This window comes from Oxyplasma meridianum (genome assembly GCF_038024865.1).
Classification (GTDB): Archaea; Thermoplasmatota; Thermoplasmata; order Thermoplasmatales; family Thermoplasmataceae; genus Oxyplasma; species Oxyplasma meridianum.
This window is the reverse complement of sequence record NZ_CP133772.1, coordinates 1552506-1667848: the sequence shown is the minus strand read 5'-3', so window position 1 is coordinate 1667848 and position 115343 is coordinate 1552506. Positions and strand designations below refer to the sequence as shown.

The window sequence follows — 115343 nt, the reverse complement described above, 5'->3', positions numbered from 1 at the left end:
ATAACACTGTAATCATTGAAGGCTTCTATGAACACCATGTTCTCCAGCCTGGCCAGTTCGTCAGCCTTAAGTTTGGAATCACTGTAATCATTCCCGTATAGTACTACTTCAGCACCGTAATTCTCAACAGCATTTATTTTTGCAGGGACCGAAACCTCCGGCATGACGATCTTTGCCTTTATTCTATTAAACTGTGCCGCATATGCAACTCCCTGGGCATGGTTCCCCGAACTTGCAGTTATAACTCCCCTCATTTTTTCTTCCGGAGTTAATTTTGAAATGCGGTAAAGTGCCCCCCTGGCTTTGAAAGAGCCAGTTTTCTGGAAATTCTCCAGCTTCAGGTAAAGCTCGCATCCGAAAAGCTTTCCAAGTGTTGTTGCCCTGTAAAGAGGCGTCTTGTTTATCTTTCCATTCAGGTATTCGGCGGCTGCTTTGAAATCCTCCAGTTTCAGTTCTGTCATTGTTTCCTGACCTCCGGATTGATGATTTTTGATGTAATGGTTTCTATTCTTTTCAGAATTTCTGAAGCATTCTGAAGAAATAGCTTCATCTTTATCTCTTCCATCTCCCTGTATACTTCATCCTCTATACTTTTCAGGTTTATGGCAACATTATACAGAACTCCTTTGATGGCACTCTCAGCAAAAATACCTGCGCATGCTGAGTCCGTGACTGCACTTTTTATGCCATGCCTTGTGATCACCTCAGCCATCTCCATTATTAAGTAAGATGCCCTGGCAATCTTCCATGGGACCATTATAGCTATTTTAGAAGCTTTCTCAATCTCCACTTTTCTCATTCTGGCATTTTCTTCAGTGCTTTTATCCATACCCCATGCTTTTACTATGAGGTTAAAAGCTTCTTCATCCTCTTTCATAAGTTCTATAAGATCCTTCTTCACAGCAATAGATCTACTTTCAATGCTTTCCATCTCCTCTCTGTATGCAGCATATGCCTTCTTGGCCTTTGTGAGAGATGCCACCATTGATACGAGTGACGCTGCTGTTACGGACACAAGAGCGCTGGCTGCTCCTCCTCCCGGGGTGGGAGACGGACTTGACAGGCGTTCCATGAAACTATCTAAAGTTTCCATTTACTCACCCCATACCTTTTTTTCCAGTATCTGATCCATTTTGAAATTGTTGAGCTGAAGGTAGAATTTGGATGCCTCCATCAGTGCGTCCATTGGAACAAGCCCAATAACCTCAGATTCCGCTATAGTAATCCCAAATCTGGATGCTTCAATCCTGACCATCTCAAAGGCCCGGTATATTGGAGTTTTCCTGAAATTTGTCAGGTTCATTGAAATCTGGACTTGCTTCTTGTCCTCCAGGAAAAATGCCAGTGATTTTACGAAGGTCAGCCCTCCATCCTTTGATCTCAATGCCCTTGCTATCTTCTTTCCGGCTGATAGATCAGTAGAGTTAAGGTTAACATTGTACGCAATCAGGAAATCTCTTGCACCAATAATTGTTGCACCCTCCTTTCCCATAGATGCAGGTCCGAAATCCGGTCTCCATTTCTCCTCTCTTATGGATTCTTTCAACTGTTCATACTGGAAATTCTTATTCCTTATGTCTTCCAGATTCTTTCTATTTTCCTTCATAGAGGCTTCCCCGTACATATATACAGGAATGTGAAGTTCCTCACCAACCCTTTTCCCCAGATCCCTTGCGAGTTTTATGCAGTCTTCCATGGTGGACCCGGAGAGGGGGATAAATGGAACCACGTCCGCAGAACCGAATCTGGGATGTTCTCCTGTGTGCTTATTCAGATCGATCAACTCAGATGATCTCTTAATGCCACGAAATGCCGCCTCTACTGCAACTGATTGATCAGCAGTAAATGATACAACGCATCTGTTGTGATTCTGATCCATTTCAACATCGAGAATTCTGACACCCTGAACAGCTGAAATGGATTCAACTATATCATCAACAATCTCCTTTCTTCTCCCTTCACTGAAGTTTGGAACGCACTCAACCATTTTCATGAATGGATATCTATAATACCGTTATAAATCTGGTTTACACTCCAAGCAACCACTTATTTGATATCTGCACCATCCCTAAGCTAAATGCTGAACTTTAATTATATAGTATTTTGAATTTTTATAAGAATGGCCAGCAAATTCAGATACATACCTTAATTGATCCTTTTTAAAAATATGACCTTACTTCTCTTATATCCTTATAATAAGCAGTTGATTACATACATTAACAGGTCAGGTCATATATATGGTAAAATATGTTTTATCTAATTTGAATAAAATGTAGCTGATGTTCCTTCATAAGTATCTTATAATTGACAATTAATGTTACCAGGCAGGTAACCCTATCCGATCACATTAACTCTTCATTGTGATCAGAAAAGATCTATCGAAGGATTTAAAAAGATTTTAAATAAATCTATGAAATCCAAAGGTTACCCTCTTTGGAGTGATTAAAAGATGATAAAAGATCAGGAAAAAAACAGATCAAAAATCAAGAATATAGTTAAAAGGGACGGCACTGTCGCTAACTTTGAAAAGAGCAAGATTACAAGGGCCATATACAAAGCAATGCTTTCAGTTAAAACTGGATCAATGGCGGACGCTGAAGAGGTTGCTGACAACGTTGTCAAACAGCTCGAAAAGATAAATGGGAATCCCTCGGTTGAACAGATCCAGGACCTGGTCGAGAATACCCTTATGACCTCTGTCAAGAAGGCTGTTGAATACAAAGAGGTTGCCAAGGCCTACATCCTTTACAGGGAAAAAAGAAGAATCATAAGAGATGAGAAGGAGAGGCTTGGTGTAAAGGATGATCTTAAACTTTCCATAAATGCGGTTAAAACACTGGAAGCAAGATACCTGCTTAAGGATGAGGAAGGTAAAATCATAGAAACGCCTGGACAGATGTTCAGGAGAGTTGCAATACATGTTGGAATAGTTGAACTCCTTTATGATTACATGAAATTCCAAAAGAAAGGTATTGTGGCTGAGAACGGAAAAAAGATACCTGTTTCTGGCATTATACCCACCCAGATGGAAGTTCTGAAAAGGGCATTCACTCACCTGGTAAACGAAGAACAGCTAACCGGTACATTTGAAGAATTTATGAACTTTGTTCAGACCAAGCCAACAACAGCCATGGATACCATAGACAAATATGAGCAGATAATGAGGAATCTTGAATATGTTCCAAATTCACCCACAATGATGAACGCAGGGGCAAGGCTGGGACAGCTCTCAGCATGTTTCGTCCTTCCAGTTCCAGACAGTATAGAGGACATATTCGATGCACTGAAGTACCAAGCAATGATCCATAAATCCGGAGGAGGGACCGGATTCTCTTTCTCTAGACTCAGAGCCAAGGATGACCTTGTTGGATCCACAAAAGGTGTTGCTTCAGGCCCAGTTTCATTCATGAAGATTTTTGACATCACCACTGACGTCATAAAGCAGGGCGGTAAGAGAAGAGGAGCTAACATGGGCATACTGAAGTTCGATCACCCTGACATTATGGATTTCATCATGAGCAAGGATTCTGAAAACACAATACTGAGCAATTTCAACATCTCAGTTGGAATGACTGACGAATTCTTTGAAAAGCTTGATGCAGATGATTACATAGAGTTGAGAAATCCAAGAACCGGAAAAACAGTGAACAGGATAAAGGCAAGAACCATGTGGGAGACAATAATAAACAAAGCATGGCAGACCGCCGATCCGGGACTGATATTCCTGGATGAAATAAACAAGAGGAATCCAGTAAAGAACATAGCAGATATAGAGGCGACAAATCCATGCGGGGAACAGCCCCTTTTACCATATGAATCCTGCAACCTTGGTTCCATAAATCTGAGCAAATTTGTCAAGGATGGGGAGGTGGATTATGAGAGGCTGAGAGAGGTCATAAGGCTCAGTACGAGATTCCTTGATGATGTAGTGGATGCAAACAAGTTTCCTGTTGATAAAATAGAGGAAATGACAAGAAAAACTAGAAAGATCGGTCTTGGATATATGGGATTTGCCGATATGCTTCTCATGCTTGGAATACCTTACAACAGCGGAGCTGCCCTGGAAATGGGAGAGAAGGTAATGAGCTTCCTTCAGGAAGAATCCCACATGGAATCAGAGAGGTTGGCTGAGGAGAGATTCGTATTTCCTGGATGGTATGGATCAACTTACCAGGAACAGGGGATAAAGATGAGAAATTCCACAACTACCACAATAGCCCCTACTGGGACAATATCAATTATAGCAAATTGCTCATCTTCAATTGAACCTCTGTTTGCACTTGCATTCGTGAGACATGTCCTTAACGGGCAGGAACTTATGGAGATAAACAGACATTTTGAAAACGCCTTAAAGAACAAAAATATCTTTTCAGAGGATCTTATGCACGAAGTTGCGAGAACAGGGAACCTTCATGAGATAGATGTGGACCCCGAAATAAAGAAGGTGTTTGTAACAGCCCACGAGATAGATCCAGAGTGGCATGTACTTATGCAGGCAACTTTCCAGAGGTACTGTGATTCGGGTGTGTCAAAAACCATAAATCTTCCATCCGATGCCTCTCCAGATGACATTGCCAAAGCCTACAGACTTGCAAAAGATCTGCACTGCAAAGGAATAACTGTCTACAGGGATCAGAGCAAGGTTCAGCAGGTCCTCTACAGTGGAACAAAAAGCAGGAAGGAAGAAAAGAAGGAGATCAGAAAACCTGAAGTTGAGCAGAAAGTCATAGAGCTCATGACAAAGGTTCCAGATAAATACCTGAAGTTGGATGCAACATTCGATCCTGCATGTCCTACTGGAAAATGCGATAAATAATTTTAATTCACAAAAATTTTTTTTATATTCCCAGTAGTTATTCCTGAATTTTCTCTATTATCGCTCCGTTGGCCATACCGCCACCTTCACAGATTGCAATCAAGCCTATCTTTTTCCCACGAAGTTCAAGAGCATTTATCATTGTTGCCAGTATTCTTGTTCCTGTTGCACCAAGCGGGTGACCCAATGCTATTGCCCCTCCATGCACATTCAGTTTTTCAGAAGGCACATCAAACTCTTCCTGCCACGCAAGAACAACGGGCGCAAAAGCCTCGTTTACCTCAAAAAGGTCAATCTGATCAATTGACATGCCCGCCCTTTCCAGAAGTTTCCTGGTAACCGGTATTGGCCCGGTAAGCATTGTTACCGGGTTAACACCCACCACAGCCGTCTCAATTACCTTTGCTCTTGGTTTCAGATTATTTTTCCTGGAGAATTCATCATTTGCTATCAAGGAAAGACTTGATCCGTCTGATATCTGGCTGGAGTTTCCGGCAGTTATGAGTTTTAATCCTGTAAATGCAGGTGGAAGTTCCCTCATCTTATTCAGATCTGCGTTGGGCCGTACACCTTCGTCGTGGTCAAAGGTAATAAATTCACCCGTTTCATCCTGCTTTATCCCTATCTTCACCGGAACTATCTCCCTTTGCATGCTTTCTGAAGCCGCAAATGCCTTCCGGTGGCTGTTGAAGCTGAATGTATCCATTTCCTCTCTCTTGATGTGCCAGTTATTGGCTATAAGTTCAGCACCCTTTGCCTGGCTGAACCATTCCTTTTCTAAGCCGTATCTCATTTTAAGTCCAAGTGTTATAGGGTTTCCTGTGCTATTGATAGTACTGCCAAGAGGGACTCTTGTCATTGATTCCACTCCACCAGCCATCACTGCGCTATACTGTCCAGACATTATGCCTGCTGTGGCAAACTGGAGTGCCTGTAAACTTGAACCGCATTGTCTGTCCAACGTAACTCCGGGGACTGATTCCGGTAAGCCAGCCGAGATCCATGCATTTCTGGCTATGTTGAATCCCTGATCCCCCGCCTGGCTGACACATCCAATTATAAAATCCTCAATTTGTGAAGGTTCAACCGATGTCTTTCTGATCATAGCTTTTGTGATATCTCCCAGCAGATCAACAGGATGCAGATCCCGCAGGCTTCCGTTTCTTCTTCCTATGGGTGTTCTAAGAGATTCTACCACATAGGCTTCCTCAAGCTTTCTCACCGACATTATGATAACTACTTAGCCTATGTCTGGAGGTATTTAATTTTTATGCACTTTTTTACCGGTGTCTTCAGGTAACTGCTTGATCAGATGAGGGGAACTTTGTTTTTTTTGTGGCTTAGAGAGTCTGGATAAATAAAAGATTGCATCTCTATGTGTTATAGAAACATTTGAAGAATGCCTAAGTTAACATGATATTTTCATGGGAAATTCAAAGAGTCAACCGCAAAATAGAACAAAAATTATTATCTATTTCACAATGCCAGTCAGTTAAGCAAGGGTAGTCGAGCTTGGTCAAAGGCGCCAGATTGAGGGTCTGGTTCCGTAGGGATACGAGGGTTCAAATCCCTCCCCTTGCATTTTGAGACATTGTTGTCCTTTTTAATCGACTTTAAAATTATTGATCAGTGAATTTCCTGTAAAGCATTTAAGATTAATTTTTCTGTTTGGACTTGAAAAAGGAAGAAACGGCCATAACTGCTGGTGAAAAATTATGACACAGAAACGAGTGCAGACCTCCCTACATGGTAACATGTATTCAAAAACAATTTAATACTCTGTCGACACCAAAATAACTGTGGGAATTAAATCCCATTAAAAGTTCGGAAAGAATATGGCTTTTGTAAATGCTTGTATCCAGGATCAATAGTCCATGAAAATCTTATGGTACGGCTTCCCCTCTACAATCAATTTTCCGAATTTTGTGACTTCACCGAACTCTCTGCTCTTTACAAAATTAGAAAAAGATTCAACGCTGTCCCACAAACTAAGTATCATATAGCTGTTCTTTCCAACCTCTCTGTATAGATGAGCTTCTTTGTAGCCCTCTGCATTAAGCTTAAGGAATTCAACTGTGTCCTGGAATGTGTTCTCGAACTCTTTTTCATGCCCCTCCTTAATCGTGTAATAGAAGCCAATGTTTGCCATTTTTTTATGATATTCCAACTTTCCTTTTCCAACATTTCTGACTTTAGATTCGTTCATTATACACCTCTTTCTTCCTGATCAAGATCATTTCCCCTTATAGTATTTCTAAAACCTCCAAAATACATACGGAAATAAAATATCATCATGGAACCAACAAATATTATCATGAGTATGCTTAGATCAAACATAGCAGATTGAATTGCCACACTGGAAAAATAACCCCTTACATCAACTGTACCTCCAAAAAGATAGGGGAAGAATGATCTCTCTATAATTGCAACCGAAATGCTCATCAGCGCTATGTAGAATATTTTGTTTTTTCCTATTACTGCCGTTTTCCGGATATTATAGAGGACAGGGATAAGAATTGTGAGAACTATAGGTATTACAAGATATGGATAGAATACAAAGTTCTTTAGAAATGCAAAAGAAACGGCATTTATGACAAGACCTGTAGCAGTTATGTAAATGGAAGACCTTCTATTTCTCTCCATGTCATAAAATACGTATGATAGACCAAGAAATATGATGGCACTTCCAAGGATTATTCCATCGTCAGGGAGGTAGGAGAAGAAGGGTATAAGATTGAACGAATGTGCAGATATGTTTATCCCTTTTCCTGTTAATATGGAGACGTATATTACAAGGATGATAGCCCCAAGCATCAGCGTGACAATTGAATATATCCTGTATAGGGTTTTTTCTGATATGAAGCTCTTTTTCCATATAAATTCTGCAAAAATAATGGATGCATTCCTTGTGCTGTACAGTATCATAAACAGAAGAATTAAGAAAATGTAAGTTTCGGCAACTATGGGCAGAAGACCTGGGGCTAGCGCCTCCACGTTCACTACATAGAGAATAAAAAACGTACCGGTAATCTCCCATATTGGTATTATGAACCTTTTTACCTGTTTTCCATATGATCTGTAATGCATCAGCAGTGCAGAACCTGCCATGAACTCGGTGCTGATTATTGCAAAGAAGACTGCGAAGATGACACTGTTCAGGAAGAATTCTGATTCAACGATCTGATACGTTTATTTCACCCCCTTTCTTCTCATTCAGGGGTTTATCATTGAATTCCCTGAAATTCACAGTCTTTGCAGTATAGTAGATTGTGAATGGTATGGCAATGAGATAGAACAAAATCATTGCAATTCCAAGCGGAACAATAGATGATGAGGTATTGGCTGCTTGAGATACTTTCATGACATTGTAGATAATCCATGGTTGTCTCCCCACTTCATCAGTAACCCAACCGGATTCGTATACAAGCAGCCCGAGTACTCCTGATATCATGCCTCCAAGGATCACAAACCTGTGGGTGTAAGGATCTTTGTGCAACAGATAGCCCAGAATGACAAAAAATGCAAAGAGACCGATGAGGGTTCCACCCATTACCATGACATCAAATGTAAGATGAATGAAAAGAGGTGGCCATAGACTCTGGTTGGGGAACATGTTGAGTCCGGGCACCGTACCTTTTCCAAGTGTTAAGGGAAATGCAAGCAGACTCTGCAGATGAGGAATGGTTATTGCATACAATATATTCCCGTGAGAGAAAATGCCCCCTATTTTTTCAGCAGCGTCTGTTGAACTGTGCAGATTCAACTCAATCGCAGCATATTTCAGTGGCTGTTCCACTATCAGCATTGACGCAGTTAACGTACCGCTCAATCCTGCAAGTAATATGAAGAAACCCGATATTGCTGTGGATATCTTCAGCAAAGCCCTGGAGGCAACTTTGGCAATACCCTTTCCCTTAAGATAGAAATAGGAAAAGAATGTGATCATTAGAAAACCTCCGGCAGCATACGTGGTTGTAACAACGTGGAATTCCTCGCTCCATGTGGATGGTCCGTTGAATACAGCCCAGGGATTTATTCCCGTAAGTGCTCCTGTTGTAAGGTATGCATGTATATTGAACCCAACCGGGGTATTCATCCATGCATTTATCATTGTTATGAAAATCGCAGAGAAAGCAGTACCTAAAACAACCATCACTGAAAGAAGCCAGTGAGAATACCTGTTCTTGAATCTATCCCAGAAATATACATACATGACAAGTGCAATTGCCTCAAGGAAAAATGCAAAAACTTCCGAATAGAATGGAAGAATCGACACATACCCAACAATCCTCATGAAACCAGGGAACAGAGCAAAGAGCTCCACCGCAATAAGTGTACCACTTGCAGTGCCGATTGCAAATATAATTATAAGCGTCTTTGCCAGTCTTCTTGATATTTTTTCATAGAGTTCATCCTTTCTTCTTATAGCTATAAGTTCAACAATTGATACAAGAAGTGCCAGTACCATGGATATAACTACCAAAATTATGTGGGATCCTATTGAAAACGCAAAAAATACCCTATCGAAATTAATTATAGACAACTTTCTTTACCCCCTTTTTCACAAATAAAGTGCTGAAATCTACGAACCCCATCCACAGAAGGAGTATACCTATAAATTCAGCATAATATAGAAATGATGGAAAGGCCGCTATATAAAGGGTTCCGGCTATGCTTACAACCACTGTTCCAGCTATTATATAAAGCATTTTGTGGCTTTTCTTTTCCCTGTAAGAAATGGCAGCAGTAACAATAAGAATGAATGCAGCCGGAAATGTTACAAAGGAGGATGCAACTGCCACAAGAAATGGAAGAGGCCCGAAAACCACACCTCCTATGATTATATTTCCAACCGGTGAATATGTAAGTGATAATAGGAGGAATATATCCACTGCGACTGAATATACTGTATATGAAACCATGTATCTGCCCTTTTTCATCAGATTCAATGAACCCATGGAAAGCAGCTGCACCAGAACTGCCACTGCAAAGAGATATCCTCCCATCAGTACAGGTATATATATTGAAAATGAGAATACAACTTCCAGCAAAACCGCAAAAGCAAACAACCACATTCCCAACGACCAGTACAGGAAAGATTTATTTTTAGCCTTGAAATAGTTTTTTGTGAGAAGATTAGCCAGTGCAGAACTTGCTATGAATATGAAAAATGTTGAGCCAAAAACCACACCTGCTGCCATATTAATTCTTTCCCCTTAGTTAATACTAATTTTTGCAAAATATAAAAGGATTCATGCACACTGATGTGAAGTAATGATCAGTTTTGCACATGTTTGATCCCTTGGAACTTATAGATGATTTATAAGGATACAAATAATATGCATGAAGGTTAAAAGGCATGAGCAGACTGAATATTTCCCTGAGTAATGAAACTTTGAAGAAACTGGAAGACGAAGCTCAGAGACAGGGCAAAACTATCAGTTCAATTGTAAGTGAGGCATCCAGGATGTATATGGAAATGGAATCTTCAGGCATAAGCATAAATCACATAAGAAATACTATCCTTATTATGAATATTCTCAAGGCGACTGATTCAGTGCCTGTCCCATCTATTCTGCTTGATTCAATAATTAAACTGTCGATGAGATCCTCCGAGACTGAGGCTATAGACAAATGGTTTGAGCGGGGTGAGGTTGTGGGAAACATAATAAAGCAGTATGCACCCGACATCGCCTCCCTGAAGGTTGCCATTGACAATATGAAAGACTTTCTTCCGTCAAATATGATCCGGATAAAGAAAGACAATTACAATGTGGAGATAATTCTCTCTGGGGCAGGATACAGCAAAGAGGCATCAAAATGCACATGTTCTGGAATAGAAGGATTTCTCAAGTCCTATGGCATTAAAGTCCAGAGCTCAGAAAACACAGAGGGTTTTGTGAAGGTTAAAGGCATTTTAGATCCTGCTATTTCATAAAACAGAAAAAACAGGACTCATTCATAAAAATAAATAATATTGTGCACATAGAGAATTATGGAAGATGATAGAGAGATTTTTTTGTATATGGCCTCTTTGATTCACAATGGCACTTACAATTATGGAGTAAGATGGAAGGACTTCTATGCCGCGTTTTCAGAAATATCATCCTCCGATCCAAGAAAGATATGCTCTGATCTTGTGAGTGAGGGATATGCTGAATCATCAGAGGATGATGATCCATTCATGATCATATCAAGAATAAGCGTTGATGTCTCTGATTTAACAATACAGAAGGTGTTTAACGCCATAAGCAAAGATACTGCATCATACAATCTCTCCATATGCTATAGTATTGAGCCAAGCCTGGTGAAATGAATATTATCCGCAGCTTATTATGGTGCATACACTGTGAGAGAATCGCCTGTAGCAAGGGCTCTTTTGCCAATTTGCACATCGGATGAATTTCAGAATGATCAACGGGTGGCAAAAATGGTTAAGGAGTCCATATCTAACTGGAACAGGGATTTGTCTGCCATAACTCCTTTGATTCATAACCGATGGTTTTTAGATCTTCTCTTCATGCTTAAGAATGGAAAGTATGGAAATGGAGGCTTCAATTACATAGAAAATATGGAAACCGCTGAACGCGACGAATTCCTAAAAGGATCGATTTCAATAATAGATAACGGCCTGCTTGTAACCCTCATCCTTGGATTTGAAAAAATTTATTCCATGGGAGATGTGGCTAAAACCATGGACATATATGCACATAGATCCAGAAATAAGGATAGAATCGCCAGATTGTATTGGTATCTAAGTATAGGTAACGACATCATGGTTGGGCTTGAATTTCTTATTGGTAGTTTTGAATTCTTTCCTACCGGCAATGAAACGCTTGGTGTATACCTTTTCATAGCTGGAAGTTCCCAGCTGCTCATAAGGCCAATTATTGAGATATCAAAGAGAATTCACCTCTACAGAATCAACAGGACAAAGATATACCTGAAATGATTTCACCGAAGAATCTATCGTTCTTCGAATTTCATCATCCTCCCGTCACCGTATGTTCTGAAATAATATTTGAATTCACTATTGCCGTAATAGGCTGTGCATTCCCTTCCTGAACTGTAGTTTCCATGAAGTTCCACACCATCTATGGTATTCCATCCGGTTCTTTTCCTGACCTCTTCCACCATGTTCTGGAATATGTCCGCACATATATTACAGCAGAAGAACATGTCTTCTCCCTCTATATTTCTGTGGTACTCTCCCCAGGTAGCATTGCACAGGCCACAGCCTTCTTCATTGTTTGTCTTCAATCATTTCACCTCTCTCCAGTCTTGCTTCAAGATAATCTGAAAACGCATTTGCCGATAGAAGATATGCCCCCTGTATATCCTCTAAATTTTCTTTTGTACAGTACTTTTCAATAATGTCAAGCGCCACGTAGGAATGCGAAACATCAGCCTCATAACCTTCCCTTAGAAAGTCTTTGACCTCTGCTGTTGCCTTCCCTTCCGAAAGAATATCCGGATTAAAATATGGATATTTTGCCCCGTGTCTTCCAAGGTCCCTGTTAGCCACCAGCTCCAGGGAATGCATTGCCGCCATGGTTTCTATCCATGTTCGATTGGTTGCAATTCTGTTCCATATAGATATAGCCTTTGAAGTGGCTGGAAGAGGATTGGATTGGAGGATGGTTCTTCTGTCAAGCCCCAGTGATTCGCCCATCCTTATGAGCAGTTCATGATGAGATGGAACATCTTTCCCGTATCCATGAAGCTCAGTCATTATGTTTTCCAGTTCATAGTCCTGAACATCCTCAAAATCTGTCTTTGCAATTACGTATGAGCATGATTTGATCCACTGCTTGAGAAAATGGTGATGCTCAATAGCATATCCTCTGAGAACATTAGCATTATATGACTGCATAGCAAGAATGAATGGGTGAGGGTTTGGACCCCTGAAATGATCCACAAAATCTCTTATTATCCAGTCCTTGATACTTTTCCCCTTCAGCGAATAGTATTCGGAGAGCATTCTGGACAATTTCCTTTGATCTTTTCTCTCTTTAGTTATGTTTCTATTTAGCCAGGATACATGAGACGAATCGCTCTTTTCAGAAAGTTCCAGAAAGTGAGTTGCAAGTTCGCTGTATTTTCCGCTGTCGAATCTGATTCCGCATACAGCACAGTCTACCATACTTTATACATGCAGGATTGCTATTAATCAATTTTGGAATCAGAATGCCGGGACACAGGATAATATGAATCCATCCTGCTTTCAATGCCCGGGTATTTATATAGAGGAAATTTGAACATGAGTTGGTAGAAGGAAAATAGCACTAATCACGAAATAGATTATCACAAGAAGTATCCATGCGATTATTGCTATCAGGAAGCCGTTGAGCCATCCTGTTCCCACCATGCTTTTTACAACATAGACCATGCCAATGAGACCAACTATAAAGCCAATTATTGGGGTAAATATGCTGAAAATCAGTAATAGAACAGCGAATGCTATTATGGATAAGAGAGCGATGATCATCCCCCTGCCAACTGATATTTTTTTCCTGATAACTGAAGATGTTGCGATTTTTATTACAAATCCGTCTATGATCCAAGAAATCAGAAGAGTCAGAAAAAGCCCGATTACAAGTGCAATAGAATTCAGGAAATATGGATACACCATAGCATATTGATAGGAGTGTATTTTAACTTTGCTTAGAGTCAATGTCCACACTATTCTCTCATTCATTTCCTTGTGTTCAGATTAACACCAAAAAGAGGTGTTCCTGTATCCAGAGTTCTTAAATATATTGAAAACACAGACCGGAACCATCAGTGTAGTTCAGTTCAGAAATGGTTTGCGCCCTCCCATTTACTGCCCTTTAGGTTAATTCATTTTGAATATTGTATTGTATATATAGTAACATGCAAATGCTTTGTTGTATTTATCATTTAACGACTAAAAACGCTGCCTCCAAAACACATGAAAAAGTTGTCATTGAGGAGTGGAAGAGAAAGCAGTGTTATGAGATGATTGATGCCGGTGACAGTTGCAATAGAGAAGGATTCCGGATAGGTGAAGAAGTAAATTGAAAGCCAATATCCCCAATAAGTAAAGGAAGAAAAAGATCATAATGCAACAATACCCTTCCAGTATGAATCCGGCATGCAATCCTCTTTAGACAGAGGGATGGCATGATCTCCTCGTAAGAGAGGAGAGGCTATTGATGTGAGGGAAAAGAGGGAGAAGATATGAATATCCTTACTTCATGATTGTGAATGTCATTGATTGTGAATGTCATGAATTATGATTTCATCATAAAGTTCCTAAAGTTCCTTGGCCAGATCCTCTCTAAAATACATGGATACCTATTAGATGCCCATGAATATTCATGGGCAACATGATCCAAAGGATCAATAAGGTCAAACAATTCTTCAGAATTCATAATTATGGAATGGTAACAAGAGGTATTACATCATACTCCCCAGAATTTGATCATAATGATAATCATGATTATAATCACGATGAATAAGCATGAAATGCCCTGAAGTATCAGGAACTTTTAAATTTCTGCCATATGATCTATGAGGATCTCTAAGACAGAGCAGAGGAGACATTACTGAAGATGAAAAATAATCTGGAAAGGATAAAGAAAATAATAAGAAGAAAAAACTTCCAATGCCTTAAGAGGTGAGAATTCATTAAGGCAAAGTAGAATGAGAGCATAAAATCTCTTCACTGGAAAAGAAAGTATATTAGTAAAATTATTCCAACTGCTATTATTCCTATACCTATATAGTATAACAGATAGCTTTTTTTTCTTGGAGACATCCCAAATTCAGAATAATCATTTATATTTGAATACTCATAATCAGATCTATCTTTTTCTGTAGCCTTACCTCCATCTAAGGTTGCTGCGGCTCCCCCATTCTGGTTACTCCTGTTTCTCCCAAGGCTTATAAATGGAAAAAAGAAGAAGAAGGGCACAAAATCAACAACTCCATCCTGTGAAGGAAAAACCCTTGGAATTATGACATAAATTGACAGCATTGCAACCAGGTATATCCCCCAGAATAGAATGATGTATGATCTTTTTCTCAACCCTATCTTCAGTGAATTTTGATCAACATATTATTATTTGCGCATACCCCATAAGTCATATTAATTAACCTTTTAAGCCTGTTTGTTACAATGGATGTACTTAACAAATTCACTGGAAAGCTGGCGAGAACTTATGAGACCTCTGATAAAGCCTCCATTGCCGGAATATTAGGTAAAAGCAAGGATGCTTTCAATTTAATGAAAATAACGGATTTCCCTGATAGAATAAAGGCACTCCGGGTGGTTTTGAATAGAATAGCAGAGAATGAAAAATCTCTTTCAGACCTAATTACTGAAGAAACAGGAAAGCCGAAAAGACTTGCTTCCTCTGAAATATTGACAGCTCAACACATAATAGAGGCTTCAATGCAGGCAATAACTGGCCCTTCTTATGACTCAACCGACCATTCATTATTGAGGAATACGTTAAACTATTGGGTTCACAGAAATTTTGCCAGAGGGACTGTAGCGGGCACTTGCGATTACGGGAACCCTCTTTCAAGTGCAGCATTGAAAATTGCTGCTTCGGTTGCTACCGGAAACACTCTTCTTATATTTCCATCCAGGATTGCTCCTACCCCCTCACTTAAGCTTATTTCATATATTGAAGAGACAAAGCTGCCAGAACATGCAATTCAGCCCATACTTACCGAAGAATCGGGAATCCTAGACGAAATGCTTTCTATGGTGCATAAACCTTATGGAAACTGGGAACTTGTTTTTGACTATGATGAATTTCATCAGTTTACGATGCTTGAGAACTTTGAGAAAAGACCGGAAAACCGCATTGTAATAATCTGGAACGATGCGGATCTTGACAGCGCTGCGGAAACTATAACAAACTCCCTTTTCATGGCAGGCCATGGCGGTTATATCAGGTCCATGAAGATCATCATACACAGGGATGTTGCAGAATATACTGTGAACAGATTCATGGAGATAATATCATCGATGAAGATAGGCGATCCTTCAGACCCTGATACCGTTATTGGGCCACTGGTAAGTGGAACCATGATCTCGATGACCTCAGATATTCTGGAGGAGGAGATAAGATCAGGATCCTACCCACTTCTTGATCTGAACATTAAACCCCCTTTCATTTATCCTGTTCTTCTGGACAGTACGGGAAATAAAGGGCCTATGGCAACAAAAGGGGTATTTGGGCCGGTGATGTCCATATACAGAATTGATTCCCTTCAGGAAATTGTGGATATGTGCGTAGAGGGGGGAGAATATGGCGATGCCTCTCTTTATACTTCAGATATTAACATAGCCAAGTCCCTTTTTGAGAGAGTGGGGTTTTCATCACTGAATGTCAACTTGGAACCTGTTTTGAGACCTGAATATTCCAGGACTATTTTCAGTTCTGAGTTAAATTCTCCGGTATACACAAAAAGATCTGTCCTCAATTTTTGACCTTTTTTTCGGGAAGTTTTGCAGTTGGGAATCATTCTGTTTCACAGGAGAATTGTGAGAAGCAGAACCATCATGAATGCAAGGATCATGTATATCATGTACCACCTTATTGAGCTGTTCATGAAACCCAGTGTGAATCCTTTCGCCACTTTCCTGTAGGATTTTGTCAACAGTATCATAAAGGCCCAGAAGGCATCAGATATGGCCATGTACTGGCTTCTCTCCCCAATCCCCGGCCTCAATATTTTCTTGAGCATCAACCTTATGTTGTTTGAAAAAGCGTATGACGTATAATTCTCAGTTATTTCTCTTCCCCCTTTCCAGGCAGGTACGGACCTGGTATCAGGCTTCCTGAATATTGCGTAGGTTGCAAGAGAAAAGACTGCCAGAAGGCCAAATACATAATCCGGTGAAACAAGTCCGAAGTCGGCGGATGCAAATCTGGACTGTATTGTGAATCCGTTAAATACAAAGACACTGGGAAGCCCTCCCAGGAATTCAGACCCCACAAAAAGGGGTGATAGTATGAATAGAAGTATCAGTATGATTCCAATGGAGAATACCACCGTGTGTTCACTTCTCATCCCCTTTTCCTTTCCGTTCCTGAGCTGAGTGAATACAAATGCTTTCATCATTGCTGCCGTGGCAAAGCCCTCCCCTATTGCTATGAGAGAACCAGCTATAATTGAGACTATTCCCAGATAACCCAGGAAAGTGGCACCCATGAAGAACATTTCAAGAATCATCCATGTCCCCAAACCTCCAATTGTTGGAAATAGACCTGAAAGCGATGCAGTACTCAGTAGCTCACCTACCCTTGAGAATCTTGAAGAACTGGTTCCGTCGTCAAGGAAATGCTCCTTTCCTGATGCACCTATGCCAAGGAAAAGGCCAGTTTTTGAAAGTGAGTGGGAAAGGCTGAAGATAACTATAACAACCAGAGAAAAGTCTTTCAGTATTGTTGTCTCTGCTATCATGTAAAAGCCTATTGCTGCAAGAATTGCGCCGTTGTTTTCTATTGTGCTGAAGCCGGCAAGCATCTTAGCATGCTCCGAAACGTATGCAAAAAGAGAGGCAAAGATGACAGAAAGAACTCCCATAGCAATGACAATCACTCCAAAGAGAGCAGAGATGGGACTCAGAAGCATAACCCTGATTATTCCAAATACCCCCATCAAAGTCATTGTTGCGCTAAGTATTGCAGATCCATTGGCCGGGGCATTTCCATGTGCAATTGGAAGCCATTCGCTTATCATGAAGGGAACCATTCCCATTTTTACAAGTGCACCCAGTGTGAAAAGAACAAGCGGAATCACTGAATCAACCCTCGTAAATGCTATGCTTGTTCCTCCAGTGAGATAGAAGGAATAGATTGCGCCGGCCACTATAAGAACAGTGCTCAATTCACTGAATGCCATGAACACAAATGGAGGATAATCATTCTTCCTGTTCAATGCGATTAGCACATAGCTTGATACAGACATTGCCTCCCAGCCGGCAAGAAATTCCAGGTAGTTTCTTGAAAGGAGAATAATGGCCATCCCGAAGATTGTCGAACCGAACATCGGTGCAAGCCACTTTCCGTATTTCTCCCCATAGCTGACTGAAAACCAGGAAGAGAAAATCCAGACCAGTGAGGCAATGACAACAAAAGAATCTATATATTCAAAGTGTATGAAGGAACCGGCCAGCAGTATTGCCGAAGAAACTGCCAGAGCCATATATCCTGCCTTCCTGTTCCATATGGACAGCACAACTGAAACCGCGAACGGTGCCAGAAATAGCCATGATATCAATTAATCACCTCTTGCCCTTATGAGCGCTGCCAGTATTGTGTATGGATTTGGAGGACAACCGGCTATTTCCACATTGTATTCTCCGAATTTAAGCGCACCTTCACCTATTATCCCCCCAGAAATTGCACATGCACCCATGAGAATGACCATCTTTGGATCCGACATTGCATCGTAAGCCCTTTTCAGGGGTTCCTCCATGCCTTCCGTCCAGACGCCCATGACCACTATTGCGTCTGCATGTCTGGGGGTATTTGTAAAAAATATTCCAAGACGGTGCATATCATACTGGGGTGCTGTCAGTGCATGCAGTTCGGTATTGCATGCCCCACAGGCACCAGAGTCCAGGGGATAGATATAGAATGACCTCCTGAACTTTCGCATGGTTTCTCTCACATTGAATATCTCATGGTTCCCTGTAGGTTCATAATTTGGAAGACAGCGCCTGCAGAATATGCACCTGCCCATGTCCCATTTTCCATTGTTGATGGCGTCCGTGGGGCAGTTTACCTCCCCGGAACCCTTTACCTCAGTACTCCATGGGGCAATTTCAACCGGTCCTGTTTTTGGGAATTTTTCAGTCTTGATGCCTTTCCTAACCCCCTTCAAAAACCATAATCCGTTCTTCATGAAAGATCAACCCCCAGCTCTGATATCCATATTCCAAAGCTTTCCCAGTTAAAGTGAAAATCGGTAAATATGTTCCCCACCATTGACTTCCTGAAGGACAGGACGTTCCTCCATGAAGGCGATATCATGCCAACATCAACCACCTTTCCATTTTCTATTTCAACAGAATAGAACAGATCTCCTGCCGGGCTTTCAATCCTTGCCATGCCTGTTCCGCTGGATTTTTCAAGATCAAATTCCATGCTTTCATTGCTGACAAATTTAGGAATTTTTTTTATCAAGTCAAATGACTGGAAGATTTCATCACTTCTTATCATGAAACGTGAAAATGCATCACCTTCGTCTCTTGTTATGGGATAGAACTCCAGGATTCCATAGGGGAGAACGGGAAGTTCATTCCTTGCATCATGCCTTATGTCTGATCCTCTGGCTGCGGGTCCGGTACTTTCTGGATCTTTGTTTATACCATTGTTCTGCAGCCTGTTTAAAAATAGCTTTGATTCCATCAGCCCTTCATATATTCTTCTGTAATCCACGATAACTTCATGGAGTTTTACCTGAAGTTTGTCTATCATGAATCCGGAATTCCCAACGCCGTTGACAGCGAAAAAATACCTGTGCCCGCACTGTGTGCCTATTATCCTTGAAACTTTTTCCCTGATCATTGAGATCTGGTTAACAGGAACACCGAATCCAGCCGATTCAGCCAGTTTCTGAATGACTAGCAGATGACTTCTAATTCTCTCTGTCTCTATCTGGGCAATCCTGTTGAACTGCACTTCATCAGGAACATCAATCTGCAGGGCATCTTCTGTTGCCCTTAGGAAACAGATGGAATGCGATGCTGAATGAAACCCGTTTATTCGTTCAATCCTTAGAAGTGCATCCTGTATGCTCATTCCGGTAACTTTTATTTTCCTGAGTTTATAATTTGGGTCCACAGATATTGAGGATATTTTTTCACCGGGGGTGAGAATATCCAGCCCCACCGACTCCATAAGGCCTCCAGTTGAAGGGCCATAGGCGAATATAAACTCTTCAGGTTTTCTTTCTGCCAAAGATTCATGTATGGATTCAATGGAAGAATTGTAATGACACCCGTATATGGAGTATTTTTTGGTATTCCCTATAAATCTTCCGTCAGGTTCCCCCTCTTTATACCAGTGCATTGAAAAACCCCCCTATTATTACAACGCCTATGATCAAAGGAATTATGGATGTAATAAGAGAAATGACAGGCATTGCTTTGCCAGACTCTTTTAAATCACTGGACCCTCTGAATATCATTCCAGTTACGTTGTAATTGACGCTTATAAATGCCGCCATAAGGAAAAACAATACAATCCCGAACTGTAGAAAAGCATGGGTTTCCACAGCAGCGTACAGTATTATGAACTCACCAACAAAGGTGCCGAAAGGAGGAGTTCCCGTGACTGCAAGGGATGAAAGAAGAAGGGATGATGATGTGTATGGCATTCCTTTCCAGATGCCATTTATCTGTGCTATATTTCGTTTTTCTGAACTTTTCAGTATATTTCCAGAGGAATAGAATGCACCAGCCTTTCCAAAACTGTGTGAAACCAGAAGCAATAAGGCACCAATCACACCTGCACCTCCCAGTGCAAATCCAAAGAGAGCAAGGTTCATGTTTTCCATTGTAGAATAGGCAAACATTCTCTTATACTTCCTCTGGTATGCCAAAAAGAGTGATGCAGCTGCGATGGATATCACGGCAAACCATGTATAAAGCTGTGGAAATGGTGAGATTTCATAGATTCTGTAAAGTACGTAGAGCGCCACCGGCAACAGAACTCCGGAAAACATGGCACTTACAGGCGAAGGAGCTTCACTGTGGGCATCCGGCAACCATGTGTGTACAGGAAAAACACCAACCTTTGTTCCGAATCCCACCAGTGCAACTGCAACGGCAATTTTTATTACAACTGATGCAGCCCCGCCGCTGTGAAGTATTGTATAAACATCAAGTGTTCCAAAATGATAGTAGATCATTATTACCGATATGAAGGCAAATGTTACACCCGCCGAAACCAGTATTATATACCTCCAGGTGGCTTCAAGGGATACATCGGTCTTCTCAGTTATCAGAAGAAGGGCCGAGGATATGGTTGTGGCTTCTATGCCAACCCACATGAAACCGTAATTGTTCATAACAAGGCTAAAAAACATTGCAGCTGTGAAAAAATTCAGGAGAAGATAGTAGTTGTTTTCACTTATTCCCCTGTTGCGAATTGACCTGACATATTCCCATGAGTAGAGCGTAGAAAGGAGATAGATGGATGCTACCATGACTATAAATACCCAGGTAAGGCGGTCTATATAGAATAAGTTCTTCAGGGGAAGCTGAGTGTAGAGGAACAGAGATAGGGCAACAGTAAGTGATGCTGAAACAAAACCTGCCAACTTTATGTTAACCCGATAGAAGATGTTGGCAAGTCCAGGCAGAATGACTATTATGAGTGGTACAGGATCCATCTTTATCCCCTCAGTTCCTCCATTGGATAATGCCTGAATTTTTCAATGACCAGAATAGATGATATAACAACAAGTGCCAAGACATCAAGGAAGACGCTTGCCTCGATGATTATTGGCACCGGAACCAGGAATATTGCAAACAGAACAAGTGAATTTTCTTCCTCTATATATCCGATTATCTGCGAAAATGTGGATCTTCTTGACCCGATGAGGAAAAGCCCCTGGAAGAACAGGCTCAGGGGAAACACAAGTATTGAAGAAGGGCCAAACAGTGTTATCAGATGGGCACTTGTAAAAACGAGAGAGTATATTATGAAAACCCCAACCACAATGAATGCCAGATCAATAAGTAATAATGAGGCAACATTTACATTGGATTCATAAACATAAGTCATCCTTCCTGGAACCCTCTTTTCAAGGAAGTATGTTATAAGAAACCCTCTGAGAAATGCAATTAGTATTCCAAGAATGAGAAGATCAACCGAATGCTCATAATATGCCAGTATAAAAGATATAAGAGCAATTATTGAAGACTGTACCAGCTGACCATTCACCATTGATCCTATGTATTCCTGTCCCTGAATGTAGAATCCTGATATGGTTGCAAAGGCAGCAATAAGGAATACTGCATAATCTATTGGACTCAAGCTATCACCACGCTGAATATCAGGAAAAGTATTGAAAATGTGAAGGCTGTTGCGAGATAATCCTGGATTCTGAATAGCCTCATCTTGGCAAAGGTGGTTTCAATTACAACCACTATGGCAATGAGGAGAAGCCATTTCAGGAACATGACTGGGATATCAAGCAGGAAACCGGGGAATGAGGACTGAAGTCCCCATGGTATGAAGAATACATTCAGGAAGATTGCCCCAAGTATGTACTGTTTCATATAACCTGACCATTTTGAAAGGGAGAGTAGTTTGCCACTGTATTCATAATTCATCCCCTCATCTATCATCCCAAGTTCTGCCAGCCCTGAGCTCTCAAGAGGTATTTTTCCAGTTTCATACATGAAAAGCATGAAAAATGCAATTGTGGCAAAAATGTGTTCAAGGCTTATGTTCTGGACACCATGAGACGCCAAAAAAATGTTTGTTATATACGGATTATTTGTATTTGTAATAAGGGAAACTGCAAAGAAAACTGTTATCAACGTTGCTTCGGATAAGAAATTAAATGAGAGCACTCTAACTGCACCCAGAGCACTAAAATTACTCCTGGAATCAAAGGAAGCGGCTATTTTGACAAATGCAGCCAGGGAGAAGAGTATTGCCCCTCCCAGGAAGTCTGCGCTGGCAGTAAAGAATATGGGTTCGGGAATTACTATTGGCACTATCAGCGCTATGAGAGAATATATGCCGAAGATGATGAATGGGGCATACTTGAATATCATACCCGATCCTTTTGGAATGAGAACCTGCTTCTTCATATATTTGAAAATGTCATAATATGGTTGGAAAATACTGGGTCCCTTCCGTGATTCGACCTTTGCTTTAATATTGGCAATAATCCCGGCAAAAAGCGGAGCCATTGAGACCACAAAGAAGTACTGTGTTAAGGTCCTGATTAAAGTATATACCAGCATATCTGACACCTGCAAATTTCTTTGTAGGCGTCATTAAATCCCTGAGTAGGATTTGTTTAACTCTTTTAAGAGAGTTCCGGAAACGCCATTCCGTTGCGAGTTATTGGTACAGAATATTAAAATTTTCTTGTGAAAGTACATGTAGAGATATTACTGAACATATTTATGAAGTGATAACATTAATTATTTTATTGAATGAATCTGCCATATTATATATGAAAAAATAATGTGTCCTGAAACATTCCGGATTAATCTTCAATTATCCGTCCGGATCACAAGGTAGCAAATTTAAGGATAGGGGAGGTCAAAAGATTTGGAATTAGAAGATAACGAAAAGAAAGATTCGTTGAAAAACTTTAGAAGCTTTGGGCAGCAGATAGTTGACACTGCGTCCGTTTTTTATCGCCGTGGATGGCTTTTTGGAACAAGCGGCAACCTTAGCGCCGTTATCAATGAAACGCCCCTTCAAATAGCCATAACCGGCAGCGGACTTAATAAAGGAAAAATTGACCTTTCGGGACTGATTGTAATAGATGTAAATGGAAACGTAATTAGCGGAAACAAAAAAGTTTCCAGCGAGGCTGATCTTCATATTGCAGTTATAAGGGAGATGCATGCCGGATCTGTTTTCCACACCCATTCAGTATGGTCTACAATGCTTTCCAAGAGATACCTGAAAGACGGTGGGATTTTGATTCGAGGATATGAGATGCTTAAGGGTCTGAACAATGTAGGAACCCATGAACATTCCGAATGGATTCCAATAATAGAGAATTCTCAGGATATGAAAACTCTCTCTGCAACAGTAACAAGCATTTTGAGGCAGCATCCTGAAGTTCATGGTTTCATGCTTTCGGGACATGGCCTTTACACATGGGGGAAGACGCCGGAAGAAGCGGAACGACACGTTGAGGTTATTGAATTCCTGCTTGAAGTATATGGAAGGGGCAATGCTGGAACAGATAATATACCCTGAAACCATGAACATGCATTCCAGGTGATATGAAATGGTAAAGGTAAGAGTACCTGACAGAGGTTTAATTATAACTGATGCAAAGAGTTCGTCTGAATATCTCAGTAGTATAGGGATCATATATGATCATTGGGATACAGGAAATCTTAGACATGGAAATCCAGAACCGGATAAGATACTGGACGCTTACTCAAAGGAAATTGATCAGCTTAAAAGGGAGGGGGGATACACTACAGCCGATGTTATAGATATAGACAAAAACACTCCTGGACTTGAAGCAATGCTTGAAAGATTCAGATCAGAGCATACGCATGATGAGGATGAGGTCAGATTCACAGTGGCTGGGCGGGGTATCTTTCACATACATCCAGAAAATGCCGATGTGGTTTCAGTTGAGGTTGAGGAAGGAGACCTTATAAGGGTCCCCAAAGGAACAAAACACTGGTTTGATCTCTGCGAGGACAGGCATATAACCGCAATTCGCCTTTTCCAGAATATATCTGGATGGACACCGTATTACACCAACAGTGGAGAGGATAAAAATTATCAGCCAGTTTGCTTCGGCCCTGCCTACATACCCTCAGGAAAGAGACTGAAATAAGGTAATGGAATGAAGGTCATTGAAGGTATTGATGCTGTTATACTTGATATAGAGGGGACCACAACACCATTGGATTTTGTACACAAGACACTGTTTCAGTTTGCAAAGCAGAACCTGCATGATTTCCTCAATGAAAACATCAATTCTGAAAATGTCAGAAAAGCACTGAATGAACTCAGTAAATTATATACGGACACTGTAGGGAAGAACACCAGGAGTGATTTAAAAAGCAGTGCAACGGATGATATTTCAATGGAAAATGCCACTTCCATGCTGTATCACCTTATCGATATGGACAGCAAGGCTTCTCAGTTGAAGATGATCGAGGGGATGATTTGGGAAAAGGGCTATAGAGATGGAATACTGAGAGGCGAGGTCTACGATGATGTACCGGTATGCATGAAAAGATGGGCATCAGAAGGGAAGGAAATCTACATTTATTCATCTGGAAGCATCCTTGCCCAGAAGTTGATCTTTTCGTCAACCTTATATGGAGATTTGACGGATTACATAACAAACTATTTTGATACTGGGATAGGAAGAAAAAACCAAGCGGAAAGCTATGGAAAAATAGCTGCGGCCATAGGGAAAGATCCTGAGAGAATTCTATTTATTTCTGATTCTCTTATCGAGCTGAACGCTGCGGCTTCAAAAGGTTTTCAGACCTTAATGATGGATCGGGATAGAAAGATGAATTTAAATGCCTATCCAGGCATTATTTCAAGTTTATTAGAGATAAGCATATGATTTCTTTTGAGTTTTGGGCTATCTCTATAAGTTGAACGCCTATAAGTGATATTATATACTGTGAAATATATAGAAAAGGTGTCTGAGGTACAGTAAAAACTGATCTTGAAGAACTTTACTTCTCCATACAGTAATGGATATCAAGTCAAATGCAAAAAAAACAGGGTGCTTCTGAGAACATCCTGATAAAATCACGGGCACTTATCAGGAATGTCTTAACCATATCCATTTTTGCAACTGTATAAATTCCGGATCCCAGTGCATAGATTCTATTATTCATCTATAGATGGTTGACACAACGTTGATATATTGTCACATACATTCCTTAACTGTGGTGACCACTGAAACAGTCAACATGGATGTGGCATTCTTTATGAGGAGCATCATGTGGACAGGCCTGCCAATGTTACTCATTCCTCCTGCCATAATGGTTGCCATAATCATAAATGGAAATTTCTATTTCCTGGAGTATTTTCATGTAATATCTGGTTCTGCCTGGACTGGAATGGATTTGGTAATGGGGATATTTTTTGCATACATAATGAAGGGTCTGGGGGATGCAGAAAAAGCAGAAGTTTCTAAAAGGCTGACTCCAATGATGCTCTTCTTTATGCCAGCAATATCCACTACAACCGTAACCGCCGGCGTCTATCTTGCCTTAAGACTTGGTATATCATTCACCTCCCCTTATTTTATTGTGGTTGCTGTATTAGCCATAATATTGACTGTTCAGGGGCTGGTGATATTTCTTCCCAATGAGGCAAGAGTTTATCTTGAACTTGTCAGGGGTGGCAAGGATTTCAGGAAAATTATAAGACTTACCATGATAAACATAAGACTATCCCTGATACAGCTTATTCTGCAGGTTACAATAATACTATTCATGGCACATTTTGCAACAGGTTTTGCCCTATGATAAACAACAGCAGCTACATGAGAAGCATTTACAGGACAGGTTTCATTGCTCTGGCAGTGCCTCCAATTGCATTCATACTAACATATATATCAGGAAGCATGCTGTTCCTGGACTATATACATGTTCTTATCGGGGCAATATGGACAGGTGTTGACGTTTTCCTCGGGCTTCTGTTTACCAACGTTATTAAAACAATTAATCTTGAAACCAGAAAAAATATAGGAGTTAGAATGATTCCTATGACTCTTTTCTTCATTCCATCCGCATCCATTGTAACACCACTTGCCGGCTATGTACTTGCTGTAAGAGAGGGCATATTCTCTTTCACGTCAACGCTGTTCATTGCAATAATCATAGTTGGAGTTATACTTGTCTCCTATGGCGGTCATTCAATTCCATAATTCTATACTAATCTTCTCTTGGAAACCCTTTAGAATTCAATGCGACCGAAAGATCTATATACTACACTGTAATTACAGTGTAGTATGACATTAATTGTAAATAAAATAACAAAGAATGGGCACACCTACTATACGGTGTTGGATGAGAAGTGGGTGAACGGAAGACCTGTAAGAAAATATGTTGGATATCTCGGTAAATCTCCGAAGTCGAAGAATGAGATCAAACCTGAAGATATCCTGAAGTATGCGCAGAGACTCCTCAGCAAGGGAATAAGCCAGGAGGAGATCGATCAGATACTGAAGAAGATAGGTATAGAATATGATGCATGGCCCATAACGAAAATAATCATAGAGAACGACCTGAACCTTGAGAAGCTGATCCTGAAACTGAAATGATTCCTCCTGTGAAATTCAAACCATCATTCACCATGTGCCCTGAATGTGGAAAGCGGCTTACACTTAACAGCAGATATGGAAGAAAACTGAAAACATCCTCCGGAATATTTCCAATAATTAATGAGATCATGGAATGCAGCATTCATGGGATATATCGATCTGATATTCTTGGATCAATTGTTTCACCGCACTGCACATATGCAAATGATATCATGATCAAAGCAGCCATGGAGATGTTCCTGGATGGCAGGAGTTCATCGGAGGTTTCTTTGATCAAAGAAACAGGCATATCCGACAGACATGTGAGACGCCTTGCTGGAATGGCTCTCACAATATTCTCTGAGATCCATGAGGAATCATTAGATAAGCTCAGGAAAGAGATCAAATCGTATATACTGCAGATTGACGGCACAGTGGATTCCGATTTCGCCATGATTGTTGTTGTACGGGATGCGATATCCGGTTTCGTTTTATATGCAAAGAAATGTCATTCTGAATCTGAGGCATCCATAGAAGAGATATTCCTCACCGTAAGGGAGAGATTCGGCATTCCTGCAGGTATAATATCAGACATGCGAGAGGGTATACTCTCAGCGGCAGGAAATGTCTTTCCACGTGTTCCCATAAGGATATGCCTGATGCACTTCTTGCGGGATCTTGGAAAGGATCTCATGGATGAACTGCATAAAGCCCTCGGATCAGCTATTAACAGAGCAGGTATAAAATCGAAGCTTAAGGCAATCCTGAGAAACATGCCTGATTACGATCAGGTAACATTATACGAGATAGAATACGGTTACTGTTCAAAACGGAATACAATGGAAAACATGTCCATAAGGAGAATATTAGAGAAGATAACATCCATAAATGGTAGCTCTGGTTATGGATTTCCCTTCTCTCTCAGGCACCTGAACTTCTTCAATGCATGTAAAGATGCCATGAAACATCTTGCAGATCTTCGAGAAAAGACAGATCGAAGAGAAACACTGGATCTCATATCACAGATAATGAACAACCTGTCAAAGATAACAAAGAATGCACATACAGATCACATGGCGCATGATCTCTCGGATATCAATTCCCTTGTATTCCAGAAGATAAGGAATGGATTCTCCATACCTGATTCTGGAAATCTTTCAGAAGAGAAGAAATACGATTCATTGAAGGATGATCCCGTAATACATGAAAGCATCGGCATAATCATGGGTGAATTTCTTGTATACATGAAAACAAGGATAGAAGCACACATATTCTCTGCAGCCAAACATGCAATCGATCAATACACGAAATGGGAATCCTATCTGTACGCAAAGAATCCTGAAGGTACCATACCTCGCACTAATAACGGTATTGAGGGATTCTTTCGCAGGATGCGAAGAAACGTAAGAAAGAGATGTGGCAACATTGCAACCGGCAACATTCTGACACAGAGCGGTGTTCAACTGGCATTATTCCAGAATATGGGAAACAGGAAGTATAAGGGGATCGTGTTTGGATCGGAAGATATATCCTCTGTATTTGCAAAACACAGGAAACATTTCCGGAAGGATGAGATGACAAGGAAAAGGAAGATGGAACTTGTGGATGCAGGTACAGAGAAGATACTAAACAACAAAATACCAGACAGTCCATATAATAATGAAATGTGGGAACAATACAAAAGGGTGTAAGGACTGTAAATCAATTATATTTTAAGAAGTGTATTTAAGAGATCCAGAGTAGAATGTCCGCCATAGCTTGTCTCCATAGGATTTTTAACTATAGTCCCATATTCCTACAAAATATTAAGGGGGGTGTCGCACAGTGAAATCCACCTTGAAAGGATAGCCAGAAATATGAGAATTGTGTCAATAGGTTCATTGTTTCAACTGATTTTCCAGGTGATCATAATAAGCCTTATGGCGTATATAGTTGTATATTTATAGGATAGTAAAATGAATATGGAGTATGGATTTTTCACTTCTTAACCGGCTTCATCCTCTTGATTATCTCCTGCCCGAATTCCGAACATTTAAGGGGTTTTATGTTCATAACCCTTGCAAGATCCTGAGTGACTTTCTGGTCGTGATAGGTTGCAATTATTGCGTTCTCAAGGACGTCAGCAGCATTATCCCACTCCAAATGCCTCAGCATCATTACACCGGAAAGTATCAGGGATGTTGGATTGGCAACGTCCATTCCTGCATATTTTGGAGCTGTCCCATGAACCGCCTCGAATATTGCATATGCGTCACCAACGTTTCCACCGGGCGCCAGTCCGAGACCTCCCACCTGAGCTGATAGTGCATCAGACAGATAGTCCCCGTTCAGATTTGTGGTGGCAATTACATCATAATCTTCAGTCCTTGTAAGTACCTGCTGAAACATGTTGTCTGCGATCCTGTCCTTTAAGACTATTTTTCCTCTGTAATTATCAGGGTCTTTCAGATATTCCTCTTCTGTTACAGTGTTATCTTTGAACTCATTTGCTGCAACCTGATACCCCCATTCCTTGAAGGCACCCTCTGTGTATTTCATTATATTTCCCTTATGGACAAGAGTTACGTTTCTCCTCTTGTTCTTGATGGCATACTGTATTGCCTTTCTGACCAGTCTGCTTGATTTGAACTTACTGATGGGTTTTATTCCAATACCTGTGTCATCAGTTAGTTTAACATCCATGTTGGAAGCAAGAAATTCTCTCATTTTTGAAGCTTCAGGAGAATCGTATTTGAATTCAATTCCCATATACAGATCCTCAGTATTCTCCCTGAATATAACCATATTCATCTTTTCAGGATTCTTAACAGGTGACGGAACTCCCGGGAAGTATTTTACCGGCCTTATGTTGGCGTACAGATCAAAATACTGCCTCAGTGTGACATTCAGGCTTCGAAATCCCTGTCCAATTGGAGTTGTCAGCGGACCCTTTATGGATACCACACACTTCTTAAGCTGATCCAGTGATTCCTGGGGAAGGTGCTTTCCTGTTTTGCTTAACGCCTCTTCTCCTGCAAGTACCTTTTCCCATTCAATTGATCGGTCTCCGCCATATGCGAATTCAAGTGAGGCATTTATAACAGAAATTGATGTTTTTGAAATGTCCGGACCTATTCCGTCCCCCTCAATATAACCAATAGTTGGATTTGATGGGACCTCAAGTGTTAAATTACTTCCTATCTTTATGTAAGCCATGAGAATCTATCTATTATGCCTTACCACTATGTGAAATTTTTCCCATAACTTAAAGGTAGCTATGTTCTCAGAAATAAGCTTGTTAAAAGTTTCCATGAATATTCATTTAATATGGGTCTTGCAACGGTGGCTGAAACTATATAAATGGAATTTTACCGAAAAAGAATTGCTTCATGATGATAAGAAAAGACAGATGGATGATTAAAGCCATAATCCTGATGCATAATTTTGATTGGGAAAATCGTTAATAGATCATACCCATATTGGATAAATTGATATTTGATGTTTTTTGAAGAAAGCGGAGTGACTTTTCATTGGAAATTCATAAAAGGTCGGGGAAATTCAATAGTTTTGAAAAATAATTCAGAGGGATCATCATGCTAGCGGCAGTACTCGGTATGCAATTTGGTGACGAGGGAAAGGGGAAAATAACTGATTATCTGAGCGAAAATTTTGATGTTGTCGTAAGGTTTAATGGTGGAAACAACGCGGGTCACACAGTGGTAACGTCCCAGGGAAAGTTCAAATTTCATCTCATACCATCTGGTTCTCTAAGATCTTCTATTGTTATTCTGGGGAATGGCATGGTCATAGACCCATACAGCCTGCAGGATGAGATCAGCAACCTGAAAAAAGCTAACCCTGATGTTCAGATAAAGATCAGCAAAATGGCCCATGTTGTCACACCCATACACAAATTCCTGGACAAATCGGAGGAGGCAGTAAGAGGGGGATTGAGTATAGGCACAACTGCACAGGGAATAGGGCCTACATACGAGGATAAGTATGCCAGAACTGGAGTTAGAGTTGTGGATCTGCTGGACAAGGACATAGTATCCAGGAAAATAGAGATAATATACCATATGAAGGAGAACCTTCTTTCCGATTCACCGTATAAGGACAAGAATGAGAGAAATAAACTTTCCACTGAACTTCATGAAGCTGGCTTGAATCTCATGCAATATCTTGACTATACAGAGAATCTCATATTCAGATTCAGTCAGGAAAATAAGAGCATACTTTTTGAAGGGGCACAGGGCACTATGCTTGACATAGATTTTGGAATGTACCCATTTGTGACATCCTCCAGTACACTGGCTGGCGCACTCTCTTCTGGTTCAGGATTCCCATTCAGGAAGATACAGAGGGTAATTGGAGTAATGAAAGCATATGTTTCCAAAGTTGGATCGGGGCCATTTCCCACTGAAATTGATGGAGATCTGGCGGTTAAACTCAGGGACATTGGCCACGAATATGGAACGACCACGGGAAGACCAAGAAGGGTGGGATGGCTGGATCTGCCACTACTGAATTATTCCAGCAGACTCAATGATGTTGATTCGTTCGCACTTACCAAAGTAGATACACTTGGAAAGCTCAGCGAAATAAAAGTTTGTGAAAAATACATGCAGGATGGAAAAGACGTGGATTTTATTCCCAGGAGCCTGGAAGAAATTGAAAAAATAAGGATTCGTTACAGAACAATGAAACCCTGGGGGGATCTTGACGTTGAGAATATATTTTCCAAACAGGAAGGGCAGTATGAGAGACTTCCTGTTGAACTTAGGGACTATGTTGAACTGATAGAAAAGAACACCGGTAAACCTGTTGAGATAATATCCCTTGGTGAAAGACGTGAAAACACAATACACAGGTCATTTAAATCCTGAAATTCCCAATTAATCCATCAAATCATAAATTTTATTCATTTAGTAAGCATTGTTACTGGATAAAAATGAGAGAAATAAAGGCTCCAAGAGGATCTACCCTTACAGCGCGTGGATGGGGGCAGGAGGCTGCAATGAGACTCCTTATGAACAATCTTGATCCTGCTGTTGCAAAAGATCCCGAGAATCTTATAGTGTACGGAGGAAAGGGGAAAGCCGCACGAAACTGGGAATCCTTTGATGAGATCATAAGTATGTTGAAGGAGATGTATAACGATGAAACCCTTCTTGTGCAATCTGGCAAACCTGTTGGTGTTTTCAAGACCAGTAAGGATTCACCCAGAGTTTTGATAGTAAATGCACAGATAGTGCCGCGATGGGCAACGGATGACATATTCTGGGACCTGGAGAAAAGAGGACTTACAATGTTTGGCCAGATGACGGCAGGCAGCTGGATTTACATCGGTACACAGGGTGTCCTTCAGGGGACGTATGAAACCCTATCTGCTCTGGCAAGAAAGGAGTTTTCTGCTGACACACTTAGAGGTAAGTGGGTTCTAACAGCTGGACTTGGAGAGATGGGTGGGGCCCAGCCGCTTGCTGTGACTATGAATGACGGGGTTGCAATAATTGTTGAAGTTGACAGGGAGAAGATAGAACGCAGACTAAGAGACAAATATCTTGATACCTATGCGGAAACCCTCGATCAAGGATTGAAAATGAAAGATGAAGCTGTTTCAGAAGGAAAAGCACTTTCCATTGGCCTTTTAGGAAATGCAGCCACCATATATTCAGAATTGGTGAAAAGAAACATTGTTCCTGATATTGTTACCGACCAGACAGCAGCCCATGACCTCAATGTGGGCTACATTCCTGAAGGTTTCACTGTGAAATCAGCTGCGGAAATGCTTGCAAAGAATCCAGAAGAATACAGGAAACTTGTGTATGCTTCAATAGTGAAGGAGGTTAATGCAATGCTTTATTTCAAGGATCATGGGTCCAGGGTTTTTGACTATGGAAACAACCTCAGAGGAAGGGCAAGTGAGGGGGGAAACACCAGATCATTTGAAATCCAGGGATATGTTCCAGCTTATATACGGGATCTATTCACCATTGGTTCCGGACCTTTCAGGTGGGTTGCGCTTTCTGGAGATCCTCAGGATATATACAAAATAGATCAGGCAATAATTGAGAAATTCTACTATGATGAACATCTTGTTAAATGGCTTAAGCTTGCCAGGGAAAAGGTCCATTTCCAGGGGCTTCCTGCCAGAATTTGTTACGCAGAATATGGACAGAGAGAGGCCATTGGGCTGATGATAAACCAGATGGTGAGAAAGAAGATAATTTCAGCTCCAGTTGCAATAGGACGAGACCATCATGACACAGGATCGGTTGCTTCACCATACAGGGAAACTGAGAGCATGCTGGATGGCAGTGACGCGATTGCAGACTGGCCTATATTGAACGCTCTCCTTAACGCCATTTCAGGCGCAACATGGGTATCGGTACACCATGGAGGGGGTACAGGTATAGGAAATTCCATTCACTCAGGATTTGTTCTTGTGGCAGATGGAACGGATGAAGCCGATGAAAGGATCAAAAAGGTTCTGAACGCTGATCCAGGGATAGGGGTTATAAGGCATGCAGATGCAGGATACCAAGCTTCAAAGAAACTTTTGAGGAAAGGTGTAAAGTTTAAGATACCTTTTGAAAAATAGATTGAAAGATTTTTTTATAATTTTTATTTTATAACCTTTTTATTAAACAATTTGTAGAAAACTATTTATAGAAGAACATAATTACTTACATGCTTATCGGAATTGAGGTGATGAAAATGACCGAGAATATATCCGTGAAAGCAGAGAAAGAATTGAAAGTGCCGGAAACGCAGGAAAGCAGGTACTCTTTTGTGAAGGAACCCATGAGTACCAGGAATATGGAAGGGCTGGAGTCTGTGGCAAGCATGGTGGGTAAGGTCTGGTCAGAAAACGACCTTAACATCATGGACATAAAAAACGTGATTCCCTACCTTATGTCCATGGCGTTTATACAGGCCGGAGATTCTGACCTAGAAATTCTCGATTACATAGATAATTACGTAAAGCCTGCCGTGTTTGAATACAACAGAATTATAAGAAACAGAAAGAAATTCCTCTCTTTTGAATTCCAAGGAGAGGTAAATAGCATAAAGAAATAGATGCAACTAAAAATACCGTACCACATAAATTATTTTTTTATTTAATTAATATGGATCTTTCCGCTTCTTTGGGGATGTATATTTCTCAATAGATATCAGAACTTCATTTCAAGATTTCCAGAATTAATTTACATTGCTGTTTCAGGTTTCGCCCTTTCGTGTATCTTTTCGCCGTATTCTGGATTGTTGCCATATTTGAGTTGCTGCCATCGGCAGTTCTCACCGCCATCAAGATAGGCATGTAGTCCCAGATTCTCTGGGGAAAGGGCCACCTTTGAGACAAACCATGGTATTGTAGTAAAATACACGTCATTAACAAATTTTTGTCTTTCATGCATTAAGAAAAACACGCATTATTTTATCTTATCCTCAATATTGTAGGATCAACCAGCAATATATGTTGAAACTTAAGTTTCAAATCTAAAATTGTAAAATCCCCTTTAATGCTGGTTTTCTCGTAATATAGTCTGTAAGTTTATACATGCCCATATGTAAATACTTCATGTAACATAGGCACATGAGACTCAGGATTAACGTTAACAAGAGGAAAAATCGTTCCTGGAAGTATGATCAGATCATAGAGGATTAAGCCGATAATAAAGAAAGAAGGCAAGGATACTGAAACATCTTGGCAGGATAGAATCTAAAAGTGATCTTGAAAAGTACAGGAAGATGTTTGCAATAGAGAAGGTGAAGATGCACATGGATAAGGTTGATCTGAGAAAGAAATTCCATGCTGGAAGAATGATATTCATAGGTGATCTCCCATTGGGTGGTAAACCATCCCTGAGATACCTGGACAAGAACGATTATGTCACAGCTTTATGCGGGTGGGATGATTCATATAAAGCCGTCATAATGCAAACTGAATTAAAGTATTCAGATTGCATATCACATCTGGATCTATAAGCCAAGAAGGTGGATGTTAAGTGGATTATGGATGGATTCAGAAAGATCGAGATCAAGAGAACAAGGAAGAGAAAAGCTATTGTTGTATACAGCAAAGATCATGAGATGGGAGAAACCCCAGATCTGGATGATAATGCATCTCTTCTCAATGATATATTATCCAGTGGATCTAAGGGCAAGGAACTCCTTAGAGATCTATCTGGCCTGAATGCACTTGTGAATGGTGTAAAGATCAACCATGCCAAGATGGAAACCATGAGGAGACTTGCAGGAAGATTCATGATACTTATGGATACAGATTTACGGTTACAGATCTTAGCATACCTGAGATGGGGAAAGGAAACAAGGATCTATGGAAGATGGAGAGGTCCTTTAGGCCAATTAAAACATTCTTAGAGATAAGCCCTATATTCCATGGGAAAACTAAAAGTATAAAGGCACATGTTTTTGTCTGTGTTCTTTCCTTGCTGATATCAAGACTCTTTGAGAAATCCATGAATGATAAGATGACAGTCTTTAAGATATCTCATATCTTATGATCTCAAGGCAATACCTGTCAAGACAAAAGAAGGTATAATAACACTGAGATGGGAATCATCCATTGCTAAAGATCTACTTGAAAAGATGAAGATTTCATATTTCGGGAGAATATTGGAATCCGTACCGACATAATTGAGTATAGATCACTCAATTTCTCTCTATTTTAGACCATCTGATTGAAAGTGATCATCAACCCAATCCCGAAACTCAAGTTGAAAAAATTAATAAATAAATTTAAGATAGGTGACCATGTCATTGAAAGCAGTGGTTATGGCTGGTGGAAAGGGCACTAGACTGAGACCTATCACTTATTCCATTCCAAAACCTCTTGTCCCAATTGCAGGGAAACCCTGTATTGGATACATTCTTGATTCGTATTATGCTGCAGGCATCAACGACGTTATAATAACCACCGGCTACAAATTCGAATCTCTTATAACCGGGGTTCTTAAATTTAAACAGGATGACCAGAACATATTATTCTCTGTGGAGAGAGAGGCGGCGGGGACGGCGGGAAGCGTCGGACTTATTTCAAAATTTATAGACGATACATTTGTTGTGGGGAGCGGAGATACTCTGTCCGATCTTGATGTTAGCGACATAGTGAAATTTCATAGAAATATGGGTGCAAAGATAACTATGGCCCTGACAACGGTTGAAGACCCCTCACAATTCGGGATAGTAGAACTTAAAGATAACAAGGTGATCAGATTCCTTGAAAAACCTGATCCTAAGCAGACATTTTCAAAGCTTATAAATGCCGGCTTGTATGTGATTGAGCCTGAAATTCTTAAATATATCCCAAGTGGAACACCATATGACTTTGCCAGAGATCTCTTCCCTAAGCTGCTGAACATGGGTATGGATATTTATGGTTATCATGCCAAGGGGATATGGCTGGACACAGGCAGACCCAATGACATGATCAGGGCTAACCAGCTTATGACGGCAAAATACGGAATGGAGGTCTCTGGAAACGGAATGATCGGTACTGTAATCATAAAAACCCCACATCCAAAATTTTCTAACGCATATATTGAAGGGCCAACATTCATTGGTGAAAACGTAAGAATAGGAAAAAACAGTAGAATAATAAGATCTGCCATATATGATAATGTTGAAATAGGAAACGATGTACAGATAATGGATTCCATTCTCATGGATTCCGACAGGATAATGGACAGAAGTAAAATTGTTAAATCTGTCATAATGAAACAGACCGAGATAGGATCAGATTGCGAGATTGAGGAGAGCGTACTTGCCCCTAAACTTCAACTACAGAGCAAATCCAGAGTTTATAATGTCTCACTGTCATCGGAAATACTGCCCGATGACGTTGTATAATCAGCTGGGATTAGGACTGAGGCAATAAAGTAACACAAAATGCCTAGCCAGTAGAATGTTTCTTAATTTTTTGTTTATAAAAATCCTGCTTTCTGTAATATAAGCAGGTCATCTGTTGTCAGCTGCTCCCCATTCTTGAATTTTTCAAATAGAGCTGTTGCTTTATTCTGGAGCTCGCCCTCTTTCTCTTTCTTCTTAGTTGCTCTGGTCTTTGTGCGCATGCTCCCTATTACCTTTTCAAGATCTCTCAGATCATTCTTTGCCTGAATGAAAGCTTCGTGCTCCTTTGTGGATTCCTGGCTAAATTTGACAAACATCTCATGGTATTCGTCAGCCTTTTTTCTAACTTCATCCAATTCCTGGAGATCTTTGTTGATCTCTTCGCTAATTGCGGAGATCTTTGAGGAAATTTCTTCTATTTCCTTCTTTTCAGATTCACCAAGCTTCTTTTCCTCGGTGATCTTTGCATTAAGCTCTCTGATGGAAGCATTTCCTTCCATTTCGGTCTCGAATTGTTTTTCCATCCGTTTAATTTCATTTGTAAGTTTTTTAATTTCTGCGACTACCTTGAGTTCTTCATTCTTCTTCAACTGTGTTGTCTGCTGCTTAAGTTCAAGCCTCTCGAGATCCTTTTTCCGTGTTTTTATATCGCGCCTGTCGATGCCCTGAATATTTGCTTCGTCCCTGATCTTCCTCATTTCCTTCCTGAGTTCGGAGAGTTTCCGGTAATGTTCTTCCTTATCGGCCCTCATATTCTGAACTTTCTCTATGAGTTCATTTTTCTCCGCGATCTTTCTCTTTGCTTCGTCCCTCATTTCTCTAACTTTTGCGTTCAGCTCATCGCGGAGCCGTGCATATTCATGGGCTTCAGTAGAAGCATTATCTCTTTTTCTTACATGCTCCTCTACTATTTCCCTAATAACTTCCTTTTTCTGTTCAAATTCTTCAAGAAGATCACTCATAACAAACCATCGACGCAGAAACTTTCTGGGTATTGGTGAATCAAATATATACCTTTCGTAGTGTTTGCATAGCTAGTTAAGATAGTTGCATATGGTTATTTGATGCATTCCTGTTGTAACGGAGTTATAAAATTTTATTCTCAATAGGTTAAATGTGCGGCTTAACAGGTACAGGAAAAACTTATTCCCCGTCCTATGGTATTGACCGACGAAAATTTTACTGTTCACTGATTGTTATTCTGATCCACTATATCCGGTTGTTTGGGCCTCTGTGGAGGTCTTATCCTGTTCCTGGCAGATCTTGAGAAGCTTCTTGCTATGAAAATTCCCGCAACCAGTATTATTTCAAATATAATGACATCGTTTATTACTGTCACAATAAACAGTTCCTTGAATGTGGATACACTTGATAGTGTATCCGGTCCACTACCTGTGCCGAAACCTGTGTAAAGTGTTGCACCCGTCTGATTTTGAAAGGTAAAATTGTAGGAGTATATACCAGCTGGTGGATTTGTATATACATAATAGAATACCTGATCCCCTGAAGCGTTTGTGTAATGACTCATTTCAGCTGCCGAAACGTTTTTCTGAAAACCTGTGGTGTTTATGTCCAGTGTCACATGGTCCGGGTTAAGCTGTACCCTATCCATAACTTTCATGGTGAAGTTGTAACTTGAATAGTTTCCAGCATAGGGGGTAACCTGCGTCTGTACGCTGAGGTTTGTGTAATGGTCTGTAACAACTGGGTCAGTTGTGTAAATTACCGATGTTGAAATACCAGCCGATATCATTGCAACAATGATGAAAATTACAAGCCCTCCAAGGATTCTTGTCCTCAGCCTGTATAGTTTTGTAAAATGAAATGAGAAGAACACTATAACTGGAATTAGGAAAAGAAATGCCTCATATACATATATGGCGGCAAATAAAGCCAGTGTTGAAAAAGCCACTGCTAGGAGAGGAGCGGTTATACGGTTATATTTTATAATAAAGTTTTTCGGATTTTGCAATAAAGGTGTAATTGAAACATATTATTTATTCATTGTGTGACATGCCCGTATCATCTCTTTAGCCAGATCACTGTCCAAGCATTGCTTAGCAAATTCCACTCAGGTTGAGTGATGATACAACACTAACTTTGTACCAGAACAATTGGTGAATGGGGACAAATCTTTCATGATAATAATCATTCTTATGTATGCACTGAATTAATTTTTCCTGAGGATGTACCTTATTTTGATTATCATGGAGTTCAAGGTTGTTTCAGGTACTGAAAAAGATGGCCATATAATTACCAACAGTAATTAAATTAGTAATATTATTTATGTAAGCGGGTAATATGATCATTATAAATGCTTCCATCTATAGAAGAACTAAGGAAAATGCGCAAGAATCTTGGCATAAGTCAGAAGGAACTTGCAAAAATCAGCGGAGTGAGCCAGTCTTATATTGCAAGAGTTGAAAAAGGGACAATAAACCCCACCTATGACAAGGTGAGAAAAATATTTGAGTACCTTAGCAGAACCGGCCAGAAGGCAACTAGGATAGATATTGTGGCGGGAAAGATAATGACAAAGTCAATTGTTACATGCAATCCATCTGATTCCATAATCTCTGCACTTAATACCATGAGGGAAAGGGGCTATTCCCAGCTTCCTGTGGTGACTCAGGATGGAAAGGTGATAGGCGCTGTGACTGAGAGTGATATCAACGATCTTCTCATAAAGGGATCAACCATAGAATCCCTGAAGCATCTCCTGGTTCGCAAGGTGATGGGCATAACACCGCCACAGGTAGACAAATCAAGCCCTATTTCAATGATATACCCGCTTCTTAAATTCTCAAACGCGGTTCTCATCATGGATGGGGGAGAACTGAAAGGCATAATAACCAAGGCTGACATACTGAAGGCTGTAGAAGAGTATGCCTGACATTCCTCTTGAAATATTTCAGTCACTGTTGTTTTTTATACCTGCCTTCATTGCCAATCCCGGAGCCGTCATAACAGGAGGGCATTTTCCAATTGATTTTGGAAAAAAGTTTGTGGATGGTAAGCGTATTTTTGGAGACGGAAAGACATGGAGTGGTTTTTTTGGTGGAGTTGCTTCCGGAGTCATATTTGGTCTGATAATTTACGCTCTGCTGGTTGTTTTAAATCTGCACATCGGTAACTTTTCATCTACAATAACCGGAGCTATAGGAGTCCTGATTACCATGAGTGCAGGTTCTCTTCTTGGAGATATGGTGGGTTCTTTCATAAAGAGGAGAATAGGCATAGAAAGAGGCGGTAAAGGATCACTCCTTGATCAATGGCCCTTTGTTCTGATGGCATTCCTGATCCTCTTCATATTTGAAAGGCAATTTTTCATGACTTATTATGGGGATATAGTTGGATTAATCACAATACTTGTCATAACTCCTCCTCTCCATAGAGCTGTAAACATAATAGGATACAGGATGAACAAGAAGGATGTGCCATGGTAGACAGTGTTAAAATGGTTATTGCTGTGAGAAAGGATCTAGACATGGGAAAGGGCAAAATAGCAGCCCAGGCAGCCCATGCTGCTGTATCCTGTGCCCTGAAGTCCCAAAATGACCATAAGAAATTATTCAGGGAATGGATAAATCAGGGGCAGAAAAAGATAGTCATCAGGCTTGATAGCCTGGAAACCCTCATGAGGCTCAAGACTATGCTTGACCAGATGGGTATAATATCCTGCCTTATCACCGATGCAGGATTCACACAGATAATGCCTGGAACTGTAACATGTCTGGGCATTGGCCCCGTAGAGGAGAGCGTCATAGATCCAATAACAGGGAAATATCCACTTCTCTGATCAATTTAGTACTTCAAAGGCATTCTGCATATCTGAAATGAGATCCTCCGGATCCTCTATTCCTGTGGAGAAACGAACAAGGCCATCTTCTATTCCCATGGTTTTTCTGACATTTGGAGGAATTGTGGAGTGGCTTGTATCAACGGGAAGGGTAACCAGGCTTTCCACGCCTCCAAGGCTTGGTGCAGCCGATGGAATGATCAGATGCTTTATGAAAAGCCTTGCAGCTTCAATTCCACCCGTCAGCTCAAATGAGATCATGCCTCCGTAACCTGACAGATTTTTTCTTGCAGCTTCATAGAATGGGGAATCAGGATCGCCTGGGTAAAATACTTTCTTTACCTTTTTCTCCTGCTTAAGGTAACGGAATATTTCGCCAGCATTGGCATTGTGCTTCTGCATTCTCAGGCCAAGTGTCTTAATACCCCTTGAGGCAAGAAAAGCCTGCATTGCGTCAGGAGTCCCACCAAGGACCTTTCTTTTTGCGTGTATAGCGTGGAACAGGTCTTCATCAGCAGCCACCATTCCCAGTACAATATCGCTGTGACCGGCAAGATATTTTGTTCCACTGTGAATTGAAACCTTCGCCCCAAGATCCAGAGGTTTCTGATTATATGGAGAGGCGAAGGTTGCATCAACAACAACAGGTATCTCTTTTTCCCCTGCAATTTTTGCCGTTGATTTTATATTGGAAACTTTAAGAGTGGGATTTGTTATAGATTCAAGGTAGATCATTGAATATCCACTTGTAGAGAAATCTTCTGAATTCAATTTCTCAATGCTTATAAAATCTGTCTCTATCCCCAATTCCAGTGCATCTTTGGAAAATAATGATCTGGTTTGACCATAGAGATCAGAGATGGAGAGTATCCTGTCACCTTTTTTGCATATGGATAGAACAGTTGAAACTATGGCGCTCATTCCGGATGAAAATGAAAGCCCGTGACGTGAGTTCTCCAGTTCTGAATATTTTATCTCAAGTGCCTGCAGTGTGGGGTTGCCCCACCTTGAATAGATGTAGGGAAGGTTGCTGGTGTGGTCCATATATGCTTTGGAATTGTAATTTGGATATACGAATGTTGAGTTTTCAAAAATTGGAGTTGTCACATTTCCAAATTCTGGAATTTTAAGCTCTCCCCCATGTACTGCCCTTGTGTTGAAACCACTGTAGTTTTTATTTTCCATGGATGGTTATGTGAAATTCAGCTAATTATTCTTGTGGAGGCAAACTTTCAATGAAAGAGAGAAGGTGCTTTGAACATATTCTTATGTTTCCATTGCATTAATCCATGGTCAATATTGTTTGTAAGCATAGAAGGGATAGATGGATCTGGAAAAAGCACACTTTCCAGGAATTTAAAAAGAAAACTTCTTGAACTTGGCAGGTCGGTTTTTCTGACCCATGAACCAACAGATGGGTTTTTCATCACTGAAAGTGAACAGAAAAACAGAACCGCTGAAAATGCCATTGAACTTTTTTTCAGATTCACAACAGACAGAATGCATCATCAGAAGATCATAAACGGTGAACTTGATCGGGAACGGATTGTAATTTCGGACAGATATATCCATTCTTCCTATGCGTATCAAGGTCCCCTCATGGAAATGGTTTTTGGCGGAATGGATGGCACATTGGAGTGGATGATGAGTGTTTCACGAATTATAAAACGGATGCCCGATCTCATAATCTTTCTTGACCTGGAACCAGGAAGAACAACATCCAGAATTGCCGCTAGAAAGGGAAGATCAGGATTCGAGGACCCGGATTATCTGAAACTTGTCAGAACATACTACCAGAAGATGATTGGAAGCAACTGGTTAGTTATCGATTCAACTCTTCCTGTTGAAAAAGTGACAGCTGCTGCACTAGAAGCGGTACTTGCAAGGCTTCCATGAACATACTATTTCCTTGTTGTAACCACAATATCATCAGAAAGCACCATTATTGTATGTTCCGCCTGCGATATCAGTGCACCTGAGTGTTCCCTCAAAATAGCAAAGTGTGATACTTCTCTCCTGAAAAGCATCTTTTTAAGATATTTTTTATAGTCTGGATCGATTTTTGCAAGCCATCTCTCGGCAAATGGTATTGTATTGAAATTTCTGTATATTTCTTCTTCCCTGTTTATCTTAGTTCCTGACAGGATGTATATATTCCCTCCCGGACCATTGTGTATCATGCCAATTCCTGTGCTTGCAAATGGCTCAATGGCAATTACAGTGTCAGGTTTTATGAAAGCTGCATTTCCATCATCATAATTTGGTATGAATATTGAAGAATGTAGGTCGTACCTGTTTATTCCATGCCCCCCAAGGTTTTTAACAGGTTTGAAGCCGAATGATGATATAACCTTCTCAATCTCGGCACCTATTTTTCTTGCAGGTATCATGGGCCTTAATACCTTGAGAGCGGCATTCAGCGCCTCCCTGGTGCAGTCGATGAGATCTGAATGTTTTCCTGTTTCTCCAACTTCCACGGTTGCAGCGTTGTCTGAAAGGTACCCGTCAACTTCTGCTCCAAGGTCTACTTTTACAACATCACCTGTTTTGAAGGTCTTTGAATCCCCGAACGACGGAGTATAATGTGCAGCCTCATTATTGATTGAAAGATTGACAGGGAAAGACGGCCTTCCACCCTGATCCCTGATGAATTGCTCGGCCTTCTCAGCCACGTCTAAAAACAGAGCGCCTGGTTCAATGAGAGACTGTACATATTCCAGAGCTTCTCTGCCTATTTTCCCAGCCTCAAGATATTTGTTTTTAACCTCACTGTCCAAAAATAATTACCAGAACTTAAGTTGTGCGGGGTTTAAGTATTTTTTTGATTGCCAGTGTTCCGCCATTCTTTTCTGTTAAAATCAATGAAGATCTATGAAAAAAAAGGTTATAATAATTGGACATATATGGTAGTATGGCGTGGTATAAAGTTCTTAAGGATGGAGTTATGAAAGATGGTGACCTGTTCAAGGCTTCAGTGGAAAACAAGGAGATACTTATAATAAAAAGCAAGGAAAACTACTTTGCCACTTCCCTATATTGCACCCATGAAGATTATGATCTCTCTGAGGGTTTCATGGATGAAGGGAAACTCATATGCCCCAATCATTTTGCCACATTTGATCCAAAAGATGGGTCAGTGGTGAGCCCTCCTGAAGGATCTGGTGATATATCTCCCTTGAAATCCTATAAGACTAAAGTGGAGAATGGGGAAGTTTTGGTGGACTTCCAGTAAAAAATTTTTATAGAAAGGAATTCCATGAAAATTCTTGTTCTTATAAAACAGATTCCGGATGTAAATAGGATAACATTCGACAGTAAAACCATGAGAATTGTAAGGGAAGGCGTGCCTCTGATGTTCAATTCCTTTGACAAGAAGGCAGTGGAGGAGGCAATTAGAATTAAGGAGAAGATTGGATCTGAGGTGGTTGTTGCAACAATGGGTCCTCCTTCAGCGGGAGAGATACTCAATGAATCTCTGAGAATGGGTGCAGATACAGCATACCTTGTTACAGACAGAAGCTTCGCGGGTTCCGACACATGGGCAACTGCAAAGATACTTTCCAGGGTTGTGGAATATGTGAAACCTGATCTTGTTCTGGCAGGAAAATATTCACTTGACGGGGAAACTTCACAGGTTCCCCCTGAAGTTGCATTCATGACTGGAATGAAATTCAAATCGTCAGTTTTCAGGATAGAATTTTCAGAGGACAGGAAAGGAATAATTATTGAACAGGACAGGGAAGATGGAATTAACAGGTATGAGGGGAATCTTCCTGCTCTATTATCAGTTAGCGAAAAGATCAACCGAGCAAGGTCCATCAAGCCGGAAACGCCGGATATGACATCAAAAATAGTTGTGATCAACGCTGAAAAACTTGGGATAGATTTCAACGGCACAGATGCTTCCCCAACTGTTGTAACCGGAACCTCGGATGTAAAGAGTCAGAGGTTGGTAAAATTTCTGGCGCCGGGAAAAGAGACTTATGAAAAAATACTTAATTTAATTAATGAAAGGAAATCCGCAAAAGATACGGAAATTGTGGACAATTCATTACATAAGAAAATTGGATCCGTTATGGGAATTGCACTGGGTGATCCCGAAGTTTCCATTGAAATAGCGTCAAAGGCATTGCAAATAACAAGGGGAATGGATCTTGAGGTAATAATGGCTGGAAATCTGGATCCTGAGAAGCTTAAGGAGATGCCATGCAACAGGTATATCAAGATTAGTGCCCCTGGAAATGATACTTTTGCCAATAGAGTTATAAGAATCATTGACAAAGAGAAACCGGAGTTTGTTATTTTCCCCTCAACCATAGATGGAAGAGAGATTGCCGCAAGGATTGCGGCAGAGAAATCTCTTGGTCTAACTGCAGACTGCATAGATCTAAAATATGACGGAAAGCAGCTTATTCAGCTTAAGCCTGCATTCGGTGGAGGAATAGTTGCAGAAATAGTATCGAAGACAAAGCCAGCCATGGCCACTGTAAGGCCGGGAATGTTTCTGAAATACAGAGGGTCTGAGAGATTTAAGTTAGAGAATGATGTTTCTTCCGACAATGAAAATTTCACTCTTCTTGAAAACATACCAGTTCCTTCAGAATACAGGCCATTATCTTCCAGCAGCACTGTAATAGGGCTTGGCAGAGGCATAAAGAGGAAAGATTTTGTCCAGAAAGCTCTTGAACTCAGCCGAAAACTGGGTTCAACCTTGGGGGCAACAAGACCCATTGTTGACATGGGCTTTGTTCCCCGTCAGCAACAGATAGGGCTTACAGGATCTTCCATCTCCTCAGATGTTTACATTAACCTTGGAGTTTCCGGTCACGATAACCATATTGTAGGGTTAAGGTACGTCCATACAATTGTATCTGTCAATGTGGACCCAAACGCCCCCATATTCAAGTACTCTGATTACGGCATAGTTTGTGATTTAAACGAATTCACAGACGGGTTTCTTCAGTATCTTGAGGAAAAGGGAATTTAGTATTGGAAATAATACTGATATCCCATATCCATTAAACCAATGGCGTTTGCTGGAAAAGTTTCTATATAATGAAGAACCTTTTGCAACCTGAGAAACCAACTTCAAAAAAAAATCTGAGAAGAGGGATTTGGAATACATATGGATGATGGTATAGACAACAATGAAAATGGATGGCATATTTACAACAGAAATGTACTACTCATATCCTTCTCTGCATTTTTTGCAGACATGGGATATCAGCTGGTTATAGCTGGACTGCCTTACTTCCTTGTTTTTGTCCTTGGTGCACCTGTTATTGTATTTGGACTTGCTGAAGCCCTGAATTATGGCGTTGGTTCTCTTTTTGCTTACTTTGGAGGGAAACTGGCTGACAGATATGGTTACAAAAAAGTCTCCGTGCTTGGCAATGCTTTCATCCCCATTCTTTCCTTTACTGGATTTGCCATTGTTCCACTTGAAGCCGTTGGAACCTTTGCAACAGGCTGGTGGATGAGAAACCTGAGATCACCAGCCAGAAGAACACTTTTTGCAAAATCTGTATCTGATAAAAACCGTTCGAGAGCTTTCGGCCTTCTTCATGGCCTGGATGTTGGAGGTGGAATTGTAGCTACCATACTTCTTATGGTAATGCTTTTCTACCATTATGAGTTCAAATTTATATTTCTTGTTACAATTGTTCCAATTGTAATATCAACAGTACTGGTTGCCCTGACCAGAGACAAAAAAAGAGGCAACAAAATTGATAAAAAGAGTGAAACCGGGAAAAGAAGAATTGCATTTGGAGCTGTCCTGCTTGCAACAGCACTTTTCGGATTCAGCTTCTACAGTATGGGATTTCCAATACTCACTGTGTCAGAATATACAAAAAGCCCCATTCTTGGTGTTGGAACCTACACCATATTCCTCGCTGTTTCTTCGTTAACAGGTTTTGCCCTCTCACGTTTTACCATCAAGAATGAGATGAGAGCTCTTGGTTTTCTCGGCTATATCCTTGCCGGAGTTGGGTCCCTTGGATACGTGATCAGCATAGTATATTCAATTGGACTAACAGGATTCTACATTTCCAGTGCTTTAATAGCTGTTGCTGTAGGATTCATTGAGACTTTTGAGCCAACCATTATAACAGTTCTGTCCGCTTCTGCAACATTGGGTGGAGGCATGGGTAAACTTTCTTCTGCAAGGAGCATAGGACTCTTCACCGGAAATTTGCTCATGGGCGGACTTTACACCTTTGGTGCCCAGTACTCATACATTTATGCAGTTATTATTTCAGTTTTAGCGGGGGGGATAATACTCTACGCAGGTAGAAACTACATGTCCTTCAGGAATGCAGAACCCTCTCAACCATAAACTACCTGAGGACTGCCCTGCATGGGGCCCCGTCCTGAGACATGTTCAGCGGAAGACATATAAATTCATAGGTTCCAGCTTTTGCATTTTTCATGTAAAGGCCCTCCACTATAATTATTCCATTATTCATCAGAAGTTTATGTACAGCCGGATGGCTGCTGCCGAATTTTTCGATGGAGAGGTAATCTATGCCTACAAGCTTCACCTTTCTCTCTACAAGTTTTTTTGCAGCTTCAAGACTGAGGTATGTGAAGTCATTCTTGAAAGAGTCGTAATGGTCTGTGTTGGGGGTTTTGAATAGAACTATTTTTTCATGTTGGGACGGTATATGTTCTGGCAGTATGGCTGGTGCGTTAACCTCAATCACAGTTGCTTTCCCCATGAAGTCTTCAAGTGGGATCTCATTGGCTTTTTTTCCATCTGCAAGCATATGATACGGGGCGTCAAAATGTGTTCCGGAGTGCGTCTCCATAATCACCCTCATTATATGGACATGATCCTTCTCATGAGTGAAATATTCGTATTCCTCGTACTTTGCATCACCTGGATAACTGATGAGTTGCCTGCTCAAAGGCAGAGATATATCTATCATGATCAAAAATTCTCATATTGGTTAAAAAGATTGGCATTGTTTATCTGCAGACATTTTATTAGTGGAAAATAACTGCCTTCCCTCTTCTTATAAAAAGGAAATTGCAGAGAAATCAAACATAATGCGGAATGTGGATTTTTTTTGAGTATGAAATACCTGTAATATAAATATTCATGTCATTTGGGAAAGCGTTTAACAGCATGTCCGCATATTTCGCATACAGGCACGAATTTTGAATAAATCTTTCTACAGCCGGTGCACCGAAACTGCCATTCCATCTGTTTCTTAATGGTCTCTTTCTCAACGCCAATGTATTTTATGCCCATTTTCCCGGCCACATTCTGTATGGCATAATCATCGCTTACAATGATTCCAGATATCTCCAGGGCTGCAGAGATAACATCTATGTCCGTTTCGCTTAATACTCTTATATCGCCTGTCTCTTCAGCTGCTTTCCTTACAAGTTTTTTGAAATTATGGGAAGGATCAATAACAGAAATATATTCAGATATTTCATCCATGTTCCGCTTGAGTTTCCCTTTTCTGATCTCGCCCATAACCGAAACCGGAATACAGATATTTCCAGAAATGAGATTTATATTTCTTGAAATTATGGCACCAGTGTCAAGGATGTAAACAGTCATGGAATGAAATTTGGAGTTCAGTTCCTTTCGTTTATTGGTACGTATCTCCTGGGTGCCTTCTCGCCTGCATACCTGCTTCTTGGTCTGAATAGACGGTTGTTCTGAACATATTCATAGGACCTGGCAACCCATCCGGAAATCCTTCCTACGGCAAATATTGGAGTGAAAACATCTGGCGGGAAACCTATGGAGTAGTAGAGTATTCCAGAGTAGAAATCCACATTTGGGAATATGCCCTTCTCTCCAAGCCTGTTCACCATCAAATCCTCTATTTTTGTGGCGGTCTGAAATAGTTTTTCCTGCCCATTTTTCTTGGTTATGTATTCAGCATAGCCCTTCAGAATCTTTGCCCTGGGATCATATACCTTGTAGACTCTATGCCCGAAACCCATGATTTTCTCTTTCTTTTCCATTTTCTCTGAAAGAACTTTCTCAGCATTATCTGGGGACCCTGTTTCCTTTATGAGGGCCAGGGCTCTCTCATTAGCCCCGCCATGCAGGGGACCTTTCAGAGTTGAAATTGCAGATGTAATTGCAGAATACATATCTGAGAGAGTGGATATTGTCAACATTGCTGAAAATGTTGATGCGTTCATGCCGTGATCTGCATGCAGAATAAGCGCAGTATCCATCATCTTTGCCTCAACTGTATCTGGTTTCCTTCCAGCTGACTGATAGAAGAAATTTGCAGCATATGAGAGTTCGGGGTCTGGTTTTATAAAATCTTCCCCACTGGATGCCCTCTTTATAGCTGCAACTATTGTAGGCATCTTGGCTATTAATTTTATCCCTATTTCTTCCTGCTGTTTCACATCCGGATCAACGCTGGTTTTGTCCTTGCCCCCAATATATGAAACAACTGTTCTCAGTGAAGACATAGGATGTGCTGTCCTGGAAATCTTTTTAATAAGTTCATAGACATCGTCTTCAATGTACATCTCTTTTTTAAGCTCTGAAACGTATTCAATGTATTCCTTTTCACTTGGAAGCTTCCCGTATAGCAGCAGATAGGATACCTCTTCATAATTCGACTGGTTTGTCAGTGTTTCTATATCGTAACCTCTGTATGCAAGAATTCCGTTGATTCCGTCTACATAACCAATTTTGGTCTCAGCGGCTATAACACCCTCAAGACCTCTTGAAAATTCCTGCTTCTGTTCTACTGTTTCCGCCATAATAATTAACTCCTCTTTAGGATGGTACTAAAATTAATTAACTTTTATAACAGAAAATGTTCTGATATACGAAATGGTATTACAGCAATCTTGTTGCATTTTCCACGCCCTCACTTCTGTTTTGCAAGTTCCTCTTCCTTCAATATACGCCTTATTATGTTGCCGTTCAGTGTCTTTGGAAGTCCATCCATTATGACATATTCTGTAGGGATTTTATTTGGTGAAAGTTTGGAGGCAACTATTTTGGTCACCCTATCCAGAGATATTCTCTTTCCCCCAGCAGGGGTTATAAATGCTTTTATTATTTCGTTTCCTGATTTATCAGGAACCCCTATAACTGCAGCCTCGGCTATGGTGTCTATGCTGGTAAGTACCTCCTCTATCTCCCTTGGCGATATCATTATCCCTCCTGAATATATCTGGTCATTAAGCCTTCCCGTAATATAATAGTAGGAATCTTTGTCTTTGTGTGCAATATCCATTGTGAGAAATTTTCCTTCCCTGATCCTCTCCTTTGTCTCCTCATCAAGGCCCCAGAATCCAGGAGTAACTTGAGGGCCACTGATTGTTAGCTGCCCCTCCTCCATGAACTGTTTTGGCCTGCCTGTGATCTCGTCAACAATCTCTGAAACCACCATTGACAGTGCTTTCCCCACCGACCCGGAACGTCTGTTATTCTTATCATAGTCATTTAAATGGGTGAGGCCTGAGGCTTCGGGGATGCTGTATCCCTCAATAATATGAAATCCAAGTTCCTCCTCTACTTTTTGAAGTAGATCTCCAGGAAGATTTCCAAGACAACTTATTATTATTCTGGGAGATACCTTTTTTCGCTTTATTCTGATCTTTTTCTCTATGCCCGAGATGAGTTTAACAGCGAATGAATTCCCTAATACAAGATTCGGGTCGTTTTTAAGTATGAAATCTGAAATTTCCTTGGTTATGTTCAGCCTGTCCCCAATAATAGCTGTCCATCCTCTGGAGAATGGGATTAGTATGGAAAGAACTATGGAATAAATGGAAAAAAATGGGACAAGAGAAGCCACTTTCAGAGGTTTTTCAAATGCCGGAAACCAGCTGTTGAAACTTTGAATTGCCGCCTGCAGATTCATTTGTGTGACCTTGACGAATCTCTGTTCCCCCGAGATGGAATGAGTCTGTATGAGCAAACTTGTGTCTCTGTAAAGATCAAGTTCCTCCTCTTCTCTGGGCACTTCAAACATTGCATCAGAAAATTTAACAATGCTTTTGGACCAGGGTATTTGACTTATAACGCCAAGATTCTCAAATGTCCTAGCAACTCCATTCTCAAAGGACATGAAATCCTGGTATCTCACAACTATAACGTTAATTCCCTTCTTTGCAAGGTCAGATATCTTTGTGAATCCAACGTCACTGATTATAATGCATTTTGCCCCTATTGAATTTATTGAATTCCGCATTTCAATATTTGAAAGTTCAGGGTCCATTGGTGCCGCAATTGCCCCAATTTTCATTGATGCGTAGATTGATATGACAAAATGGGGAGAATTTTCCAAAAATATTGCCACTCTGTCCCCTTTCACAAGTTCCATTCCTGACATGTATGAAGCCAGTGAATCTATGCTTGAAAGGAGATTGTGAAATGATATGTATCTCGATTTGTATATTATTGCCGGATGACTCTCCTGTTCTACCGAAATTTTTTTCAGAATTGAATACTGTGATATCTCCTCCATACTATCATACTTTGGGGTTTCAGTATTTTTATTACTGTCTGATTCAGATGTTCCCGATTCCGTCATCTTTTAAATAGCAGATATAATATGTTTAAAAGGTTTTTCCCGGACCTAATTGTTGTTTGGGCGCTTTCTACTTTTCAAAATATAATTTCATCACCTTTGGTATTGCCTCTATCATATCGTTTACGCTGAAAAAATAGGACTTGCTGTTGAAAGAGATTTCTGCCGCCTTCTTGTTCACGAAAGTTCCGGCAGAGCAGGCCCTCAATCTGATCATACCCTTTGAGATCAGACCGCTGATTATTCCTGCGAGGAGGTCTCCTGTTCCACCCATGGTCATCCTGCTGTTTCCACCATCGGTTAGAATTGTATTCACCCCATCTGTAATTGTATCCGTTGAACCTTTGAGAACAGTTGTAAATCCATAATGCCTTGAGAGTATCTCTGCATTCCCCTTTGTGGGATCTTCGTCGTAAAACCTCAGAAATTCCTGCCTGTGTGGGGTTACTGTTATTTTTTTGCCCATCAAAGAATTTTTGTGGGAAGAGAGCATTTTCAGGGCATCAGCATCAAGTATAATTTCCCCGTCATAAGAGGATATCAGGGAAAGAATGGATTTTTCGTAGATGGATGAGATGCCCATGCCAGGTCCAATAAGTATTGCTTTATGTTTCCTGATCTCATCAAGGGGCATGCTGTCAGGTGTAACCTCCCTGACTATAATTTCCGGGTTGTATGATGAAATGATGTTGTAATTCTGCCTGGTGGTGTAAACCCTAACCAGATCAGTGCCCACCGATAGCGCCCCCATGGATGAGATCACTGCCGATCCATGGAATGACCAGCCTCCGATTATTGCCAGAGTCCCATTGTCTCCCTTGTGTGAATCCTTCTCGGGAGGGTTTAGGTATACCAGATCACCTGGCCCGGAATAATTGATTGCGTTATCTGGAATTCCTATGTCCACTATTTCTATCTTTCCAGAGTTGGAACTGTTCATACCTTCTTTAATGTCGGTGAAGGTGACCGTGATATCAGGGTGTACCATTGTTCCTGTTCCAAGTCCGGAGGGGATGTCCACCGACACGATTTTCTTGCCAGATTTATTTATTTTTTTGATAACTGAAGCGTATGGTTCCCGGAGTTCTCCATTTGTGCCCGTTCCAAGAAGGGAATCCACAACTATGTCTGCATCCTCAAGTAACTTTTCAATCTCATCAATTTCATAAATTTTCCCCTTAAAACTTCTCAGTGCCTTTCTTGCCATGTCAGTTTTCATTGACGATTTACCCTTTATAAGATAAACTGAAACACGGAACTTGTCCTGCAGAAACTTTGCAGCCATTATGCCGTCGCCCGCATTATTTCCAGTTCCGCATACAATGAGAATTGACGAACCTGGTTTGAAATTGTCCCATATCACACTTGAAACTCCCTTTCCGGCGTTTGTCATAAGAACAAACAGATCACCGTTGCGGTACTGATAGTTTAAATCCATCCTTTTCTGGTCCAGAAAACTTATCATAACGGATATAAATATAAGGTAACATATAATCTATTAGTTTTTGAAATCCTATTTAAAAGAAGGTCCACCCTACAATATTGTTGATAGAATAATTCTCAATCCATATTTCTCAGCATGGCTTCATATTTCAGCTTTTCATAAACCTTGATCTGGTTGGTGCCTCTCATTAGATGTGTGAAAAAATAGTGGTTACATATCCTTATTCTCATAATATGGAAGGGGATTGCCATTTAATGTGTTATTAACATGCATCATCTATAATTTAAGTTGTGTTTTTAAGAATTAAGAATAAAATATCCTTGTAACATGAAAAATATCTCAAGTCATTAGGTGGAATTCATATTGTAGAGAAAGGACCTTTGAATTAAATATATACATTCAAAAAAGGTGGGAAGACCCAAAAATTTTTTATATAGATAGCTCATAATTAATTTATGGGAATGGCCTCCACGTTCAATGATGATCTATATGTTATTCGGGAGAGCCTCAAGAAACTGAGAACCGCATTTTTTGTCCTCTTCTTGGGTTCAATACTTACAATAATTCCCCTTATTGACATTGTCGGTTCTTTACTACTTTTTATAGGTGTTATATTGCTGATCATGGGTTTTGGGCGTCTGGCAGATTCCAAGATGGTTAATGCCAGGCATTATGGATCTACGAGAAACTGGCTTATTTTCAACATTATTGCTTCATTAGCAGTGATTGTCGTATCCTATTATTTCCTCTATGTTCGTGTATTCTCCCTTATTGTTTCTTCTCTTATTGTGAGTGGAAAGCCACCCTCAATACCCCTATCTGTGCTTAACGAGTCTTTTTTGATTGCAGGTGCTTCTGTGGCAGTTATAACTGTCATATATGTCATTGCCTACTTGAAAATTGTTGCCAGTTTGAAATTCCTTTCCGCTGAACTTTCAGTTCCAAAACTTAGGGGTGCTTCCACCTACCTTCGGGTTTCTATAATATTATTTGCCTTAACAGCTGTAATTTTGTTTCCTTCCCTCTATTTTGGTTTACATTATCTGGCAACATTATCTTCTGGAAACAGCAGTATCACATATGCAGGGAACTCTGCATTTCTCCCTATAGGCATAATCCTGTCCGCCATTCCTGCTGCCATAGCGGTTCCTGTCATTGAAATCATAACAGCTCTTGTCGTTGAAATCATAACGGCTCTTGTCATTGAAATTGTGGCATATCATGGGGCCTATTCCGGATTAGACGAATTTTTTGAACTGGCAGATTATAAGTTGGGGAAAAGAAGCTGAAAATGACCTGTTTGCCACCCAAAAAATCTCATTTCAGCAGTTTACCTGTTGCGATTTTCCAGAGGTAAAGATCAAGTATGCCGGGATCAAGGGAAACTGATTCTGCAAACTCTAGTATTGTCTTTTCCGTTTCAAGATAATTTTTTCTGCTCCCCACCCGGAACTTACCATCCGGATATTCCTTCTTGATCATACGGAGTATGTGCTTGTCAAGAATTGAGAAATCAAATATTCCTACATTCCTCAAGAAATGGGATGCTTCTTTGTAACCTATCCCCTTCAAGTTTTCCACCAGGTAGTCTCTTGCTTCAATCCTGTCTTTCATTGCGAGAATCCCTGGAAGTTCATCGACTATCCACCTGGACTGCACAAGGAACTTGCTCCTTACATTGTAAAATCTGTATCTCACCTCTTTAAGCTTTTTTCTCATTGTATCTTCGTCGAATTCCAGAAAGCCCTGGATTCCTATGGCCTCCTGAGTTTTTATTCCCATCTCTGCTGACGTGTTTGCTGTCAGGATGCAGAAGCACAATTCGCCATAAATGAATTCGGGAGAGGATTTCCCTGCTTTTATGAAGTCAAGTTTCCTGTTTTCAACCTCTGTTCTGAATTCAGAGGACATCATATCCCTGACAGTTTTCAGAACGCCACTGTATTCATGAATTTCCATCTATACTTCAACCATAGATCAGATGAATATAAAAATTGGTCTGAAGTTGTTTTTCTGGAATATAAAAAAATATTTGTTGGTATTTGCTGGAATCATTCCTTGAAAATCGCGTACATTTTTTTGGCTTTTTCCAGTCTCTTCTCTACATGTTTCCAGTCAACATTCTTCATGAATGCATCCAGGTAAGGAGCTCTCTTTGGCCCGTAATCGGTATAGTATGCATGTTCATACACATCAAGTGCGAGAAGAACCATTGCATTCCATATTCCGTTTGTGTTATGCACATCAGCTCCTATATTTCTCAGTGCACCGGTATTGAAATCAAAAACCAAAAGTGACCAACCTCTGAATGCTACTCCAGTTGCCTTGAAATCCTCCACCCATTTCTCATAGCTCCCAAAACTCTTTTCCACCTCTTTCTTGAAGGAATCCGGAACCGGGTTGTGTTCTTTGTTCAAGTTCTGGAAATAGAGCTCATGGAGAAGCGAACCATCGAAATTGAATGTCTCTTCCAGCTTGAGTTCCCTGAATTCACTGTAATTCTGGTTTGCCTTGCTCCTATCAACAGATGGAAGTTTCTCCCATATTTCGTTTAATTTATTCACATATCCCTTGTAATGTGTTTCAAAGTGGTATTCGATCTGCTGATCTGAGATGCCTTCCAGTCCCTTTGGTTTAAGGTTGTCTTTTGCATTCCATTTTTCTGACATTTTTTCACCTTTTTTCAAATTTCATCAACCTTTAAAAATCTATTGTTATTTCTTTATTGCCATTCAGAATGCCATTTCACTGATCCGGCTTTAAAAAAAGATGATGAAATCAATTATTTACGGAATAATTTGGTTAACTAATTGGTTCCCATTTGCCGATTCAATTTCAGTTGATGAACCTGTCAAGAGTCATTTCCTGGCAGGGTTCCATGCTTATGGATACCTGCTTTGAATCCCTTTGTCTTGAGATCCATTCTTCAAGAGGTTCCTCATCTGCAGTTCTTGCCTTGACTATCTCCATAGAACACCCAGCGCAATAAAGTCCTTTAAAAATGAGGTTTCCACAGATTATGCAGTGATGTTTCATGGACATAATACTGCAACGGAAGGAGTATTAAAGATTTTTACATTCATCTCACCCTGCACCGATTCATTTATAAATTCCAGCCTCAAATTTTCTGGTTCTGAGTTCGAATCACGTAACTGGCATAAAATACTACACACTGAATTTTTCATTTTGGAATATTCGGTGGTAGAGATTTATCTCTGCTGGAGAGATCAGTCATCCTTGTATGTTGTATCAGCGTCTGTTCCACCGGTGAGAAAAAGGGACATTTCACTGTAGATGTCCTCAAAACCTGACATTTCCCTGGATGATACCGGGAATATTTTGGAGTTGATTCCTCCGTTTCTAAATGCCTCTATAATATTCAGGAAATAATCCTTAAGCATCTCCTGCTTCTCTTCCATGAATGCATCAGCTAGTATTTCCCAATCTCTTTCCCATGCCATAATATTGTCAATATCCATTTCGGTTATGAGATCAATCTTGTTCATCACAAAGATCATAGGCTTGTAGAATCTTGACATTACTGAACCGTAAAGCATCTTCTGGGATATGTAACCTGAGGGAATTGATGAAAGAACTGCATCCGACACGAATGCTATCATGGCTTTGTTTCCAGATAGTGAATTCACCAGATATGGGCTGGAGGGCCTGAAACTAAAAAGTTCCATCTGCCCTGGTGTGTCAAATATGACGTAGTAATCAGACAGTTCTTTCAATGGTTCGGCTATCGCCTGAACGTTTTCCAGCATGAGATCAGAGGCAACTATTTGAGCACCATTGGGTCCCAGATTGTATTCCGACATGACGCTTTCCAGCGATATAATATCCCTTATATCAACATCAGGTTCGTATGGCACGAACTCCGATCCGGGATCGAGATTCACTATTGCCGAATCGTATCCCTGGCTAATTAACCATTCCTTGTATGATCCACAAAATGATGATTTTCCTGTTCCTGCCGGTCCGGTTACAAATAGTGATCCTATCATGCTTCTATCTCCTGATAATCTTCCAGGCCCTTATCCTCTTCTTTCTTATCAATGTTAAAAGTCTGTGTGATTGTGTTTATTATGTTTTCAATTCTCATGCCCAGGTACCATGGGAGATTGAATTCGTGTGAAATCTTCAGCGTCTCATCCATGTATTTTATTATTGACCCCTTGTGAATTGTGAGATTTATGCTGGAATTCCCGCACCTGAAACATTTTCCGGAAAGGGGAACGCGGCGATATTTTGCATTGCACTTTGTGCACCTGAACTCCTGAGAGAAGAACCCCCGGAAATTACCGTACATATCAGGAAGAAAATGAGAGGAGAGAACTCTTGCAGCGACGTCATTTTCATCAACCGCCCTAATTTTTTTGGCCAGGCCAAGCTGCTGCTCGATCTTGTCCTGCATGGATAGGATTGTTTTGTAGGAAGATGTTTTGATTCCGCGGCTTATGTCTGTTGTCTCCCTGCTGTATCCGGTGCCACGGAAACTACCGGTTTCCTGAATGAGAATCTTCATTGTTCTCATTATCCCCTCCAATTTGGATGGCATTTCATTCTTTTCCGCAGCCTTGTAGAATTCAAGAGGATATTCCCATAGTGTATCAACATTCAGAGCTTCCTTGTCAACCTCATCTGGATTAAGCCTGACTGTCAGGACAAGAGGGGCATCCATAAGACCCCCCCTTGTTGATGGAAGGTAATCTTTTGAAAAGTTTATGAGGCCGTCCATCAGGAGCATTATGCTGTCCTCATCGCCGTCGCAGTTTCTTCTCTTGGCTGCATGGAAGAATGGGTGTGCATAGCATCCATTTACATCGGAAAATCCTATGATTCTTCCTACAATTCCTCCTGATGTATGGGGAGCCAATCCTATGACAAGCTGCCCTATAAGATCTGTCTCTTTCTCACACAGATAGAACGGTTCAGTATTGTAATAATTAATGAGCATATCGTCTACGTACTGTGACACTTTTAAGAGGTATTTTGCAGCGTCCTTTGGAATGATTATGTCCTGGGGCTGAATCTCGTTTATCTCCTTATCCTCATAACCCAGCTGAACGAGTTTCATTGAGCTTATCCCTATCTCATCCTTCCTGAAATGAGTAATCGGAATATCTGTAAGATCATAACGGCAGGTTCCATCCTTGTTGGTTGATACGCCATGTTTTGCCCTGAATAAGCCCTTTTCTAGAGGTTCACTGACTTTGTCCTTTGACATCAGCTTCTTTACACCTTTCAACTCCTTCAGCGATGTTACGCTTATGCCTGTTCTTCTTTCAGCCCGATCAATCATCTCTGAAAGGTCCACCCTCATTTTTCCTGTCCTATTTTCACTCTGAGTCCTGGACCCGCATTTAGGACAGAGAGGATGGGGAGTCTCCAATCCACAACTCAGGCATTCCCTCACTGCGGCCTCTATCTCAATTCCTCTTTCATCCGATTTCCTCCCTGCGTTTACAATTGATCTTCTTGCATCCCCATAATTCTCAATTGGAAACAGAACATGAACCGTGGGTTTCATCTTTCTGTCTCCAGCTTTCTCTGGCCTTCCCATCCTTGACCCTATCCTTGTGGGTGCACGATCTTTTATGATTATTCCGGATAGGCTGTTCACAGCCTCCAGAGGCGTTGAATATTCAGTATATGGAGTTATCTCCACAACCTGGTTATCGTGTATGTCAAGGCCCATGGATCTCAGCAGTGAAAGTGAATATTTTGGAATTATACTGGATCCGCTTGCACTGAACTGGCAGTTGATCTTTATAAGTGATTTCTTTATGGATTCTTCAGGATTTATAAGTATATGACATCCGTCCCAGGCGGATGCCATTATCCTTGATCTGAGATTTTTGAATTCATCCATTGATATGTCATTCCAGATCAGATCATATTCCGGATACAATGGAACTGGATATTTCCTAGAAATTGCCCAAGCCTCTGTTTCTCCAGGAACCTGAAACTGGTATTTTTCCAGGTTTTTGAATTCCCTGGCGTTTAGTTTCCACCATTCTGATGTGTATGAAGGTTTTTCAAGAACATGATTGTTTTCAAGAAAATCGCCAAATGATATGAGAATCTCTCCAACATCTGTGATCTCAACTATCTGATCATATATCTCCTTTGCTTTTTCAAGATCATCCACCCTTATATGATCACCATTTTCAAGCATCACTGTGGGTCCTTCCACTGAATCACATGGAGTTATTGCAGCAGCTTTTCCTGGAGCCTCCATCTTAAGCTGGCACCCTATTGCAATAAACTTTCCGAGAATATACATCGTGGAAGGGTTCATTGAAGCAGCTGCCAGCCCGGATACCCTTGATCTCCCGTACCTGATCCTGAACCCTCCCTTAGCCCCTGGATGACTGAAAACTGGCCTGCCCGCAACCATATCCTTCAAGTATTTGTCTGAACTCTTTTTGACATTCACCTGGGTTTCCGAAATTTCAGGTTCTTTTTTTGCAAGGAAATTCCAGTCATTGATCCCCAGGGCGGCTGTGTGTTTTAAAATTTTCTTTGATTTCTGGATCAAGCCTTCACACAAAACCAGGCACATTCCTCCTCTGATGCGGTTGGTCTTAACCCTCTTCATATCCCTGTGCCCTGAAATTTCCTCCTCCTCACTGCCCTCTCCGTCAATACATACTGGAGAATTAATTATGACGGTCCTGATCTCTTCTGGGCTTGGAAAATACTGAAGATGTTTTAAACGGTTATAGCTCTGGACCTCCTCTATGTACCTCTCAACCTCTTCGTCTGTTGCCCTGTAGCTTCCTATGCCAAGATCTCTTCTAACTATATCTGCAATAAGAACGCTCAGTGCCTGCGCAGTTCCTCCTGCACCCCTTATTGGCCCTGAGTAAGATACTGAAACATAGCTGGAACCGTCATCGTTTGAGTCGATGCTGATATCTGCTATCCCCTCCAGCGGTGCAACAAGTATCCCTTCTGTAAGTATAGCAAGCCCCACCCTGACCGCCTTGTCGACTGCCATCTTCAGACCCTGGCTGGCGTACGTTTTAGCAACCAGTCTTGAAATGCTTATTGAAACTTCTTCCCTGGTATGATCAGCTGACTGTTTCCTTATCTCATCCGCAATGCCCCTTATACCTATAAGTTCCTCTATCCTGTCGGCCATATCCGAAGCCAAAGGCATCTCCACGTCATCTCTAACATCCTTTCCCAGGGCCCTTACTCTCTTTGCGACTGAGTAACAGGATTCTACGCTCTCTCTTATTATTTTATCGTAAGCAGTTCTGAAGGATTCATGTTCTGTCATTTGAGTATATTGGCTATGAGAAGCTTGTCCATCAACTTTGCCTTTATGACAATTTTCTTGGAAAAGTATGCATTCATTGGATCAAGTTTTTTATCCAGTATGTCTGAAAAGTCACGTGAAGAGGATTTAACCACAATATCAGGGGAGACCACATGATCAACCACAGTTATTGAACCGTTCTTTATCTCAAAGAAAATATTCTCTGAATCGTCCAGTTCTATGCATACAGTGCGGTCAAGTTTTGATATTTTCTCCTTTTTTTCTGGATTTTCCTGAAGCTTGGTATTGGCTTCATCCAGTAATTTTAAGATTCTTTCTCTCATCCTTCACCTCTTCCTTCTTTCTTTTGTATTCAAGAGCAGACAGTACCAAATGCTTATGTACCTTTGACGGAGAGATAGGTCTCGACTTGAATTCGCTATGGTACTGTGTGGCTATGTAGTTGTCCCTGTCATTAAGTTCCAGTATCTCCATCCTTATGTTCTCATCATCAGTGCCGGAGAAATTCATGCCCATCTTATTTAATCTCTCTATAAACAAGGGGTTGACTTCATATCTGTGTCTGTGCCTCTCATAAATTTCATTCGTTCTGTAGAGATGGCTTGCAATTGTCCCATCTTTTATGAGAACCCTTTTTGACCCCAGCCTCATTGTTCCGCCTTTATTCTCTACTCTGTACTGTTCCGGTAAGAGATCTATGACAGGATTCTTTGTGTCTTCCTGAAATTCGGAACTGTTTGCATCCTCCAGTCCCAGCACGTTTCTGGCAAACTCTATGACAGATACCTGAAAACCAAGGCATATGCCAAGATATGGCATCCTGTTCTCCCTAGCATACCTGGCAGCCTCTATCTTGCCTGTTACGCCCCTGTAGCCAAAACCACCGGGAATAAGTATTCCGTCCACTTCTTTAAGAATTTCTATGGACTTTAAAAGATTGTCAGAATTTATCCATTTCAGCCTCACGCTTATTCCGGTATTGCCTGTTACATGGTAAAATGCTTCTTTATGGCTAATATAAGCATCCTGAAGTTCGATGTATTTTCCTACCACTGCAATATCCACAGTCCCACTGGGATTCCTGAGGTTTTCCAGGAAACCTGTCCAGGGTTCGCTGAAGTTGGCAAGTTTCAGCGAAAGTTTCTTTTCTATATATTTCTCAAGTTTCTGGTTATGCATTATCTCAGGCAGGAAATATGTGTTTGGGATGTCATTTATCCCTATAATTCCACTTTCTGGTACATCAGTAAAGAGGGAGAGCCTCCTCTTAGTCTGATCCTGGAGTGGATTCTTTGATCTGCAGAACAGCAGATCTGGTTGAATGCCGATCTCTCTTAACTCTTTAACACTGTGCTGGGTAGGTTTTGTCTTCTGCTCCTCCACTGATCCAATTTCCGGCACAAGTGTCACATGTCCGAATAGCACTCTGTTTTCACCTTCCTCCTGTTTTAACTGCCTTATAGCTTCCAGGAATGGCATAGATTCTATATCTCCCACCGTTCCGCCGACTTCAATCATCACAATGTCCACATCTGGAGAATTACCGATAATCCTGATGCGCCTTTTTATTTCGTTTGTTATGTGTGGTATTATCTGAACTGTACTTCCAAGATAGTCGCCTCTCCTTTCCCTCTCAATGACCTCTTTATAGATTTTCCCTGTAGTGATGTTGTTATTCCTGCTGAGGTTTATGTCAAGAAATCTTTCGTAATTGCCCAGATCCAGATCAACTTCACTCCCGTCATCCAAAACAAAAACCTCACCATGCTGATATGGATTCATTGTGCCTGCGTCGTAATTCAGGTATGGATCTATTTTAATGGCAGTAACCCTAAGTCCGTTTGATTTCAAAAGATGTGAAAGACTTGAGGTAATGGTACCTTTTCCAAGTCCGGAAAGAACTCCCCCGGTTATAATTATGTATCGCACTATGGATAAGCTTTTTTTTATTAATTAATTTTCGTTGGTTGTAAGATTGCACCTATGAATTGATCTTTCCCCTGGAAATGTTATTTAACCAATTGATAATGAAAATTTTGGTATGGAGATTCGTTGATAATTCCCTGAGGACTTTAGGATTGATTCTAAGGCAATTGGTTGTGACTTAGATTACATAGACAGATATTTGGTTTTCATTCCTTTTTTAAAAACCCCGGTGAAATAGATCACCAGATATGCACAGTCATGGGCGAATGTCTGGAAAACATTTATCTTTTCTCCATTCTCTTCTTTCCCTTTTCCATTTTGATCCGGAATATCAAGCCGTATTGTGATCTTGAGGCCTGTTGAATCGATTGCACAATCAGCCAACTTTTCTTATGTATCAGGAAGCTTGGGACAATATTTTTGATCCAGATGAAAGTATTCTTGTAGCGTATTGATTTTATGCAGACAATTTTGAAGAATATTTTTGCAATCCCTTCCAGTGATCTGAAAGGAATGTTATGAATGCGATCAATTTGGTGTCCTGAAGAGATCCTCTCTTCCCCTTGTTGTTCTCATAAAGAAGAGTATTCCCATCCATGAGGAATGACGGAACAATCAGATCTTCAAGCCTGTTTACAAGTGAATAATTATATTTTCCCTTCTTTCGTTCTAGCGAACAAAGTATCTTCTTCTTATAATTCTATTGCACGACATCAAGATTGGTGTGTCGCACATGTTACATCCTCCGTGATCTTGGATACTCTTTACATATGCTTGTTGCAGTTGCAATGGAAAAGAATCCTGATTACATAAAGGAATGGGGTGGGGTTCTAAATGATCAGTATATTATCAGCTCTACTGAACATGAGACTATGCCACTGCACTAATGTCAATTTCAGTGGAGAATCAGACTGGTTGAAGGACAGGAAGAAGATTGGAAATACTAATTCCGGAAGGATGAAAAAGCATAAGTGATAATTTAAGTCTAGGAGGAAATTCTTAACCGCCGATTTTGGAAAAATTCAACCGCCATTTACATCTGCAATTACTGCCTATAGGCATCTCGATTTCATTATTAATAAAGGAGACTTGAACAGTGATGACATAATATCAATCCTGAATAAGCTTGTCTCGGAAATACATGGATTCCTCTATATATTCTTGGATAACATCATGAAGCACAAAAGCAAGAGGGTAAAGGAGTACCCTGGAGATCACAACAAGAGGCTGATCGCAAGAAAAATATCACTATATTCTCCTGAACTGAATCCAGATGAGTTTGTATGGAATGGACTGAAGTATCAGGATCTGAAGAATTTCTGTCCTGTGGGTATGGAAGCATTGAAGGCAAGAGTAAGCAAAACCCTTGACAGAATGAAAAGTGAACCGCAAAGGATAAGGCAGATAATTCGTGGAAAGATCCTTCCTCTTGACCTGATAATAAGAAAGAGCTAAGGAAAAGTAGAATAGAATTGATAGTGTTTTAGTATTGCCATTAAATAGCGCATATTCAGGACATTTCATTTAGAATTAGCACTGGAAAAGCTGTTGAACGTTGAAAAATCCTAAGTGATGGTGGTAACAGTTATTGTAATGATACTCCACTGAATATCTATGAAATTATCCTTTGTATAATATCTGTTTCATGGAAACTTCTTCCTGAATTGCCGCCATAAGAATTAATAATATCTGGCAATATTAAACTATGAAGATACTTGTCTTTTCAGATGCACATGCAAATTTTGAGGCGCTTAACTCTTTGCTGGGAGAGGTAAAATTCGATTTTTCTATATTTTTAGGAGATGCAGTCGACTATGGACCTCAGCCCGGAGAAACCCTTGATCTTATAATGGAAAATAGTGACGTGCGAATCATGGGAAATCACGACCGGGCAGTTGCTTATAATGAGGATTGCCACTGTGCCCTGGAAATGCATGATCTAAGCGAATACACCCGTGAGAATATATCAAAAAAGTTTCTTTCAAAGGAGGATATTGGCCATCTGAAAGAATTCAGGGAAAACCATGTGATTGAGGTTGAAAACCTGAAAATTTATTCTGCACATGCCTCACCCTACAACAACCTATATGGGTATCTGTATTCAACTGAAGCTGAAATGGTGTGGAAGGACAAAAAACTTAGGGAATACAACTACATAATGGTGGGCCACACACACTATATGATGATGTACAGGAACAAAATATTGAATCCTGGAAGTTCAGGCCAGCCCAGAGACGGAGTGTGGATGCCAATGTACATGATCTTTGACACCGACAGAATGGAATATAGTTTCCACAGGTTTAGATATGACTACGGAAAAACTGTTAGTAAACTTGAGGAGGTAGTTAAAGACGCGAAATACCTTCAGAGGCTGAAATCCTTTTACATCCCTTCTGAATAAACTCATGATGGATGAGGACCTCAACAACGCTGGAATACATGAAAGAAGGCCTGTGAAGGTGGGTTTCATATATCTCAAAGATGATGATCCCAGAAAAGCAACCATGAAGAAACTTGAGCGATTCGGCATGGCAAGTATAACAAGACTGGGTTCAGCCAGAGGGATGGTTATTCTCACACCTTATTCGGAAAGGGTTATTCTTCCCTCCGATTCTACCCTTGTTAAGGTTAGAGGCATCTGTCTCATAGAAGGTTCATGGAAGAGGCAGGACAGGTTTAAAACCATAACTGGAAGGTACGCCAGATCCCTTCCAAAACTCCTTGCCGCAAATCCAGTGAACTATGGAAAGCTGCAGATTCTTTCGTCAGTAGAGGCTCTTGCAGCTGCCCTTTACATAACCGGTTACATGGATCAGGCAGAGTCTGTTCTATCAAAATTCAACTGGGGTGTCACATTCCTGCGGCTTAACCGTGATCCACTGGAACTTTACAGCAAAGCAATGACAGCGGAAGACATGAGAAATATGGAAAATGAGTTTTTCTAAGAATTTATTATCATTCCCATCTTTCCCATGCATTTCCCCTGATCACATATGTTCCTTTTGTGTATTGATCAAGAATATCTCCTATGGATTTCCTGAAATTTTCAGGGATTAAGGAAAGCCTGCCATTCTCCCATGGGAGAACATGAATCCCTTCGACATGTGAAAGATTTTCCGGAATGGGTTCGCCGGAAATATGAAGTTTCAGAAATTCCATCTCATCGGGATCGATTCTCATTCTAACCTTCTCTGCCTTTTCTATTATAAGTTTTCCATCCTCAATGTTATACCCTAATTCCCCAGTTCTCCCATTAGCATATTTTACAAAAAGGAGAATGCCCATGCATTTTGTGCACTGTCCGCAGGGAATAATTTTCCCGTTGCTGTAATGGCAGGAATGGCATGATCTCTGTTGCAAATATAGATTCCGATACCTGTTTACCAGTATCTTTTCAACCACAGAACCAAAAATAGGATAGACAGCGCTCCACAGGGATGAATTGATTCCCTTTGCCTGAAAATATTCTGAGGTCATTTTATTGAAATCCCATGTCTGATCAAAAACACCATAGTAATGCTTTATTCCCTTATATGCCGGCATTTCACGTGGATCATCAAGCTCATCCCCTAGAAGAAGACCGCTTATGGAATATGCCCTGATCATGGGAATAAACGAGAAAACGTATACTGGAAACGTGAAAAGCTGTATGGGGTAGTCGTCGGCTCTTTTATTCACAACAGCAAAATCAAGTACTTTCAACCTGATCTGTGCCCATTTGTAAAAACGGTCTATATTTGACCATACCTTTCTGACATTTTTGAAATTTGCTTTGTAATATTCATATGAAGTCTTTGCCGTCAGCCAGTGGCCACCGGATTCATTAAAGAAGAAGGCGTATGCCTCTGCACCTGCCTCCCTCATCATGCCGTAGGTTAAAAGGCTCTCCTTTCCCCCGGATGACAGGACAGCGATCCTGTTTCCTGATTTAAAATTGACCGGTGATTCTTTATCTTTGCCATACAGTGCTATGATCTCTGTTGATCCATTTGCATTTTCTTCAGTGATATCTTTCTCTTCTGGCAGGTACTCCGTTTTTATAAATTCATAACGCCTTCTGCAGAGTTTGTTTACAAAAACCTCCCTGTTGTTTATCTTTGTATATTTACCTATTATTTCCAGATCACTATCCGAAACTGGAAAATCCAGATAAAGCGAACCTGCAAAGTATGTGAAGTTAATGGCAGCCATTGTAAGAAGCATGCCTGCCATGTTTTCATCCGCTTCAATGGGATGAGAATAAGTGAAAATAAGTTCAAAACACTCTTCGTTTCCATCAGATAAGAATGATATGGTGCCCCTTATGGATTTGCCATGATATTGCAGAGGCTTGATTTTTATGGAGTCAAAACATCTCACCCTTTCAGTATATTTCAAAAAATCACTTACATTGAATGAGAGGCTATTTCCCTTGCAACTGAATCCAAAGATTCTAGGGGATTAAATACAGGTATGCCGAATTTTGCCTGCAGGGAGCTTATTGATTCCTTTATTTCTGAATTATCCATTTTTTCACTGTTTATGGATATGGCTATAACCTTTTTGTTGGATAGGTTTTCGAGTATGTTTATGTATTTTTCAAGTGGAGGTATTGGAAAATCCTCGAAGCCATCGAAAGCCTTTCTCTTAGGGGCATGCTGCAGAATTATGGCATCAGGCCTGCATGCCCCTATTATTTCGAAGCTGCCCGGATATGCAGGGTGCAGTACGGAACCTTGTCCTTCGAGAAACATGTAATCTGGTTTTTCTTTCATCCACGCTTCATGTGTTACCCATTCAAGGTTGCCCGGTATGAAATCATTTATCATTGAATCCACCACCACTGTGTATGGGAAACCCTGCATCCATGAAGTCTGTCCTGTCCCAATCATGACCGACTTTTTTCCGGCTTGGTTCATGGCTTGGTTAAGGAATACTGAAGTTGTCCTTTTTCCTATTGCACTGTCTGTGCCCAGAACTGCAATCTTTGTTGCCTTTACTTCCCTGATGGATCCTGTGAAAGGCATCTTCATATCTCTGAACATCTTTCTTACATCAATGATCTCTGTACCCTTACTTTTTGAAAGTGATGAGAATTCCTCATCGTCGCTTATGAACTCATGAAGACCGCTTACGACGGTCATTTCTTCGTTTATTGCATCTCGTATATATTTCCTGTATTCATCCGGTATGTAGCCTCCATCTGTTGCAATTCCCACAATGAATACATTTGAACCCAGTGATTTTCCCTCCTCAACTGATCTTACTATAGGTATCCCCTGGGGTTTTCCTGATAATATTTGGCCTGCATCCATTCCAGCGTATCTTGAATCGATTACGGATTTGATGTTATATCTTTTGCTGTACCTCACAAGTCCATTTGCAGTTTTTCCATATGTTGATCCGAATACATTTTCTGCAAGCACTACTGCGTTATCCATGACCTGTTCCTCCCTGTAAGTACCACTACTACCTCTCCCCTATAGCCTAGTCTTTTCATGACCTTGTCCGCTGCAGCCATTGCAGATGCCGATGCAGGAAGAACTGAAAGTTTTTCAGTCTTTTCGATTATTCTTGAATAATTAACCATCTCGGAATCGGAAACGTATGTTGCGATTCCCTTGCTTCTGTAGATTGATTCCAGTGCCTTCTGACCATCATATGACCTGAATGAGACAAGCGGCTCTGAAACTGACGTTTCGGTGATCTGTGAAGGATCAAGGTCCAAAACCTTCCTTCTTTTTCTTTTCCAGGAAGCCACTATGGGGTTTCCATTAGAGGTGCTTGATGCAATAAGTCTGGGGACACTGCTGATCTCACCACTGTGGTACAGTTTCTCAAAACCGGAAAATATTCCTGCAAGCGTTGTTCCATTCCCAACTGGAACTGAAAGAAACTCCGGACTGTGCCCAAGCTGGGATAAGATCTCGTAGGCAATGTTCTCATAACCCATTATGTCAAGATCTGAGTTCTTAGATCCGGGGCTCGAATCATACCAGTTTTCATCGCTGGATCTGTCTCTCATATAGTCAACAAGTTCTTCGTATTTATACGGCATTTCAAGTATTGAAGAACCGTTAAATCTCATTTCTTCCACTCTCTCGCCGGTATAAAATTCTGGTATTGCTATTACTGATTTCAACCCATATCTATTTGCGAAATATGAGATTGATGCGCCGTAATTGCCGCAGGTTGCCAGAGATATTGTATTATATCCACCTTCCCTGGCCCTCAGAGCATGCAATATAGAAATCCTGTCTTTTTGTGTTCCTGTGAGACTTGCACCCTCGAACTTAATAAAAAGACCGTTCATTTTCAAACGTTTTTCAAGGTTGTGCGCTCTAAAAAAAGGTGTCTTACCAGGAGGTTTTTCTTCTTCTGTTATCTCTTCCATTTAATTTCACCCAGGTTTCTAACCTGGTATTATTTACACTAAGCAATAATCACTATATAAATGTTTTTTATTAAAAAAATAATCCGAAATATGTGTAGAACTTTGATTTTAGCCAAGAAATAATTTTAACAGTACATATATATTATTATAACTATAGTATATTTTTTATATAGTTACTATTTCCAGTTCTCTCTCATCTGAAATCTTCTTAAGTAGATCTCTTGCCTGTGCTTTTGTACCCTTCTTATCCATGATGAAACCCTTGCATCCTGGAGTTTTCTCCACTGCCTGCAATATCATGTCTTCGGTAATTGAATCAAGGGCATATTTAGGGATCATATGCCCTAAATTTATGTTATTTTTCAAAAAGTATTCAGTAATTTTGGGCATATAGTGGCCACCACCGATTCCCACGAATGTTTCATACTTCCTGTCTTCACGGTCAAAGATGGCCCCCCTTACAACTTCAAGTGCTTCTCTGTCTTCCCACTGTTTTTCAGTGGTGCCGATTTCAATGTAATAATTCATCATATTCAGTAAAGGGCCATGATGTGTGGCCTCGAATGTTATTTCAAAATTATCTCCACTGAAATTCTCCTTAAGATACCTCAGCGATGCTGACATGGCAACCGGGTATGATAATGTAAGTGTACCAGGCTTTCCTCCAAGCAGGGCCCCTGAAAAGTTTCCCGTTGGATGGACAGTTATGGACTTTATATCCGCTTTGGAAGAATGGCGTGAAAGAAATATAACTCCTTTTGCCTCCACTCTGTTATCACTCAGAAACTTTTCAATATTGTCTAAATATAGGTGCCTTTCATCGAAGACAGCCAGAATGAAGTTTCCATGTTCCATAATTTTATCAGATTCTGATTGAGTGAACGCTTCTTTTTCAAGGATGTAGTCAAGCATTGATCTGCTTGCCTCATCTGACTTTGAAGCAACTAAAAGATCCGGCAGCATGGACTGCGATCACATTAAGGTTTAAAAAAGGGTGCGCTGGCTTTCAGTGGCTGAAGAAATTAGAAGTTTATTCATACATCATTGATATTTATTGTCTGTAAGTGATATTATCTCCTCTCTTTGGGATAAGGGCTTCCCCATCAATGTTTTAGACTCTTGTTTCTATCATATCGTGATAAATATTATCTGCCTTCAGCATGACCCTTTTCCTTCTTTCCACAATATTGGAGAATTTCTCTTTCATACTGCTCTCTTCCATATCTGACAGTATTGCTTCATAGCTGGAAAACGTTTCAGTTTCTGCCTTGGAAATATACAGTAGTACATTCTGTAGGCTGTTTGGATCAATTTTCTCTTTACTTATAAGATGTCTTGTTGCCTGAATGTCATACAGTTTCCTCAGCGTTTTATTTTCATTATTTATAACATATTTGTTATTCAAAAAATTGTATATATCTCTGGAGAATTCTTCTCTTGCTTTTACAAATGCTTCAAGAAACATTCTAATATTTGACAGGTTTGTATCCAGCATCATATCATGGTACTTATTCGCCAATTTGTCCTCTTCAATTGCAAGAATTTCCAGTTTAGACTTGACTGATTCCATGGATGCCATGAATTGACATATGAAATCATGGTAATAAGACATTTCCCTTAGCGGCAAAAATTTATAACAAAACAGGGGAAATATGACATGAACCATTCGTGAGAACTGCGTGCTTATAAAGATAAAGCCAGTGAAATCAGTGTAAAGAATTTAAAGCGAAACAAAATACTGATCAATATGGATTTAGATATTGCAAAAATAGAGGATAAACTTAAAAAGTACTGGGAAGAGGAAGATATCTACCAGTTTAAGATTAATCCTCTGGGAAGGGATAAGAACTTCTCAATTGATACCCCCCCTCCAACAGTTTCTGGAAAAATGCACATGGGACATGCATTCTCATACCCACATCAGGATTTTATAGCGAGATACAAAAGGATGAGAGGATATTCTGTTTTTTATCCGTGGGGATTTGATGACAATGGTCTTCCCACTGAGAGGTACACTGAAAAACTTATGGGGATAAGAGCGGATAAAATAGGGCTTGAAGATTTTATAAAGGCATGCCAGGAGGCAAGCAGACAATCGGAGAACGAACTTTTGAAAAACTGGAAAAACATGGGAATAAGTGCAGATTTTAAAAACCACTATACCACAATGTCTGAGAGTTCCAGAAAAATTTCACAGTCAATGTTCCTGGACCTTTTGAAGAAAGGGAGGGCATACAGAGAAGAGGCCCCAACTCTCAGATGCCCGTCATGCCGCACTTCAATCTCCCAGATTGAACTCAAGGATGGAATAGTTTCAACCGATTTCGTCTATATAAAATTCGATCTTGTTGAAGGCGGGCATATAGTGATTGCTACAACAAGACCTGAAATGATTGGCGCATGTGTTGCCATTTTTGTCAACGGATCTGACGAGAGATACAAATCTTTCCTGAATAAAAAGGCCATTGTGCCAATATATGGAACTGAGGTGCCGCTGATGGCAGATGATTCCATCCAGGCAGACAAAGGGACGGGCGCTGAGATGATGTGCACATTCGGCGACCAGAACGATCTTGCTTTGTGGAGAAAGTACCAGCTTCCTTTGAAGATAGTTCTGGATAACGCTGGAAGAATGAATGAATCGGCAGGTGAATTCAAAGGTTTACTGATACAAGATGCCAGGAAAGCGGTTGTTTCAAAACTTAAGGATGAGAACAGGATTGAGAAAACAGAGAGGATCAAACACTCTGTCAACCTGCATGAAAGATGCGATACACCAATAGAAATTGGCATAAGCACCCAGTGGTTTGTCAGATACCTTGATCTTAAGGAGAAATTGAAAGCCCGGGCTAATCAGGTAATATGGCTTCCGGATCATATGAAGATCAGATTGGACAACTGGATCGATGGACTGAAGTGGGATTGGTGCATATCCAGGCAGAGATTCTATGGGGTTCCATTTCCTGTATGGTACTGCAAATCATGCAAAAACTTGGTACTGGCGGATGAAAGTGATCTGCCTGTTGATCCCAGAACTGAGATAAAAGGGAGAAAATGCAACAAATGCGGTTCTGACCACCTGGAACCTGAGAGAGATGTTATGGACACTTGGGCAACTTCCTCCCTTTCTCCCAGGCTTGCCATTACATCCCAAGAGAATTTCGAAAAATTGTATCCTATGGACATAAGGTTCCAGGGGCACGATATCATAACAGTATGGGCATTCGTTACCATTGTCAGATCGGAAATACACGATAATCGCACACCATGGGATAGGATATTTATCAGCGGGAATGTCTACGATCCTTTGGGACAGAAGATGAGCAAGAGCAAGGGGAACGTGATGGAACCTGCCAGTTTCATTGATCAGTATGGATCCGATGCCCTGAGATTCTGGGCCTCCGGTTCAGTTCCTGGGGAGGATATAAAGATAAAAGAACAGGATTTCGTGAGGGGAAGAAGGACCGTGATCAAGTTGTTCAACGCTTTCAAACTTCTTGAACTTATCAGATCAGGGAACCCCCTGAAGAAGCTGGGAAAACCACCGTCAAACATGGAAAATGCATGGATACTGGCAAAGATCAGCAGTGTTGTGAAGAATGTTACGGAACTTATGGATCAGTATCTCTTCTCAAGGGCAAGAACGCAACTGGACAATTTCTTCTGGAACACTTTCTGTGACAATTATCTGGAGATCATAAAGGGATATGGTAATGCCGGAACAGATCCTGCAATTCTGGAGGAGACTGTATCCGTTGCGTATCATGTTTTCCTTGATATTCTGAAAATGTATGCGCCAATAATGCCGTTCATAACCGATGAAATATATCTTTCATATCCTGAACACGGGAAGAGCATACATTTGGATTCCTGGCCTTCCATCTGTGACCAATTCAACTTCCGGGAGACTGAGGAAAAGATGGATTATATAATTGAGGTCATCGGAAAGATAAGAAATCTGAAAACAGGAAACAAGATGTCCATGAACGCACCTCTGGAAAGAGTCTTTATTTCCGGCAACTCCAGAATCATTGAGGAAGGCGGGGACATTATAAGGAGAATGATGAAAATCGGCAGCATAATTTCTAATGATTCACAGGAAATTCTTGTTTCCATGAATGACAAAGAGGAAAATAAATAACTCTTTATTTTATCATTAATGAAAGAGTATTTTTATGTTAAGGCCTGACAAAAAAATATTGAGGGTAGGTTCAGTTGTGGTCGTCGCAGCCATTATTCTCCTTGGAAGCGGAATTTATCTCTATTTTTCAAACACAAGCTCCAACCCTGATTTGACTGTTTCACCGGCAACAACTTTCATCGTTTCACAGAAGAATGTTTCTTCAGGCACTGAATTACAATACACAGTGACCCTTAAAAGCAACCAGAGCATTTCTGTATGGGTACTCTCACCGCAAGGCATACATTTAGGGGTCAAGACTATTAAGTCCTCCACCACATTATCAGATACGGTTTTATCCAACGTATCAGGAAAGTGGTCTCTGGTAATTTTTAATCATGGAGGCACGACCGCAGAGATTTCCGCAACTTTTTCCGATCTGACCTTCAGCATGCTTTTTCTCATTGTGTTTGGCATAGTGCTGATTCCATCTGGGCTGGTCATGATTTACATATACTATTATTCCAAGAAAGTTGAAAAAAGAAGGGAAAGAATTAGAAATTTAAACTGAAAATCAGAGAATGGGAAGATATCTGTCTATTTCCCATTTTGTAACATATGACCTGAATGCGTCCCACTCTTTCTGTTTTACTGTAATAAAGTTCTCGAATATGTGATCTCCCAGAATTTCATTCATTAGTTTGCTGTTTCTAAAGTGGTGAAGTGCCTCTCCAAGACTTTCAGGCATTGACATTATACCTGATTCTTCTCTCTCCTGAGCAGTCATGTGGAATATGTCCCTTTCCACGGGTTCAGGAGCTTCCAGTTTGTGTTCTATACCATAAAGTCCCATTCCGAGGATAACAGCAAACTGCAGGTATGGGTTTCCGGCAGAATCCGAGCACCTGAGTTCCATTCTCTTTCTCATTCCTTCTCCAGCTGGTACCCTTATCAGTGCTGATCTGTTCTTGTTGGCCCATGAAATGTATACTGGAGCCTCATATCCAGGAATAAGACGCTTATACGAATTTACCCAGGAAGCAAGTATTGCCGATCCCTGGTTTATATTTTTCAGGACACCTGCCATATAGTGCATGCCAAGTTCACTGATTCCGTATTTTGCCTTCTTTTCATAGAAGAGGTTATCCTTTTCCCCTTTTGACATTATACTCTGGTGGACATGCATTCCGGAACCGTTTACTCCATTAACCGGTTTTGGCATGAATGTTGCGTAGAGTCCATGATTTTGGGCTGCATTCTTTATTATATTTTTCAGCATTGCAACTCTATCCGCCATTACCAGTGCCTGCGCATATCTCAGATCGATTTCGTGCTGCCCGTATGCAACCTCATGATGAGCGGCCTCTGGATGATATCCAAGATCGTACAATGTTTTAAGGATGTCCTGCCGTATTTCACTGGCGGTATCAAGGGGAGTGTTGTCGAAATATCCACCATAGTCACTTGGTATATTTGTTGGATTTCCATTACTGTCTCTCTTGAAGATAAAGAACTCGAATTCTGGTCCTACAAAGAAGTCCATTCCATTCTTGTGGAGTTTTTCCAGCTGCTTTTCAAGGACATATCGCGGGTCTCCTGGAAATCTCTCACCGTCAGGCGTATGAATCTGGCATATAAATCTTGCAATTCTGTAATTTTTCCCTTTTTCAGGAAGTACGGTGTAGCTTGAAAGATCCGGAACTGCGCGCATGTCCGATTCCTCTATCTGAGCATACCCTGCTACAGAGCTGCCGTCGAAAACCACGCCCTCTTCAAGCGCACTCTCAAACCTGTTTTTTGGAACTGTCAATGTCTTGACAAACCCAACTATATCCGTGAACTGGAGTTGCAAAAAATCAACATTATCCTTTTCCAGCTTAGTCAGGTATTGTTTAACGTCCTCTTGCATATTAAGTGATCATCAGCCCATATTAAATAACTTTAGTATCTGTTTTACGACTAATTGTCACTTTGTTTACTATGGGTTCCCAGGATGGTGATTGGGAATCAGATGTTTACTTAATAAGGGCTATCAAATTAATACTTTGCGATGTTTTTATTAATTTTATGTATATGATCATGTACACAATAGTTTCCATGAGAAAGAATAGATGTCACTATTTATTTAAATATGCAAACAACGGTTTTAGATTGAGGTAAATAAATGAACGGAAAGCTTAAACTGGATCTAAAATTGCTTGAACTCCCAAAGAGGAAGATATATCTGTCAGTATCTGGCGGATCTTACTGTGTGGATTAATTCCACAGTTTTTATACACTTTCTTCCATTATTGTTTTGAATAAATTTTCCTTATTGTTTTCTTTGCATTTCTTTTCGAACTCTTCTATCTTTGATTTAATTTCAATCTCTGGGTAACTGTAAATCTTCATAGTCCTGATAACAGAAACGTAACCGTCAATTACTGGTCTGAAGACCTTCGAGGAGAAGTTCTTCTCCATTTTTCGTATCTCTTCTTCTGCATCCTTTCTATTTTTGGTAGCTATAAAATAGGTTGCGAATAAGTCATGACATTTTGCAACTCCGTTCATGTCGAAATTCTTCCTGAAGAATTCGTACGCGTCTTTTATGTAATCGTATGAATCCCCAAAACGTTTGGTCTCAATATATATTTTTGCAATGTTGAGGCCTGACAGGTGTTTCATCCTTTCGTTGCCCATTTCCGTGGCCAACTCATGAGCCTCTACCACACTCTCAATAGCTTCATTTGGTCTTCCCATTGATAAAAGAACTGCACTCTGATTCAGATAACAGAACTCTAGATGATGTTTGTCTCCAATTGATTCGAAAAATTCAATTGCCTCCTGATTCATGTGAAAGAATTCCTCTAAGTTGCCCAGAGATGCGTAAGTATAGGCTTCATTCATCTTTACCTGGTTCAAGCCTTTCTTATCATCTATTTCCATGAAAAGCAGATTTGCTTTCTCAAAGTATTCAAGGGATTTTTCATTTTCATATTTGTAACCGTAAACGGAACCGAGACCCAGAAGTGCCTTAGCTTTGGTTTTTATATCGTCCACTTTTTCCGAGAAGAGAATAGCCTTCTCAAAATGGCTCTGTGCGTATCCAAGCTCCAGTTTGTAAAGATTTATAGACCCATAAAGATAATGTCCCTTTGCTAACAGCTTTTCATCCCTATTTTTAAGCCCAAGCTTTATTGCATTTGAACCAAAATCAATTGCCCGGGTGTAATTACCACTTTTCATGTAATAATCTGCAAGGTCTTGAGTCTCCTGGCTTATATCCTCATCTGCAAACTTCTTAACCATATATTTTCGGATCAGATCAATAAAGTGTTTCTGATCATTAATCAATTCGTCATTAAGGCCATCTTCTAATATGTGAAGTCCTTTTTCCGTGGGTCTGAGAGATATACGATCTCCTTCATCGAAGGATATGTAAACCCAGTCAAGATCTCTCATAAATTGAATTATTTCAAGAGATTTTTCCTCTCCATAAGTGTTAAAATCGGCACTGTCAAGCTTGGAATACTCCTCTTCCGGAATAAGATGACTTGCCAGTAGCTTAGTCCCGGGTGGAGCTGATATGTACATTCTCAGGTAAATGCTACAAGCCGGATATAACTTTTTCTTACGTTATTTACCGCATGAACGGATGAACAAAATATATGTTCTTAAGATACAAATCTCTTAAGAACGAAGTTCAGAATTCCTCCACTCTGGAAATATTCCACCTCAACCGGCGTATCCAGCCTTACTGTAAGACCTGTCTTTGATTTTTTTCCTGCCCTGTCTGTAAATTCCATTTCTGCTTTTCCCATGGGCTTCATGGGACCCTCTACGTTTATTGTCACGGGTTTTGTATGATCGATGTCAAGAGACTTTGCGTCGCCTTCATTAAACTCAAGGGGAAGAACTCCCATTCCAACAAGATTGCTCCTGTGAATTCTTTCATAGCTCTTTGCAACAACAGCCTTTACTCCAAGAAGTAAAGGTCCCTTTGCAGCCCAGTCCCTGGAGCTACCTGTACCGTATTCAATACCTGCAAACACAACCATTGGGACGTTTTCTTTCATGTACTGAACAGCCCCATCATAGACTGTAGTCTCTTTCCCATCCGGGTAATGTCTGGTAAACCCACCCTCTTTTTCAACCATAAGGTTCCTGATACGGTTGTTTGCAAAGGTTCCTCTCATCATAACTTCATGATTGCCCCTTCTGGAACCGTAAGAGTTGAAATCCTTTGGTTCGATTCCGTTTGCAATCAGGTATTTGCCTGCCGGGCTGTCTTTTCCTATTGCGCCTGCAGGAGATATATGATCAGTTGTGACTGAATCACCCATTACAAGCAGTGGACGTGCATCTTTAATCTGTTTGACTTCAATAACCTGCTTTGGGTTGAATGTATCAAAGAATGGTACCCGCCTTATGTAGGTGCTCTTGGAGTCCCAGTCATAGATTTCACCTTCAGGGGCTTCCAGGCTTTCCCATTTCTTGTTATAAACATCCAGATTGGAATACTTCTCAATAAACATGTTTCTGTCAAGACTTCTGTTTATAACGGCAGAGATTTCATCTTCAGACGGCCATATATCTTTTAGGTATACTTTCTTTCCCGAAGTGGACATGCCAAGAGGTTCATTGTTAAGATCTATTGTTATTTTTCCAGCCAGTGCAAATGCAACTACAAGTGGTGGGGACATCAGATAATTTGCCCTTACATCCCTGTGTATCCTGGCCTCGAAATTCCTGTTGCCTGACAGAACAGCTACTGTGTTCAGCTTGTTTTCTAAAATGGCTTTTTCAATACCCTCGTCCAGAGGCCCACTGTTTCCTATGCAAGTTGTACAGCCATAACCTGCCAGGTAGAATCCAAGCTTATTGAGATAATCCTGCAATCCTGATTTCTCAAGATATTCTGTAACCACCCTTGAACCGGGAGCAAGGCTGGTCTTAACCTTGGGATTGACTTTCAGTCCCAGTTCCACAGCCTTCTTTGCCAGTAAACCAGCACCCACCATCACTCTTGGGTTGCTTGTATTGGTGCAGCTTGTAATTGCAGCAATTACCACGTCTCCATCCATAAGAGTTTCCCTTTTGCCATGGATGATTGTTTCAGCACTCTTCAGAAGAACCTGCTTCTGTCTGTTCCCTGTCTCACTCTGCTCTCCGGACTCCTCCATGAATTTCATAAAGCTGTTTCCTATATTCTCAAGGTCTACCCTCTGTTGTGGCAACTTTGGCCCTGAAACACTAGGCTTAACATTGCTGAGATTCAGATCTATGACTTCGGAGAATGATGCTGCAGCTTCTACTCCAAAAAGTCCCTGTTCCTTCAGGTATTTTTCAACCAGTTCTATATGTTCCTCGCTTCTTCCGGTTATTCTGAGATAATTTAATGTTTCGTTGTCCACAGGAAACAGTGCCATTGTTGCTCCGTATTCAGGGCACATATTGGAAAGTGTTGCCCTGTCCGGAAGGGCAAGTGACGATATTCCGTTTCCGAAGAATTCAACAAATTTCCCTACAACGTCATGTTTACGAAGCAGTTCTGTTAGAGTCAGAACAAGGTCTGTCGCTGTAACTCCAGATTTAAGCTTTCCTGTAAGATTGACACCAACTACTTCCGGTGTCTTGAATGTTACTGGCTGACCAAGCATTGCGGCTTCAGCCTCAATTCCACCAACGCCCCAGCCAACAATTCCAAGACCGTTGATCATGGTAGTGTGTGAATCAGTTCCAACGAGGCTGTCGAAATAAGCTATATTCTTTCCACCTTCCTGTTTTGTCATTACTATCTGGCCAAGGTATTCCAGATTTACCTGGTGCACTATGCCCACCGACGGTGGAACTATCCTCATGTTTTTGAATGCTTTTTGCGCCCATTTCAGGAATCTGTATCTTTCAGAATTTCTTTCAAACTCTTTGTCCTGGTTTTCCTGAAAGGACTCTGCGGTACCAAAGAAATCCACCTGCACTGAGTGGTCAATAACCAGATCAACAGGAACAAGGGGGTTTATGATCTCAGGGTTTTTTTTCATATCCCTGACCTTGTCCCTCATTGCAGCAAGATCGACCACTGCTGGAACGCCTGTAAAATCCTGCATGAGAACTCTTGATACGGTGAATGGTATCTCGCTGTCTGATGACTTTTTCGGATTCCAGTTGATAAGATTTTCAATATCCTCTTCCCTTACTGTTTTGCCGTCAAAATTTCTGATGAGTGATTCAAGTATAACCCTTATTGAAATTGGAAGTTTTGATATTTTATTGTCTTTATCAATCTCTTTCAGGGAATAGTATGAAAAATCTTTATTTTTTACTCTTAATTTTCTTAAAACCTGATATTTACTTTCCATGATGATCAATAGAGGGTATGAGAAGATAATTAATTACTGTTTTGTCTGCTTTGAGACTTTATATTTAATATGCCACTTATTGCTGGGATTTTGGAATCTGCAGTGCCTTCAAAGCTTCCATTGCCTCTTTCACGTGATTTTTCGCATTCATCTGTGAATTGTATGCATGAACTATTTTCCCTTCCTTTGAGATCACATATGTTATCCTTGCCGGAAGCAGCATCCCATTGGCGTCGTACAATTTTCTGATCTTCTTGTCCGGATCGCTTATAAGAGTGAAAGGAAGCTTGCGGTTTTCCTTGAATTTTTTATGAGATTGGACTGAATCAGAACTAACCCCTACAACATTTGCTCCAAGCTTTACCAGATCGTCCCATTCATCCCTGAAGCTGCAAGCCTCTGCAGTACAACCCGGTGTCTCATCCTTTGGATAAAAATAGAGAACCAGATTGTTACCAGAAATCATATCCTTCAGTGTTATTTTCTTATTTTCATCTGTCGTTCCTTCAAAATCAGGTGCATAGTCTCCAACTTTCAGCATGAACTATTAATCGTAATCTGCATATAAAATTATGTAAATTGCCTTAGTAGATTGTAATTCAAAAACAAATCCGGATAAAAACTAAATATTCGTTTATAATAGAAAGGAATTACAAATACTTGTGAATATCAGGAGGAAAAAAGGGATGGCTGTTAATGGAATCGGTAAAAAATTAAGAAGAATGGCCGATGTGTTTCAGCCCCTTCTCTTTTCCCGCCCCTATCTACATGGAAAATCCAAATATCTTGGAATAGTTATTGCTGCCGGTTTCTTTTCCATTTTTGCCCGTCTTCTCATACCTATATACATAGGAGATGCGGTCTCTTCAATAGAACTTCGCAACATATCCGGGGTGATTGGATTTGCTTTCCTGATCATATATGTTTCAATAATATCAGGTGTACTTAACTTTGTGGTGGGTTACGGATCACAGTATATCAGCCAGAAGTATGCGTACAGCCTTAGAAATGATGTTGTAAACCACCTTGTTAGAAAAAATTTTCATTATTTTGAAAATAAAACCTCTGGAGACCTCCTCTCAAGATGCACCATGGACATACAGGCTACCAGAAACTTTATTCTGGCCACACTCTCTCAGCTTTTGCCCACACTTTTCATGATTGGAATAGCTTTCTACCTTCTGATAACATTGAACTTTTACTACGCTATGATTTTCCTTGTCACAGTTCCCGTTCTTATCTACCTGGGAATGGTTTTCCAGAGAAAACAGAGGCCTCACTGGAGAAGTATAAGGGATTACTATGGATCAATGAGCGAAAAGCTTCAGGAGAACATTGTGGGCCAGAGGGTTGTAAGGGGATTTTCTGCCCAGAATCAGGAAGAAGAGAAATTCACAGGTACCACAAATGACTATTATTCGGAATACATGGATGTTGCATACCTGAGAGGCACATACAACAACCTCATGCCACTTACCGTAAGTGCTGCGGCATCTGCAATACTCATTTTTGGCGGTTATACTGACATAATGACTGGAATCAGTGTAGGGGGACTGGTAGCGGCAATAAACATATTTTCTCTAATAACAGCACCTGTAAGTTCTTTGGGGAGACTGATTGTATTTTCAGAAAATGCCAGAGCAGGAATTGGAAGAATAAACGAAGTTATTGAACCAGAAGATGAGGAAATTATTGAAAAGTCGGATGTAAAGTTCCCAAAAGGAAGTCTGGGGTTCAACAATGTTAGCTTTTCTAGGGCTGGGAGGAAAATACTGAAGAATGTGAATCTTCAGATAAACCCAGGCGAATTCTTTGGCATTACAGGCAGCACAGGAGCAGGGAAGACCTCATTTGTGAATCTGATCACCAGATATTATGATCCGGATTTCGGCAACATTACTGTTAATGGAGTAGACATAAGAAGCATACCTCTGAGCGTTGTGCGGACATCTGTGAGAGTGGTTCCACAGGAGATATCTCTGCTGTCAGGATCTATAAGAGACAACATTGCCTTCGGTGACCGAGAAGCCTCTATAGAATCAATAAAGAAAGCCGCTTCACTAGCCATGATATCTGATTTCATAGAGAATCTTCCGGATGGATACGAAACACTGGTTGGTGAAAGAGGCATAACACTTTCAGGCGGGCAGAGGCAGAGAGTTGCTATTGCAAGAGCAGTCCTCCATGTACCCGACATACTTATTCTGGATGATGCCACCTCCAGTGTTGATCCGGAAACCGAGCTTGAAATATTCAAAAACATAAAGAGGGAATTTCCGGGAATAATTACAATAATAGTGACATCCAGGGAATCTGCTCTGAAATTCTCTGATAAGATAGGGGAAATAGAACATGGAAAGCTAGTGGAGGTTTCTGACATAAGTGAAGTCCTGAATATAGTGGGATCAACATTTTCTGAATCAATGGGGGGATCCGATGCCAAAATCCTATGATGACGTGGAAGAAGAGTACATGCATACGGGAAAAACCGGCAAGTCCTTTTTCCGTCTTGTGAAGGACATGGCAAAGATGAAAAGAGATACTGCCATGATGGTTCTGGCAGTGGTTTCCACCGCCATAGCAGGAACACTTTACCCGCTTGCCCTTGCTGAAGTCATAAACAATATTACTGCAAAGAATCTCCACTTTGTTTTCCTTTTTGCCGCAATATTCTTTGGACTCTATGTTGCACAGTTCTTTGCCAACAGGATCAGAACCATAACCTCTACAAAATTGGCCCAGTCAAGCATTAAAAATTTGAGAGACAGGTCATTCAACAGATTGCAATATGTCCCCATAGAGTTCTTCAGCAAGGTAAAGACAGGTTACCTCATGAGCAGGATCACGAATGACGCAGAGACACTCAGTGAATTCCTTACATTCCAGCTACCCTCCGTAGTTTCAGGTATAACCACCGTTATTGTTTCAATTGGAATCATGATGTATCTGGATTTCAACCTTACAATGTATAGCCTCGTTGTGATTCCCATCCTTGCAGGGTTTTCCATTTCAATTCAGGGAAGAGTCAGAAGAAATTATCTCAGGACAAGAAGGACTATTGCTGCAATAACGGGGAATCTGGCGGAAAATATAGGAGCAATCAGGACAATAAAGGCATTCAATGTGGAAGATCGTACGGGAGAAAATTTCGATCGGTTGAATATGAACAACTTTGATGCTAACATGAAGGCGGCCAGGCTTTCCTCCCTTTATGGAATGATTGTAAGGATTATCGAGGCACTTGGAATAGCACTTGTTCTTTACGTTGGTTCACTGCAACTTCTGGGTGGCTTTGTATCGGTTGGAATACTGGTAGCATTTGTTGTTTATGTTGAAGAATTTTTTGACCCGGTAATTCAGCTGTCACAGCTTTACAATTCCTACCAGTCTTCAATGGTAGGTGTTTCCAGGATATATGGCATAATTGATTCTGAAAAAGAAAAGGATTTTGAAACATCCAATCCTATTGAGACCTTCAACAGTTCCATAGATTTCAAAGACGTAACTGTTACTTTTGGAAGTACAGAAGCCCTTCATAACGTGAATCTTTCCATAAAGAAAGGGGAAAAGGTAGCAATTGTAGGGCACACAGGTGCAGGGAAAACAACTCTCTCAAACCTGATATTGAAGTTTCAGAAAACCAGTTCTGGTTCTGTAAATGTTGATGGAAAGGAGATTTCAGAAATATCCACTAAAAGTTACAGGAAACTTATAGCCCCGGTCCTTCAGGAACCATTCATGTTCAGGGGAACTGTTTATGAGAACATAAAATTTGCAAAACCAAACGCAGGGAAGGAAGAGATCAATGAAATAGTTGATAGATTCGGATTGAGAACCATTTTTGACTCTCTTCCTGATGGCCTGGAATCTAATGTTGGAGAGATGGGAAGAAACCTTTCTGAAGGGCAGAGGCAGGCTGTCTCAATAATCAGGGCATTCATAAGGGATCCGGAAATTCTCATAATGGATGAAGCCACTTCCCAGATTGACCCCAGATCTGAATATCTCATTATTCAGGCCCTTCAGAAATTCCTTGCCAACAAAACGCTGATACTTATCACACACAGGTTTTCCATGATATCCATTGTCGACAGGATAGTTGTAATGGAACTTGGAAAGATGGTCCAGACAGGCGAGTTCAATGATCTTGTAAACAGGGAAGGGCTTTTTAGGGACCTGTACCGTATTCAGAGAGGCATGAACTTCAACTGAACAGTTCCTCACTCAGAGAATATGGCGTCCAGAACTGAATCACGCAATGAACTGAAGGCGCCGGCCCCTATGACTCTTGACACAAATGGCCTTTTTGGTGAAAATGATCTTGTTTTCTTCCCTGTATCATATGATCTGGACATATCATCGAGCGCAGCCTCAATATCTCCTATTCCGTCTATCAACCTGAGTTCCATCGCTTTTCTTGGGGCAAACACCTCTCCTGTAGCTATTTTTCCAATCTCCTCATCGGTGAATTTCCTTCTCTCCTTCACACTGTTCCTGAAAACAGAGAATATCTCTTCCAGTATCTCGTGGTACTTTTCAGATGCTTCTTTATCCGATTCACCGAAGGGAGAGTTCATATCCTTGTACCTGCCTATCTTGTCAATATCCACCCTAACTCCAATCCGATCCAGGAGGCCCTTTACATTTGGAACCATGCTTATCACCCCTATGGAACCAACAATGGATGTTTCAAGCGAATAGATCTTCCTGCATGCGCATGCCATCCAGTAAGCACCAGATGCACCCACACCGTTAATATAGGCATAAACAGGTTTAATGGTATCTATCTTTCGTATTTTATTGAACAGTATCTGGGATGATGTGGCATCCCCTCCACCTGAATTTATTGTAAGTATTACTCCGGATATCTTCCTCTTCCTTTCCACAAATTCAAGTATGGGACCGTAATCGCTTAGGCTTCTCTGGCTTATTTTCCCGGAAAAATTGATCTTTGCAACGTACATATTACATATAATGAAGCTTTTAATTTATAGTTAACCGTGTAAGTTTATGTCTAACCTTATTTTTCCATATTTTCATATGCGTTTCATCTTGATAGATTCCATATTACTCAAGATTTGCATTGGTTTTGATCCATGCATTCCATTCCCTGAAAGTTATGGTTGTCAAAACAAGGAGAGCCGCTATAATAAAAGTTATGGCTGTCATGGTGAGCCTAAAACCTATAGTATCAACAAGAACCCCTCCAGCAAGAGGGAGCAGAATGCCCACGAGCATCATTATTGAAAAGAAATAGCTGTTTGCCGCGTTTCTGTGCTGTGGACCGAAAGCACGGCTGATAGTGAGAACTGAAAGTGGATAAGTGAGGCCGTGAGGAATGCCAAGTACAAGAAGTGCAACAACAAATATGATTATATTATTTGAAAGAACCATTATTACAATGCCCACCAGGGATATCCCCATGGCACTTATCATGTAGGTCCTGACATTCTTGGCGGGACGTATTGAAAGCAGGATTCTGGAAAGAAATGATGAAAGGTAGAAAAGGGAGAATAGAAGAGACACAATAGAAAGTGATGTGTGGAAGGTATCCTTCTCAAAAATTCCTGCAAATGCAAGCAGTATTGCAAAGGGTATGTTGTATGCCATTATGTTGTAAAGTGCCACCCTGAATCCAGGATTCTTCAATACATCTGTCTTTTCTCCAGTACGTTTTTCAAATGGAAAATGCATAAAAGGAGACATGGCAGATGCAAGTATCCCAAACAGGGCAAACACCAGGAATACCTCTTTAAGGCTCACGAAACGAAGAAGGTATGATTCAATGGCTGGTCCGCTTATGAGGCTAAGACTGAGGAAAACCGTGTAAAGGGTAAGTACTCTTTCCCTGAGAACAGAATCCTTGAATAGACTGGCGGATGTAATTATATTTGGCATAATAAGTCCCAGAAGCCCGCCTCCAGCTGCGGTAAGCATCCAGATAGTAATATTGCTTGATACCCAATAACCAATAAGAATAAACGTGTACAGTAAATTGGATATAACAAAGGATATTCTTCTGTTTTTAGCGCTGAGCCTGGCGTTAATTAGAGCTGTGGTAAGAAATGAGCTGGCAGATGCCAATGCACTTAATATGCCCACAAAAGTCTGTGAAAACTTAAAATCATATTTTGCAAGAAGTGGGATTGATGTCATTATCAGGTTGTTGGTGGTCCTGATTGAAAACGTGATGGATAGAATGACGATGATAGTCTCAATAACCATAAACCTGGAAATATGATCCTCGTCCATTGCTTCCCCTATAGTTGAATAAGGTTAATACCGTTTTCTGAGGTGGAAAATATACTGTATTGAAGTCTGATGAAGGAAAACATTCCAAATAACTGATTTACCTTCCAGTCTGAATAGTTTTAAGTTTTTCAAAGAACCTTATTATATCTTCTTTTGTGTTGTAGAAGTGTGGTGCAATGCGCAGGGAACTTCCTCGAGCAGAGGTGAATATCCTGTAGTCCTTTCTCAATATATTTTCCATCTCAAATGGATGATCCAGATCTATTGCCACTATCCCACCTCTCATGTCCCTGTCAACCGGAGTGGGGGATTTGAATCCCATATCTGAAGCCAGATCCAGTGCAAAGGAGGAAAGTTCTTCTATTCGATCCTTTATAAATTCTGTTCCAGTTTCCATTACTGTCTTTATTCCCTCGATGGAGGCATATGCGGATGGAATTGACAACGTTCCGGATTCAAAACGTCTTGCACCTTCTGCAAAATTGAGTTCTTCTGCACCAAATTTGAATGGATCAGTCTGAGAGAGCCATCCTGTACTGGAAGGGTCCATGTCTTCCGCCAGATCCTTCCTGACATAAAGAAAAGCTATGCCGGAAGAACCGAGAAGCCACTTGAGCATTCCTCCTGCCATATAATCTATTCCAGTTTTTTTCACATCAAGCGGAATTGTTCCAAGAGACTGGTAGCAGTCCACATACATTTCAGCACCTTTTCCATGGCATATTTCACCGATGGATTTCAGGTCCTGCCTGAAACCATTCAGTGAGGAGACATGTACAACTGTAGCAAGTTCTGTTTTGTTGTCGATGGCATCTCCGTACTGATCACCGGATATGATACCGTTCCTATGCTTTATTGTCTTATGTCTCCAGCCATTTTTTTCCTGAGCAATGGCTATATAGTTTGTTGTAGGATATTCGAGATCACTTGTAACGATGTTTTTCTTTCCTGATTTCCCCAGGCCACTGACGAGACCTGAGAACGCCGATGAGACAGAAAATGTTATGGCAATTTCATCTCTGTTAGCGCCGATGAGGTGGGCAATAAGGGACCTGATCTGGTCAACCTTTTCAGACCAAAGTTCCCATGGGTTTCCATATTCCAATATATCCTTCCTGTATTTTTCCAGACTTTTCCATACATTTTTCAACATAGGTGACTGGCTGCAGGCAGCCAGATGTGTACTGTTTTCCAGCCCTATGAACATATTTCTCAGATTATTTTCATCTTTTCTATGATTTTCCATGGCAGAACCTCCATTTCAACATGAAATAGATATTGTTATAGATTCAACCTAAATCGTACTTAATATTTCATGGAATTGGCTGATAACTCATATCTGTTCTTGTTGCAGTGAAACAATCATATACCACATACAAGAGTAAATAATTTGTGGAATGATTCAATTAATTTAATTCATAAAAACGCGTTTGCAGCTTCCATAAAAATTTTCAATAGGTGAATACATTTGACTGAATAATATTATTAAGTACACCTTAAATATACACGATATAAAATTACATACAAATAGTAATTGTTATATCACAAATGATGTTGAGTATTTATAAGACCATGGGATTTACTCTGAATGTGCACTAAATTTGAAGATGAACCTGATGAGATTGATCTCAAATTGCTGAGAATGCTGATCAAGAACGGAAGGGCAACCAACAAGGAAATGGCGAGAAATATAAATCTTAGTGAGCCAGCAACAAAGCAGAGGGTTGAAAAATTAATTAAAAGGGGATATATAAAAGGATTTACAGCAAAAATAGATCATTCCAGGCTGGGCTATAACTTGGCATTTCACACAATGGCATCCGTAAAATCTGGAGGCCATTCAATTGAAGTGGCTGAGAAACTTATGGAACTTCCAGAAATAAGCTCCGTTGATTCCGTAACCGGAATGTATGACCTTATCATAAAAGGAAAAGTCAAGGATCAGGAACATCTGTACAGAACGCTGAAGAAAATTCAGGAAACTGAATACATTTCCCACCTTCTCACAATGATGGTCATAAAATCGATGGGCGAAAAAGAGGCTTTCGATTTTACCACATAATATTGGGTAAATTTAATAACCTAATGAAGAATGAAGATATATGTCTTCAAAAATAAATAAGATTGATATTTTTGAGCTTGGCGAGAAAGGAAAGGAGATTTCCTCACCATGGAGTTCAACCATACTGCTTGTAAGACTGACTTCTGATGATGGCAAAGAGGGTTGGGGGGAAGCACCTACAACTTTTATGACACTTCCGGTAAAGGAGAGCATGAAAGAGGTCAGTCGTATCTTTCAGGGTGCAAATTTCTTCAATGTAGAGAAGAATTTAAAGGACTTTTATAGAAATTCATTTTACCTCTCAAGATCAATGGAAGCGACTTCAGCGCTGAGTGCCTTTGAAATTGCAAGCTGGGATCTTATTGGAAAAGAACTTGGTGCGCCCATATACAATCTTCTGGGAGGCGAATACAACAGCAAAATAAGAGCATACGCAAATGGATGGTATTCCGACTGTATAACACCAGACGACTTTGTCCGAAAGGCCAAAGACGTAATGAAAATGGGTTTCACTGCGATGAAATTTGATCCTTTCGGACCTCATTATGACAAGATAACAAAAGAAGGTGTCAGTTATGCAAGAGATATCGTAGGTACAATGAGGTCAGAACTGGGAGATGAAGTTGATCTGCTGATTGAATGCCATGGACGATTTTCGACTCACTGGGCAATAGAAGCTGGAAGAGTAATGGATGAGTTCGATCCTTTGTTCATTGAAGAGCCAATACATCCCGAACAGGAACTCGGTTTGCTGGAATTCAAGAGGTATGTAAGCACCCCTGTTGCCCTTGGAGAGAGGCTTCTTAACAAGACAGATTTTGCCAGATATATTTCACAGGGAATGGTGGACATCATACAACCCGATCTTACAAATTCACTGGGAATATTTGAGGCGAAGAAGATTGCTTCCATAGCCGAAACATTCGGTGTACCTGTTGCATATCATAATGCTTTTGGCCCCATACAGACAGCTGCTTCGCTCAATGTTGACTACACATTACCAAATTTCCTTATCCAGGAAAGCTTTGAAAGCTTCTGGCCAGACTGGAAGAAAAACCTTCTAAAGACCAGCTATAAGCTTGATAAGGGATACTTCACACTATCTGGAAAACCTGGACTTGGAGTGGAAGTAAACGAGAAGATACTGGAAACAAACGTTGTAGACGGCATGGAGCCATTTGAGGCCAATGAACCGCCATGGGTTGTCTCCGGCACTTTTAAGGACCATAAGCATTAAAAGCTCCAAAGTTCTTGAAGGAACCGTATGGATACACCTGAGGACGGGGAAACCCTGAAAACTGCCCGAGAGATTATAGCCGATCTTGACAAGCAGATAAATCGCGCAGTTCAGGAGAGGAGGAGGCTTGAATCTCTTCTAGCTGCACTGAACATGGATAGAGGGGCGAGTTTACAAATTCCCCCATCGCCCGATATATCCTTGTCCGGTACAGTAATCCCTGGGAAGATTTCATCCGGAATACCGAAGCTCGATGATCTGCTCAACGGAGGAATAGATATTCCTTCCAATATTGTATTAAAGGGTCCACCCTTTTCAGGAAAAGAGATTCTTGCCAGAAACTTCATAGCGAAATCCATCAGTGAAAATATACCAGTTTTGATAGTTTCAGTAGACAAAGATATTGGAAAAATTAAGAGTGATGTGATGAAGATTCTTGGTGGATCCGTAGATCCTGAAGAGACAGGCCTTCTGAAATTTATAGATGCCTACTCAAAAACAGTCCAGATCCAGAGTCCATCAAAGCATGCAATTGTATCCGAAGGCGTGTCGAACTACAGCCTCTTTATAAAAACAATTGATGCTGCATCAACAGATATGCTTGAGAATTATGGAAACTTCAAATTCCTGTTTTTTACACTGACAGGGATGATATCTCAGATTGATCCTAAATTTTTTATAAAGACTCTCCAACACATAGCCCAGAAGAGAAGAAGTGAAAACGCAGTATCGCTTTATCTCATGGATCTTGGAGTTTTTGATGATAATGTTTACGAGAGCGCCAATTATGTAATGGATGGGGAGATAGAATTCAGAGTGGATTTCTCAAAGAATTACCTGAGAGTAAGGGGTATGGGGAATGTCAAATCCAGAGACTGGATTGAGATAATGTTTCATGGTAATTCCTTTGATCTAGGTTCCTTTGATCTGAAGAGAGTGCACTGAATTCCTTAAGTTTTAATATTTTATTGTCATCGTAGAATGATAAAAATGGCAAGAATTGTATTACATGAAAAAAACAGGCCGTATGTTGTAAAGGTGGGAGACCAGGAACTGCATCTGTGTGCATGCGGACTGTCAGGAAACAAACCCTACTGTGACGGTACACATAAAAGAACACTTGACGAGGAAGAAAACACAATTTACATGTATGATAAGGCAGGAAGGACCAAACTGGAAACGTTCTATCCCAAAGAGTAATTTAAACAATTTTTAATTTTTGAAGTAATTGAAATTTTAATCCTGATCTCCTTTCTTTTACCATCACTATATGTTTTCTCATGTGGGTATGCAGTTTAAACACATATGGTTCAGCTTCTTTATATTCCCAGAAGGAAATGATTGAAGGCCTCAAAAAATTATTACCAGGGCATGAAAATGGCAAGGGTCTTTCCGAAAAACCTTAGGATGAACCTTGTTTGACCTTGATTATCTAATAATATGATTATCATTGGATATGATTATTTTATCATTTTGCTATATTATCGTTTTATCATCTTATTACATAATGAATAAGTTATTTTATAATTCTAAGTGGGAAACATAGTTAGATCCACCCAAGTTGTTAGATAGACAAAATAATTTAAATCTAGTTAACATTTATAAACCGAAATTAAGGTTAATCAATGGAGTTAATGTCCTTTTACCCAAGAGTTAATTCGTTTTATTAATTTACAACATGTAATATGACATTAATTGACTATAGATAGTTACAGAAAACCAAAAATTTTGTGTCACGAGGATATCAAATACATTACTTAGAAAAATTTATTAAAAGATCAATAATTTATATTAAGATCAAAAATATAACCAAACGAAATTTTTGTATATCCAGTTTTTTTAAAAAGAATGTTAATTGAGTAAATTTATATTGTTCAATTCGTGGAAAAATGTAATATTATTTGATTCTGAAAGTATTATAGAATTAATACCAGGAATCTATTCATTATGTACAGGGTGTCGCCATAGATCATCAACCGCTTTTATTATAAACGCTAAAAAAGGAAAAATTGTATTTACAGATTCTGCATTCAAAAAGGGAATATTGAAGATAATATCCCAATCGGGATAGCAGAAGACATATTTGAATGTTATTCTACATATTCAAAATTAAAAGATTATGAAACTGTTCTACCACTATATGATACTGAAATAGATGATTTTATTATATAGTTTTACCATTATTATATATAATTTTATTAAAAATTCAATGATTATTTAAATTAAAATAGTTGATAAAAATAAAATCGATTTAATATTTTTTCATAATTTGTACATATTTGAACATTATAATTTATATTTAAAAAATTACTTAATATATATGAACGATTAATAAATAATACTTTATGAATTGTATGTTACTATATTATACATCTATGTAATACATATTTTATACATGACCATCTTTGATTTATTAAAAGAATTGGAAAAAAAAATAGATATAAAATTCGATATATTAACTTTGGATGGTAGAATAGAAGTACAGAAAAGTGTTTTTCTTTTAAAATATTTTAAAATTAAAGAAGCAATGAAATATAATTTTGATATTTATTTACATGGACCTTACTCTGCAAAACTAGCAGACGAATATTTAAGCAATGGAAAAGGAAAACTTAGAATTGCCCAATCAAAAGACCAGATATCTGATAAAACCATACAAATTATTAGGCAAATTATTTTAAAGGATAAAGATAAACAGACAAATATATTATTTCTTGAAGGATTTACAACGCTCTTAAGTTTACGTCATGATTTTATTGGCCCAGCAGAGGCATTAATAAAAGCCAAAACCCTAAAACCATATATGAAGGATTCAATATGGAAAGCATCTATAGATTTTATAAATGAAAAAGAATTATGGGATTATAATTAAAATTTTATTCCCTTTTAACTTTGTCTTTTATGAATTTGATAAAGTCGCTTGAATCAAGAAAATAATTGGGATACGCTTTTTTTAAATTTTTTATATCTTTAATTGAAACAAGTACAACATTGTTATCTGAATTATTTTGTTCTATTTCCTGATATTTCTCCATGGCTTTATCAAATTGTCTATAAAACATTATATTTAAAGGACGTTTATTATCGTTATTAATTAATGATAAATCTAATAAACAGTATTCATCATTTGAATTGTTACTACTTCTTTTAGTTATTACATTATATTGTTCAAGTATTTTCTCTATTCCCAATTTTTTGTTTAAATTTAAAAGTTCTGTAATAAGTTCATTTAAATCATCCGGGGTATCTGGTACAATTGGTGTATCTTCTTCTTTAGCTATAAAACTTGACATTAAAGAAAAATATCTTAAAGAATCCTCATCAGCATCATTATGTTTTATATTATTTTTTGTTATAATATCATAAACTTCAACAGTTGTAGCCCAAATATGCTGTAATTTTGTTCTTAATTGAATCTCTATTTGGCAATTATTACATTCAAAATATTTATTATTATTGTATTCATAAATTAGATGTATTCCCCTATAACCATTTTTTGTTGGATTTAGAATATAATTTTTTGTTTTTTTAATTTTTTTATTTATCTTATTCTTCATAAACATATCATTAATTTCAAACAAATCCTCGGTGTCATTAACAATTAAACGACATCCTCCAATATCCTGGATTCTAGATAATTTCATATCTTTATTTGCTTTTAACTTTTCTAGTATTGATTCCATCCGTTTTATTCTCGAGACTAATAACGGTTTTTTTCCTAATTTAACAGAGTACCTAAGTATGTCCTGTTTAATAGTTATTAGCGGTCCGTTATGATTTGCCCTCCATTTATTTAATATTTTTAAAGATTGATCGTCATTTTTGTTATTTATAAGATTTTTGCCACACTTATCAATTTGATGCGCACTACAGGTTCCAAATTTCTTATCATTCACTTATAAGTTTATTAATAAAATAAATATAAACATTTATTAATAGATCAAATTGTATACAATCTAAAATTGTATCGTAGATATCCAATGTTAGATATTTTTTACACTTATTTTATCCAGTTTTATCAAGTTTTACACTTGTTTTATTCTTGTTTTATACTTTTTTTACATTTCTTATTTATCCATTTTATACAATTTTTTACACTTCTTTTATAAATTTGTATTAATTTTCATTCCATAATACCATACTGTATAAAATGAAATTACACACTATACTTACATTTGAATAATAAACATTTTATAAATAAATAAAAATAAGGATCAAATTTTAAAAGACATTCCTGGCCAGTAAATCTAAAAAATTATTCAAAGATCTAAAAATAAAATTATATTCCTGGCCCTGACAAAATTAAAATTACATATCAAAATAAGGATCGAAATTTATTATTTGGATTTAGGAATTTGAAAGATATTCCAGAGTCCATGTAAATTAAAATAATATTCCTGGCCCACGGTAAATAAAAAATTACATATCAAAATAAAATTCTAAATAATTATCATAAATGTTTAACCAGAAAAATATTATTCATATATATATTAATGATTAAATTTAGAACTTTTTTTCCCCCTTATATATATCCCCTAATATCAAATGGGGCTGCCCGGATTTGGACCGGAGTCTCAGGCTCCCAAAGCCCGTAGGATACCAAGCTACCCCACAGCCCCATAGCCTCCTTATATCGTTTGCCCAATAAAAAGGTTAACCTATAGCACCAATACAACCAACCCTCTCAGTCTGCCCGTCTATCATCACATTTCAGTTTAGGCTGATTTCATCACAGAGGTTAGCAGAAAATGTCTTACCACTAATAAAAGATTCCTCAGACATAGCCAACTCCGGCTGGAGGTTTGAGTTTCAAGGCAGGAGATAGAAGGAATCCAACAAATTCCAGAGAAACAATTAGTCCAACAGCAAACGGTGCTATGGTTATGAAAAGTGGGCCAATAAAAACAGGTACCAGGGCCACACCTATATTGGTTGCAACACTGAACATTGAAGTTGAAAACCCAGCCTTTGCAGGATCGTCAACATAGTTGGTGGTTGATGTCATGGCCATTGACCAGTATGCGTTACCAAAGAAACCAAAAGAGAAGAAAGAGATGAGGAGTATCCAGAGTATTGGCAGGAATGAGAGAAAGTAGGAAAGTGAAAACACAGACACAAATGCAAGGAAAGAGGTGATAATTATTCCCTTCTTAAGAAATCTGTACTTTTCAAACAAAGGAGGAAGTATTATGGCTCCCAGTGCCGATCCCAGAAAGGTCAAGCCTCCCAGAAGTCCTCCATAATATGCATAGGTTGTATCATATGCTCTGAAATGTGAAAGGACTTCTGCAGCTATTCCCCCGAACATGACTGAGACTGAGGCAATAACCAGACCTACATACCAGTTTTTAATAACACCAGCTTTGAATACGCCTCTAAGGCTTCTTCCTTTGTAATCTACAGGGTAATTCCTGGTTCCCGGAATAACTACAACCAGTGCTATTACCGCAAGTATTGCTGTAAGCCAGAATGTTCCTGTGAGTTTTATTTCACCAAGCAGGATGCCTCCGGAAAATGATCCCACCGCCATACCGAGAAACAAAATGCCTATGCTGATGCCCGTAATGGTGTGTGCCCTTTCTCTTGATATTGATTCTGATATGCTGCCAACAGGTGCCACGGCCATGGGGTAAGCTACCGCAGCTATGGTTTGCATAATAAAGAGAATAGAATAATCCGGGGAGATTGATCTCCCCACAAGCCCAATAACAGAGAGAATCGCGGCAACAATAAGGGACGACCTCACTGTAAATCTTGCAGATAGCCATCCTGCAAGTAGTCCAAGCGCAACCATGGTATAACCGTAGAGTGAAATCAAAAGCACCACAGGTGCAAGTGAAGAATGAAATGCAGATATTATGCTTCCAACGAGGGGAGAAAGTATGAACCATCCAAAACCTATTGTGAAAAGAAGGAACCAGTAAGGGAAAAGTCTTACCCATCTGACAAAGTTTGCCATACTTATGGGAAAATATAGAGGTTTTCTATTAACTTTCTGATTCAACCAGTCTAACAGGATTCTTCCATAAAAACTGAAAATCGTGAGGAAATAACTCTAAGTTTCAAAGACATGCGGAGAGTCTCACAGGGATGCAATAATTTAATATTCTCTTTGACATGAAAAGTCCGAAAGCACCAAAGTGATTAAAATGGAAGGTTCAGGTCCCACTAAGAATCAACTCATGTTTCTCAAGAAGCTAAGGGAATCGTCTGTTGAAAGAGAAGAGGCATTAAAGAAGTTTCTCAAGGAATACAAAAAGGGAGATGTTGAAGAGCTCTCTGTAAAGGAGACTTCTCAGCTTATAGATGAACTAAAGAAAATTAAAGTTCAGGGAGAGGCAGCTGAAATAGAAGCATTTGCCACAGGCAAGCAGATCACATTTCTCACCAGGCTTCAGGATTCTGATGAAAGGATAAAGGCGACAGAAGACTATCTCATTGAAAAAGGTAAGGGGAGTGTGAATCTTCTTTCATTGAGTGAAGCATCAGAGCTTATAGATATTTTGACCAAATTGAAAGGAACAGATTCTGGAGGTTCGGAAGGAAATGCGGCTACAAAAAAGCAGATAAGTTTCATACGAAATCTCCAGAAGAACGACAAAGGATTAGTTAAGACTGCAAAATACCTGAAAGAGGTAAGAAAGGGCAGTATAGAGGAACTCACCAGCAGGGAGGCAAGTTCCCTCATAGATCGACTGAAGAGCCAGTAATTAATTTTCTATGCATTTACGATCGAAACAGCCTTTTTCCTATGCTGCTGAAATGTCCCTGGTGGAAGATCAGAGGCTTCTTTTCCTTATCATAATAGCCTGCAAGAACCTCCCCAATGAAGGCAGCATGGTCTCCCACCTTGAATTCATCAACAACCCTGCATTCAAAATTTGAAATGCATCCTTCTATAAGAGGTGCACTGATGTGTTTTGCCTTGAAAGTTCTGAAGTCTGCCATTCCAAATTTGTCATGGTCCCTTATTGAATAGTTACCGGCAATATGTGCAAGATGACCCTGTTGGTCTGAGCAGTAACTCAATCCAAACATTCCTGAATTTTTTATGATTTCATATGTTCCCCTTTGGTATCCCACGAATACCGCCATAAGGAAAGGATCAATGGAAACCCGTAATGACCATTCAGCTGACATAACATTTACCTGTTCACCATAAGCAGATGTAACCAGAGCAACAGTTGTTGTGAAGAATGATTGTGATTCTTCAATGTCTTCTACTCTCATCCAGCCTTAATTACAAATTTTCCATAAATGTTTCCTGATAATCTCTGTTAAAATGGAGTGGAAAAAGAATTATTTTATCTGTTTTATTACAGATGTGCAAAAATTATCAGGTCTCCAGCCTCAGTGGTTTTCACTGGTTATTGGTACTCTTTCCATCTCACTTGTTCTTTATGTTCTATCTTTAGCTTTCAGCATACCTTTCCTTTTCACACTTGGAAAATATGTTTTTATCGCGGTTCTGGTCATATTCTGGATTGTGTTCATACTATGGATTTACAGATATATTTTGTCTCCACCCAACCTTAAAAATGATCTTTCACAACCAGAGACTTTGAGTTTTACTGCCCTTCTTGGAGTTCTGTTTTACGCTGGTGCATTTTTCTATATAACCTATTTTGCACCTGATAGCACAACATTGGTAATTATTCTCTACCTTTACTTCATAGTATACTGTTTCATAATGGCTGTGAACATAGTTCTCAACTATATGGTTTATACAGGAAAAGTGAAGATTGAGGATGTAAATTATGTTTTTATAATTCCCTCCATAGTCATGGGAGCCAGCGTTATACTCTCCTCAGTACTGATCCCCAGCCCTTATTTTTCTGGAAATAAGGGGATCTTGACTGACATTTACATTACCACTCTCCTTGGATTTGCCGTATCTGTTTTTCAGTTCATATTTTATGGATCTGCTGTCTTTGTCTCTTTTATGATGGGAAGGAAGAAAACATATTCCATGCCAACCACAATGATGCCGCTTGGTGCAGTGAGTATGTTTGTCATCAACCTTATGCTAATTCCAACTTTCAATTCACTGAAGATTTTCTATTTTCCGAAACCCTTTGCAGAAACACTTTCTATAGCTCTATGGGGAGTTGAAATACTGTACTTTTTCGTTGGTTCTGCCGTACTTTTTTCAGGAATCGGAAAGATAAGGTCTCTGTCCGTCTGGGCATATGTATTCCCGGTAGGAATTTCCGTTTTTTCCGATTTTCTCCTATGGGATTTTCTTGGATATTATGTTTTTAAGATAGTTATAGTCGCAATATCAGTCATAATTCTTCTTTACTACATATATGCCATGTCAGTGACCATGGGAATGATGTTTTCAAAAGAGATCACCAGAAGCGGGTCTGGGAAGTAAAGGTGATTTGTGGTAGATTCCCTCTTTAAATATATTTTCACATCTTCCCTGGAATATAATTTGTAATGAGAAGTTCTGTAATTCCTATCCTTTTACTGCCGTCACGGTTTATGCTTCTGTTTGCTTCAACTTTTTTAATAATAAATTCACTATAAAGTTCCATTATTGAAGGCGAGAAGGAGTTGCTTACCATGAACATAGTTCCCATATTATCCAGTTTTCTGCAGACATCTCTTAACCGCCTCTGATCAACAGGTGTAAACCCTTTCACTGTATATGAGGTAAAGCTTGATGTCCTGGTAACTGGTTCATATGGTGGGTCCATATATACGAAATCTCCTGGCCTGACGTCTGAAAGGGATGTTTCAAAATCACAGTATCTTATGTCTACACCCTGCAACATTCTGGAGAGCCCCATTATTTCTGTTGGTTCCGGTAAGGATGGGTTGCTGTATCTTCCAAAGGGGACGTTGAATTCCCCCCTGCTGTTTACTCTCCAGAGCCCGTTGAAACAGTGTCTGTTCAGGTAGAGAAAAATAGCTGCTCTCTCTGTTTTGTTATCTTCACCCCCCCTTATTTCATTGAATCTCCTTCTTGCAGAAATGTATGATTCCCTTTCGTTTATAAAATGAACTGACTTAATTGTGTTTACCAGGCCATCAGGGTTATCCCTGACTTCCGTGTAAAGGTTGACAAGTTCTGGATTTGTATCTCCTATGGCAGCCTTGCTGATCTTATTCATATTTCTCAAAGCGATGATCAGAGCCAATCCTCCTGCAAATGGTTCAAAATATGTATTCCATTTTTCAGGCAGATTCATTATAATGTGTGGAAGCAACTGTCGTTTTCCTCCTGCCCATTTAATTATTGGCTTTATTTTTGGAATGCTGATAGCGGGTTTAACGGTAACTTTCATGCATCACCGGTTCCACAATTTTATAAGCATACTTCACATGATGATGCACAACATCCCGCATAAATTCACTATGCCAAAGATCAATCTTTGATCCCATAATATATTCTCTTTCTTTGTTTCTCATTTCAGTTGTCTTTAAATGTATCAATGATGCCATGAAGTGATGTGTAGGATATTAATGCATATTTTTCCCGTCCTCGTTTAAGATCCATCTGTCACAAATTTACATTGGAGAATTGGGCCGGATATGCCTGAAAGAAATTTCACGGAAGGGTAGGAAGAATTTTGGAAATCCAGATTCGCCCACATTTCACTCTTCCAGGGAACTCCCATCCTGATGGTAGGGTATGTTCCATCATTCTTAAACAAGTGGATTTGCCAGTCCTTTCCTCCATTATAATTATTCACATGTTTTCTCCAATTCATGCAGGCGAATTATCAAGAGTGATCTCGTTGAACGTCTTTGAGAACTTATCACTTCACCGGTGTCAGCCATTTAGAATACTTCTTTTCTTTTGCCGTCACAATCCCATAATACATGTCGGAAATGGATGAAGTGATTCTACCGACTTTTCCATCTCCAACCACAAGACCGTCTACATTTACCACTGGAGTCACCTCGGCGGCAGTTCCGGCAAGGAATACTTCATCTGCAGTATATAGTTCATCCCTGTGTAGCCTTCTTTCAATTACGCTGTATCCAAGGTCTCTTGAGATATCTATTATTGATTCCCTGGTAATACCAAGAAGGATGTCAGAATCTTTCCCTGGTGTGAGTATTGTTCCATCTTTTACTATGAATATGTTTTCCCCAGTCCCCTCTGCCAAATATCCTCCCTCTGACAGAAGGATTGCTTCATCAAATCCTGTTGCCGATGCCTCATTGGCTGCAATTATTGAATTAATGTAATTCCCGCTTGCTTTCGCCTGAATGGGAAGAATGTTGGAGTTGATCCTGCGCCATGAAGAGACCTTGCATCTTATTCCAGCGGATTTTTTGGAACCAAATATGCTGTCATAGGGAATTACTGAGACTGTTGTAGAGACTTTCTTTTTTCCTACACCCAGGCTAATTGCATCATCATCGACAAATGCAAATGGGCGAATGTAGCAGGATCTGAGATTGTTAACCTTCACCGTTTCCACAATTGCCCTGCTGATCTCAGGTGCGTCATACCCCAGATTCAGGCCATACATCTTTGCGGTCATCAGGAATCTTGCAACGTGTTCCTTCAAGCGGAAAATATTTGATGAACCGTCTCCCTCATAGCACCTGATTCCTTCGAAAATACCTGAACCATACTGAAGTGAGTGAGTGAGAATAGGTACTGTCGCTTCGCCTGATGGTATCATTGTGCCATTGAACCAAACCTTCCTCTCTTTTGCATCTGAAACGTTTTTCTGCATGATCTATGAGCAGTAACGGACTTTTATAAGTTTCTCAGAGGATGGTAGCTTGAACAATAACTCTTTCTTAATATTTCGAAAATATTGTTTCAATGTTTGAGAATATTGCAATAAAAATACATATATATTTATTGCATATCAAAACAAAAATTAAAGAATATTTATATAGACTACTGTGTTAATTCCTGACAATGGTAACTGAAGAAGAGAAAAGACCGACTCTTGTAAAAACTTTAACTAAAAGAACAATGTGAGATGGATTATACCGGTTATGCTTTTTATAGCCGTAACTTTCAACTACGCTGATCGTGAGATATGGACCATCACTGCACCAGCTTTTTCATTTGCATTCGGGTGGACTTCATCCATCGGGGCCTATGGGGCAAAAGGGTCTGCAGGTGGAACCGGGCTTGCAAATTATTCCCTTATACTATTTGCCTGGTCTCTGGCCTATGCAACATTTAACTTCCCTGGTGGTTCCTTAGTGGACAGGCTTGGCTTGAGAAAAGCAATGGCTATATTTTATGCAGTGTGGTCTGTTTTCACAGTACTCACCGCTGCTACCTTCAACTTCATTTCAATGCTTTTTGTGAGAATATTCATGGGTGCAGGCGAGGGACCTGTATGGCCTGTCAACGCAAAATCCGACAAGAACTGGACCAACAGGTTCGATGAATCAAAGGCTTACACCTGGGCAGGATCAGGACAGGCTGTTGGACCCGTAGTAGCGGCAACTATTGGCGTACTCATCTACCACTATTTTGGTTGTCCGGGTCCATTCATATTCTTTGGATTGCTGGGTCTTCTCTTTGCCGTCATCTGGTATTACTATGTCCGTGATACACCAGATCTCCATAAAGGCGTAAATGCCCAAGCACTGGATTTGCCGAGGCTGAATTTGCCCAAACCCTTGGAAACCAGCCTGGAGCTGCAGTTGAAAATGTGAAACTCATGGCGGAAACTGCAAAAAAGGTCTATTCCAGCATAGGAATTAAGGTAGCAGGGGGCATAAAAAGTTACGCAGAAGCTATGAACCTGCTTGAAGCTTCCGGTATGCCACCTGGCCCTAAAAGATTTAGGCTTGGTGTAAGCAGAACCCGTCAAATTCTTTCTGAAGCCCTTTAATAAAATAGTATGTTGTCTAAAAAGACATACCATAAAAATTTAAAAAGAGAGGTTATTCCCAATGGTCCATGAAAATTATTTCTTCATCTTCATCAAGAGAACTTTCTCTGAGACTATCAGAAGAGCTTAAATGTGAAATTCTGGATATTGAAAAGAAAAGATTCCCGGATGGAGAGATGTACATAAGGATAATTGGGGATATCAAAGGCGAGGATATAGTAGCTGTAGGGAACACCCGGGAAGATGCTGAAATTATAGAGTTCCTCCTCATGATGAATGCTGCAAAGGAGAATGGTGCGGGCAAAGTCATTGCCGTTATACCATACTTTGGATATGCAAGACAGCATATGATATATAAAAGCGGAGAACCCGTTTCATCCAAGGTGATGGTGAGTTCCATTGAGAATTTTTGCGATTCAATTATAGTTGTGGAAATCCATGATCTTGAAACCGCAAAGTTTTCCAGAAAAGGGGTTTTAAATGTCAGGATTGTTAAGCCTTTTGTGGAATATTATAAAAACAAGAAAATAGATTATATTGTATCTCCCGACGATGGTGGTCTTGAAAGGGCAAAGGAACTTGCAGATCTACTCAAAACAAAATATTTCAACATTGACAAGAAGAGGCTAGATTCCAGAAATGTTACCATGACTGTCCCGGATATTGATGTTAAGGGCAAGAATATTTTACTTCTTGATGACATGATATCAACTGGAGGGACCATAATCAAAGCAACGGATCTGTTGAAGAAGAATGGAGCGGATAAAGTATATGTGTCTGCAGTACATGGAATATTTGCCAATGGATCCTATATGGAAATTTCATCCATAGCCCAGGATGTTATAATAACGGATACAATTTTCGGTAAATGGAGCAAGATAAGCGTTGCCGGTGAAGTGGCTGAAGCTGTAAGAGGTGTCACAAATGGAGCCTGAGTTAAGAGAGTGCAGGGAACATGGTCCATTTCGGGGAAAACCCTGCCCAATTTGCGGTAGCAGCAGCAAACTGCTCATGAATTCAAGGGAGATTGAGACCATGGGAAGGATTCTTGCAGGGATGCTGAGACACTTCCCCGAAAATTATGGGATCAAGCTTGATGAACATGGGTGGGTCAAGACCTACCTCATAGTACCTGCAATAAAGTCGCAAAGAAGGTTTTTTGATTGGCTCACCCCATATCATATAGAGGCCCTTGCCAGAACAGATCCAAAACAGAGATATGAGGTCAACGACAGGGAGGAGATAAGGGCAACATATGGGCATACAATCCCAATAGAAATTGACGACATGTCCATGGAGGGAATTCCGGACGAACTTTATTACCAGACAACACCTGAAGAGTATGAATTTATCAGAGAAACCGGCATAAACCCATCTGATAAGACCTGGGTACATCTTTCAAAGGAGGTCAGACAGGCCTATGTTTCAGGCCTTTACCATATAGATTCCCCATCAATTCTTTCAATAAAAACGGGGGAGATGATTAGGGATAAAATACCTGTATACAGGGCAACCAATGAGGTCTTCCTCACCGGGGAGATACCTGCGAAATATCTCGGTGAACTCAAGAATGAAAGTTTTGAACTCACTCCAGAAGAGGATGCGGATATAAAGGCAGTCAGGGAAAGAAGGGAGAGAAAGATCAGGGGAGATATTTAGAGATAATCCAGTGAATTTCTTTCTATATATTTACGGATAAGTTCTCTTCCTGATACAATTGCGGACCTTATGTCGTACTGGTTTCTCTCTATTATTGATATGTCAAAGTCTTTTCCTGCATGATCCACAAATACGATTCCCTTTTCAGAGGCAAGTTTCTTATATTCAAGTGCCCTGGATCGGTCCAGGCTAGAGAGACTCCTACTGCTCATGTAGACTTTGTGGTTCTCTGACCATTCAAGAGCCTGGTCATGGTGCTTGTATATGTTGGAATCCACCCATATTTCATCTTTTTCCGGCAGATCTGGATACACCTTATCCGGTGTGCATATAATGCCTGATCCGTTTTCAGAATTCAGCTTAACTTCCACTTCTGCCATTTCAAGCGCCTTTTCATAATACTCTATAAGCTTTGAAAACTCAATGGCCTTTCTCTTATCCGCAATTGAAAGAAGCTGCCCTCCCAGCCTTTCCCCGTTATGATAAAGTGTAACTTTGAGCCCATGCTTTGCGGCCTCCAGTGCAGCCTCCATACCTTTTATGCCTCCCCCCGAAACTGCAATATGTCCATTTAGTTTCTGAACGTAATGTTTTTGATTATAATTTTCAAGGCCAGTTTCAGGGTTTACTGTGCATCTCACCTCACCCAAAGCAAGGTCCCTGCATGCCTGGTTGCATCTAATACACGGCCTTAACGGCACATTACTCTCCAAAAGCTTCATTGCAAAATAAGGATCTGCAAGGCTAGGTCTTGCCACTGCGACAAAATCTGCGCCTGAAAGAACTCTTTCTGCATCTTCGAGATCCATCACTGACCCTACAACCATGGTAGTTACAGCCGGTCTTCTTGGCAACTGGTTAAAAATGTGTGTCCTGGAATCATAGAATGACGCTGATGAACCGGGAGGATTGAAGATACCGGCGGAGAAATGAACATAGTCCAGATTCTTTATATTTTCTGCAATTTTCAGACCATATTCCGGATGGTATGCATTGTCTCCGTTCTCATAGAGGCTGATTCTCATTCCAACTGGAAAATCCATCTCAGATCTTATTGCGTCAACTACTTCCTGAGGAAATCTTAGCCTGCGTTCCAGATCCCCTCCGTATCTGTCTGTTCTCCTGTTGAGGGTTGGTGACATGAATTCGGAGATGAGATAGCCATGTGCTCCATGAAGTTCAATCCCGTCGAAAAAAGAATCCTTTGCATTCCTGGCTGCATGGACAAAATCTTCAATGATATCCGATATATCCTCCTGTGTAAGTTCCCAAGGGGTTGTACCTATGTAGTCCACGCTGCTGGGAGCGAATGATCTCATCCTGTTGTACTGCTGCGATGCCTTTCCGCCAGCATGTACAAGCTGCATGAATGTCCTTGCACCGTGCATATGTACTCTTTCTGTCAACCTTCTGAATTTTGGAATGAATTTTCTGTCATATACTCCAGTCTCATTTACGGACCCCCTGCTGTTTCTGTTGTTTACAAATGTGTATTCAGTTATGATCAGCCCAAATCCTCCCTTTGCCCTTGCCTCAAGATAACTAATATGATTCTCATTGGTTGATCCGTCTGGATTTCCAAGATTGGAAATCATGGGCGCCATTACAATTCTGTTCTTTATTTTCAGGTTTCCAATATAACCAGATTCCCCTGGATGCATGCCAGTTAATGCTTTTTTATGGTAAATAATGATCCCTGTATGGGAGATCTCAGTAAATATCCAGGGCAACGACTCTGGCCATGGATCCGCTTGCCTCGCCTATCTTCAGCGGCAGTGCAGCGATGAGATATTTCTTTCCCTCACTGAGAGATTGAAGGTTGCACAGATCTTCAATAAAGGGTATATTCTTTCCCAGAAGGATTTTGTGAACTGGAAAATCTCGGTGGCTGTATGGCTCTATTCCAAGAGTATCAATTCCCAGAAACTTTACACCATGCTGGATAATAAAGTTGGCAGCATCCTCTGAAAGCCCTGGAAAGTCTTCCTGGAATTCTTTGCTGAAAGATCTCTTGACGTCCCACCCGGTATTTATGAGGATTATGTTTCCATCGAAATAGTCTTTCCAAACCTTTTTCAGGCTTTGATCTGTGATTTCAACCCCTTCTGGTTCAGGGTGTATTGCATAACCCTCTCCGATCAGAGTATCTAGGGGTATTCTGTCAACTGTGGATCCGCCACGAATGAAGTGAAGCGGTGCGTCAACATGTGTTCCGCTATGTGTAATTGATGAATATTTTTCCGCCACACTCCCATCTGGGGATGACATGATTTCCACTGTTACCCGGTTGTTTCCAGGCCATACAGGCATTCCATCCCTCAAAGTTACAGAAAGATCAATAATTCTCTTAATTTCCATTATACATGATTGCATCTATTACTTTAATTTAACCTGACCTTTTCCATAATTTATATAATAATGACTTTTTTCATATCAATTCCATTTATGGATCCGAATTAAAGCTGTTAACCTCACACTAACCATGAGGACATCCACTTTAGGATTCTGAGATTTCTTTACATATCAGTAAAACATATATCATTCATGACTGAAAATTATGATACCGCACAGAAGATCAGAGATCTTGCAATGGAACACAACGATTTTTTCAGAAAGTCTATTCCACTCATAGCCTCTGAGAATATAATGAGCCCGCTGGCAATGGAAATGCTCCTGACTGACTTTGGCTTCAGATATGCAGAAGGTCTCCCACATCATAGATATTACCAGGGAAATTTTTACGTGGATCAGGTGGAGGATATCACCATAGATCTGGCAAAGAAACTTTTCAAATCTGACCAGGCTGATCCTAGGCCTGTTTCGGGTACAAATGCCAACACATCTGTAATTTACGGCCTACTAAATCCAGGGGATAAAATTTCAACTCCGCCTCTTTCCGGAGGAGGTCATATCAGTGCTGCAAAATTTGGTGCAGTTGGTCTCAGAGGCCTGAATATTGTGAACTATCCCTTTGATGTTGAGAACATGAATCTGGACGTGGATAAGACTATTAAACTTATAAAGAGTGAGAAACCAAAGGTGTGCCTATTCGGGCAGTCTGTGTTTCTCTTTCCAACCCCTTTGAAAGAATTGAAGGATGCTGCTGCAGAAGTTGGATCAAAGATATGGTATGACGGTGCACATGTTCTGGGACTTATAGCAGGGGGAAAATTCCAGGACCCATTGAGGGAGGGGGCTGAAATAATTACTGGAAGCACACACAAAACTTTTCCAGGGCCCCAGCATGGTATAATACTGGGAAAAACTGATGAAAAAACATGGAAAAATATCCAAAGGGGAGTATTTCCCGGCACTATAAGCAATCACCACATAAATGCAATGGCGGCTCTTGGTGTTACACTTGCTGAGGAACTTGATTATGGGCGTGAATATGCTGGGAAAATAATAGAGAATGCAAAGTATCTGGCTTCATGTCTCGCCGAAGATGGTTTCAAAGTTCTTGGCGAAAAGAATGGGTATACGGAATCCCACACACTGGTTGTGGATGTAAGAAACAATGGTGGAGGGAGACATGTTGCCGATCTGCTTGAAAAGTCAGGAATAGTTCTAAACAAGAACCTTCTTCCATGGGATGATGGAAACAAATCCCAGGATCCAAGTGGGTTGAGAATTGGGACCCAGGAGGTTACAAGAATAGGTTTTGGAAAATCTGAAATGAAAGAGATATCAAGACTGATTAAAATAGCTGTCATTGATAAAAAAGCACCAGAAGTGGTAAAGAAGGATGCTGCAGATCTAAAAAGTCGCTTCAAAAAAGTGAAATATTGCTATGGGGACCTTGAAGCCTACAAATATATTAAACTATTGAATTGAAATAGGAATTTGTCTATATAATAGTTTTTTTATAAAATCTGGAGGAGAGTTTACCTCTTTCTCCGAATTTATTTTATTATCCGTCTTGGGCAATTATTTTCATTTTTTATCCGTTTATGAAACATAGCATACTTTCATCTTAAGCAGGTTTTATTCAAGGGGTGAATATATTTGATTCATATGGAACATCCATATGCTTGAAGTAAAGATTTTAGTATAAGTCAAAATAATTAACATTCTCTTATCTATTGTGAATTTTATAATTTTTTATCTTTTTTCATTTTCCATGAAAATACATTTAATTCAAAAACATATGTAAGGATGTGAAAATAGGTGTGCTGGGATATCAGGGCGATGTTGAAGAGCATATTTCAACAATAAATTCAATATCTAAGCCTGATAGGAATGTTAGGGGTATGAGAGTCACAAAAAGGTCTGAGATAGATGCGTGTGATGGTCTTATAATACCAGGTGGTGAAAGTACAACCATATACAAACTGATTCTTGAGTATGGTCTCTATGATTATATTAAAGAAAAGGCGGTTGATGGATTTCCCGTTATGGGAACATGTGCCGGCCTCATAATTTTAGCAGCTGAAACAGGCGATGATAGAGTCAGAGGCATGGGGGCTGTCGATGTTTCAATACGGAGGAATGCATATGGAAGACAGATTAATTCATTCATAAAGGAGATAAATATAAAAGGAATTGGAAGTTTTCCAGCCGTATTTATAAGGGCACCAGTTATTGATTCGGCAGGAACTGCAGATGTTCTCTCATACGATGATGAAAAACCTGTAATGGTAAGAAGGGGAAATGTAATTGGTATGACATTTCATCCTGAACTAACAGGAAAAACAAACATTCATGAATATTTCTTGCATATAATAGAGGGAGAGAGGTCCACTTCCACTGGAGATCTTTCCCGGTGATGTGCTATGAGAACACCCCTTTATAATGAACATGTTTCCTTAGGAGCAAGAATAGTTGATTTCCATGGATGGGATATGCCCATAGAGTACAGCAATATAATAGAAGAACATATTGCTGTGAGAAAATCTGCTGGTATTTTTGATGTATCTCATATGGGAGATATAATAATAAGTGGCCTTGATGCAGGAGAATTCATAGATCATATATTTCCAACAGATATTACTTCACTGAAATCAGGACAGTGTATATACACAGCATTTCTTAATGAGAACGCATCAATAATAGATGATACTATTATTTACAAAATCAATGATAAAAAGTATTTTTTTGTTCCAAATGCAGCAAATATAGAGATAATATTTAATTGGTTAAAGAAAAATGTATCAGGTTACGATGTTGAGATAAAAAATGTTTCTGATGATATTGCATGTATTGCCATTCAGGGTCCAATGTACGAGGAAGTTCTAAATTATATTGGATACAGAAGTGTCCAACCTTTTACATTTTCATTTGAAAAATCAGCGTATAAAAATTCCATAACCGGTAAAAATAATGTTATAATTTCAGGTACAGGGTATACTGGAGAGAAGGGTGTTGAGATAATTTGCCCGGCAGAGGAGGCAGTTGAGATATGGAAAAAATCAGTTGAAGGATTGAACAGAGTGAATGGTAAACCATGTGGTCTTGGGTCCAGGGATACATTGAGAATGGAGAAGGGAATGCTTCTCTCTGGAGTTGATTTCAATAACGATAAGACACCTTATCAATGTTCAATCTCATTCATTGTTAGCAACAGCCATGATTTCATAGGAAAGAAGAAACTTGAAGAGAGAAAATTGACAGATGATGATATATTCAGAGGATTCATATCAGAGGAACGATCAATTCCAAGAAGCGGTTTTGGAATATACTTCGGTGATAAACTCATTGGAAATATTACCAGCGGTACTTATTCACCAATACTTCAGAAATCCATAGCTCTTGGATATATAAAAAAGGATTCATCAAAACAGGGAACTGAAATTATGATTGATATTAGAGGGAGGAAAGTCAAAGCCAGGGTCTCAAAGCCAAGAATGGTTCCATAGGAAATGGACCTCTCCCCCCTTTCATTCTTTTTTTGAATATTTGAATATATCATTTCCACTATATTTAAAATAAAGAATATATCTAAAGATAGTTTTGAGTGACATATTTAATATCATTATCCTTATAGGTCCATATGCCTGATAGAATACTTGTAATAGGTGCCGGTATAACAGGTCTTTTTACAACATTATATCTTTCCGAAAATGGATATGATGTGACCCTTGTTGACAGAGGTGATATATCTAGAGGAACTTCAGGAAAGTTTCATGGTATGATCCACAGTGGGTCCAGGTACAGTACAAATGACAGGGAATCGGCCATAGAATGCATAAGGGAAAATGCCAGAATAAGTAAAATTGCATCAGATTTTATTGAAGATACAGGAGGGTATTTCGTGGCCCTTAATGAAGAAGAAGAGAAATTCGGAGACAAATTAATGGAGGGAAATAAAAAATGCGGCATAGAAACATCTGAAGTTGACCCTCAAACTTTTATCATGGATATTGAGCCACGTGTCAGCAAAAATGCCAAAAGAGTATTCAGGGTGCCGGACAAAATTATACATGCATACGAATTCTCTATGGCTGTGGCCGCTGAATCCATTATGAAGGGTGCGAGAATATTAACATATTCCAGTATAAAGCCAAAGGATAATGGTTCGGTTACCATATCTGACGGTACTAATACAAAAAATGAAAATTTTGATACAGTAATCAACACAGCTGGACCATGGGCGGGAATTGTCAGTGAACTCTTCGGATCGGATGAACTGAAAATAATGCCTACACTTGGATATATGGTTGTCTATCCATCGAGATTTGTAAATTCAGTAATTAATAGGATGAGGCCGCCATCTGACGGAGATATTTTCGTCCCATACGGAGGTTCAACAATACTGGGAACCATGGCAATAGTTACGGATGATCCGGATAATCCACAGGTTGAAGAAGAGGATATAAACGACATGGTCCAAGAAGGAAAACTTTTAATTCCTGGCATTAACGGAATTAAATACAGCAGGACATACTACTCATCAAGGCCACTTATAGAGGATTCTTCAGGAAATGCCAGGTCCACAACAAGAGACTTCAGGATTATGCAATCATCAGACAACAGTAAACTAATATCGGTTGCGGGTGGTAAATTTACAACCGGAAGACTCATAGGTGAGGAGATTCTCAGGACAGTCTGTTCAAGAAATGGAGATTCCTTCAGTATACCTGACATTGATCTAAATTCTTCATACTCAAGATTTCTTGAAAAATTTGGTTCAGGGAAATATTCACGCATTCTGAGATCGATTCAGGGAAGAACAGGTACTATTGATGAAGAAAGGATACTTCCTTCGGTTTCGGCCGTTATAGGATCAATGATTGATGAAATATCTTGGAAGGAATGGTAAATATGGTAAATTCTTTTGAAATTGTCGGGCATAGAGGTTTCCAGGGAACACACAATGAAAACACCATTGGATCATTCATGGACGCCTTCAAAAATGGATCAGACGCCATAGAGCTGGATGTTCATCTCACAAAGGATAATGTTCCAGTTGTGTTCCATGATTTTAATCTCTCCAGGCTGGCTGGAATTGACATGAATATAGGATCAATGGACTACAGTGATATTCAAAAGATTTCTTTAAATAATTCTGATGACAGAATTCCAGTTCTTTCCCAAGTTTTGGAAAAGTTCAAGGACAATAATATATATATAGAGATGAAAACAATAAATGACGAGGGATCTCTATGCTACAGTGACCTTCCCGGGATAGTGGATGAATGTTTGAAAAAGAACCCTGCAAAAAGTGGAAAGAGAACAGTCATCTCATTTGATCCACTGTCTCTTTCTGATTTCCGTTCTCTGAACAGCGAAGTTCCCATGGCCCTGGACATAGCTGAGGATTATACAAGATGGATGACCATGGATGATTTAAGAGAACTTATTGACGAATTAGGGTTGAATTCAGTACTGCCTGAAATGTCGGTGCTAGGAAATTTTTTAGCTAAAAAGGAATATCTGGGAAATCCCGGCATAATCCCGTGGACAGTGAACAGTTTCCAAAGTATTATACCATTTATAGAAAAGATAAATGGAGTTATCACTGACAGATGTGATTTAATAAAGAGGGATTATTGTGATTTCATTCAGGGTAAACGTTGAAATATGGAAAAAACAGTTCTATCAATAGACGTTGGGACAACCAATGTGAAAGCTTCTATCTGGAACAGCACTGGAAATATCCTTGCATCTCTATACACAGGTATTGGGAAGATACAACAGAACGTAGCCATGGTTGAACAGGACCCAGTTGAATTATGGGATAAGATTCTTAAAACAGTCTCAGATGTCATCGAAATTAAAAAAAATTTCCGGGAAAATCTTATTGGAATAGGTATTACCAATCAAAGGGAGAGTGTTATCGCATGGGATTCAGAAACAATGAAACCAATCTCTGCAATAATATCGTGGCAGGATAGGAGAACCTCCAAAGAAACATACGCCATAAGGAAGAATTATGGCAGTGAAGTGGAGGATATTTCGGGCCTTGTAGTTGATCCATACTTCAGCGCAACCAAAATAAAATGGATACTTGATAATATTGAAGAGTCCCGTTTTCTCCATGGGAAAGGTAGATTGAGGATTGGAACTTTAGATTCCTGGATAGTCAATAAGCTCACAATGGGAAAGAGTTATTTCACTGACCACACAAATGCCTCCAGAACAATGATAATGAACCTCAGGAAAGGTTCATGGGATGAGAATCTTCTCTCCATTTTCTCCATACCCGAAGATATACTCCCGGAGATAAGGCCATCCTCTTCAAACTTCGGGCAGGTTACACAGAAAGGCCCACTTTACGGAAAGGATATACTTTCAGTTGCAGGAGACCAGCAATCTTCTATAATAGGTATGGGGAGAGTCAGCGCCGGTGAAACCAAAATTACTATTGGAACGGGTACATTCATGATATCCAGCTCTGGAAAAGATTTCAGGAGAAGGAAAGGCATTCTCAGCACATGCCTTTATTCAGATGAAGGTGGACATGGTAATTATGCACTGGAGGGGAGCTCATTTTTCTCAGGATCCCTTCTGGATTACCTGAAACAGAATATGTTTGAAAACCTAAAGATTGAATCAGTTGATCCTTACCATGGATCATCAACACCTGAAGGCTGCGTCTATTTTGTTCCCGCGCTTTCCGGGCTGGGATCTCCCTTCTGGGACCCGGGTGCAACTGGCACAATCATAGGTATAGGCCCTTCCACAAACTGGAAAGACATCTCTGCATCAGCACTCAGGTCCATTGCTTTCAGGATAAACGATATGATATGCGCAATGCAGGAAGGTGACATTGCTGGAGATATATGGGTTGATGGAGGTGTCTCAAAGAACCTTGGATTAATGCAGTTCATAAGTGACATTACCGGGTTGAATCTAATGCAGGCACCCAACCCGGATCATGTGACAGGCAGGGGTGCTGCAAATCTGGCTTTCCGGACTTTGGACCATCATGACCTGGCGGAATGGACCATGGAAAAACATGGAAGGAAATTCACACCAGTTCTTTCCCGTGAGAATGCCAAAGATCTTTATTCCGGATGGCTGAGATCCCTTGAAAGATCATGGAAATGGCATCATGATTCCTATTAGCTGAAGCCTCATTTTCAGAATTATTTCATCATTCTTTCCGGCAAAAAGGGCAATGCAAAACTGATATATCTCTATTTCAGATATTCCGCCATGGAAAATAGCACATTCAATGGAACTTTTAATGTTGGAATACCTGCTGAAAAGTGTCTATCAATGTTCAGTGATCCAATGCCTCTCTCAAAATGTATATGGGGTCTTGAATCCATAGAAAGGGATGGGTCAGACTTTTCATGCCATGTTAGATTTGATGTTTCAGATGCAGGTGTGAGCTACCTTTCCACCATTTCTGGGAAACTGAAGATACATTACACTGTTGAAGGGAATTCCCTGAATCTGCAGGGGCAGGGGAGGGTGGCAGGATCAAAGCTTGCATTCACACTGAATCTTCTTGTAATTGACAAATCAGGAAATACTGAGATTTCATGGAAAGGAAGTTTTGACTTCGGCCTCCTTATAAGGTCTATGGGTAAAGACAAAATTGAAAAAGTCTCCAGATCAAACATTGAGAAAACCATTTCATGCATAAAGGAAAAGATGAATTCCGGTTTAAAAAACTAATTTTCCCCTAAGGATTTCTCTATTGAAGATAAAATTTTAGTGAATTCTACCAGATCGGATTCACTGAGCCCCTTAAGTGCAAGATCAATAAGCCGGTTGTAAATAACTATCCCCCTTTTCAATATTTCAGAACCATTTTCTGTTATTGAAACCTTCACAACCCTTCTGTCGGTAGTGCTTCTTGTCTTTGTCACGTAGCCCTTTTCTTCTAGATCATCAACAAGTCCAGTTATCCATGGGCCTGTTACATCATTCTGAGACGCAAGGCTGTTCATGTTTGTATCTTTGTCCTGAGAAATTGAGTAAAGAACTCTTATCTCTGTGGGCTTAACCCCGATTTTATCCAGCTCCTGTTCAAGCCTCTTCTTTCCATTATGGAAAACCTTGGAAAGGAGATGCCATATCTCCATGGAATCGGTCAGTGGATCATTTTCTATTTCTTTCACCACCTTCATAAACGCTTACATTCTCCATTCCAGAATCCATGTTGTTTAGATCATCTGTTTGTTTATTAATTCTACGATCACTGTCTGGAATACCCGGAGATGATATACCGGATGCCTTTGGCCCTGTTGAGCTGGGTATTGGATGATCTGGTGGAACTATTCTACTCTCATCCTCCAAAATCTGGCTTGATTCCGCTGTCTCTTCATGTATGTACCTTCTTCCTCTCAGTGCTGAGAGAAGTGCTGCAAACAGGAATATGCCAGCTCCGGCATAGAATGACATCCTCAATGATCCCATGAATGCAGGGGCCAGTGCCAGGGGGAACCAGTGAATACCACTTATTGTTGCCATGGCAGATCCGCTGATCAGGGATGAAAAGCTTGATGGAAGGCTGCTAAGTATTGTAGTTACTGGGTTATAACCCAGGAATGCCGAGAAAAGAGCCGATGTTGGAGGAATGTTTGTAAACACCGGTATAAGCTGAGGAGCTCCAGCTGTGCCGAGAGCTGCTGTGAAAGAACCGGGAAGAAGCCTGGTTAAAAATATAAGCACTATGCTGAAGAATATACCCATACTAACAGTCTGCCCTGTATTCTGAAGTGTCATTCTCATTCCCGAAGCCACTCCTCTCTGCTGCGGGGAAACGGAATTCATTATGGCAGTTATGTTTGGTGCAGCGAACATACCCATTCCAAAACCCATCATGAAAAGCATCAGTGCAAAGGGAATGTAAGTGAAATTATAGGTAAGAGTGGATAGGAGTATGAAAGCAACAGCGCTTATGGACATTCCAAGAGAACCCAGAAATCTTGCCCCCATCTTATCTGAAAGAGCACCGCTGATTGGACCCATGAGAACAAAACCTGCCATCATGGGGATTGTGTAAATCCCAGCCCAGAATGGAACGCTGCTATATGAATATCCGTGAAGCGGAAGCCATATTCCCTGAAGAAGAATTATGATCATAAACATGACTCCCCCCATCCCCATTGCCTGCAACATTCCTGCAAAACTGCCTGTTGCAAATGCCCTGTTTCTGAACAGTTTAAGGTTGAACATTGGCTGTTCCACAATTCTCTCTAGGAATACGAACAGGATCAATATGATAACTCCGCTCACCATTGCTGATATTACCCATGGATTTCCCCATCCCATAGAAGATGTACCATAGGGCATCAGACCATATGTTACTCCAAGAAGTATGAGGGTAAGCCCCCCTGCAAATGCCACATTTCCAACCACATCAATTTTCTGGTCCTTGTGCCTCACGGAGTAGTCCTTCAGTTTGAGAAGTGACCAGATAGTTCCAAGTGCACCTACAGGCACACTGACCAGAAATACATAACGCCAGTCTATTGCGGCAAGTATGCCTCCAAGTATGAGTCCAAGAAGGGAACCGGCAAGTGCTGCCATTGAGTTTATACCCATGGCTTTACCTCTTTCATTAGGGGGAAAACTGTCGGTAAGTATGGCTGCAGAGTTTGCGAAAAGAAACGATCCTCCAACTGCCTGCACCATTCTGAAAAGAATCAGTTCCATGGCCCCAAGGTCGCCGGTGTTAGGGGTTAGAAACAGTAATACAGATCCTGCTGTGAAAATTACAAATCCAAGGTTAAACAACCTCACTCTGCCGTATATGTCAGATAATCTTCCAATAGAAACCAGCATAACAGCGGTAACGATCATGTAACCCATAAGGATCCAGAGAAGGTATTCGAAGGAACCTGGATTGAAAGGATTGACTTTAAGTCCATTGAAAATTGCTGGAAGTGATATCAGGATAATGGTTCCGTTAATAGATGCCATCAAAACCCCAAGCGTGGTGTTGGAGAGCGCAACCCATTTGTATTTTACCATTTTATCAGGAACTTTATAACAGTCCTGTATAAATAGTTAATTACTTAGTTATTAATAACCATTTTATATTAGGCTGCAATAGCAGAACGATAAAATGATATCCGGTAAATTATCGGTTCTATTTGCCGTCATTATTCTGGTTGCTTTCGGTACCATGGCATATGTAACAATAGAAAAATCTTCAGCGGATGCAAACCTCAGCGGATCCGCCCTTGGTGGTTATATTAAAGTTGTCAATAATACAAAATCCTACTATTGCATCTCAAATGAAAGTAAAGGACTTAGCATAAATTTCACACTTCAGTCGAATTCTCCTGTTGTATATGTTTACGACATAGATCCATTGAGCAACAATACAACAAGTCCTCTTAACGCTCTTAATATAACTGAATTTAACACAACTCTGTATCCTGATAATTATATGAAAATAACAAACGCAACCAATTCAACGACTCCAATGACCATTCACCTCTATTTCAACAGCACCGTAGTCTCCAAAATGGCTATTACCACCAATCAGTCTCATCCTACCGTATATATTGTTAAAATAGTCCTGATCAACGGGAAGGATGCGGCCACAGGATTTGGGTTTGGCCTCATAAGAATACAGTGAAATGAAACTATATATAATATATACAACTATGTAACATATAGTGATAATATATTTTAAATCAGATCAAATCTATTGATCGAAATGAGTACGGAAAAAAATGTAGATTTGATCAGTTCGGTAGATAATGCGGGTTTGAGCGGGTATCACTATAAAACCTGGATCATATCCGGTCTTGGGTTTTTTACGGATGCATATGATCTCTTTATCATAGGGGTAGTTACCAGTTTACTGGTACTATCGGGTTGGAATTCACTTTCAGCCATAGAGACATCGCTACTGGATTCAACCGCACTTCTATCGGCAGTTATTGGAGCACTTGTTTTTGGCAGGCTGCTTGATAAACTTGGAAGAAAGGCCATATATGGATTGGAGCTTGTATTACTTGTAGCTGGAGCACTTGGAAGCGCATTTCTAACCCCTGTAAACGGAGTTTATGTTCTGATAGCCTGGAGATTTCTGCTGGGAATAGGTATAGGTGGAGATTACGCAACCAGTTCAACAATAATGGCAGAATATTCCAATACAAGAAACAGGGGGAAACTTATTGGAATGGTATTTTCAATGCAGTCACTAGGTCTTCTGGCTGGACCTCTCATTACGCTGGGCCTGGTCTACTCTGGAATAAGCCTTGGAATTGTCTGGAAACTTCTTCTGGCATTTGGCGCAATACCTGCAATGTTTGTTATATATTCAAGAAGAAAGATGCCGGAAACACCCAGGTATTCTCTTAACGTAAAGGGAGATGCTGAATCTGCAAGGAAGAACTGGAAGGAATATACTGGTATAACAGCGGATGCTTCGACAGACAACCGTGTAATAAAACAACCCTGGACCAGCATTATAACACAGAA

General features: G+C 40.1%; 114 protein-coding genes and 2 tRNA genes (2 of these 116 cut by a window edge). 56 read left to right on the top strand and 60 right to left on the bottom strand.

Annotated features, from left to right (window positions below):
• The 3 genes in view from ilvA to ftcD are tightly spaced (each overlapping or abutting the next) and all read right to left on the bottom strand, a layout consistent with a single transcriptional unit that may run on beyond the window.
• Positions 1-461: the 5' portion of a threonine ammonia-lyase gene (gene ilvA / locus OXIME_RS08640; protein WP_393971437.1), read on the bottom strand. Its footprint begins 754 nt before the window's first position; 461 of the gene's 1215 nt are visible here — the first part of the coding sequence; its start codon is at positions 459-461; its stop codon lies off the left edge, out of view.
• Positions 458-1093 (bottom strand): cyclodeaminase/cyclohydrolase family protein, encoded by a 636-nt coding sequence (locus tag OXIME_RS08635; protein WP_393971436.1) that lies wholly within the window; start codon positions 1091-1093, stop codon positions 458-460. Before OXIME_RS08635 ends, ilvA begins: the two co-directional genes overlap by 4 nt.
• The gene (gene ftcD, locus OXIME_RS08630; protein WP_393971435.1) at positions 1094-1993 is read right to left on the bottom strand and encodes a glutamate formimidoyltransferase; all 900 of its coding nucleotides are present in this window, start codon (positions 1991-1993) and stop codon (positions 1094-1096) included.
• Positions 1994-2449: 456 nt separating this feature from the next.
• On the opposite strand from ftcD, the gene OXIME_RS08625 reads away from it, so the two are divergent.
• Positions 2450-4816 carry an adenosylcobalamin-dependent ribonucleoside-diphosphate reductase gene (locus OXIME_RS08625; RefSeq protein WP_393971434.1) on the top strand — a complete coding sequence of 789 codons (2367 nt, stop codon included), beginning with the start codon at positions 2450-2452 and terminating at the stop codon, positions 4814-4816.
• 37 nt (positions 4817-4853) lie between these two features.
• Here OXIME_RS08625 and OXIME_RS08620 read toward each other — a convergent pair whose 3' ends face one another.
• Positions 4854-6044, bottom strand: coding sequence for a thiolase family protein (locus OXIME_RS08620; protein WP_393971433.1), 1191 nt, complete (start codon positions 6042-6044; stop codon positions 4854-4856).
• A 268-nt stretch (positions 6045-6312) separates the two neighbouring features.
• Here OXIME_RS08620 and OXIME_RS08615 point away from each other — a divergent pair.
• Positions 6313-6397: transfer RNA gene (locus tag OXIME_RS08615), tRNA-Leu, on the top strand.
• Between the two features lie 283 nt (positions 6398-6680).
• Here the strand turns inward: OXIME_RS08615 and OXIME_RS08610 are convergent.
• From OXIME_RS08610 to OXIME_RS08595, 4 genes are all read right to left on the bottom strand, one after another.
• A complete protein-coding gene (locus tag OXIME_RS08610; RefSeq protein WP_393971432.1) occupies positions 6681-7022 on the bottom strand; it encodes an antibiotic biosynthesis monooxygenase family protein in 342 nt (113 codons plus the stop codon).
• The gene (locus tag OXIME_RS08605; RefSeq protein ID WP_393971431.1) at positions 7022-7924 is read right to left on the bottom strand and encodes a hypothetical protein; all 903 of its coding nucleotides are present in this window, start codon (positions 7922-7924) and stop codon (positions 7022-7024) included. The genes OXIME_RS08610 and OXIME_RS08605 overlap by 1 nt, the downstream gene beginning before the upstream one ends.
• Before the next feature lie 64 nt (positions 7925-7988).
• Entirely contained in the window at positions 7989-9359 is a 1371-nt protein-coding gene (locus OXIME_RS08600) for a cytochrome ubiquinol oxidase subunit I (protein ID WP_393971430.1), read from the bottom strand.
• Positions 9346-10017 (bottom strand): hypothetical protein, encoded by a 672-nt coding sequence (locus tag OXIME_RS08595; protein WP_393971429.1) that lies wholly within the window; start codon positions 10015-10017, stop codon positions 9346-9348. Before OXIME_RS08595 ends, OXIME_RS08600 begins: the two co-directional genes overlap by 14 nt.
• Positions 10018-10175: 158 nt before the next feature.
• Here OXIME_RS08595 and OXIME_RS08590 point away from each other — a divergent pair, with 158 nt between their 5' ends.
• From OXIME_RS08590 to OXIME_RS08580, 3 genes are all read left to right on the top strand, one after another.
• Positions 10176-10754, top strand: coding sequence for a hypothetical protein (locus OXIME_RS08590; protein ID WP_393971428.1), 579 nt, complete (start codon positions 10176-10178; stop codon positions 10752-10754).
• A 57-nt stretch (positions 10755-10811) separates the two neighbouring features.
• Positions 10812-11132: a hypothetical protein gene (locus tag OXIME_RS08585; protein ID WP_393971427.1), complete on the top strand. Its 321-nt coding sequence runs from the start codon at positions 10812-10814 to the stop codon at positions 11130-11132.
• A 114-nt stretch (positions 11133-11246) separates the two neighbouring features.
• The gene (locus OXIME_RS08580; RefSeq protein WP_393971426.1) at positions 11247-11768 is read left to right on the top strand and encodes a YrhK family protein; all 522 of its coding nucleotides are present in this window, start codon (positions 11247-11249) and stop codon (positions 11766-11768) included.
• A gap of 14 nt (positions 11769-11782) precedes the next feature.
• On the opposite strand, the gene OXIME_RS08575 is transcribed toward OXIME_RS08580, so the two are convergent.
• From OXIME_RS08575 to OXIME_RS08560, 4 genes are all read right to left on the bottom strand, one after another.
• A complete protein-coding gene (locus tag OXIME_RS08575) occupies positions 11783-12076 on the bottom strand; it encodes a TA0938 family protein (RefSeq protein ID WP_393971425.1) in 294 nt (97 codons plus the stop codon).
• Positions 12060-12959: an iron-containing redox enzyme family protein gene (locus OXIME_RS08570; protein WP_393971424.1), complete on the bottom strand. Its 900-nt coding sequence runs from the start codon at positions 12957-12959 to the stop codon at positions 12060-12062. The genes OXIME_RS08575 and OXIME_RS08570 overlap by 17 nt, the downstream gene beginning before the upstream one ends.
• Before the next feature lie 96 nt (positions 12960-13055).
• On the bottom strand, positions 13056-13448 hold the full coding sequence (locus tag OXIME_RS08565; protein WP_393971423.1) for a hypothetical protein: 393 nt from the start codon (positions 13446-13448) through the stop codon (positions 13056-13058).
• A 1053-nt stretch (positions 13449-14501) separates the two neighbouring features.
• Positions 14502-14867 carry a hypothetical protein gene (locus OXIME_RS08560; RefSeq protein WP_393971422.1) on the bottom strand — a complete coding sequence of 122 codons (366 nt, stop codon included), beginning with the start codon at positions 14865-14867 and terminating at the stop codon, positions 14502-14504.
• A 90-nt stretch (positions 14868-14957) separates the two neighbouring features.
• On the opposite strand from OXIME_RS08560, the gene OXIME_RS08555 reads away from it, so the two are divergent.
• Positions 14958-16283 (top strand): aldehyde dehydrogenase family protein, encoded by a 1326-nt coding sequence (locus OXIME_RS08555; RefSeq protein ID WP_393971421.1) that lies wholly within the window; start codon positions 14958-14960, stop codon positions 16281-16283.
• A 41-nt stretch (positions 16284-16324) separates the two neighbouring features.
• Here OXIME_RS08555 and OXIME_RS08550 read toward each other — a convergent pair whose 3' ends face one another.
• From OXIME_RS08550 to OXIME_RS08525, 6 genes are read right to left on the bottom strand one after another with little or no spacing between them, the layout of a single operon-like run.
• Positions 16325-18079, bottom strand: a complete 1755-nt coding sequence (locus OXIME_RS08550; RefSeq protein WP_393971420.1) for a proton-conducting transporter membrane subunit — start codon at positions 18077-18079, stop codon at positions 16325-16327.
• Positions 18080-18706, bottom strand: coding sequence for an NADH:ubiquinone oxidoreductase (locus tag OXIME_RS08545; protein WP_393971419.1), 627 nt, complete (start codon positions 18704-18706; stop codon positions 18080-18082). It abuts the gene before it with no gap.
• Positions 18703-19875, bottom strand: coding sequence for a Ni,Fe-hydrogenase III large subunit (locus OXIME_RS08540; RefSeq protein WP_393971418.1), 1173 nt, complete (start codon positions 19873-19875; stop codon positions 18703-18705). Before OXIME_RS08540 ends, OXIME_RS08545 begins: the two co-directional genes overlap by 4 nt.
• The gene (locus OXIME_RS08535) at positions 19862-21199 is read right to left on the bottom strand and encodes a hydrogenase 4 subunit F (RefSeq protein ID WP_393971417.1); all 1338 of its coding nucleotides are present in this window, start codon (positions 21197-21199) and stop codon (positions 19862-19864) included. Before OXIME_RS08535 ends, OXIME_RS08540 begins: the two co-directional genes overlap by 14 nt.
• A 2-nt stretch (positions 21200-21201) precedes the next feature.
• A complete protein-coding gene (locus tag OXIME_RS08530; RefSeq protein WP_393971416.1) occupies positions 21202-21846 on the bottom strand; it encodes a hypothetical protein in 645 nt (214 codons plus the stop codon).
• Entirely contained in the window at positions 21843-22787 is a 945-nt protein-coding gene (locus OXIME_RS08525; RefSeq protein WP_393971415.1) for a respiratory chain complex I subunit 1 family protein, read from the bottom strand. Before OXIME_RS08525 ends, OXIME_RS08530 begins: the two co-directional genes overlap by 4 nt.
• Before the next feature lie 313 nt (positions 22788-23100).
• On the opposite strand from OXIME_RS08525, the gene mtnB reads away from it, so the two are divergent.
• The 8 genes from mtnB (at position 23101) to OXIME_RS08485 (ending at position 28746) form a co-directional block, all read left to right on the top strand.
• On the top strand, positions 23101-23763 hold the full coding sequence (gene mtnB / locus OXIME_RS08520; protein ID WP_393971414.1) for a methylthioribulose 1-phosphate dehydratase: 663 nt from the start codon (positions 23101-23103) through the stop codon (positions 23761-23763).
• A gap of 31 nt (positions 23764-23794) precedes the next feature.
• Positions 23795-24361 carry an acireductone dioxygenase gene (locus tag OXIME_RS08515; protein ID WP_393971413.1) on the top strand — a complete coding sequence of 189 codons (567 nt, stop codon included), beginning with the start codon at positions 23795-23797 and terminating at the stop codon, positions 24359-24361.
• A gap of 9 nt (positions 24362-24370) precedes the next feature.
• The gene (gene mtnC, locus OXIME_RS08510; protein ID WP_393971412.1) at positions 24371-25108 is read left to right on the top strand and encodes an acireductone synthase; all 738 of its coding nucleotides are present in this window, start codon (positions 24371-24373) and stop codon (positions 25106-25108) included.
• 331 nt (positions 25109-25439) lie between these two features.
• Positions 25440-26024 (top strand): hypothetical protein, encoded by a 585-nt coding sequence (locus OXIME_RS08505; protein WP_393971411.1) that lies wholly within the window; start codon positions 25440-25442, stop codon positions 26022-26024.
• Positions 26021-26425, top strand: coding sequence for a hypothetical protein (locus tag OXIME_RS08500; RefSeq protein WP_393971410.1), 405 nt, complete (start codon positions 26021-26023; stop codon positions 26423-26425). Before OXIME_RS08505 ends, OXIME_RS08500 begins: the two co-directional genes overlap by 4 nt.
• A gap of 84 nt (positions 26426-26509) precedes the next feature.
• Positions 26510-26821, top strand: coding sequence for a hypothetical protein (locus OXIME_RS08495; protein ID WP_393971409.1), 312 nt, complete (start codon positions 26510-26512; stop codon positions 26819-26821).
• Positions 26818-28491 (top strand): hypothetical protein, encoded by a 1674-nt coding sequence (locus tag OXIME_RS08490; protein ID WP_393971408.1) that lies wholly within the window; start codon positions 26818-26820, stop codon positions 28489-28491. Before OXIME_RS08495 ends, OXIME_RS08490 begins: the two co-directional genes overlap by 4 nt.
• Before the next feature lie 123 nt (positions 28492-28614).
• Entirely contained in the window at positions 28615-28746 is a 132-nt protein-coding gene (locus OXIME_RS08485) for a hypothetical protein (RefSeq protein WP_393971407.1), read from the top strand.
• Between the two features lie 31 nt (positions 28747-28777).
• Here OXIME_RS08485 and icd read toward each other — a convergent pair whose 3' ends face one another.
• Positions 28778-29995, bottom strand: a complete 1218-nt coding sequence (icd, locus tag OXIME_RS08480) for an isocitrate dehydrogenase (NADP(+)) (RefSeq protein WP_393971406.1) — start codon at positions 29993-29995, stop codon at positions 28778-28780.
• 377 nt (positions 29996-30372) lie between these two features.
• Between icd and OXIME_RS08475 the strand changes: the two genes are divergently transcribed.
• The 3 genes from OXIME_RS08475 (at position 30373) to OXIME_RS08465 (ending at position 33862) form a co-directional block, all read left to right on the top strand.
• Entirely contained in the window at positions 30373-31665 is a 1293-nt protein-coding gene (locus OXIME_RS08475; RefSeq protein WP_393971405.1) for an adenylosuccinate synthase, read from the top strand.
• Positions 31666-31730: 65 nt separating this feature from the next.
• On the top strand, positions 31731-33383 hold the full coding sequence (hutU, locus tag OXIME_RS08470; RefSeq protein WP_393971404.1) for a urocanate hydratase: 1653 nt from the start codon (positions 31731-31733) through the stop codon (positions 33381-33383).
• A gap of 116 nt (positions 33384-33499) precedes the next feature.
• Positions 33500-33862: a hypothetical protein gene (locus OXIME_RS08465; RefSeq protein ID WP_393971403.1), complete on the top strand. Its 363-nt coding sequence runs from the start codon at positions 33500-33502 to the stop codon at positions 33860-33862.
• A gap of 128 nt (positions 33863-33990) precedes the next feature.
• On the opposite strand, the gene OXIME_RS08460 is transcribed toward OXIME_RS08465, so the two are convergent.
• Complete coding sequence (locus tag OXIME_RS08460; protein ID WP_393971402.1) at positions 33991-34170, bottom strand: hypothetical protein; 180 nt, start codon at positions 34168-34170, stop codon at positions 33991-33993.
• A 394-nt stretch (positions 34171-34564) separates the two neighbouring features.
• Between OXIME_RS08460 and OXIME_RS08455 the strand changes: the two genes are divergently transcribed.
• From OXIME_RS08455 to OXIME_RS08445, 3 genes are all read left to right on the top strand, one after another.
• A complete protein-coding gene (locus tag OXIME_RS08455) occupies positions 34565-34771 on the top strand; it encodes a hypothetical protein (RefSeq protein WP_393971401.1) in 207 nt (68 codons plus the stop codon).
• A 27-nt stretch (positions 34772-34798) separates the two neighbouring features.
• Positions 34799-35167: a hypothetical protein gene (locus OXIME_RS08450; protein ID WP_393971400.1), complete on the top strand. Its 369-nt coding sequence runs from the start codon at positions 34799-34801 to the stop codon at positions 35165-35167.
• Between the two features lie 393 nt (positions 35168-35560).
• A complete protein-coding gene (locus OXIME_RS08445) occupies positions 35561-36655 on the top strand; it encodes a sugar phosphate nucleotidyltransferase (protein ID WP_393971399.1) in 1095 nt (364 codons plus the stop codon).
• Positions 36656-36729: 74 nt separating this feature from the next.
• Here OXIME_RS08445 and OXIME_RS08440 read toward each other — a convergent pair whose 3' ends face one another.
• Together OXIME_RS08440 and OXIME_RS08435 are read right to left on the bottom strand one after the other, a co-directional pair.
• Positions 36730-37617, bottom strand: a complete 888-nt coding sequence (locus OXIME_RS08440; protein ID WP_393971398.1) for a coiled-coil protein — start codon at positions 37615-37617, stop codon at positions 36730-36732.
• A gap of 224 nt (positions 37618-37841) precedes the next feature.
• Entirely contained in the window at positions 37842-38627 is a 786-nt protein-coding gene (locus OXIME_RS08435) for a hypothetical protein (protein WP_393971397.1), read from the bottom strand.
• 342 nt (positions 38628-38969) lie between these two features.
• Here OXIME_RS08435 and OXIME_RS08430 point away from each other — a divergent pair, with 342 nt between their 5' ends.
• From OXIME_RS08430 to pth2, 3 genes are read left to right on the top strand one after another with little or no spacing between them, the layout of a single operon-like run.
• Positions 38970-39548: a CBS domain-containing protein gene (locus OXIME_RS08430; protein WP_393971396.1), complete on the top strand. Its 579-nt coding sequence runs from the start codon at positions 38970-38972 to the stop codon at positions 39546-39548.
• Positions 39541-40101: a CDP-2,3-bis-(O-geranylgeranyl)-sn-glycerol synthase gene (locus OXIME_RS08425; protein ID WP_393971395.1), complete on the top strand. Its 561-nt coding sequence runs from the start codon at positions 39541-39543 to the stop codon at positions 40099-40101. Before OXIME_RS08430 ends, OXIME_RS08425 begins: the two co-directional genes overlap by 8 nt.
• On the top strand, positions 40095-40454 hold the full coding sequence (pth2, locus tag OXIME_RS08420) for a peptidyl-tRNA hydrolase Pth2 (protein WP_393971394.1): 360 nt from the start codon (positions 40095-40097) through the stop codon (positions 40452-40454). Before OXIME_RS08425 ends, pth2 begins: the two co-directional genes overlap by 7 nt.
• Here pth2 and OXIME_RS08415 read toward each other — a convergent pair whose 3' ends face one another.
• Positions 40455-41639, bottom strand: coding sequence for a PLP-dependent transferase (locus tag OXIME_RS08415; RefSeq protein ID WP_393971393.1), 1185 nt, complete (start codon positions 41637-41639; stop codon positions 40455-40457).
• A gap of 114 nt (positions 41640-41753) precedes the next feature.
• Here OXIME_RS08415 and tmk point away from each other — a divergent pair, with 114 nt between their 5' ends.
• Positions 41754-42350 (top strand): dTMP kinase, encoded by a 597-nt coding sequence (tmk, locus tag OXIME_RS08410; protein ID WP_393971392.1) that lies wholly within the window; start codon positions 41754-41756, stop codon positions 42348-42350.
• Positions 42351-42355: 5 nt separating this feature from the next.
• On the opposite strand, the gene map is transcribed toward tmk, so the two are convergent.
• Positions 42356-43231 (bottom strand): type II methionyl aminopeptidase, encoded by an 876-nt coding sequence (gene map / locus OXIME_RS08405; protein ID WP_393971391.1) that lies wholly within the window; start codon positions 43229-43231, stop codon positions 42356-42358.
• Between the two features lie 134 nt (positions 43232-43365).
• On the opposite strand from map, the gene OXIME_RS08400 reads away from it, so the two are divergent.
• The 3 genes from OXIME_RS08400 to OXIME_RS08390 all read left to right on the top strand — a co-directional run bounded on the left by OXIME_RS08400 (position 43366) and on the right by OXIME_RS08390 (position 46791).
• Positions 43366-43686, top strand: coding sequence for a Rieske (2Fe-2S) protein (locus OXIME_RS08400; protein WP_393971390.1), 321 nt, complete (start codon positions 43366-43368; stop codon positions 43684-43686).
• Positions 43687-43710: 24 nt separating this feature from the next.
• Positions 43711-45441 carry an FAD-binding protein gene (locus tag OXIME_RS08395; protein ID WP_393971389.1) on the top strand — a complete coding sequence of 577 codons (1731 nt, stop codon included), beginning with the start codon at positions 43711-43713 and terminating at the stop codon, positions 45439-45441.
• Positions 45442-45579: 138 nt separating this feature from the next.
• Positions 45580-46791 carry an MFS transporter gene (locus tag OXIME_RS08390; protein WP_393971388.1) on the top strand — a complete coding sequence of 404 codons (1212 nt, stop codon included), beginning with the start codon at positions 45580-45582 and terminating at the stop codon, positions 46789-46791.
• Between the two features lies 1 nt (position 46792).
• On the opposite strand, the gene OXIME_RS08385 is transcribed toward OXIME_RS08390, so the two are convergent.
• The 5 genes from OXIME_RS08385 to OXIME_RS08365 form a co-directional block, all read right to left on the bottom strand.
• A complete protein-coding gene (locus tag OXIME_RS08385) occupies positions 46793-47383 on the bottom strand; it encodes a cyclase family protein (protein ID WP_393971387.1) in 591 nt (196 codons plus the stop codon).
• A 176-nt stretch (positions 47384-47559) separates the two neighbouring features.
• Entirely contained in the window at positions 47560-48027 is a 468-nt protein-coding gene (locus OXIME_RS08380; protein WP_393971386.1) for an NOB1 family endonuclease, read from the bottom strand.
• 17 nt (positions 48028-48044) lie between these two features.
• Positions 48045-49202 (bottom strand): citrate/2-methylcitrate synthase, encoded by a 1158-nt coding sequence (locus OXIME_RS08375; RefSeq protein ID WP_393971385.1) that lies wholly within the window; start codon positions 49200-49202, stop codon positions 48045-48047.
• A gap of 110 nt (positions 49203-49312) precedes the next feature.
• On the bottom strand, positions 49313-50986 hold the full coding sequence (locus OXIME_RS08370; protein WP_393971384.1) for a class I adenylate-forming enzyme family protein: 1674 nt from the start codon (positions 50984-50986) through the stop codon (positions 49313-49315).
• Between the two features lie 67 nt (positions 50987-51053).
• Positions 51054-52448, bottom strand: a complete 1395-nt coding sequence (locus tag OXIME_RS08365; protein WP_393971383.1) for an NAD(P)H-hydrate dehydratase — start codon at positions 52446-52448, stop codon at positions 51054-51056.
• A gap of 434 nt (positions 52449-52882) precedes the next feature.
• Between OXIME_RS08365 and OXIME_RS08360 the strand changes: the two genes are divergently transcribed.
• On the top strand, positions 52883-53716 hold the full coding sequence (locus OXIME_RS08360; RefSeq protein ID WP_393971382.1) for a hypothetical protein: 834 nt from the start codon (positions 52883-52885) through the stop codon (positions 53714-53716).
• A gap of 28 nt (positions 53717-53744) precedes the next feature.
• On the opposite strand, the gene OXIME_RS08355 is transcribed toward OXIME_RS08360, so the two are convergent.
• From OXIME_RS08355 to OXIME_RS08315, 9 genes are all read right to left on the bottom strand, one after another.
• A complete protein-coding gene (locus OXIME_RS08355; RefSeq protein ID WP_393971381.1) occupies positions 53745-54386 on the bottom strand; it encodes an N-glycosylase/DNA lyase in 642 nt (213 codons plus the stop codon).
• A 92-nt stretch (positions 54387-54478) separates the two neighbouring features.
• Complete coding sequence (locus OXIME_RS08350; protein ID WP_393971380.1) at positions 54479-55096, bottom strand: superoxide dismutase; 618 nt, start codon at positions 55094-55096, stop codon at positions 54479-54481.
• Positions 55097-55262: 166 nt separating this feature from the next.
• On the bottom strand, positions 55263-55397 hold the full coding sequence (locus OXIME_RS08345) for a hypothetical protein (RefSeq protein WP_393971379.1): 135 nt from the start codon (positions 55395-55397) through the stop codon (positions 55263-55265).
• Positions 55398-55654: 257 nt separating this feature from the next.
• Complete coding sequence (locus tag OXIME_RS08340) at positions 55655-56434, bottom strand: ATP/GTP-binding protein (protein WP_393971378.1); 780 nt, start codon at positions 56432-56434, stop codon at positions 55655-55657.
• A complete protein-coding gene (locus OXIME_RS08335; RefSeq protein ID WP_393971377.1) occupies positions 56431-59718 on the bottom strand; it encodes a DNA polymerase II large subunit in 3288 nt (1095 codons plus the stop codon). Before OXIME_RS08335 ends, OXIME_RS08340 begins: the two co-directional genes overlap by 4 nt.
• Positions 59715-60041 carry an SCP2 sterol-binding domain-containing protein gene (locus tag OXIME_RS08330; protein ID WP_393971376.1) on the bottom strand — a complete coding sequence of 109 codons (327 nt, stop codon included), beginning with the start codon at positions 60039-60041 and terminating at the stop codon, positions 59715-59717. The genes OXIME_RS08335 and OXIME_RS08330 overlap by 4 nt, the downstream gene beginning before the upstream one ends.
• Entirely contained in the window at positions 60010-61650 is a 1641-nt protein-coding gene (locus OXIME_RS08325; RefSeq protein WP_393972270.1) for a CTP synthase, read from the bottom strand. The genes OXIME_RS08330 and OXIME_RS08325 overlap by 32 nt, the downstream gene beginning before the upstream one ends.
• A 177-nt stretch (positions 61651-61827) precedes the next feature.
• On the bottom strand, positions 61828-62028 hold the full coding sequence (locus OXIME_RS08320) for a hypothetical protein (RefSeq protein WP_393971375.1): 201 nt from the start codon (positions 62026-62028) through the stop codon (positions 61828-61830).
• Positions 62029-62101: 73 nt separating this feature from the next.
• On the bottom strand, positions 62102-62242 hold the full coding sequence (locus tag OXIME_RS08315) for a hypothetical protein (protein ID WP_393971374.1): 141 nt from the start codon (positions 62240-62242) through the stop codon (positions 62102-62104).
• Between the two features lie 236 nt (positions 62243-62478).
• Here OXIME_RS08315 and OXIME_RS08310 point away from each other — a divergent pair, with 236 nt between their 5' ends.
• From OXIME_RS08310 to OXIME_RS08295, 4 genes are all read left to right on the top strand, one after another.
• Positions 62479-62619 (top strand): hypothetical protein, encoded by a 141-nt coding sequence (locus tag OXIME_RS08310; RefSeq protein WP_393971373.1) that lies wholly within the window; start codon positions 62479-62481, stop codon positions 62617-62619.
• Positions 62620-62664: 45 nt separating this feature from the next.
• On the top strand, positions 62665-63099 hold the full coding sequence (locus tag OXIME_RS08305) for a transposase (RefSeq protein WP_393972269.1): 435 nt from the start codon (positions 62665-62667) through the stop codon (positions 63097-63099).
• 250 nt (positions 63100-63349) lie between these two features.
• Complete coding sequence (locus tag OXIME_RS08300) at positions 63350-64045, top strand: metallophosphoesterase family protein (protein WP_393971372.1); 696 nt, start codon at positions 63350-63352, stop codon at positions 64043-64045.
• Positions 64046-64049: 4 nt separating this feature from the next.
• Complete coding sequence (locus tag OXIME_RS08295) at positions 64050-64589, top strand: DUF367 family protein (protein ID WP_393971371.1); 540 nt, start codon at positions 64050-64052, stop codon at positions 64587-64589.
• Positions 64590-64599: 10 nt separating this feature from the next.
• Here OXIME_RS08295 and OXIME_RS08290 read toward each other — a convergent pair whose 3' ends face one another.
• The 5 genes from OXIME_RS08290 to OXIME_RS08270 form a co-directional block, all read right to left on the bottom strand.
• Complete coding sequence (locus OXIME_RS08290; RefSeq protein ID WP_393971370.1) at positions 64600-66021, bottom strand: metal-binding protein; 1422 nt, start codon at positions 66019-66021, stop codon at positions 64600-64602.
• 8 nt (positions 66022-66029) lie between these two features.
• Positions 66030-67064 carry a DUF1611 domain-containing protein gene (locus OXIME_RS08285; protein ID WP_393971369.1) on the bottom strand — a complete coding sequence of 345 codons (1035 nt, stop codon included), beginning with the start codon at positions 67062-67064 and terminating at the stop codon, positions 66030-66032.
• A complete protein-coding gene (locus tag OXIME_RS08280; protein WP_393971368.1) occupies positions 67049-68017 on the bottom strand; it encodes a pyridoxal-phosphate dependent enzyme in 969 nt (322 codons plus the stop codon). Before OXIME_RS08280 ends, OXIME_RS08285 begins: the two co-directional genes overlap by 16 nt.
• 165 nt (positions 68018-68182) lie before the next feature.
• The gene (locus OXIME_RS08275; protein WP_393971367.1) at positions 68183-68980 is read right to left on the bottom strand and encodes a D-aminoacyl-tRNA deacylase; all 798 of its coding nucleotides are present in this window, start codon (positions 68978-68980) and stop codon (positions 68183-68185) included.
• A 148-nt stretch (positions 68981-69128) separates the two neighbouring features.
• Entirely contained in the window at positions 69129-69596 is a 468-nt protein-coding gene (locus tag OXIME_RS08270; protein WP_393971366.1) for a hypothetical protein, read from the bottom strand.
• Positions 69597-69764: 168 nt separating this feature from the next.
• Between OXIME_RS08270 and OXIME_RS08265 the strand changes: the two genes are divergently transcribed.
• Together OXIME_RS08265 and OXIME_RS08260 are read left to right on the top strand one after the other, a co-directional pair.
• Positions 69765-72158, top strand: coding sequence for a valine--tRNA ligase (locus OXIME_RS08265; protein WP_393971365.1), 2394 nt, complete (start codon positions 69765-69767; stop codon positions 72156-72158).
• A 34-nt stretch (positions 72159-72192) separates the two neighbouring features.
• On the top strand, positions 72193-72708 hold the full coding sequence (locus tag OXIME_RS08260) for a hypothetical protein (protein WP_393971364.1): 516 nt from the start codon (positions 72193-72195) through the stop codon (positions 72706-72708).
• A gap of 3 nt (positions 72709-72711) precedes the next feature.
• Here the strand turns inward: OXIME_RS08260 and glnA are convergent, their stop codons facing one another.
• The 4 genes from glnA to OXIME_RS08240 all read right to left on the bottom strand — a co-directional run bounded on the left by glnA (position 72712) and on the right by OXIME_RS08240 (position 79016).
• Positions 72712-74046: a type I glutamate--ammonia ligase gene (gene glnA / locus OXIME_RS08255; RefSeq protein ID WP_393971363.1), complete on the bottom strand. Its 1335-nt coding sequence runs from the start codon at positions 74044-74046 to the stop codon at positions 72712-72714.
• A 362-nt stretch (positions 74047-74408) separates the two neighbouring features.
• Positions 74409-75710: a tetratricopeptide repeat protein gene (locus OXIME_RS08250; RefSeq protein WP_393971362.1), complete on the bottom strand. Its 1302-nt coding sequence runs from the start codon at positions 75708-75710 to the stop codon at positions 74409-74411.
• Positions 75711-75790: 80 nt separating this feature from the next.
• Entirely contained in the window at positions 75791-78475 is a 2685-nt protein-coding gene (acnA, locus tag OXIME_RS08245) for an aconitate hydratase AcnA (RefSeq protein ID WP_393971361.1), read from the bottom strand.
• A 76-nt stretch (positions 78476-78551) separates the two neighbouring features.
• Complete coding sequence (locus OXIME_RS08240) at positions 78552-79016, bottom strand: peroxiredoxin (protein WP_393971360.1); 465 nt, start codon at positions 79014-79016, stop codon at positions 78552-78554.
• Positions 79017-79161: 145 nt separating this feature from the next.
• Here OXIME_RS08240 and OXIME_RS08235 point away from each other — a divergent pair, with 145 nt between their 5' ends.
• Together OXIME_RS08235 and OXIME_RS08230 are read left to right on the top strand one after the other, a co-directional pair.
• Positions 79162-80928 (top strand): ABC transporter ATP-binding protein, encoded by a 1767-nt coding sequence (locus tag OXIME_RS08235; RefSeq protein WP_393971359.1) that lies wholly within the window; start codon positions 79162-79164, stop codon positions 80926-80928.
• Positions 80912-82687, top strand: a complete 1776-nt coding sequence (locus OXIME_RS08230) for an ABC transporter ATP-binding protein (protein WP_393971358.1) — start codon at positions 80912-80914, stop codon at positions 82685-82687. Before OXIME_RS08235 ends, OXIME_RS08230 begins: the two co-directional genes overlap by 17 nt.
• An 8-nt stretch (positions 82688-82695) precedes the next feature.
• On the opposite strand, the gene sppA is transcribed toward OXIME_RS08230, so the two are convergent.
• The 3 genes from sppA to OXIME_RS08215 form a co-directional block, all read right to left on the bottom strand.
• The gene (gene sppA / locus OXIME_RS08225; protein WP_393971357.1) at positions 82696-83439 is read right to left on the bottom strand and encodes a signal peptide peptidase SppA; all 744 of its coding nucleotides are present in this window, start codon (positions 83437-83439) and stop codon (positions 82696-82698) included.
• Positions 83440-83542: 103 nt separating this feature from the next.
• Complete coding sequence (locus tag OXIME_RS08220; protein ID WP_393971356.1) at positions 83543-84727, bottom strand: MFS transporter; 1185 nt, start codon at positions 84725-84727, stop codon at positions 83543-83545.
• A 97-nt stretch (positions 84728-84824) separates the two neighbouring features.
• Positions 84825-85973, bottom strand: a complete 1149-nt coding sequence (locus OXIME_RS08215) for an aminotransferase class V-fold PLP-dependent enzyme (RefSeq protein ID WP_393971355.1) — start codon at positions 85971-85973, stop codon at positions 84825-84827.
• 342 nt (positions 85974-86315) lie between these two features.
• Between OXIME_RS08215 and OXIME_RS08210 the strand changes: the two genes are divergently transcribed.
• The 5 genes from OXIME_RS08210 to OXIME_RS08190 all read left to right on the top strand — a co-directional run bounded on the left by OXIME_RS08210 (position 86316) and on the right by OXIME_RS08190 (position 90898).
• On the top strand, positions 86316-86789 hold the full coding sequence (locus OXIME_RS08210; protein ID WP_393971354.1) for an Lrp/AsnC family transcriptional regulator: 474 nt from the start codon (positions 86316-86318) through the stop codon (positions 86787-86789).
• A 40-nt stretch (positions 86790-86829) separates the two neighbouring features.
• A complete protein-coding gene (locus OXIME_RS08205; protein ID WP_393971353.1) occupies positions 86830-88026 on the top strand; it encodes an enolase C-terminal domain-like protein in 1197 nt (398 codons plus the stop codon).
• A 27-nt stretch (positions 88027-88053) separates the two neighbouring features.
• The gene (locus OXIME_RS08200) at positions 88054-88971 is read left to right on the top strand and encodes an RAD55 family ATPase (RefSeq protein WP_393971352.1); all 918 of its coding nucleotides are present in this window, start codon (positions 88054-88056) and stop codon (positions 88969-88971) included.
• A 45-nt stretch (positions 88972-89016) separates the two neighbouring features.
• Positions 89017-89226 (top strand): CDGSH iron-sulfur domain-containing protein, encoded by a 210-nt coding sequence (locus OXIME_RS08195; protein WP_393971351.1) that lies wholly within the window; start codon positions 89017-89019, stop codon positions 89224-89226.
• A gap of 1195 nt (positions 89227-90421) precedes the next feature.
• Entirely contained in the window at positions 90422-90898 is a 477-nt protein-coding gene (locus OXIME_RS08190; protein ID WP_393971350.1) for a hypothetical protein, read from the top strand.
• A gap of 4 nt (positions 90899-90902) precedes the next feature.
• Here the strand turns inward: OXIME_RS08190 and OXIME_RS08185 are convergent, their stop codons facing one another.
• The 3 genes from OXIME_RS08185 to OXIME_RS08175 form a co-directional block, all read right to left on the bottom strand.
• Positions 90903-91922: a RelA/SpoT domain-containing protein gene (locus OXIME_RS08185; RefSeq protein ID WP_393971349.1), complete on the bottom strand. Its 1020-nt coding sequence runs from the start codon at positions 91920-91922 to the stop codon at positions 90903-90905.
• Positions 91923-92572: 650 nt separating this feature from the next.
• A tRNA-Pro gene (locus OXIME_RS08180) sits at positions 92573-92645 on the bottom strand.
• A 155-nt stretch (positions 92646-92800) separates the two neighbouring features.
• Positions 92801-94030 (bottom strand): MFS transporter, encoded by a 1230-nt coding sequence (locus OXIME_RS08175; RefSeq protein ID WP_393971348.1) that lies wholly within the window; start codon positions 94028-94030, stop codon positions 92801-92803.
• A 145-nt stretch (positions 94031-94175) separates the two neighbouring features.
• On the opposite strand from OXIME_RS08175, the gene OXIME_RS08170 reads away from it, so the two are divergent.
• On the top strand, positions 94176-94736 hold the full coding sequence (locus OXIME_RS08170; protein WP_393971347.1) for a hypothetical protein: 561 nt from the start codon (positions 94176-94178) through the stop codon (positions 94734-94736).
• Positions 94737-94752: 16 nt separating this feature from the next.
• On the opposite strand, the gene OXIME_RS08165 is transcribed toward OXIME_RS08170, so the two are convergent.
• Positions 94753-95256, bottom strand: a complete 504-nt coding sequence (locus OXIME_RS08165) for a flavin reductase family protein (protein ID WP_393971346.1) — start codon at positions 95254-95256, stop codon at positions 94753-94755.
• A 94-nt stretch (positions 95257-95350) separates the two neighbouring features.
• On the opposite strand from OXIME_RS08165, the gene OXIME_RS08160 reads away from it, so the two are divergent.
• Positions 95351-96403, top strand: coding sequence for a hypothetical protein (locus OXIME_RS08160; RefSeq protein ID WP_393971345.1), 1053 nt, complete (start codon positions 95351-95353; stop codon positions 96401-96403).
• A gap of 37 nt (positions 96404-96440) precedes the next feature.
• Here the strand turns inward: OXIME_RS08160 and OXIME_RS08155 are convergent, their stop codons facing one another.
• Both OXIME_RS08155 and OXIME_RS08150 read right to left on the bottom strand, forming a co-directional pair.
• Positions 96441-97319 carry a DNA adenine methylase gene (locus OXIME_RS08155; protein ID WP_393971344.1) on the bottom strand — a complete coding sequence of 293 codons (879 nt, stop codon included), beginning with the start codon at positions 97317-97319 and terminating at the stop codon, positions 96441-96443.
• 474 nt (positions 97320-97793) lie between these two features.
• Positions 97794-98726: a branched-chain amino acid transaminase gene (locus tag OXIME_RS08150; RefSeq protein ID WP_393971343.1), complete on the bottom strand. Its 933-nt coding sequence runs from the start codon at positions 98724-98726 to the stop codon at positions 97794-97796.
• A 250-nt stretch (positions 98727-98976) separates the two neighbouring features.
• Here OXIME_RS08150 and OXIME_RS08145 point away from each other — a divergent pair, with 250 nt between their 5' ends.
• From OXIME_RS08145 to OXIME_RS08130, 4 genes are all read left to right on the top strand, one after another.
• Positions 98977-99672: an MFS transporter gene (locus OXIME_RS08145; protein ID WP_393971342.1), complete on the top strand. Its 696-nt coding sequence runs from the start codon at positions 98977-98979 to the stop codon at positions 99670-99672.
• On the top strand, positions 99669-99851 hold the full coding sequence (locus tag OXIME_RS08140) for a hypothetical protein (RefSeq protein WP_393971341.1): 183 nt from the start codon (positions 99669-99671) through the stop codon (positions 99849-99851). Before OXIME_RS08145 ends, OXIME_RS08140 begins: the two co-directional genes overlap by 4 nt.
• Before the next feature lie 68 nt (positions 99852-99919).
• Positions 99920-100786 carry a ribose-phosphate diphosphokinase gene (locus OXIME_RS08135; RefSeq protein WP_393971340.1) on the top strand — a complete coding sequence of 289 codons (867 nt, stop codon included), beginning with the start codon at positions 99920-99922 and terminating at the stop codon, positions 100784-100786.
• Positions 100776-101510 carry an RNA 2'-phosphotransferase gene (locus tag OXIME_RS08130; RefSeq protein WP_393971339.1) on the top strand — a complete coding sequence of 245 codons (735 nt, stop codon included), beginning with the start codon at positions 100776-100778 and terminating at the stop codon, positions 101508-101510. Before OXIME_RS08135 ends, OXIME_RS08130 begins: the two co-directional genes overlap by 11 nt.
• Here OXIME_RS08130 and OXIME_RS08125 read toward each other — a convergent pair.
• Together OXIME_RS08125 and OXIME_RS08120 are read right to left on the bottom strand one after the other, a co-directional pair.
• A complete protein-coding gene (locus OXIME_RS08125) occupies positions 101507-103171 on the bottom strand; it encodes an NAD(P)-binding protein (protein ID WP_393971338.1) in 1665 nt (554 codons plus the stop codon). The two genes, OXIME_RS08130 and OXIME_RS08125, sit on opposite strands and share 4 nt — an antisense overlap.
• A 49-nt stretch (positions 103172-103220) precedes the next feature.
• Positions 103221-103868 carry a cyclase family protein gene (locus OXIME_RS08120; RefSeq protein WP_393971337.1) on the bottom strand — a complete coding sequence of 216 codons (648 nt, stop codon included), beginning with the start codon at positions 103866-103868 and terminating at the stop codon, positions 103221-103223.
• A gap of 186 nt (positions 103869-104054) precedes the next feature.
• Here OXIME_RS08120 and glyA point away from each other — a divergent pair, with 186 nt between their 5' ends.
• From glyA to OXIME_RS08085, 7 genes are all read left to right on the top strand, one after another.
• Positions 104055-105344, top strand: a complete 1290-nt coding sequence (glyA, locus tag OXIME_RS08115) for a serine hydroxymethyltransferase (protein WP_393971336.1) — start codon at positions 104055-104057, stop codon at positions 105342-105344.
• A gap of 323 nt (positions 105345-105667) precedes the next feature.
• Entirely contained in the window at positions 105668-106276 is a 609-nt protein-coding gene (pdxT, locus tag OXIME_RS08110) for a pyridoxal 5'-phosphate synthase glutaminase subunit PdxT (RefSeq protein WP_393971335.1), read from the top strand.
• A 6-nt stretch (positions 106277-106282) separates the two neighbouring features.
• On the top strand, positions 106283-107365 hold the full coding sequence (gene gcvT / locus OXIME_RS08105) for a glycine cleavage system aminomethyltransferase GcvT (RefSeq protein WP_393971334.1): 1083 nt from the start codon (positions 106283-106285) through the stop codon (positions 107363-107365).
• Between the two features lie 134 nt (positions 107366-107499).
• Positions 107500-108768, top strand: a complete 1269-nt coding sequence (locus OXIME_RS08100) for an FAD-dependent oxidoreductase (protein WP_393971333.1) — start codon at positions 107500-107502, stop codon at positions 108766-108768.
• Positions 108769-108770: 2 nt separating this feature from the next.
• On the top strand, positions 108771-109526 hold the full coding sequence (locus OXIME_RS08095) for a glycerophosphodiester phosphodiesterase (RefSeq protein ID WP_393971332.1): 756 nt from the start codon (positions 108771-108773) through the stop codon (positions 109524-109526).
• A gap of 3 nt (positions 109527-109529) precedes the next feature.
• Complete coding sequence (locus OXIME_RS08090) at positions 109530-111017, top strand: FGGY family carbohydrate kinase (RefSeq protein ID WP_393971331.1); 1488 nt, start codon at positions 109530-109532, stop codon at positions 111015-111017.
• Positions 111018-111107: 90 nt separating this feature from the next.
• The gene (locus tag OXIME_RS08085; RefSeq protein ID WP_393971330.1) at positions 111108-111575 is read left to right on the top strand and encodes an SRPBCC domain-containing protein; all 468 of its coding nucleotides are present in this window, start codon (positions 111108-111110) and stop codon (positions 111573-111575) included.
• On the opposite strand, the gene OXIME_RS08080 is transcribed toward OXIME_RS08085, so the two are convergent.
• Both OXIME_RS08080 and OXIME_RS08075 read right to left on the bottom strand, forming a co-directional pair.
• Positions 111572-112021 (bottom strand): MarR family winged helix-turn-helix transcriptional regulator, encoded by a 450-nt coding sequence (locus tag OXIME_RS08080; protein WP_393971329.1) that lies wholly within the window; start codon positions 112019-112021, stop codon positions 111572-111574. The two genes, OXIME_RS08085 and OXIME_RS08080, sit on opposite strands and share 4 nt — an antisense overlap.
• Positions 112002-113879, bottom strand: coding sequence for an MFS transporter (locus OXIME_RS08075; protein ID WP_393971328.1), 1878 nt, complete (start codon positions 113877-113879; stop codon positions 112002-112004). Before OXIME_RS08075 ends, OXIME_RS08080 begins: the two co-directional genes overlap by 20 nt.
• Before the next feature lie 94 nt (positions 113880-113973).
• On the opposite strand from OXIME_RS08075, the gene OXIME_RS08070 reads away from it, so the two are divergent.
• Together OXIME_RS08070 and OXIME_RS08065 are read left to right on the top strand one after the other, a co-directional pair.
• Positions 113974-114492: a hypothetical protein gene (locus tag OXIME_RS08070; RefSeq protein ID WP_393971327.1), complete on the top strand. Its 519-nt coding sequence runs from the start codon at positions 113974-113976 to the stop codon at positions 114490-114492.
• Positions 114493-114573: 81 nt separating this feature from the next.
• Positions 114574-115343: the 5' portion of an MFS transporter gene (locus OXIME_RS08065; RefSeq protein ID WP_393971326.1), read on the top strand. Its footprint extends 682 nt past the window's final position; 770 of the gene's 1452 nt are visible here — the first part of the coding sequence; the start codon lies at positions 114574-114576; its stop codon lies beyond the right edge, outside the window.

Excerpts from the sequence above, each read along its gene's own strand:
- OXIME_RS08635 (WP_393971436.1), bottom strand. The coding sequence starts at position 1,093 with ATGGAAACTTTAGATAGTTTCATGGAACGCCTGTCAAGTCCGTCTCCC.
- ftcD (WP_393971435.1), bottom strand. The coding sequence starts at position 1,993 with ATGAAAATGGTTGAGTGCGTTCCAAACTTCAGTGAAGGGAGAAGAAAG.
- OXIME_RS08625 (WP_393971434.1), top strand. The coding sequence starts at position 2,450 with ATGATAAAAGATCAGGAAAAAAACAGATCAAAAATCAAGAATATAGTT.
- OXIME_RS08620 (WP_393971433.1), bottom strand. The coding sequence starts at position 6,044 with ATGTCGGTGAGAAAGCTTGAGGAAGCCTATGTGGTAGAATCTCTTAGA.
- OXIME_RS08610 (WP_393971432.1), bottom strand. The coding sequence starts at position 7,022 with ATGAACGAATCTAAAGTCAGAAATGTTGGAAAAGGAAAGTTGGAATAT.
- OXIME_RS08605 (WP_393971431.1), bottom strand. The coding sequence starts at position 7,924 with ATGGCAGGTTCTGCACTGCTGATGCATTACAGATCATATGGAAAACAG.
- OXIME_RS08595 (WP_393971429.1), bottom strand. The coding sequence starts at position 10,017 with ATGGCAGCAGGTGTGGTTTTTGGCTCAACATTTTTCATATTCATAGCA.
- OXIME_RS08590 (WP_393971428.1), top strand. The coding sequence starts at position 10,176 with ATGAGCAGACTGAATATTTCCCTGAGTAATGAAACTTTGAAGAAACTG.
- OXIME_RS08585 (WP_393971427.1), top strand. The coding sequence starts at position 10,812 with ATGGAAGATGATAGAGAGATTTTTTTGTATATGGCCTCTTTGATTCAC.
- OXIME_RS08580 (WP_393971426.1), top strand. The coding sequence starts at position 11,247 with ATGGTTAAGGAGTCCATATCTAACTGGAACAGGGATTTGTCTGCCATA.
- OXIME_RS08570 (WP_393971424.1), bottom strand. The coding sequence starts at position 12,959 with ATGGTAGACTGTGCTGTATGCGGAATCAGATTCGACAGCGGAAAATAC.
- OXIME_RS08565 (WP_393971423.1), bottom strand. The coding sequence starts at position 13,448 with ATGGTGTATCCATATTTCCTGAATTCTATTGCACTTGTAATCGGGCTT.
- OXIME_RS08555 (WP_393971421.1), top strand. The coding sequence starts at position 14,958 with ATGGATGTACTTAACAAATTCACTGGAAAGCTGGCGAGAACTTATGAG.
- OXIME_RS08545 (WP_393971419.1), bottom strand. The coding sequence starts at position 18,706 with ATGAAGAACGGATTATGGTTTTTGAAGGGGGTTAGGAAAGGCATCAAG.
- OXIME_RS08540 (WP_393971418.1), bottom strand. The coding sequence starts at position 19,875 with ATGCACTGGTATAAAGAGGGGGAACCTGACGGAAGATTTATAGGGAAT.
- OXIME_RS08535 (WP_393971417.1), bottom strand. The coding sequence starts at position 21,199 with ATGGATCCTGTACCACTCATAATAGTCATTCTGCCTGGACTTGCCAAC.
- OXIME_RS08525 (WP_393971415.1), bottom strand. The coding sequence starts at position 22,787 with ATGCTGGTATATACTTTAATCAGGACCTTAACACAGTACTTCTTTGTG.
- OXIME_RS08515 (WP_393971413.1), top strand. The coding sequence starts at position 23,795 with ATGGTAAAGGTAAGAGTACCTGACAGAGGTTTAATTATAACTGATGCA.
- mtnC (WP_393971412.1), top strand. The coding sequence starts at position 24,371 with ATGAAGGTCATTGAAGGTATTGATGCTGTTATACTTGATATAGAGGGG.
- OXIME_RS08500 (WP_393971410.1), top strand. The coding sequence starts at position 26,021 with ATGATAAACAACAGCAGCTACATGAGAAGCATTTACAGGACAGGTTTC.
- OXIME_RS08495 (WP_393971409.1), top strand. The coding sequence starts at position 26,510 with ATGACATTAATTGTAAATAAAATAACAAAGAATGGGCACACCTACTAT.
- OXIME_RS08490 (WP_393971408.1), top strand. The coding sequence starts at position 26,818 with ATGATTCCTCCTGTGAAATTCAAACCATCATTCACCATGTGCCCTGAA.
- icd (WP_393971406.1), bottom strand. The coding sequence starts at position 29,995 with ATGGCTTACATAAAGATAGGAAGTAATTTAACACTTGAGGTCCCATCA.
- OXIME_RS08475 (WP_393971405.1), top strand. The coding sequence starts at position 30,373 with ATGCTAGCGGCAGTACTCGGTATGCAATTTGGTGACGAGGGAAAGGGG.
- hutU (WP_393971404.1), top strand. The coding sequence starts at position 31,731 with ATGAGAGAAATAAAGGCTCCAAGAGGATCTACCCTTACAGCGCGTGGA.
- OXIME_RS08465 (WP_393971403.1), top strand. The coding sequence starts at position 33,500 with ATGACCGAGAATATATCCGTGAAAGCAGAGAAAGAATTGAAAGTGCCG.
- OXIME_RS08455 (WP_393971401.1), top strand. The coding sequence starts at position 34,565 with ATGGATAAGGTTGATCTGAGAAAGAAATTCCATGCTGGAAGAATGATA.
- OXIME_RS08450 (WP_393971400.1), top strand. The coding sequence starts at position 34,799 with ATGGATGGATTCAGAAAGATCGAGATCAAGAGAACAAGGAAGAGAAAA.
- OXIME_RS08445 (WP_393971399.1), top strand. The coding sequence starts at position 35,561 with ATGTCATTGAAAGCAGTGGTTATGGCTGGTGGAAAGGGCACTAGACTG.
- OXIME_RS08440 (WP_393971398.1), bottom strand. The coding sequence starts at position 37,617 with ATGAGTGATCTTCTTGAAGAATTTGAACAGAAAAAGGAAGTTATTAGG.
- OXIME_RS08430 (WP_393971396.1), top strand. The coding sequence starts at position 38,970 with ATGCTTCCATCTATAGAAGAACTAAGGAAAATGCGCAAGAATCTTGGC.
- OXIME_RS08425 (WP_393971395.1), top strand. The coding sequence starts at position 39,541 with ATGCCTGACATTCCTCTTGAAATATTTCAGTCACTGTTGTTTTTTATA.
- pth2 (WP_393971394.1), top strand. The coding sequence starts at position 40,095 with ATGGTAGACAGTGTTAAAATGGTTATTGCTGTGAGAAAGGATCTAGAC.
- OXIME_RS08415 (WP_393971393.1), bottom strand. The coding sequence starts at position 41,639 with ATGGAAAATAAAAACTACAGTGGTTTCAACACAAGGGCAGTACATGGG.
- OXIME_RS08400 (WP_393971390.1), top strand. The coding sequence starts at position 43,366 with ATGGCGTGGTATAAAGTTCTTAAGGATGGAGTTATGAAAGATGGTGAC.
- OXIME_RS08395 (WP_393971389.1), top strand. The coding sequence starts at position 43,711 with ATGAAAATTCTTGTTCTTATAAAACAGATTCCGGATGTAAATAGGATA.
- OXIME_RS08390 (WP_393971388.1), top strand. The coding sequence starts at position 45,580 with ATGGATGATGGTATAGACAACAATGAAAATGGATGGCATATTTACAAC.
- OXIME_RS08385 (WP_393971387.1), bottom strand. The coding sequence starts at position 47,383 with ATGATAGATATATCTCTGCCTTTGAGCAGGCAACTCATCAGTTATCCA.
- OXIME_RS08380 (WP_393971386.1), bottom strand. The coding sequence starts at position 48,027 with ATGACTGTTTACATCCTTGACACTGGTGCCATAATTTCAAGAAATATA.
- OXIME_RS08375 (WP_393971385.1), bottom strand. The coding sequence starts at position 49,202 with ATGGCGGAAACAGTAGAACAGAAGCAGGAATTTTCAAGAGGTCTTGAG.
- OXIME_RS08370 (WP_393971384.1), bottom strand. The coding sequence starts at position 50,986 with ATGACGGAATCGGGAACATCTGAATCAGACAGTAATAAAAATACTGAA.
- OXIME_RS08365 (WP_393971383.1), bottom strand. The coding sequence starts at position 52,448 with ATGATAAGTTTTCTGGACCAGAAAAGGATGGATTTAAACTATCAGTAC.
- OXIME_RS08360 (WP_393971382.1), top strand. The coding sequence starts at position 52,883 with ATGGGAATGGCCTCCACGTTCAATGATGATCTATATGTTATTCGGGAG.
- OXIME_RS08355 (WP_393971381.1), bottom strand. The coding sequence starts at position 54,386 with ATGGAAATTCATGAATACAGTGGCGTTCTGAAAACTGTCAGGGATATG.
- OXIME_RS08350 (WP_393971380.1), bottom strand. The coding sequence starts at position 55,096 with ATGTCAGAAAAATGGAATGCAAAAGACAACCTTAAACCAAAGGGACTG.
- OXIME_RS08345 (WP_393971379.1), bottom strand. The coding sequence starts at position 55,397 with ATGGAGATAGTCAAGGCAAGAACTGCAGATGAGGAACCTCTTGAAGAA.
- OXIME_RS08340 (WP_393971378.1), bottom strand. The coding sequence starts at position 56,434 with ATGATAGGATCACTATTTGTAACCGGACCGGCAGGAACAGGAAAATCA.
- OXIME_RS08335 (WP_393971377.1), bottom strand. The coding sequence starts at position 59,718 with ATGACAGAACATGAATCCTTCAGAACTGCTTACGATAAAATAATAAGA.
- OXIME_RS08330 (WP_393971376.1), bottom strand. The coding sequence starts at position 60,041 with ATGAGAGAAAGAATCTTAAAATTACTGGATGAAGCCAATACCAAGCTT.
- OXIME_RS08315 (WP_393971374.1), bottom strand. The coding sequence starts at position 62,242 with ATGGATGGGAATACTCTTCTTTATGAGAACAACAAGGGGAAGAGAGGA.
- OXIME_RS08310 (WP_393971373.1), top strand. The coding sequence starts at position 62,479 with ATGATCAGTATATTATCAGCTCTACTGAACATGAGACTATGCCACTGC.
- OXIME_RS08300 (WP_393971372.1), top strand. The coding sequence starts at position 63,350 with ATGAAGATACTTGTCTTTTCAGATGCACATGCAAATTTTGAGGCGCTT.
- OXIME_RS08295 (WP_393971371.1), top strand. The coding sequence starts at position 64,050 with ATGATGGATGAGGACCTCAACAACGCTGGAATACATGAAAGAAGGCCT.
- OXIME_RS08285 (WP_393971369.1), bottom strand. The coding sequence starts at position 67,064 with ATGGATAACGCAGTAGTGCTTGCAGAAAATGTATTCGGATCAACATAT.
- OXIME_RS08280 (WP_393971368.1), bottom strand. The coding sequence starts at position 68,017 with ATGGAAGAGATAACAGAAGAAGAAAAACCTCCTGGTAAGACACCTTTT.
- OXIME_RS08275 (WP_393971367.1), bottom strand. The coding sequence starts at position 68,980 with ATGCTGCCGGATCTTTTAGTTGCTTCAAAGTCAGATGAGGCAAGCAGA.
- OXIME_RS08270 (WP_393971366.1), bottom strand. The coding sequence starts at position 69,596 with ATGGCATCCATGGAATCAGTCAAGTCTAAACTGGAAATTCTTGCAATT.
- OXIME_RS08265 (WP_393971365.1), top strand. The coding sequence starts at position 69,765 with ATGGATTTAGATATTGCAAAAATAGAGGATAAACTTAAAAAGTACTGG.
- OXIME_RS08260 (WP_393971364.1), top strand. The coding sequence starts at position 72,193 with ATGTTAAGGCCTGACAAAAAAATATTGAGGGTAGGTTCAGTTGTGGTC.
- glnA (WP_393971363.1), bottom strand. The coding sequence starts at position 74,046 with ATGCAAGAGGACGTTAAACAATACCTGACTAAGCTGGAAAAGGATAAT.
- OXIME_RS08250 (WP_393971362.1), bottom strand. The coding sequence starts at position 75,710 with ATGTACATATCAGCTCCACCCGGGACTAAGCTACTGGCAAGTCATCTT.
- acnA (WP_393971361.1), bottom strand. The coding sequence starts at position 78,475 with ATGGAAAGTAAATATCAGGTTTTAAGAAAATTAAGAGTAAAAAATAAA.
- OXIME_RS08240 (WP_393971360.1), bottom strand. The coding sequence starts at position 79,016 with ATGCTGAAAGTTGGAGACTATGCACCTGATTTTGAAGGAACGACAGAT.
- OXIME_RS08235 (WP_393971359.1), top strand. The coding sequence starts at position 79,162 with ATGGCTGTTAATGGAATCGGTAAAAAATTAAGAAGAATGGCCGATGTG.
- OXIME_RS08230 (WP_393971358.1), top strand. The coding sequence starts at position 80,912 with ATGCCAAAATCCTATGATGACGTGGAAGAAGAGTACATGCATACGGGA.
- sppA (WP_393971357.1), bottom strand. The coding sequence starts at position 83,439 with ATGTACGTTGCAAAGATCAATTTTTCCGGGAAAATAAGCCAGAGAAGC.
- OXIME_RS08220 (WP_393971356.1), bottom strand. The coding sequence starts at position 84,727 with ATGGACGAGGATCATATTTCCAGGTTTATGGTTATTGAGACTATCATC.
- OXIME_RS08215 (WP_393971355.1), bottom strand. The coding sequence starts at position 85,973 with ATGGAAAATCATAGAAAAGATGAAAATAATCTGAGAAATATGTTCATA.
- OXIME_RS08210 (WP_393971354.1), top strand. The coding sequence starts at position 86,316 with ATGTGCACTAAATTTGAAGATGAACCTGATGAGATTGATCTCAAATTG.
- OXIME_RS08205 (WP_393971353.1), top strand. The coding sequence starts at position 86,830 with ATGTCTTCAAAAATAAATAAGATTGATATTTTTGAGCTTGGCGAGAAA.
- OXIME_RS08200 (WP_393971352.1), top strand. The coding sequence starts at position 88,054 with ATGGATACACCTGAGGACGGGGAAACCCTGAAAACTGCCCGAGAGATT.
- OXIME_RS08195 (WP_393971351.1), top strand. The coding sequence starts at position 89,017 with ATGGCAAGAATTGTATTACATGAAAAAAACAGGCCGTATGTTGTAAAG.
- OXIME_RS08190 (WP_393971350.1), top strand. The coding sequence starts at position 90,422 with ATGACCATCTTTGATTTATTAAAAGAATTGGAAAAAAAAATAGATATA.
- OXIME_RS08170 (WP_393971347.1), top strand. The coding sequence starts at position 94,176 with ATGGAAGGTTCAGGTCCCACTAAGAATCAACTCATGTTTCTCAAGAAG.
- OXIME_RS08165 (WP_393971346.1), bottom strand. The coding sequence starts at position 95,256 with ATGAGAGTAGAAGACATTGAAGAATCACAATCATTCTTCACAACAACT.
- OXIME_RS08155 (WP_393971344.1), bottom strand. The coding sequence starts at position 97,319 with ATGAAAGTTACCGTTAAACCCGCTATCAGCATTCCAAAAATAAAGCCA.
- OXIME_RS08150 (WP_393971343.1), bottom strand. The coding sequence starts at position 98,726 with ATGCAGAAAAACGTTTCAGATGCAAAAGAGAGGAAGGTTTGGTTCAAT.
- OXIME_RS08135 (WP_393971340.1), top strand. The coding sequence starts at position 99,920 with ATGAAAATTATTTCTTCATCTTCATCAAGAGAACTTTCTCTGAGACTA.
- OXIME_RS08130 (WP_393971339.1), top strand. The coding sequence starts at position 100,776 with ATGGAGCCTGAGTTAAGAGAGTGCAGGGAACATGGTCCATTTCGGGGA.
- OXIME_RS08125 (WP_393971338.1), bottom strand. The coding sequence starts at position 103,171 with ATGCATCCAGGGGAATCTGGTTATATTGGAAACCTGAAAATAAAGAAC.
- OXIME_RS08120 (WP_393971337.1), bottom strand. The coding sequence starts at position 103,868 with ATGGAAATTAAGAGAATTATTGATCTTTCTGTAACTTTGAGGGATGGA.
- glyA (WP_393971336.1), top strand. The coding sequence starts at position 104,055 with ATGACTGAAAATTATGATACCGCACAGAAGATCAGAGATCTTGCAATG.
- gcvT (WP_393971334.1), top strand. The coding sequence starts at position 106,283 with ATGAGAACACCCCTTTATAATGAACATGTTTCCTTAGGAGCAAGAATA.
- OXIME_RS08100 (WP_393971333.1), top strand. The coding sequence starts at position 107,500 with ATGCCTGATAGAATACTTGTAATAGGTGCCGGTATAACAGGTCTTTTT.
- OXIME_RS08095 (WP_393971332.1), top strand. The coding sequence starts at position 108,771 with ATGGTAAATTCTTTTGAAATTGTCGGGCATAGAGGTTTCCAGGGAACA.
- OXIME_RS08090 (WP_393971331.1), top strand. The coding sequence starts at position 109,530 with ATGGAAAAAACAGTTCTATCAATAGACGTTGGGACAACCAATGTGAAA.
- OXIME_RS08085 (WP_393971330.1), top strand. The coding sequence starts at position 111,108 with ATGGAAAATAGCACATTCAATGGAACTTTTAATGTTGGAATACCTGCT.
- OXIME_RS08075 (WP_393971328.1), bottom strand. The coding sequence starts at position 113,879 with ATGGTAAAATACAAATGGGTTGCGCTCTCCAACACCACGCTTGGGGTT.
- OXIME_RS08070 (WP_393971327.1), top strand. The coding sequence starts at position 113,974 with ATGATATCCGGTAAATTATCGGTTCTATTTGCCGTCATTATTCTGGTT.